Here is a 113669-nt window from a genome sequence, read left to right as displayed (position 1 = left end):
AAGGACCCATGTCTTTGCCGACGACAGAACGTTTTTCTTCGGTATAACGGCTGGTGGTTTTGCCGTAGCCCATCGCCAAATCCTGTAACTGGCATTCGCCGCCTTGGTCGCAGGTCGGGCAATCAAGCGGATGGTTGATGAGCAGGAACTCCATCACGCCTTCTTGCGCCTCTCGGGCTTTTGCCGAATGCGTACGCACGATCATGCCGTCTGTAACCGGCGTGGCACAGGCGGGCAGAGGTTTGGGGGCTTTTTCCACGTCCACCAAACACATACGGCAGTTGGCAGCGATGGAAAGTTTTTTGTGGTAACAGAAATGCGGGATATAAGTACCGAGCTTGTGCGCGGCTTCAATCACCGTCGCGCCCTGCTCCACAGATACCTGTTTGCCGTCGATTTCGATTTGTAACATGGTTCGTTCCTAGTTACGGGTATTTAATAAATAATTCTTTTAGAGGCCGTCTGAAAACTTAGCACCACTTATTCGGTTTCATCGGTCCGCCGTGTTCGATGTAATGCACAAACTCATCACGGAAATGCTTGGTAAAGCTGCGGACGGGGAAGACGGCGGCATCGGCGAGGGCGCAGATGGTACGACCTGCCATTTGGTTGCCGACAGAATCCAACAAATCCAAGTCTTCCATGCGGCCTTTGCCTTCTACGATGCGGTGGACGATGCGATAGAGCCAGCCTGTACCTTCTCGGCAAGGCGTACATTGACCGCAAGACTCGTCATAGTAGAAGTAGCTCAGGCGCTCGAGGGCTTTGACCATGCACACGTCTTCGTCCATCACGATAATCGCGCCGGAACCCAGCATCGAGCCTGCTTTGGAAATCGAGTCATAGTCCATATTGGTCTGCATCATGATGTCGGCAGGCAAAACCGGCGCGGACGAACCGCCGGGAATAACGGCTTTGAGTTTTTTGCCGCCACGCATACCGCCCGCCATTTTCAGGACTTCGGCAAACGGCGTACCCAATGGCACTTCATAGTTGCCCGGACGCTCGACGTGGCCGGAAATGCAGAACAATTTGGTACCGCCTGCATTCGGAATACCTTTGTCGGCAAACGCCTGTCCGCCGTCACGGATAATGAATGGGACAGAGGAGAACGTTTCGGTATTGTTGATGGTGGTCGGTTTGCCGTACAGGCCGAACGAGGCGGGGAATGGCGGTTTAAAGCGCGGCTGGCCCTTTTTGCCTTCCAGAGATTCGAGCAATGCGGTTTCTTCACCGCAAATATATGCGCCGTAGCCGTGATGGGCGAAGAGTTTAAATTCAAAATCCGAACCCAAAATATTTTTACCCAAAAAGCCTGCGGCGCGCGCTTGGTCGAGTGCGGCTTCAAAACGTTGGTAGCCTTCGAAAATTTCGCCGTGGATGTAGTTGTAGCCCGCTTTTGCGCCCATCGCGTAACCGGCAATAATCATGCCTTCAATCAGGGCATGGGGATTGAACATGATGATGTCGCGGTCTTTAAATGTACCCGGCTCACCTTCGTCGGTGTTGCAGACGACGTATTTTTCGCCCGGGAAGGAACGGGGCATAAAGCTCCATTTCAAACCGGTCGGGAAGCCCGCACCGCCACGACCGCGCAAGCCGGAGGCTTTGACCTCGTCAATCACATCGCTTTGCGAGATGTTTTCGGACAGGATTTTACGCAGGGCGGTATAACCGCCACGTTTGACGTATTCGTCCAATGTCCAGCAATCGGGATTGGCGGTATCCACTTGGTCAAAAATCACGCCTGATTGGTAAATAGCCATTTTTGGTGTGCCTGTTCGTTTTCGTATCGGTTGCAGCCGTTGTTTTCAGACGGCCTTTTATTTCAGTTCGGCAAGTTTCTTGTCAATCGCTTCTTCGGTCATAAAGCTGCACATGCTGTGGTTGTTGACCAGCATGACCGGTGCGTCGCCACATGCGCCCATGCATTCACCTTCGACAAGGGTAAATTTGCCGTCGGGCGTGGTTTCGCCGTAGCCGATACCGAGTTTTTTCTTCAGGTATTCGCCGGTATCCATACCGCCGCGCAGGGCGCAAGGAAGGTTGGTGCAGACGGTCAGTTTGTATTTGCCGACAGGCTCAAGGTCGTACATATTGTAGAAAGTAGCGACTTCGTAGGCTTGCGCAGGCGAGATGCCGATATAGTCTGCGACAAAAGCGATGGTCTCGGGAGCGAGCCAGCCTTTTTCGGTCTGGGCAATACGCAATGCGCCCATAATGGCGGAACGGCGTTGGTCGGCAGGATATTTTGCCAACTCAATATCAATTTGTTTTAAGGATTCTGCGGATAACATTATCGGTCAACCTCCCCGAATACGATGTCCTGCGTACCAATGATGGCAACGACGTCGGCCAGCATGTGGCCTTTTGCCATTTCGTCCATGCCTTGCAGGTGGGCGAAGCCGGGTGCGCGGATTTTCAGGCGGTAGGGTTTGTTTGCGCCGTCTGAAATGATGTAAACGCCGAACTCGCCTTTCGGATGTTCGACAGCGGTGTAGGTCTCGCCCTCGGGAACATGCATACCCTCGGTGAAGAGTTTGAAATGGTGAATCAGGTCTTCCATACCTGTTTTCATTTCGGTACGTTTGGGCGGAGCGAATTTGTGGTTTGTGGTAATGACCGGACCCGGATTGACACGCAACCACTCGGAGCATTGTTTGATGATGCGCACGGATTGGCGCATTTCTTCCATACGGCAGAGGTAACGGTCATAGCAGTCGCCGTTGACGCCGACAGGGATGTCGAAATCCATTTTGTCGTACACTTCGTACGGCTGTTTCTTACGCACATCCCATTCCACGCCCGAACCGCGCAACATGACACCGGTAAAGCCTTTTTGCATGGCGCGCTCAGGAGTGACAACGCCGATGCCGACGGTACGCTGTTTCCAAATACGGTTGTCGGTCAGAAGGGTTTCGAGTGTATCGATGTTTTTCGGGAAACGTTCGCAGAAGGCGTCGATGAAGTCGAGCATTGTGCCTTCGCGGGATTCGTTGAGCTGCTTCAATACTTTGGCATTGCGGAATTTGCTGCTCTCGTATTTGGGCATGAAGTCGGGCAGGTCGCGGTAAACGCCGCCGGGACGGAAGTAGGCGGCATGCATACGCGCGCCGGACACGGCTTCGTACAAGTCCATCAGCTCTTCACGGTCGCGGAAGGCGTAAAGGATGGCGGTCATCGCGCCGATGTCGAAAGCGTGCGAACCGATGCCCATCAAGTGATTGAGGATGCGCGTTACTTCGGCGAACATCACGCGGATGTATTGGGCGCGGATAGGCACGTCGATACCGGCAAGTTTTTCTACTGCCAAACAATACGCCTGCTCGTTGACCATCATGGAAACGTAGTCCAAGCGGTCCATATAGGGCAGGGCTTGCAGATAGGTTTTGGTTTCAGCCAGTTTTTCAGTACCACGGTGCAGGAGGCCGATATGCGGGTCGGCACGGACGATTTGTTCGCCGTCCAACTCCAAAATCATACGCAATACGCCGTGCGCCGCAGGGTGTTGCGGGCCGAAGTTGATGGTGTAGTTTCTTAATTTATTGGCCACCGTAGTTCTCCTCACGGACGATACGCGGCGTGATCTCGCGCGGCTCAATGGTAACGGGTTGGTAAATCACGCGTTTTTGCTCTTCGTCGTAACGCATTTCGACATAGCCGGAAATCGGGAAGTCTTTGCGGAACGGATGTCCGACAAAGCCGTAATCGGTCAGGATGCGGCGCAGGTCGGGATGGTTGTTGAACATGATGCCGTACATATCGAAGGCTTCGCGTTCGTACCAATCCGCGCTGTTGTAAATATCGACTACGGATTCGACTACGGGGAAGTCGTCGTCTGAAACCCAGACGCGTACGCGGATGCGTTGATTGTTTTTAATGGAAAGCAGCTGGCTGACGACGGCAAAGCGTTTGCCCTGCCATACTTCGTTTTTGTAAGTGCTGTAATCGACGCCGCACAAGTCAACCAGAAGCTCGAAATGCAAATCTTCATGGTCGCGCAATGCGGTCATGACTGAAATATAGTGTTCGGGCAGACACTCGACGGTAATCTCACCCAAAGCGGAAATGACTTTGCTTGCCTGCTCACCGAGCACGCCGACGACGGTCTCGTATAAGTTTTGAATGCTTGCCATATCGTCCTCTCCTTACTCGTCACGCGCGATGGTGGAAGTGCGCTTGATTTTTTGCTGGAGCTGAATCAGGCCGTAAATCAGGGCTTCCGCAGTCGGCGGACAACCCGGCACATAAACGTCTACCGGCACGACGCGGTCGGCACCGCGCACGACGGAATAAGAATAGTGGTAATAGCCGCCGCCGTTGGCACACGAGCCCATAGACAATACCCAGCGCGGCTCGGCAAGCTGGTCGTACACGCGGCGCAGTGCGGGCGCCATTTTGTTGGTGAGCGTACCCGCCACAATCATCAGGTCGGCCTGACGGGGGGACGGACGGAAAATGATACCGAAACGGTCAAGGTCATAACGCGCCATACCCGCGTGCATCATTTCCACGGCGCAACAGGCCAAACCGAAAGTAACCGGCCACAGCGAACCGGTACGCATATAGTTCAGCACCGTATCCGCGCTGGTGGTGATGAAACCTTTTTTCAAAACGCCTTCTATTCCCATTCCAGCGCACCTTTTTTCCATTCGTAAACAAAGCCTACCGTCAAAACGACGATAAACACCAGCATAGACCAGAAGCCGTATGTACCCAATTCTTTAAATACCACTGCCCACGGCAGCATAAACGCGACCTCCAAATCGAAAAGGATAAAGAGGATGGCGACGAGGTAATAACGTACGTCGAATTTCATCCTTGCGTTTTCAAAGGCTTCGAAACCGCATTCGTAAGGCGCATCTTTCTCGGCGTAGTGGTGTTTCGGACCCAAAATCGTGCCGAGCAGGATAAACAGCACACCGGCCGCAAGGCCGACGAGGATGAATACGAGGACGGGAAAATAACTGGCCAACATGGTCGTACCTAACTGGTTGACAGACAAATCTTAAAAATAGATTACCATTTTATCGAATTTCAAAAGCCATTTAAAGGTAAATATCAGCAAATCAGCAAAAAAATCTCAATAAATTCAATAAAGTTATGAGAACAATTCTTATTTGTATTTAATATTTCTAAATTTTAATTTCGGTTTAATCATGTATCATTTCATTCGGATTCTCCGCCTATCCGATTTATGCCCCGAATTCGGCCCTTTTCCGATTTCCAATCAAACATGAGGCCGTCTGAAATAGATTATTTTCAGACGGCCTGTATACATCACATCCATTTAAATGGAAAAATCAATCGACACCTTTGAGCATGCGGTTCAATACCGGGGCGAGTACCAACAGGATACCGCAGGTTACCGCGCCGATGGTGGCCAGCATCCAGTAGAAATCCAATGGCGACTGAGCATTGTAGTAGTCTTTAAACAACACTCCGCCCAAGGTAAAGCCGATGGACAATGCCAAGAAATTCAAAGCAACCATTTGTGTTTTAAACATGCTCGGTGCAATTTTGGTGGAGAACGACAGCGAAATCGGCGACAGCATCAGCTCGCCTATCGTAATCGCCAGCAATACCAGCATAAACACGATAATCGGCATCGGGGTTCCGGATGAAATATACGGAATAAAACTCAAATAAGAGACGCCGGTTACCAACATGGCCAGTGCAAACTTCAACGGCGTTTTAGGTTGGCGTTTGCCCATTTTCGTCCACACCGCCGCCATCACGCCGGAAAAGAGGACCACCCACATGGCCTGTATCGAATCTTTCCATGAAACAGGCACAGTAAAGCCGAAGAAAGTACGGTCCACTGTTTCGTCAAAATAGACCGTCGCAACGGTATACACCTGAAACCAAACCGCCCAGAACATACAAATGGTCAAAAACAGCGGAATATAGGCCAAAATATAGCGTTTATTGGCCGCGTCAACGTGGCTGCTGCCCAACAGGCGCGCGAAATAAGCGACGACGGTAACGATAACCACGCCCAAGAGCCAGCGGGAGAAGTTTTCAAGGGTGAGCGCGCCGGAAGCAATCACGCTGCCCAACACCAAAACCAGCAACACGCCGACAGCCATGGCGGTCTGCACCTTTTCAGGGCGCAACGGATTGGGAACCGGCGTATGCGGCAGGTTTTTACGGCCGCGCGAATACCACAGCAGGCCGAATGCCATGCCGACGGCCGCCGCGCCGAAACCGTAATGGAAACCCATCCTGTCTTGCAAAATACCGGTCAACAACGGGCCTAAGAAGCCGCCGATATTGATAGAAATATAGAAAATAGAGAAACCGGCATCGCGCAATTCGCGCAGGTCTTCCCGTTCATACAAAGAACCGACCATCGAACCGGCAGACGATTTCACGCCGCCGCTACCCAGCGCGATAAACACCAAGCCCAGCAGCAATCCCATCAAACCCGGTACGATCGCCAATAAAATATGGCCGGTCATCACGACGATGCCGGCGATAAACAGGGTACGCTCCGCACCCCAAATGCGGTCGGCCAACCACGCACCGAGAATGGTGGACAGGTAAACGCTGCCGCCGTACGCGCCGACAATGCCACCGGCCAAGGCTTTATCCATACCCAAACCGCCTTGACTCGCGGTGTAATACAGATAAATCAGCAGGATGCCCTGCATACCGTAGAAGGAAAAACGCTCCCACAGCTCAATATGGAATAGGGTGGATAATTGCAAAGGATGGCCGAAGAAAGTTTTCTCGGCAGAAGACAGCTTTTGACCGGACATTTAATAAGTTCTCCTAATTATATTGGACAGGATCAGGCTTCAGACGGCCTATTGCACCTACCAATCATTTTTATAGAAACTATATATTACCGCCAATCTTTGCATTTGCAAAACATGTTTTAATATTTGCAAAATATTGTTTCTTTCAAACTGAAAAATGCCGTCTGAAATCTTTCAGACGGCATTTTATGTTTTACGGTTTATACGCCTTGTTTCAGGCTGGCTTCGATGAAGCCGTCCAAGTCGCCGTCCAAAACGGCTTTGGTGTTGCCGACTTCGTAGCCTGTGCGCAAGTCTTTAATGCGTGAGGAGTCCAAGACGTACGAACGGATTTGGCTGCCCCAACCCACATCGGATTTGCCGTCTTCCAATGCCTGTTTCTCTTCGTTGCGTTTGCGCATTTCCAATTCGTACAGTTTGGATTTCAACATTTCCATCGCGGCGGCTTTGTTGGCGTGTTGCGAGCGGTCGTTTTGACATTGCACCACAATTCCGGTCGGCTCGTGGGTAATACGCACGGCGGAGTCGGTTTTGTTGATGTGCTGACCGCCGGCACCGGATGCGCGGTAAGTGTCGATACGCAAATCGGCCGGGTTGATTTCGATTTCGATGGAATCGTCGATTTCAGGGTACACGAACACGGATGAAAAAGACGTGTGGCGTTTGTTGTTGGAGTCAAACGGCGAGTAGCGCACCAAGCGGTGAACGCCGGTTTAGGTGCGCAGCAGGCCGTAGGCGTACTCGCCTTCCACGCGGATGGTGGCGCGGTTGATGCCCGCGATTTCGCCGTCGTCTTCTTCAAGGATTTCGATTTTGAAGCCTTTGCGCTCGGCGTAGCGGCTGTACATGCGGAACAGCATGCCCGCCCAGTCTTCGGCTTCGGTACCGCCCGCGCCTGCGGTAATGTCGATAAAGCAGTTGTTCGGGTCGGCAGGCTGGTTGAACATTCGTTTGAATTCGAGGTCGGCCATTTGTTTTTCCAAACCGGCCACATCTTCCTGCACGGCGGCGAAACCTTCTTCGTCGTTTTCTTCAACGGCCATTTCGATCAGCATGCGGTTGTCTTCGATGCCTGAGGCGATGTTGTCGAGGGTTACCACGATGCCTTCAAGGATTTTGCGCTCTTTGCCGATTTCTTGGGCGCGTTTAGGGTCGTTCCAGAGTTCCGGATCTTCGGAAAGGCCGATGACTTCTTCCAATCGGTCTTTTTTACCTTGATAGTCCATATAGACGCGGATGTCTTCGCTGCGCTTCTCCAGGTCGTTTAGGGTGTTGTTAAGCTGGTTGATTAATTCGGCTTCCATGATTCTTGTGTTCTTTCAAAATTTTAGGGGCGTATTGTAAGGGATTTGCCTGTTTTTTTCCATGACCGGGCCGTCTGAAAATGTGCGGTTTCAGTTTTCAGACGGCCTCGGTTTTGAATTTTTCCAACCAAAGCTGCCAGTCATTGTCTATCGGCGCTTGCACGGTCATCCGGCTGCTGTCTTCTATGCTTTGAAAACTGAGGCTTCGCGCGTGCAACATCAGGCGTTGCGTGCCGATATGTTCGGCAACGGCATGGTTTTGGCGCAAATCGCCGTAGTTGGTGTCGCCGACGATGGGGTGGAAAATGTGTTTCATATGGCGGCGGAGTTGGTGTTTGCGGCCGGTGTGCGGCGTAAGTTCGGCCCACGAATAACGCGAGGTCGGATAACGCAGCGCGGATTGGAACGGCAACTCGGTTTGCGCCAGACAACGGTAGGCGGTTTGTGCTTCCTGCAAAGTGGCTTCGGTCTGCGCTTCGGCGATTTTGTCGGGCATATATTTAAGGGCGTAATCAATCAGGCCGTCTGAAGGCAGATGGCCGCGAACAATCGCCCAATAAATTTTTTCGATGGTTTTGTTTTCAAACTGCTGCGTCAATAATCGTGCGGCTTCCGTATCAAGGGCAAACAGCAAGACGCCGGAAGTCGGGCGGTCGAGGCGGTGGACGGGATAGACGTGCTGCCCGATTTGGTCGCGCAGGGTTTGCACGGCAAAACGGGTTTCATGTTTGTCTAACCAGCTTCGGTGCACCAGCATTCCGGCAGGTTTGTTGACGGCGATGGTGCGGCTGTCGCGGTGGATAATATCGAGCATGGCGGAGCAGTCGGAATAAAAGCAGATATTGTAACGGGCTTTTGAAAATGTGGCAGGCACACTTGCCGCCGAAACCCGACTTTCAGACGGCCCGCCTCTTTCAGGTTACAATACGGCACACAAAACACGAAGGAAAAGCCGTGAGCCTGCTCAAAAAACTGCCCAAACCCATGCTGCCCGACGAAACCCGCCGCGATATTCAGGCGCGCGAGTCGTATCATGTATTGAAGATTATTTCCGAATTTGTCGAAGCCGGCGAAGAATTGCGCGCCATTCAGCCCGCCGTCAGCATTTACGGCAGCGCGCGCACGCCCGAAAACCATCCCGACTACGCGTTCACATTGCGCTTGGCGCGCAAACTGTCGGATGCCGGATTTTCCGTGATTTCCGGCGGCGGGCCGGGCATTATGGAAGCGGCCAACAAAGGCGCGTTTGCAGGCACAAGTCCGGCAGTGGGGCTGAATATCGTGTTGCCGCACGAGCAAAAAGCCAATCCGTATCAAGATTTGTCGATTAAATTCCAACACTTCTTCCCGCGCAAAGTCATGTTCGTCAAACACGCCGTGGCATATGTCGTCATGCCCGGCGGTTTCGGCACGTTGGACGAATTGTTTGAAAGCCTGACCTTGGTGCAAACCGGCAAAACGCCCGACCGCCCGATTATCTTAGTGGGCAAAGCATTTTGGGCGGGACTGTTGGACTGGATACGCGAGCAGTTGCTGGGCAGAAACCTGATTTTGGAAGAGGACTTGAACCTGATCCGCGTCATCGACGACGAAGACGAAATCATCGAAGAAATCTTCGCCCATTACGAAAACCGCTTGGAAGATTTGTCCGAACACCAAAATGCTTGGTCGCTGGGGCTGTAAAACTAAGGTTTCAACTGAAAAAGCAGTTATCCCGCCTGCCCTTTGCTTCATGAATAAAGGCCGTCTGAAAATGTTTTCAGACGGCCTGTTATCTTCTTTCAAAGCGTTTAATTGTTTTCCCACTCGACATGCTCACTCAAGAAACCGCCGCTTTGGTGCGCCCAAAGTTTGGCGTACAGGCCTTGTTTCTCGAGGAGCTCGGCATGGCTGCCTTCTTCGATGATGCGGCCTTTGTCCAAGACGATGAGGCGGTCCATCGCGGCGATGGTGGAGAGGCGGTGGGCGATGGCAATCACAGTTTTGCCTTCCATCATTTTGTCGAGGCTTTCTTGGATGGCGGCTTCGACTTCGGAGTCGAGCGCGCTGGTGGCTTCGTCAAGCAACAGAATCGGCGCATCTTTGAGCATAACGCGGGCGATGGCGATGCGTTGGCGCTGGCCGCCGGAAAGTTTCACGCCGCGTTCGCCGACGTGTGCGTCATAACCGCGCCGGCCTTTGGCATCGGAAAGGTTAGGGATGAAGTCGGCAGCTTCGGCGCGTTCGGCGGCGGAAATCATTTCGGCGTCTGTGGCATCGGGGCGGCCGTAGATAATGTTGTCGCGCACGGAGCGGTGCAGTAGCGAGGTATCTTGCGTTACCAGACCGATTTGGGCGCGCAGACTTTCTTGGGTCACGCTGTCCACGTTTTGGCCGTCGATCGAAATCGTGCCGCTTTGCGGTTCGTAAAAGCGCAGGAGTAGGTTGACGATGGTGGATTTGCCTGCGCCGCTGCGGCCGATCAAGCCGACTTTTTCGCCGGGTTTGATGTTCAGATTAAAGCCGTTGAGGAGCGGTTTGCCTGCTTCGTAGGAGAAATCGACGTGTTCAAACTTGATTTCGCCTCGGGTAACTTTCAGCGGCAGGGCTTGCGGCTTATCGAGGATGGTGTGGGGTTTGGACAGGGTGGCCATGCCGTCGTTGACGGTACCGATGTTTTCAAACAATCGGGCGGATTCCCACATGATGTATTGCGACAAACCGTTCACACGCAATGCCATGGCCGTGGCGGTGGCTACCGCGCCCACGCCGACTTGACCGTGATACCAAAGCCAAATGCCCAAAGCGGTTGTGCCGACGGTCAGCGAGCTGTTGACGATAAAGCTGCAGGTATGCAGCAGCGTTGCCAAACGCATTTGGGCATGGACGGTTACCATAAACTCTTCCATCGACTGCTTGGCATAAGCAGCCTCGCGTGCGCCGTGGGAGAAGAGTTTGACGGTGGCGATATTGGAATATGCATCGGTAATGCGGCCGGTCATCAGTGAGCGCGCATCAGCCTGACGCGCAGCGGTTCTGCCGAGTTTGGGAATCAGGAAACGCATAATCATGGCAAATCCAATCATCCAGCAGATAAACGGCACGATAAGCCAGGCATCGAATGAGGACAGAATCACGCCGGAAGTGATGAAGTACACCAACACATACACAACCATATCGGCAACGGTCATCACAACATCGCGCAACGCCAGCGCGGTTTGCATGACTTTGGCGGACACGCGGCCGGCAAACTCGTCCTGATAAAAGCCCAGGCTTTGTCCCAGCATCAGGCGGTGGAAATTCCAGCGCAGGCGCATGGGGAACACGCCTTGCAGGGTTTGCAGGCGTACATTGGAAGCGAAAAAGGTCCAAACGGCAAAAAATGCCACCATGGCCATCATGCCGATTAATGCATGGCCTTTTTCAACAAAAAGCGTTTGCGGCGTATAAGTGCCGAGCCAGTCGACCACCTTGCCCATAAACTGGAACATCAAGGCTTCCATGATGCCGACGCCGACCGTAAACACGGCCAACACGGCAATCCATTTGCGCACGCCTTCAATATTGCTCCAAATAAACCGCCACAACCCTTTTTCAGGCGTTTTCGGAGCGGCTTCAGGATAAGGATCGATGCGGGACTCGAACCATGAGAATATTTTTTTAATCATTGTTTTTGCAAATTTGATAAGACGGCCAGGCCGTCTGAAAAGGATAACTCAAATACATTCAAGACTGTATTTTACGGGAAAAATCCGACTGATGACAGCGGATACCGTCAGTCCGACCAAAACAATCTATCGGCTTGACCATCTAAAAATCCCTTTTATTTGCATAAAACAAAGGCCGTCTGAAACTTTTCAGACGGCCTTTGCCGGGTTGAGCTTAAACCTAAAAATTACTCTTTACGTTGGCGGCCCAAATCGGCAGCGGCAGTAAACAAAACGTCGGTGGAAGAGTTCAACGCAGTTTCTGCAGAGTCTTGAATCACGCCGATGATGAAGCCGACGGCAACCACCTGCATGGCCACATCGTTGTCGATACCGAACAGGCTGCACGCCAACGGAATCAGCAGCAACGAGCCGCCGGCCACACCGGATGCACCACACGCACTGACGGTAGCCACCAGGCTCAACAGCAGGGCAGTGGCGAAGTCAACCGTAATGCCTTGCGTGTGCGCCGCAGCCATCGCCAAAACGGTAATGGTGATTGCCGCACCGGCCATATTGATGGTTGCACCCAATGGAATGGAGATAGAGTAAGTGTCTTCGTGCAGGCCTAGTTTTTTCGCCAATGCCATGTTCACAGGGATATTGGCGGCGGAAGAACGGGTAAAGAAGGCATACACGCCGCTTTCGCGCAGGCAGGTAAACACCAGCGGGAAAGGATTGCTGCGGATTTGCGTCCACACAATAATCGGATTGACCACCAACGCAATAAACAGCATACAGCCGAGCAATACGGCCAACAGCTTCATATAACCGGCAAGCGCTTCAAAACCGGTTTCCGCAATGGTAGAGGACACCAAGCCGAAAATACCCAGCGGCGCAAAACGGATAATCCATTTCACAACGGTCGAAACGGTATCGGCCAAATCGGCCGCTACTTGGCGGGTCGTATCCGAACCGTGATGGCGCAAAGCCGCACCCAATATCAGGGCCCAAGCCAAAATGCCGATATAGTTGGCATTGGCCAGCGCATTAATCGGGTTGGCCACCAAATTCATCAGCAACGTTTTCAACACTTCGATAATGCCGGAAGGCGGTGCAACGGATACATCGCCGGCCGCACGCAGAATCAGCGTGGTCGGGAATGCCAGGCTGGCGACAACCGCCACCACAGCCGCTGCAAACGTACCAAAAATATACAAAATCAAAATCGGTTTGATGTGGGCCTGATTGCCTTTTTGGTGTTGCGCGATGGCGGCAGTCACCAAAACAAATACCAAAATCGGCGCGATAGCCTTAAGCGCACCGACAAACAGGCTGCCCAGCAGTCCTGCGCTGATACCGACTTGCGGCGAAAATGCACCCACAAGAATACCTAAAACCAAGCCGATGGCGATTTGTACCACCAGGCTGACGCTATTAATCGCGTTCAAAAGCGGATTGCCACTTGCCATATCCGTTCCTTCAATTTAAAGATATGTTAAAAAAGTCTTACATTCTAAAATAAAAAATCATTTGTCGGCGAGGTTTTCATGCATACCTCACAAAAACGGCATTAAAGTTTAGCATTTATGACACAGTTAGCACTTTATGCCAAAAATACAGCAAAACCCACTCAAACCCTAATTTAAAGCATACCCATACCATTGCCTTATCCCTCTGTATCTTGATTTCAGACGGCCTGAAATCTGCGCCATAAGGCCGAATACAAAGGCAACTTCATCAGTCAAAATACAAAAACATAAGTATTACAATCGTATAGAAACAAACCAAAATCTTCCCTTAAGTCGCATTTGGCAACATTATCGCGCTAAATTTCCGTTTATAACCATAGCCTGAAAGCTTGCAGAAATAATGTTAAAATCCACAGACTGAAGAATTGCCGCTGTCGAACACACATCATGACCAAACTGACCTACCCTGTTTTATTCGCATCTTTGGCGCTCGCCTACGGACACGCGTTGGCAGTAGATACTTCCGTTCCCAAAGCGGAAGACTACGAGGCTGTTCCCGAATCCGAAATGCCCAAGCAGCCCAAAGACGACCAAACAGGCAAACTCAAGCCCAAATTCCCCGTCAAAATCGACACCCAAGACAGCGAAGTCAAAGAAATGCTTGAAGAATATCTGCCGCTGATTACCCAGCAGCAGGACGAAGAGCTGGACAAAGAGCAGGTCGGCTTCCTTGCCGAAGAGGCGCCCGACAACGTCAAAACCATGCTCCGGACCAAAGGCTACTTCAACAGCAACGTCAGTATTCAAGACCACGGCGAAAGCTACACCGTCAACGTTACCCCCGGCCCGCGCACCAAAATCGACAACGTCAGCGTGGCCATCCTCGGCGACGTATTGAATGACGAAAACCTGGCCGAGTACTACCAAAATGCGATGGAAAACTGGCAGCAGCCCATTGGCGAAAACTTCGACCAAGACGGCTGGAATGCGAGTAAAACCTCCGTCCTCAGCGCGGTAACGCGCAAAAAATACCCTTTGGCGAAACTCACCACCACCCAGGCCACCATCAATCCCAATACCCAAAAGGCCGACTTAAACGTCATCGTGGAAAGCAACCGCCCGATTTACTTTGGCGAGTTCCAAATCACCGGCACGCGCCGCTACCCTGAGAGCGTGGTTTCCGGCATGGCGCGCTTCCAACCCGGTTCGCCTTACGACTTAGACAAAATTCTCGACCTGCAACAGGCGCTCGAACAAAACGGCCACTACTCGGGCGCGTCCGTACAGGCCGACTTCGACCAACTGCAAGGCGACCGCGTTCCCGTCAAAATCAACGTGACCGAAGTCAAACGCCACAAACTGGAAACCGGTATCCGCTACGACTCCGAATACGGAATCGGCGGCCGCATCGCCTACGACTATTACAACCTCTTCAACAAAGGCTACATCGGCTCGGTCGTTTGGGACATGGACAAATACGAAACCACGCTGGCCGCCGGTATCAGCCAGCCGCGCAACAATCGCGGCAACTACTGGACAAGCAACATTTCCTACAACCGCTCGACCACGCAAAACCTTGAAAAACGCGCCCTGTCCAGCGGCATTTGGTATGTCCGCGACCGTAACAATATCGATGCCCGCTTCGGCCTCGAATTCATTACCGAAGACCGCAAAGTCCCCAACACCAGCTACGATTTGGGCCGAAGCCATGCCACCATGCTGACCGCCTCATGGAAACGGCAAAGCATCGAAACCGAGCTGCATCCTCAAAACGGCTACTACCTCGACGGCAAAATCGGCTCGACCTTGGGCAAATTCCTCTCCTCCACCCAAATGGCGCGTGCTACGGCACGGGCAGGCTATTTCTTCACGCCTGAAAACAAAAAAATCGGTACGTTCATCGTACGCGGACAGGCCGGCTACGTTTATGCCCGCGAAGGCGAAGAAGTGCCGTCCAGCCTGATGTTCCGCACCGGCGGCGCGACTTCCGTACGCGGTTACGAACTCGACAGCATCGGTTTGGCCGGCCCCAACGGCTCCGTCCTGCCGCAACGCGCCTTGGTGGTCGGCAGCCTCGAATATCAATTCCCGGTTACCAAAAGCTTCTCCGGCGCCATCTTCCATGATGTCGGCGATGCGGCAAGCAACTTCAAACACATGACCTTAAAACACGGTACCGGCTTGGGTGTGCGCTGGTTCAGCCCGGTTGCGCCGTTCTCCTTCGACATCGCCTACGGCCACCACGACAAAAAAATCCGCTGGCACATCAGCTTGGGCACAAGGTTTTAACAAACATACACCATCCATTCTTTCAGACGGCCTCAGCCATTCCAGGCCGTCTGAACAACAGACAAACAGAAAAATATCATGACCGATACTGCAAACACTTCCACGCCATCTGAACAACAGCCCGCCCCGCCAAAGCGCAAAAAACGCCTGTTGCGCGGCTTTGTTCTGTCCGCCTTGGGCGTATTGACCGTTTCCGCCGGCGCGATCGGCTGGCTGGTCGGTACGGAATCGGGTTTGCGTTTCGGTTTGTACAAAATCCCGTCATGGTTCGGCGTCAAAATCTCTTCGGACACACTGAAAGGCACGCTGATTGAAGGTTTTGAAGGCGACAAATGGTTGATTGAAACAGACGGTGCGGACATCAAAATCAGCAGCTTCCGTTTTGATTGGAAACCGTCCGAGCTGTTCCGTCCGTCTTTGCACATTACCGAAGTCGTAGCCGGCGACATCGCCATCGTGACCAAACGCACGCCGCCCAAAGAAGAAGAGCCGTCAAAAGGCCTGCCCGATAGCATAGACTTGCCCGTTACCGCCTATCTCGACCGTTTGGAAACCGGCAAAATCAGCGTGGGCAAGCGTTTTGACAAGCAGACCGTCTATCTCGACCATCTGCACGCGGCCTATCATTACGACAAAAAAGAACACCGCCTCCACATCAAAACTGCCGATACGCCATGGAGCAGCTCGACAGGCGCGGTGGTGCTCGGTTTGAATAAACCCTACGTCCTCAATACCGCTATTTACACCAAAGGCCAGCTTGAGGGCGAAACCATACACGGCACGGTGCGCCTGTGGGGCAGCCTGCAAGACGTGTACACCGACCTGCTGCTCGACGGCGACAACGTTCATTTGTCTGCCAAATCCACCATCCACCCATTCGCCGACAGCCTCAACGAAACCGTCGGCGAAATCCTGGTTAAAGGTTCCAACATCAATCCGCAGGCCTTCCTGCCCACCCTGCCCAAAGCACGTCTGAATTTCGACGCCACCACCATTCCGTCCTTTACAGACGGCGTTGCGCTGGAAGGCTCGATAGACTTGGAAAACGACCAAGCCGGTTTTGCCGATGAAAACCATATCCCCGTCAAACGCATCCTCGGCGAATTCATCGTCGACGACAAAGGCACGGTCAAAATCGAAGACATCGGCGTCGGCCTGCTCAAAGACGGCAGCATTGACGTATCCGGCTCTATCGACACCGCCCAAGACCAGCTCAAACTCGCACTGGGCATCAACAATACCGGCGCGGACGACTTTGTCCGTCAAAACATTGCAGGCCGTCTGAACGGCAGTATCGACGTCAAAGGCGAAACCTCCTCCCCCGTCGTCAACTGGAATCTCGACAGCGGATTTGCGCGCACAGACGGCATGCTGTTTTTCCAAACCGACAAACAGCTCGGCCAGCGCACGCTCAAGCTCGACAAAGTCCGCCTGGTTCCGCAAAACGGCGGCGAACTCAACGCCAAAGGCTCGCTCGAACTCTTCAAAGACCGCAAACTGCAACTGGACATCATCAGCAAAGCCTTCAATCCTGCGCGCATCGATCCGCAGCTTCCGCAAGGCAGCGTCAACGGCAACATCAACTTGACCGGCATACTGGCGCAAGAGAAATTCGCCGGCAAAATGCAGTTTGCACCGAGTACGCTCAACGGCGTTCCGCTCAGCGGCAAAGCCGACGTCGCCTATGAAAACAAACACCTCTCGCGCGCCCTGACCGACCTGACCCTCGGCAGCAACATCGTCAAAACCAACGGCAGCTTCGGCAAAAAAGGCGACCGCCTCAACCTCAACATTACCGCCCCCGATTTGTCGCGTTTCGGCTTCGGCTTGGGCGGCCTGCTCAACGCGCGCGGCTACATCTCCGGCAGCTTTTCAGACGGCCTCAAAACCCTTGAAGCCGATTTGAACGGCGAAGCGCGCAACTTCAAAGTCGCCGATGCCGTCAACATCCGCACCCTCGACTTCAAGCTCAAAGGTTCGCCCGACATCAACCGTCCGCTGAGTGCCGACATTAAAGGCGAACACATCGCCGTCTCCGGCGGCACGGCCATGATCGACAACGTCAACCTGCTCATCAGCGGCACAGGCTCGCACCACCACATCCGCGGCAACAGCAACATGGCGGTGGACAACAAACGCTACAAGCTCGACCTCGACGCCGCCGGCGGCCTCAACAAAGACCAAACCCAATGGAAAGGCACGGTTGACACGCTCGACATCAGCGGCGCGTTCAACCTCAAACTGCAAAACCGCCTCAACCTCGAAGCCGGCAGCGAACGCGTCTCCCTCAGCAGCGCACGCTGGGCGGCCATGGGCGGCAGCCTCAACCTGCAAAATTTCGTTTGGGACAAAAAAGCTGGCATTACCAGCAAAGGCAGCGCGCAAAATCTGCACATTACCGAGTTGCACAACTTCTACACCCCGCCCATCGAACACAACCTCGTCTTGGGCGGCGACTGGGATTTGGCGTATAGTCAAAACGCGCGCGGCTTCCTCAACATCAGCCGACAAAGCGGCGACATCATCCTGCCGGGCAAAGACCCGAAAAACAAACAGCCTTTGGGACTTTCCGCACTCGCCCTGCGCACCCGTTTCCAAAACGGCCGCATCGACAGCACGCTGGAAGGCAACACCCGCTTCGGCAAAGTTGACGGCACGCTCGGCATCGCCCAACAGTTCGGCAACAACATCAACAACGCCCCCGTCAGTGGCAAGGTCAATATCAACGTTCCCGATTTGGGCTCGCTCAAATCCTTTATGCCGGCGACAGCCCAAGGCATTGCAGGCCGTCTGAACGCGACCGCCACCATCGGCGGCCGACTCGGTTCGCCTACCGTCAACAGCAACCTCGACCTCCAAACCAATTACGGCCGAGCAGACGGCATTGTCAACATCGGTCAGGGTACCAGCTTCGATACCGCCCCTCTGAGCGGCAAGCTCAACCTGAATGTTGCCAACCTCGAAGTCTTCCGCAACTTCCTGCCCGTCGGCCAAACCCTCAAAGGCCGTCTGAACGCCGCCGTCAACTTGGCAGGCCGTCTGAACGATCCGCAACTGAGCGGCCAGATTAACGGCGACAACCTCTATTACCGCCATCAAACCCAAGGCCTGATTCTCGACAACGGCGTATTGCGTTCGCACCTGCAGGGTCAAAAATGGGTAATCGACAGCCTCAAATTCCACCGTGGCGGCACGATTGAACTCAAAGGCGCGGTCAACCTTGCCAACGCCAACCCCGATGTCGACGTGGACATCGTCTTCGACAAATACCGCACCCTCTCGCGTCCAAACCGCCAACTGCAGCTCTCCGGCGCGGCCAAAGTCCTCTACAATCCGGAAAAAGGCGTATCGCTCAACGGCACGCTCAACACCGACTACGGCAGGTTTGGTTCGCAAAAATCCTCCATGCCGACCCTCGATGACGACGTGGTTGTACTGGGCGAAACCAAAAAAGAAGCAACGGCCACCACGCCGATTAATCTGAACCTTGTCTTGAACATCAACGACAATGTCCGCTTTGTCGGCTACGGCGCAGACGTTACCATCGGCGGCAAACTAACCATCACGTCCCGCCCGGGCGAAGCCGTCCAAGGCGTCGGCACCGTGCGCGTTGTTAAAGGCCGCTACAAAGCCTACGGCCAAGACCTCGACATCACCAAAGGCGCGGTTTCCTTCGTCGGCCCGCTGACCGATCCGAACCTCAACATCCGTGCCGAACGCCGCCTCTCCCCGGTCGGCGCAGGTGTCGAAGTTCTCGGCAGCCTCACCAATCCGCGCGTAACCCTGGTTGCCAAAGAAGCCATGAGCGAAAAAGACAAACTCTCCTGGCTCATCCTCAACCGTGCCAGCAGCGGCAGCGACGGCGACAACGCCACGCTCTCCGCCGCCGCCAGCGCGTTGCTTGCCGGCCAAGTCAACGACCGCATCGGCCTTGTCGATGATTTGGGCTTTACCAGCAAACGCAGCCGCAACGCCCAAACCGGCGAGCTCAACCCTGCCGAACAAGTCCTGACCGTCGGCAAACAGCTCACCAACAACCTCTACGTAGGTTACGAATATGGCATCTCCAGCGCCGAACAATCCGTCAAACTCGTGTACCAACTGACCCGCGCCATCCAAGCCATTGCCCGCATCGGCACACGCTCATCCGGCGGCGAATTGAAATACACCATCCGCTTTGACAACTGGTTCGGCAAAGACGAACCCGAGCCGGAAGAACAACACTAAAAGCCGTGAAAAAGGCCGTCTGAAATTCATCTTTCAGACGGCCTTTATCTTGTTCTACCGTATTAGAATCTTTCTCCCATGCCTCAAATAGACAAAGGCCAACGGCGCGAATTTGAAAATAAAGGCAACTAAAAAAGTGGGCATCCCGCCACGGTTTATTCAAGGTTAGCGATAAATCAAGCGGACACAAAAAGGCCGTCTGAAACTGACAGGGTTAGGTTTCAGACGGCCTTTTTTTGAATCATCGAAACATCTTGTGCATGGCGTTGCTGATTAATTCGAGCTGTTTCTTATATTCGCGGCAACGGGGGCAGAGCGACAGGTGCACAGCAAGGGCAATGCGGTTAAAAAGACTGAGACGTACTTGGTCTTGCTGTTTGGAAATCAGATCGGTTATTTTGCGGCATTTTTTCATGGCATTTTCCTGTCAGGCATGGGAGAACCATTTGATTTGCAGACACTGGCGCAAGGTTTCACGAGCGCGGTGCATGATGGTGTGGTAGTTGGCATGGCTGATGCCGCATTGCTCGCGGATTTCATCACTTGAAAAGCCGAGAATCTCTTTCATGGTAAACACGCGGGCGGTATTTTCCGGCAGATGGTAGAGGCAGGTCTGCAAAACTTGATAGAACTCTTTATTGTTCAAACTGGCTTCGGGCGAGTCCCAACCCTGAGGCTGTCCTTCATCCGTCCAATGCCCGTCAGCGGCAAAATGTCCTTCAAAAGCTTCATCCAAGGCTTCCTCGTCGCGCGTGACGAAAACTTGGCGTTGCCGCCCGATTTGGCGCAGGCAGTCGGTAATTTTGTTTTTTAAGATTGCAAACAACCAGCTACTCACTTGTGCATCTCCTTTGAAACCTTCGGCCGCGCGGTAGGCGGAAAGCATGGTTTCCTGTACGAGGTCTTCCGCCAAATCGGGGCGGTCGGGCAGCTGGATATGGGCAAAGCGCAGCAGCAGTTTGCGGGATTCGGCAAGCTCGGCATCGGTCAGTTCGGGTAGGGCCATAATGTATCAGTATGAAATGAATGATCAATATGCTTCTGATTTTACGCTGATACGGCAAGAGCATGCGATTGAATCTATAAACGATTTCAGTAGTATTTTTGTTTCGGCGAAACCGACTGCACCCGTTTCAGACGGCCTTGATTTATGCCGCAACCAAAATGCCCTGTTCCAGCCAGCCAGCCCATTTTTGCCTTAATGCGTCCTGCCAGCCGCTTTCAGACGACATGAACTCTGCCAGCATGGTTTGCAGGCCGTTTAGGGAAGTGGGCGTCTCTGCCAGCGTTTCCAGCAATAAGGCGTCGAAATCGTTAAGGGTTTGGTACATCACGTCGTCTTCGTTGTCTCGCCACACCAAAACGGCAGTTTCCGCCTCCTGCAATTCGTCGGTCACGTCATACTGATAACGGCGCACAAAGGCGGCGGGAGAAAGGGTGTAAGCCAAATCGTCTGAATCGGCATAGGTTGTTCGGCTGTCGGTCTGAGCGGTTTCGGCGAGCAGCTGGGTGTGTTCAAAGTCCATCAGTGCCAAGAGGTCGTCTGAAAGCGGCAGGCTTTGGCAGTATTGGAGAAACTCGCCGGGGATTTCTTGAAAATAGGGCGTTTGGGCGCGCGCGTCGCGGACGAAACCTTCTTTCAGACGGCCCCATTCTTCGCTATCAAAGTATTGCAGCGTTTCGGTATAGCAGCGGTCGATAAAGCTGTGAATATTGTTGCGTATCAGGCGGATATAGACGTTCAACCGCTCTTGCGGCAGTCCGTCGGCGGCTTTGCCTTCGCGTATGGCTTGGGCAAAGCGGTGTTGGTATTGGGCGGAGGTTTCAGGCTGCACGGCGGTATTCCTTTCCGGCACGCGTTTGATAGTCGGCGATTTTGGCGACTTCGGCTTCGAGTTCGGCAAAAGGCGGAAAATTGAAATCGCGTTCCAACAGGGTAGGCGGAATCGTCGGCAGCTTGGCATAGGCCAGTTCGAGCAAATCCCAAACGGTCGGCAATACCGCCGCGCCGTGGGTATCAATCAACAATTCCGGCGTTTCCACGTCATGTCCGGCAATATGGATATAGCACACGCGCCCTGCATCCACATTTTCTAAAAAGGCTTCGGGCGACAACAGGCCGTGGTTGACAGCGTTGACGTAAATATTGTTCACATCGAGATGAATGCCACAGTCGGCCTCGCGTGCAACGGCGTTAAGGAACTCAACCTCGTTCATCTCGGCAAGTGGAGAATGCAGGTAGTAGGACGTGTTTTCTACAGCAATACGACAGCCCAACCGGTCTTGCACTTCGCGGATACGGCGCGCGGTATGTTGCACCATTTCTTCAGTGAAAGGCAGCGGTAACAAATCGTAGAGATGACCGCCGTCGTGGCAATAGCTCAAATGGTCGGAGAAAAACGTACAGTCATAACGGCGCATCATTTCTTTGATTCCGTCTATCAAATCGGTATCCAGCGGGGCTTGTCCGCCCAGCGACATGGATAATCCGTGTAATGCCAGCGGCAGCCGTTCCGCCACGCGGTCAAACTGTTTGCGCGCCCTGCCGCCCATTTTCAGCCAGTTTTCGGGGGCGGCTTCGATAAAGCGTATCGGGCTGTCGTCTGAAAGCGAGAGGAAGTCTTCCGCCAAGTCGCGGCGGTAGCCCAAGCCTGCATGTTGAATCATGGTGATGTCCTGTTATGGTGCCGTATGAACGACAAAGTCGCATTTTCGTTCATAAAATGCGACTTTGTTAAAGGTATGTTGCAGGATTATTTAGAACCGCATTTACCTTCGCCGCATTTGCCTTCTACTACTTTGGCAGCTTTGGCTTTAGATGCTTTGCCTTTTTTGGCGTGTGCTTTTTTCATGGCTGCGCCGCAAGAACCTTCACCAGCTTTGGCAGCCGCGCCGCAAGTACCTTCGGCAGCTTTAACAGTTTTCTCAACAGCCACGTCGCTGGCGGCTTTATCAGCGGCAACAACACCGGCAGCCAAAGACAGGGACAGTGCACCGGCCAAAGCAGCAGCTACATTTTTTTTCATTTCAACTTCCTTTTTAAAATATGGGTTTAAATAAATCAAGGGATAATATCGGGCATTTAAAGTCGGCCCGCGACCATTAATCCTTAAAGATAATCCTTAAAGAAAATGCTTGATGCGGCAACAGCGTTTCTTCAGCAGTGCATCCAAAGACAGACGGCCAGCGCCCTGTAACAGGACAGGAAATAAAACCACCAAATAAATCAGTGCCATTTTATAACCGTTGTCGCACACATTGTAACCCAAGCCGGCATGTACCGCAGACCATGCGACAGCCGTCACAACCATCAATCCCAACGCAGACAGCCGTGTTGCCAAGCCGATGATGAGCAGCGCAGGCAAAACCAGTTCCGCCCACATGGCCAAATTCCAGTTAACCGTATCCGACAACAAATTGAACGGAAAGGGAAATTGACTGTTTATTTCTGCAAACCAGTTTTCCCCGTTCCATTTTTCCAAGCCGGACTCAAGAAATTCATACGCGGCAAAAAGCCTGAGTGCCAACAAACCGAAAGCGGCCTGCCAAGAGGGGTTGGATGAGGTGTTCATTTATTTTCCTAATCGATGTGTGTCGAATGGGATGGGACGAAAAATCCATCGGCACCATCCCATTTTTCATGCCTGTTTAGACGCGGCAGCTTTAAAAAACTGACAAAATAAATGAAGATATTTTCTTATTCATTGTTTTATAAAGATTAAAAATTCAAAAAGGCCGTCTGAAACGCCATGCTTGATTGGGTTTCAGACGGCCTTTGATGATAATCGCAATCCATTAATCCGCTTGTTTGCACAATTCGACAATTTCCGCGCCGTATTTGTCGGTTTTTTCCTCATTCATGCCGTGGATTTCCGCCAACTCCGCCAAATCTTGCGGCCGTCGGGCGGCAATGGCGCGCAGGGTGACTTTGCTGCATATCTGATAGGCTTCGAGGCCTTCATGGCGGGCAGTATCGATGTTCCACTTAAGCAGACGGCGCATCAAGCGGCGTTTGCGTTTGTCCTCTTCGCTCAGGCCGTCTGAAAACGGGCGGCAGATGCTTAAAATGCCCTCGCCGTATTGTTCGATGCGTTTTTCGCCAAGTTTATACACGCCCAAAAGGTCGATGGGTTCGGCAGGCGTATTGGTCAGCAAGTCGTCCATGCTTTCGTTGGAGAATACCGTTCCCAGCGTGACTTGATCGGCACTTGCCTGCTGCTCGCGCCACGTTTCCAAAGCCTGTTTTAAGGCCTGTTCGCGCTCTCCCAAACTGTGGATAACCTGTGTACTGTCTGTGGAAACCGTACCGGCTTCGGCCGTTTCGCAAACGTCGAGTATCTCCAAACCGAATTTATTGATTTTCGCCTCGCCCAAGCCGTAGATTTGATGCAAATCTTCCAAACTTCGGGGCATTTTTTCGACAATATCGCGCAGGGTTTTGTCGCCGCAAACCACATAGGCCGGCACTTCCTCGGCCCGGGCGCGTTGTTGCCGCCACTGGCGCAATGCCTGCCACAAACGCTCTTCGCGCTCGGTACGCAACCAATCGTCTTTCGGCTTTTGGGTGGCCGTTTTTTCGCGGCGCAGGGGGCGCAGCATGACTTCGGTTTCGCCCTTGAGGACTTTTTTTGCCGCTTCGGTCAGCTGCAGGGCTTGATGCTGCTCGACGTTAACAGTGAGATAGCCCAAGCTGATACACTGGCGGATGACGCTGCGCCATTCCTTGTCGGTCTGTTCGCTGCCGATTCCGAATGTGGATAACTTGTTATGGCCGTTGCGCTGTATCCAATCGTCGCTTTTGCCACGCAAAAGGTTGGTGATGTAACCGGCGGCAAAACGTTGTCCGGCGCGGTACACACAGCTGAGTAATTTTTGCACCAACACCGTGCCGTCAAACCGCACGGGCGGATGCAGGCAGTTGTCGCAATGGCCGCAGGGTTCGGATTCTTCGCCGAAATGTTTGAGCAGCAACACGCGGCGGCAGGCGGCGGTTTCGCAGACGGAAAGCATGGCATCAAGTTTTTGCATTTCGATTTGCTTTTGCACTTCGTCGCTGTTGCCTTCGGCAATCCGTTCGCGCAGCAACACCCAATCGTTCAAGCCGTAACACAGCCAGCTCACGGCAGGCAGCCCGTCCCGGCCGGCGCGCCCCGATTCCTGATAGAAATGTTCGACACTTTGGGGCATGTCGAGATGGGCGACAAAGCGCACGTCGGGTTTGTCTATGCCCATGCCGAACGCCACGGTCGCCACCACAATAATATTGTCTTCATGCGTAAAGCGGCGTTGGTTTTCCTCGCGCACGTCCATGCTCAAACCGGCATGATACGGAATCGCCTCCAAGCCGTTTTCACACAAAAACTGCGCCACATCCTCGACTTTTTTGCGGCTTAAGCAATACACAATGCCGCTTTGCCCATGCATCTGCTTGCGGATGAAATCCAGCAATTGTTTTTTGCCATTATTTTTTTCGATAACCTGATAATAAATATTCGGGCGGTCAAAGCTGGAAATAAATTCGGGCGCATTGTCCAAGTGCAGATAATGCTTGATGTCGGCGCGCGTGGCCGCATCGGCGGTAGCGGTCAGGGCGATGCGCGGGACGTTCGGATAGCGTTCGGCAAGCATGCCGAGCTGTTGATATTCGGGACGGAAATCGTGTCCCCATTGGCTGACGCAATGCGCCTCATCAATGGCAAACAGGCTGACGGTTTGTTGGTCGAGAAAACGCAAAAAGCGGTCGGTAACCAAGCGTTCCGGCGCAACATAAAGCAGTTTCAGACGGCCTTGGGCAAGCTTGTCAGCAATCTCGCGCGCCTCATCTGCCGATGTGCTGCTGTTGACTGCCGCCGCTTCAATCCCGGCCACATGCAGGCTGGCCACTTGGTCGTTCATCAGCGCAATCAGCGGCGATACGACAACCGCCACGCCTTCGCGCATCAGCGCCGGAATCTGGTAACACAAAGACTTGCCCCCGCCCGTCGGCATCAGCACCATCAAACTCTCGCCGCCGGCCAAAGCATTGACGATAGCCTCCTGCTTGCCACGAAATTCGGGATAACCGAATACTTCGTGCAAAATCTGTTTGGCGGTCGGCTGAGGCATAATGGTTCCGTAGAATAGGGGAAAGCGTTATTTTAACGGTTTTGCACCCGCGTATGTGCGGAACATTTTGCCGCCGTTTTTTCAGACGGCCTGAAATTCAACTCTATTAAGCTTATTTAATTTTAAATAAAGATTTGTTTTATTTTAAACGAAATACATGAAGGCCATCTGAATCCTACTCTTCGGATTTCAGACGGCCTTTCAAAAATAAAATCTTTAGGCTTTTTTGACGAACTCAGATTTCAAGTTCATCGCGCTGCCATCGATTTTGCAACCGATATTGTGGTCGCCCTCTTGTAAGCGGATGCCTTTGACTTTGGTTCCTTGCTTGATGACCATAGAACTGCCTTTGACTTTCAAATCTTTAATCAAGACAACCGTATCGCCATCTTGCAATACTGCGCCGTTAGCATCTTTGACTTCCAATACATCATCGCTTGCAGCCGCAGCATCGGCCTCGTTCCACTCATGGGCGCACTCAGGGCAAACGTATTGGGTGCCGTCTTCGTAAGTGTATTCGGAGTGGCATTTCGGGCAGGGAGGTAGGGACATGAGGTTTCCTTATAAATATGATAAAAGAAGCGTAAAACGCAAATAATACAATGTCTAAATTATTGATTCGCCTTGCTGCCGCCTACACCGTAAACGGCATTCCACGCCGCGTCCAACATCTGGCCGGCTTGTTGCAGCTTGGCATTTTGCTGGTCTTTCTGAGCCAAAGCCGTCTGAATTTCGCCTTTCAAACGGTCAATATCGAATTGCGCAGCCTGCAAACGGCGCTGCGCGCTTTCCAAATCGCTTTGCAGGGAAATGATTTTGCTGTCATTGCTGTTTTGCTCATGCAAAGCGGCACGGTAAACCGATTGGACAGACAGCAAACGGTCTTCCGCCTCACCGGCATACGCCGCGGCGGCAGATAACATCATCAGGGCAAGTAAGGTTTTTTTCATGAGTTTTCCTTTAAAGTTGTTTGATTTGTAAAGTAAAGCGCAGAGCCGATTTTTCAGCTGCCAGGTTTACATAATAGGCTTATTGGTCTTTGTTCTTAATGGCTTATTTTATCCAATCCGGACATTCAGGCTGCTGATAAAAGTTAATCCAATCATCTGTTTCGACAGGCAGGCATTATTTTCTCATATTCTCCGCCTTATTCCATTATTTTCTGGTTTTATTAGAAAAGGCCGTCTGAAAACTTCAGCATCCCCAGTTTTCAGACGGCTTTTTTGAATTTCAACCAATTACTTTGCCTCCCCTCAAAAAACTTTCCTGTATTTTTTAAATTACAGTCATATTTAGATATGTAAATATGATTTATTTATTGTAAAATTTACCCTTTAGTCATGCCGGAGCATATGGTGTTGCGGCTGTCTGCATCTTTTTTAATTCTTCTTTCATGAGAACCCTATGATGAAAAGCAACCGTCTCGCCTACGCCGTTTTGGCTGCCCTCTTATCTATCCAAACCTTACCCGCGTCTGCTGCCAAAGCTGACACTGCTTCTGCCGTTGAGGCATCTGAGCAAGAAGCGCAACAAGCTCCGGATTCTGCCACAAACTATGTTGACGACCAGATCGTCCAAGGCCCGGCAACCGTTGATTTGGGCAATCAGGCCAAACTGAAACTGCCTGCAAAAATGGTCTTTGTGAAAAAAAATCGCGCCAACGCCATGATGAGGGAAGCAGGCAACGCCACAGATCCCAACCGCTACGGCCTGATTCTCCCCGAGTCGGAAAACGAGGACGGTGATACTAATTGGATGGTAGACCTGACCTTTACCGATTCCGGCTACATCAAAGACGATGATGCCAAAGAATGGGATGTTGAGGCCATGCTCGAGCAGCTGAAAGAAGGTACCGAGGAACAAAATAAAGAACGTGCCTCCCGCAACCTGCCGGAATTGGAAACACGCGGCTGGGTGGAAAAACCGCAATATGATGCAAAGACCCATCGTCTGATTTGGTCGATTGACGTTCTGAATAAAAACGAACCCGATCCCAATCCTGCCATCAACTACAATACTTTCCAGCTGGGACGCGAAGGCTATATTGAATTGACTATGATCACCGATTTGAAAAGCATAGATCAATACAAACCTATTGTGCAAGAATTGTTGGGCAATATCGAATTCAATGAAGGCAAGCGTTACAGCGATTTCAATGCCGCAACCGACAAAGTGGCCGAATACGGACTGGCTGCTTTGGTTGGCGGTATCGCTGCAAAAAAACTGGGATTATTGGCCTTGGCCGGCGCATTACTGGCTAAATTCGGCAAACTGATTATTTTCGGTGCTGTTGCAGCAGGCGCATTGTTTAAGAGCCTATGGCGCAAAAAAGATAAAAACAAACCGAATGAAGAAGAATAAATAAATCCTGTTCAAACCAAAAAAGGCCGTCTGAAAAACTTTCAGACGGCCTTTTATCATTCATGCCTTACGAACGGATCCGTTTCAACACTTCTTCTTTGCCGATTAAAGCCAATACGGCATCGACGCTTGGGGTTTTCGCTGTGCCGCAGACGGCGAGGCGCAGGGGCATGCCGAGTTTGCCCATTTTGATGCCTTCTTCGTCGCAGAAGGGTTTGAACAGGTCGTGGATGGCTTCGGCGTTCCAGTCTTCCAGCCCTTCGAGGCGTTCGGCGAAGCGCAGCATACGGGCGGCGGCCTCGTCGTCCCAGTGTTTCTGCACATCCGCTTCGGCAGGCGTTTGTTTGACGTAGAAGTAGAGGCACTCGTCGGCAAGCGTGTTCAGGTCTTGGGCGCGGTCTTTGACCAATGCCAACACGTCCTCCAAAGCGGGCTTGCTGGTTTCGTGGATATCGCGCAGGGCGAGGCGCGGTTTCACCATTCCAGCGAGTTTGTCGTTAGGCGTGATTTTGATGTGTTCGCCGTTGATCCAGTAGAGTTTTTTCAAGTCCATACGGCTTGGAGACGGGGAAACGTCTTTCAAATCAAACCATTCGATGAATTGTTCCATCGTGAAGAATTCGTCGTCGCCATGCGCCCAGCCCAAGCGCGCCAAATAGTTGAGCATGGCTTCGGGCAGGATGCCCATCGCGCCGAAATCGGTGATGGCGACGGTATCGCCGCTGCGTTTGGAGATTTTTTTGCCTTGTTCGTTGAGAATCATGGGCAGGTGGCCGTATTCGGGCAGGTTCGCGCCGATGGCTTTTAAAATGTTGATTTGTTTCGGGGTGTTGTTCACATGGTCGTCGCCGCGGATAACGTGGGTAACGCCCATGTCGTAGTCGTCCACCACGACGCAGAAGTTGTAGGTCGGCGTACCGTCGGCGCGGGCGATAATCAGGTCGTCGAGTGCTTCGTTGGGAATGGAGATTTCGCCTTTGACCAAGTCCGTCCATTTGGTCACGCCGTCCAAAGGCGTTTTGAAGCGGACGACGGGTTGCACGTCGGCAGGGATTTCGGGCAGGGTTTTGCCTGCTTCGGGGCGCCAGCGGCGGTCATAAGTCGCCGTGCCTTCTTTTTCGGCTTTCTCGCGCATGGCTTCCAGCTCTTCTTTGCTGCAATAGCAGTAGTAGGCATGGCCTTTTTCTAAAAGTTCGGCGATGACTTCTTTGTAGCGGTCGAAACGGCGGGTTTGGTAAACGACGTTGTCGGCGTTGTCGTAGTCCAGGCCGACCCATTTCATGCCGTCGAGGATGATGTTGACGGATTCGGCAGTAGAGCGCGCCAAGTCGGTGTCTTCGATACGCAATAGGAACTCGCCTTTATGATGGCGGGCAAACGCCCATGAGAACAGGGCAGTGCGTACGCCGCCGATGTGCAGGTAGCCGGTTGGGCTGGGGGCGAAACGGGTTTTGACGGTCATGATGGCTCCAAAATCTTTTAAAACAGTTATTTTACTTTTTCGGCAAGGTTTAAACAATGTAAGGCCGTCTGAAAATAATGTCGGCGCAGAAGGACCGTCTGGGAACTTTTCTCCCGAAAAAAAGACAAATGATAATTATTTCTTTGAAAGTATCCGCTCATGAACAAACGCGCTTTATTTACCGCCCTTGCCCTCCTGCCCCTTTTTGCCCAAGCCGAAATCAAAACTATCAAAGACGTATTAGGACGCGAAGTCAAAGTCGATGTCCCTGTCAAACGCGCGGTTTTGGCGTTTTACTATCCCGACTATATCGCGGTAACGGGCGCGGACAAATTTAAAAACGTCATCGGCATTTCGCGTGAGTTTTGGGAGAAATTCAATCCCGGCAGCTGGGCAATGTTCAAACAGAAGCTGCCTACGCTGCAAAACATTGCGGACATCGGCAACATCAACACCGGCACGTTTTCACTGGAGAAAACGCTCGCGCTCAAGCCGGACGTATTGATTCTGGCCGACTGGCAATATAAGGCCATCGCCACCCACCTGCCGCGCATTAAAGCGGCAGGCATACCCGTCGTCGTGGTCGATTTCAACGCCGAAACCGTCGCGCGGCACACGCGCAGTGCGGAAATTTTCGGCGAACTCAACGGTACGCAGGCGCGCGCCCAAAAAATTGCCGCCGAATACGCCCGAGGCATTGCCGACATCCAAAAACGCGTCGCGCGTGCCAAGCAGTCCAAACCGAAAATCTATATCGAGTTCGGCGACAAAGGCCCGTCCGAATACAGCTACACCTTCGGCAAAGATATGTGGGGCGCGATTGCCGACACAGCAGGCGGCAACAATATCGCCGCGCCTTACGTTAAAAACTGGGGACCGATAAACCCTGAAAAATTCCTGACGGCCAAACCCGACGTCATCGTCATTTCGGGGACGGAAAACGGCCATAAAGACAAGCCTGGCATTATGGCGATGGGCATAGGCATCAGCCAGGCCGATGCGCAACGCCGCCTGGCCGGATTTGTCAACCGCAAAGGCTGGGCAGACATTCCTGCCGTCAAAAACAAACGCGTTTACGGCATCTACCACACCGCCTCCCGCTCGCTCACCGATTTGGCCAGCGCGCAATTTATCGCCAAAACCCTGTATCCGCAACAGTTTGCCGACATAGACCCAAACAAGACCTATCTGGACTTCTACCGCAAATACCTGCCCGTCGTGCCAGACGGTACGTTTTACATCCGATTGAAATAGCGGCTGCAAAAATCATAGGTTCAGGCCGTCTGAAGATTCAGACGGCCTGAACATGTTATGCCGATAAAGATTTAATGAGTATAATTACTGTTCTTTCAACAAAATTACTGGGTACGTATGAACGGATAAAACCAAATCGACCGGCCTCAGGCTCCGGTCGTCAGCATCAGCGAATGGTTGGTTGGTAACCAGCTTGATTTTGATGATTCCGATGGTCAATCTAGTTATGATTTTTGTATGGGCATTCAGCTCAAACACCAATCCGAATAAAGCCAATTATTTCAAGGCTGCCTTGATTCTGTTTGCCATCGTAATGGCAATTTATCTGGTGCTGGCCGTAGTCATTTTTGGCAGTATAGCTGCAAATCAATATCAATAAGTAAGAATACATTTAGGCCGTCTGAAACTTAAAAGGCTTCAGACGGCCTTTTACATGGATTACCGAAAGCTCAACCACCTATCCAATTCCAAACGGTATCGCTCCATTTGCCGATACGGTAGAGAAACAAAGAATAGCTCTCCTGCATTAGGAACTTGGCTTTCTTGCTGCGCTCGTCAAAGCGCGTGGTCGGAGTGGCGGAGAACTGCGCGTCCGACAAGCCCAAATCGGCGGCCATTTCTTCGGCGCGCGCCAAATGATATGGGTCGCTGACAACGATAATGCTGCCGACTCCGTTGGCATGCATGATGGGGACGATATTACGCAGGTTTTCGTAAGTGTTGCGCGACGTGTTTTCAAACAGGATATTGTGCGCCGGTATGCCCTGCTTGAGCGCGTATCGGCGCCCCACTTCGGCTTCGGTCATAAATCCTTTTTTGGGCGTACCGCCGGTGAAAATGATTTTGCCGACCCGATGGCTTTGGTAGAGCGTGATGGCGTGGTTGATACGCTCACGGAATACCGGCGACGGGCGTTTGTCCCACGCCGCCGCTCCCAACACCACCGCCGCATCGGCATGAGCGTCCTTCGGCAAGGTTTGCAAACCTGTCCGGTAAATCTGCCATGTGCCGCTCAAAAAAATACCGCACACCAGCAAAACGCTCAAAGCAAGGCCGCGAAACAGGTAATATCGCAGGCCAGTGCGGCTTTTAAGCAGAGAAATCATCTTCAGACGGCCTTATCCAACCCCGTCAGCCGAGTAGGGCGGCTATGTTTTCCAACGGACGGCCGATGGCTGCGCGCGTAGGCGTTACCAAAACGGGACGCTCGAGCAGGGCGGGGTGTTCGGCGATTGCCTGAAGCAGGGCGGCATTGTCCAAATCGGGATTGTCCAAACCCAATTCTTTGTACAAGTCATCTTTCGTGCGCATCATGCCGCGCACCGATTCGATGCCAAGTTTGGCAAACATATCCTGCAAAGTCGCCAAATCAGGCGCAGTATCCAGATATTTGACCACGTCGGCAGCAACGCCTTTTTCTTCGAGCAAAGCCAGCGCGGCACGCGATTTGCTGCAACGCGGGTTGTGATAAAGTGTGAATTCAGACGGCATGAAAGTCTCCGTATTATTGCAAAATCATTCAATGATGGCAGTTATTATCGTCTGCAACTGATTTTTACTCAAACTTTTTACTTGATATCTTGATACGAATCGGTAGGCATACCCACCAAACCGTTTTACAATAAACACAATTTCGATTGGCAACCTCAAGGATACAACCATGAAAGCCTTAACCGCCCTTCTCTTGTCCGCTGCCGTTTTTACCGCTGCGCCGGCCTTTGCCGCCGACGAAACAGCAGGTTGGCAGGACAACAAACCGCAAAGCCTGGAGTCGCTCAAAGCCCCCGTGCGCGTGGTTAACCTTTGGGCAACCTGGTGCGGCCCCTGCCGTAAAGAAATGCCCGCCATGTCCGCATGGTACAAAGCGCAGAAAAAAGGCAGCGTCGATATGGTCGGCATCGCGCTGGATACAACCGACAACATCGGCAAGTTCCTGAAACAAACGCCGGTCAGCTATCCGATTTGGCGTTACACCGGTGCCAACAGCCGCAACTTCATGAAAGCCCACGGCAACAACGTCGGCGTATTGCCCTTCACAGTTGTCGAAGCGCCGAAATGCGGCTACAAACAAACCATCACCGGCGAAGTCAACGAAAAAAGCCTGACCGCCGCCGTAAATTTGGCCAAAACCAAATGTAAATAAAACAGCGGATAGGGTGCTTAACCTTCGCTGCTGATACCGAGGCCGTCTGAAACCCAACCGTTCAGACGGCCTTTATTTCTACCTAGCCAAAGCTCGTTGCAAACTCTGCGTCCAAGCAGTTCTAAATGCGGCATCTTTCGCAAAAAGTTTGTATAGCTCTAGTTCATCCCGATGTCGTTCGCTCATTACATCGCGCAAAATGGCTTGGAAAGCTAATTCACGAGTATGAATATCCGGGTTATTTTGATATTTCTGCTCAAAGTCTTTATGGCTACGAATGCGCTCAGTAATATTGATAAATTTTACCCGTTGTTCATCCGGTGTTGCGCTCCAATCTTGAAACCATCTTTCATTAAACACACGAATAATTTCATCAATCGGATCTTTTTCTTTATCTTCACCATGCGTGCCGCGTGGATTTGGATTTTGTGGGTCAAGCTCTGTTTCTTCATCATCTAATTTAATGCTGTAATTCAGTTTGGTGCGCGCCAAGCCGTAAGAGCTTAAATCCACAGCATCTAAAATTTCATCAAATTCATCCATCGGATCTTGTACTTTTAATTTGGGCACTAAGAATTTGAGGAACCAATAGAGCTTTTCCCAAGCGATATTTTCAAAATTAATGATAGAGGCCATTTGCCCGTAAATTTTTAAAAACTGTTTTGCCTTGATTTTAAAATCGACTTTTTGGGTTGGCTCAAGCGCCAACTCATGATCGAAACGTTGAACCGCCACATCAATGATACTGCTTAATTGTTGTGCGTCTTTATTGGCAAAATAGCCTTCAGTAAAATCATTGACCTCCGCTTGTTCATACACGCCGGTTTCATCCAACTGATCTTTCAAATCATGCAAGACATTAACATCGGTTGCTTGAGACAACGACGTAGAAGTATAAAACGGCTCAAATGCTTGCTGAATATCTTCAACGCTGTTAAAAAAGTCCAATACAAACAAATCTTCCGTGCGTTTACCCAACTTATTCGCACTACGATTTAAGCGAGATAAAGCTTGCACACAAAGTACGCCGGAGAGTTTCTTATCCACATACATCGCACACAATTTCGGCTGGTCAAAACCGGTCAGATATTTATTAGCCACCACCAACAAACGATACTCATCTTGATCGAAATACTCTTTGGTTTCACTTTCCGCAAACCCATTCATTTCCGCTTCAGTGTATTCAACGCCATCAACCACTTTACTGCCCGAAAACGCAATCACAATTTTAAATGGATCACCTCGCTCAGCCAGCAATCGGTTTAACGCCTGAAAATAGCGGATGGCGGTTTCAATATTTTGCGTTACCACCATTCCCTTGGCTTTGCCTTTGAGTTTTTTACGGTTAAAGATTTGCTGGATAAAATGATCCAGCATCACCTCCGCTTTAGTATCAATCGTTTGTTGAGAGCGCTCTACATAAGCTTTCAGACGGCTTTGTGCCTTTTTACTGTCAAACTCCGGGTTATCTTCAATCGATTTAGTGATCTCATAAAAACTTTTATAAGTGGTGTAATTCGCGATCACATCCAAAATAAAGCCTTCTTCAATCGCCTGTTTCATGGAATAAAGGTGGAACGGCTTAAATTTACCATCCGCCTGTTTCTCGCCGAATTTTTCCAAAGTGCTGTTTTTCGGTGTGGCGGTGAAAGCAAAATACGACGCATTGCCGCGCATTTTGCGGGATTGCATGGCTTGTAAAATCAAATCTTGCACATCTTCGGCATCAAGGTCTTCCGTTTTGCCGATGGCTCGGTTCATATTGTCGTGTGCCGAACCGGATTGTGAGCTGTGCGCCTCATCAATAATCACCGCAAATTGTTTGTCTCCCAAATCAGCAATGCCATCCACAATAAACGGGAATTTCTGAATCGTGGTAATAATGATTTTTTTGCCCTGCTCAAGCGATTGGCGCAATTCTGCCGAACTCAACGCCGGCGCAACAATGTTTTTCACTTCTGAAAAATCTTTGATATTGTCGCGCAGCTGCTTATCCAGCAAACGACGGTCGGTTACGACAATCACCGAATCAAAAATCGGGCGGTCTGCCTCTCTACCGTTTGCCGCCTTTTCATTGCGCGGATAAGCCTCAATCAACTGATACGCCAACCAAGTAATGGAATTAGATTTGCCCGAGCCGGCAGAGTGTTGAATCAAATAGCGTTTGCCCACGCCTTGTTCACTGACATCAGCAATCAAACGGCGTACCACCTCTAATTGATGATAGCGGGGGAAAAAGAGCGAGCGTTTCTCCAGCGGATCTTTGGTTGAACCATCTAAACGCATAAAATGCTGAATAATGTTGGCAAGACTGGCTTTGCTGAACACCTCTTGCCACAAATACGCCGTGCGGTGTCCGTTTGGATTCGGCGGATTGCCCTTACCGCAGTTGTTGCCCAAATTAAACGGCAAGAAAAACGTCGCAGGCCCCGCCAATTTGGTGGTCATATAAGCTTCTTCCGTATCTAAGGCAAAATGCGCCAAACAACGCCCGAAATGAAACAGCGTTTGGCTTAAATCACGGTTGCGGTATTGTTTTTGGGCATCAATGGCCGTCTGACCCGTCCAATGGTTTTTCAGCTCAAGGGTAATAATCGGCAAGCCATTGACAAACAGCACCATATCCACCGTTTCATTGCTTGAGGCAGAATAAGGCACTTGGCGCATACAGCTAAACAGATTCTGTTCAAAACGCTGCTTGACCTTTTCGCCGCTGCTGGCAAGCGGAACGGGGTAGAGCAAATCAAAATGTGCGCTATCAATATCCAAGCCTTTTTTCAGCAGGTGCAACACGCCGTTTTTCTTTATTTGGCGGTCTAATCGCTCCAAAATTTTACGTTGACAGTCGTTTGGATTGAGCTGTTGAAAACGATCTAATTCTGCCTCTTGGCTGGTTTGCAGGAATTGCCAAAACAGACGCGTGTCAATGGCAAACTTCGCATCAAAATCCTGTGAAAATGCCAACTCAAAACCATGATGGCGTGGCAGGTATTCCGCCTTCGGCTCGCCCAGCTTATTTCCCATGTTTTCACGCCAAGTGCCGGTTAAGGCTTTTTCGATGGCAATTTCTAAATCTTTTTCCTTAGTTCCTGAAACCATTTTTCACCCTTTTGTGAATGTTTTAAAATTTATTCATTACGCCCAAGTTGTCGCGCCAATATTCAAAATCCATCGGATTTTTTGACCGCACTTTTCACACCCTATACCCGCACCTTGCCGGTTACCACATCGTTAATCAATACGCTTTTATACTCTTTCAGTTTTTCAATATGGGCTGTTTTTAATGCGATTGCTTGATCAATTTTGGCTGTTTGTGTATCTAGATAGATAGTTATTGTTTGTTGTTCTGAAAGAGGTGGAAAACATACATATAGATCAATGAGGGTTCCGAGATAAACACCTCCTTGGATTGATAATTTTGTGTTTGTTTTTAATTGTTCTTGATAACAATTAGATTCAATAAAATATCTGTAAAATCCAGGAAAAGCTTTTTTGTTTAAACGCAGAAATGCAACACTTCTTTGAAATGCTATTGGTTCATCAAACGGATAAATACAACAACGTCCAATCGAACCTACACAAGTAACCAATAAATCATTTTTTCTTGGAAATCCATTTGATGTAATTAGCTTAAAATCATATTCAGAAATTAAACTCTCATTATCAGTAATTTGAATTCCATTATTGAATATGTTTTTAGCACTTAAAAGAGGATAACCTTGTTCTGTTCTAGAATGTGTTCCATGGGTTCCATCTTTTACTTTTTCAACCACTCTCTTAAACCGAAAACTTTCCCAATGCTCCGGCACTTGCCCTATCCACTCCACACCGGAATCTTTTAACGGCACATCAGGGTTTAAGCCTTGGGTTACGGCATTTTGAATCAGAATCTGCTTGTGCTCTTTCAACAGGGCAATCTGCTTTTCCGCCAAATCCACCGCCTGATCGATTTTAGCGGTTTTGTCGTCTAGAAATTGTGAGATTTTTTGTTGTTCGGAGAGAGGTGGAATAAAAGTATTAAAACTAAAAAATGTTTCCTTTGAAATTGTATTTCTTAATCCTTTATAAAGTGGTTTAAGTCTTTTATTACTATCTAAATTTAAGTAAAAATAATAGATAAATTTTTTATCTACATTATTAGTCTCAAAAATGGTATATGCGCCAGTAATCATTCCATGATAAGAAGATAAACCTACGGTTCTAGGCGTTTCCTCTACATCAAAAAGACAAAATATAAAATCGCCTTCTTTAACTTCTTGATAAGTATCAAACTCAGCAGGGAATTTTCCTTCTGGATTTTCCATATCTCGTTTGATAACCCCCTTCAAACTTAATGACAGCAAATCATATTCATTTGATCTTTTTCCGACTACATTTTTTCTTAATTTAAAAATATATTTGTTAGGAATTAAATTCCAATGGCTCGGCACTTCCCCCAGCCATTCCACGCCCGAATCTTTGTAACTCTCGTATCGTCTCATTTGCAAAAAATCCTTAAAATCTGACCGCTTGAATATACCCAATGCAGCTTATATGCCCAAAATTTCACTAATCAAGCCGTCAGCCTGTTTTTCTAACGCTAAAATATCTTGGGCAACTTCTGCAAGGCTGCGTAATGGTTTATGGCGGTAGAAGTATTTATTGAAGCTGATTTCATAGCCGATTTTCACGCTTTCCATATTCAGCCATGCTTCGCTGATGTGCGGCTGCACTTCGGCTTTAAAATAATCGTGAATATTTTGTTTGAGCGGTATGGACTCGCTGTCGCGCAAGTCGCTGCTTGTTTCGTATTGGAGATATTCGCCTGCTTTGCCGGTGGCGTAATAGCCAAAGTCTGCCAGCTCGTCGGCTTGGCATTGGTAGCGTTGGCAAAGGGCATCTAATTCGTTTGGTTTGAGCTTGAGTGTTTTGGCAATTACTTTGGCGGCATTTTCGTTGTACCAGCTTACGGCATTGAAAATGGCTTTTTTCTCTGTGGCAGACAGGGCGATTTTTTCGGCTTTCAGACGGCCTTCCACGGCTTGTTTAAATTGGTTGAAATCGTCAAATTGGGTTGAGCCGAAATGTTCGAGTAAGGTTGAGGCCGTCTGAAAAAGTGCGGCGGCTTTTTCCCACGTTTTGACATCCAACAGCTTGGCTTTGTTTTTGTTGTTTAAGGCAATGCCTTGCGCCTCACACCAAGCGCTGATTTCTGGCTCGGTTTTGGCTAAAAATTCGGCGTTGTAAACCTGTTCGCCATGTTGCTGATAAAGATATTGCATGGGCTCAAACAGGGCTTTGTCAAAACGTAAAGACGCAATATTTTCTACGGTAAATTGTGCAGAACGACGGTCTGGGCGTTCGATGGTGACTTTGTAATAGCCGAAATCTTGATTGTCAAAAATCTGCGAAGCTAAGCCGACCGCTTCATTTTGGCTGTCGGTTTCGCGTGCTTTAGCGCTGAAATCAAGATAGTTTTGAGTAATCTCCGCAATATGCTCCGGCGCGAATTCGCAGTTTTTGTCGCCGAGGTTTTTACGCAACTTACGGAATAAGAGGCCGGCATCAATCAGCTGTACTTTGCCTTTGCGCGCTTCGGGTTTGTTGTTGGACAGCAACCAAATATAGGTGGTAATACCTGTGTTGTAGAACAGGTTGTTAGGCAGCTGTACGATGGCCTCCAGCAAATCATTTTCAATGATATGGCGACGGATATTGCTCTCCCCCGAACCTGCATCGCCGGTAAAGAGGCTTGAGCCGTTATGTACGGAGGCTACTCGGCTGCCGATTTTGTTGTCATTCGGCGATTTCATTTTGCTGACCATTTCCATGAGAAATAGCAGCTGTCCATCGCTGGAGCGTGGCGTGGCATCGAGGGTTTCTTCATTGCCCCAGTAATCAGGCAAGCTGACTTTAAAGCGGCTGTCGATAACATCGTTGCCGTCTTTAATATAAGCTTGGTCGCTGCTCCAGCTTTTGCCGTATGGTGGATTGGAAAGCATGAAGTCAAAGTAATTGCCTTGGAAGCTGTCGGTAGCAAGGGTGGAGCCGACCTTGATGTTTTCAGGGTTGTCGCCTTTAATCATCATGTCGGATTTGCAGATGGCGTAAGTTTCGTCGTTGATTTCTTTACCGAATAGGAAAATTGAACGCTCGCCTTGCGATTCTGGCAGCGGATATTTTTGTTCAATAAAATTTTGTGATTCGGTCAGCATACCGCCGCTGCCGCAAGCAGGGTCGTAAATCGTAATAATCGCCGGGATTTGGTTTTTGAGCGGATCAAAGACCAAATGCGTCATCAGCTCAATTACTTCGCGTGGCGTAAAGTGTTCGCCGGCTTCTTCATTGTTTTCTTCGTTAAATTTACGGATCAGTTCTTCAAATACATATCCCATGCCCAGATTGGTTAGGGCTGGCAATTTGTTGCCATCCGGGTCTTGTTGCTCTTTAGGGGTAAGATTGATGTAAGGGGAGACAAATTTTTCCAACACACTCAGCAAAACATTTTTATGGGACATGTGGCGGATTTGTTCACGCAGCTTGAAGCAGTTGATAATTTCCTGCACGTTGGCACTAAAACCATCAAGATATTCTTCAAAATTGGCCAGCATATACTGCGGCGTATTGCTGGCGGTTTGATAGAGGGATTTCAAGGTCCATTTTGAGGTGTTATAAAAAACATGGCCGGTAATTTTTTTAAGGGGAAGGTCATCCAATTCGGTGAATGCCAATTCTTCTTTTTGAAAGCGAACTTCTTCCAATACCGCTTCTTTGCTTGGCTCAAGCAAGGTATCCAAACGGCGAAGTACAAACATCGGCAAGATCACATCACGATATTTACCGCGCACATAGACATCGCGCAAACAATCGTCTGCAATGCTCCAGATAAAAGAAACCAGCTTGTTATGAACTGAATGATCCATATTTATTCCCACTTAATATTACGAAATTATTCTGGGTATTGTTGCCTATTTTGAATAAGGATTCAATTAGAAACATTGCTTATCTTTGTTTGTATTCCTACTTTTGGGGGAATACGCCGATAAACTCAAAAGGCCGTCTGAAACCCAATCGTTCAGACGGCCTTTTTTCAAACCATATTGCTTTGTGTTGCAAACCGGCAGTGTCTCCGCCGGCAGAACCGGAGTTTCACTATCAAAAAGCAGCCGAAATATTTATAATCTGTGAATATCCCCATTTTTTCAGACGGCATGTTGCCCTATCGATGTCGCCGGCCGTCTGAATCCCTATTTTCAGGAAAACCCATGATCCGTTTCGAACAAGTTTCCAAAACCTATCCCGGCGGTTTCGAAGCCCTGAAAAATGTCAGTTTTCAGATTAACAAAGGTGAGATGATTTTTATCGCCGGCCATTCGGGTTCGGGTAAATCCACCATTTTGAAGCTGATTTCAGGCATTACCAAGCCTACCAAAGGCAAGGTTTGGTTCAACAATCAAGACCTCGGCACCTTGAGCGACAATCAGATCGGCTTTATGCGCCAACATATCGGCATTGTCTTCCAAGACCACAAAATCCTCTACGACCGCAATGTCTTGCAAAACGTTATCCTGCCTTTGCGGATTGGCGGCTACCAGCCGCGCAAAGCGGAAGAGCGTGCGCGTATTGCGATTGAAAAAGTCGGCTTGAAAGGCCGCGAAAACGATATGCCCATCACTTTGTCCGGCGGCGAACAACAGCGCTTGTGCATCGCGCGCGCAGTGGTTCACCAACCCAGCCTGCTGATTGCCGATGAGCCGTCCGCCAGCCTTGACCGCGCCTACGCGTTGGATATTATGGAATTGTTTAAAACCTTCCATGAAGCAGGCACGACCGTGATCGTTGCGGCGCACGATGAAACGCTGATGGCGGATTACGGCCACCGCGTCTTGCGCCTGCAGAAAGGACGCCTCGCATGAGCATGATTCACTACATCTCGTTACACGTCGAATCGGCACGCGCCGCGCTCAAAGAGCTTCTGCGTCAACCCATCGGCACGCTACTGACCCTGCTCATGCTTGCCGTTGCCATGACCTTGCCGCTGTTCATGTATTTGGGCATCCAAAGCGGACAAAGTGTGTTGGGCAAACTTAACGAGTCGCCGCAAATTACGGTTTATATGGACACCGATGCGGCAAGTTCTGATGCCGATACGGTGAAAAACCTGCTCCAACGCGACAGCCGTATCGATAAAGTCCGCTTTATCAGCAAGCAGGAAGGTTTGGAAGAATTGCAGACCAATCTCGACCAAAACCTCGTTTCCATGCTCGATGGCAACCCGTTGCCCGATGTCTTTATCGTTACGCCCGACCCTGCCACTTCTCCGGATCAGATGCAGGCTATCTATAAAGATATTACCAAACTGCCGCGCGTCGAATCGGCAACCATGGATACCGAGTGGGTACAAACCCTTTATCGTATTAACGAATTTATCCGCAAGATTTTGTGGTTCCTCTCGCTGACATTGGGCATGGCCTTTGTCTTGGTGGCACACAACACCATCCGCCTGCAAATCCTCAGCCGCAAGGAAGAGCTGGAAATCACCAAGCTTTTGGGCGCACCCGCTTCCTTCATCCGCCGTCCTTTCCTTTATCAGGCAATGTGGCAGAGTATTTTCTCCGCCGCCGTCAGCTTGGGTTTGTCAGCTTGGCTGCTGGCCGAAGTACGGCCGCTGGTGGACGCGATTTTCAAACCCTACGGCCTGAACATCGGCTGGCGTTTCTTCACATTTAGCGAAGTGTCGCTGGTATTCGGCTTCGTCATCGCGCTGGGCGTATTCGGCGCATGGCTGGCCACCACGCAACACCTCTTAGGCTTCAAAGCCAAAAAATAAGCCTTGGCAAACAGGCCGTCTGAACCATTCAGACGGCCTGAAATCTTATCCTTTCGCAACTTAAACAAACCTTGTGAAAATTTAATACTGCCAAATCTAACAGCAAGGGCATAATCCCTTATAATTGATGGTTTGTGATCCATCTCATTTCATTTGTGCGGCATAAGCCGTACAGACAAATAACGAAAGACATCCTGTGGACAAACTCAAAATCTCTGCCAACGGCCCCCTCAACGGCGAAATCACCGTATCCGGCGCGAAAAACGCCGCCCTGCCGCTGATGTGTGCCGGTCTGCTGACTTCCGGCACTTTACGCCTGAAAAACGTACCCATGCTCGCCGACGTCAAAACCACCCAAAAACTGCTGCAAGGCATGGGCGCACGCGTTTTGACCGACAACATTTCCGAATTTGAAATCAACGGCGGCACCGTCAACAACACCTGCGCACCTTACGAGCTGGTGAAAACCATGCGCGCATCCATCTTGGTTTTAGGCCCGACCCTCGCCCGCTTCGGTGAAGCCCAAGTCAGCCTGCCCGGCGGCTGCGCCATCGGTTCGCGCCCGGTTGACCAACACCTCAAAGGCCTAGAAACCATGGGTGCGGAAATCACCATCGAACACGGTTACGTCAAAGCCAAAGGCCGTCTGAAAGGCACGCGCGTTACCATGGACGTCGTGACCGTAGGCGGTACTGAAAACCTGCTGATGGCGGCCACGCTTGCCGAAGGCACCACCATCCTCGAAAACTGCGCCATCGAGCCCGAAGTCGTCGATTTGGCCGAATGCCTCGTTAAAATGGGCGCGAAAATCAGCGGCATCGGCACAGCAACCATGACCATCGAAGGCGTAAAAGAGCTGCACGGCTGCGAACACAGCGTCGTTCCCGACCGCATTGAAGCCGGTACCTTCCTCTGCGCCGTCGCCATGACCGGCGGCAAAGTCGTCCTGCGCAATGCCTCCCCCAAAACCATGGAAGTCGTGCTAAACAAACTGACCGAAGCCGGCGCCATCATCGAAGCAGGCGACAACTGGATCTCCATCGACATGCAACAACGTCCGAAAGCCGTGGACATCCGCACCGTCGTCCACCCAGGCTTCCCAACCGACATGCAGGCGCAGTTTATGGCCATGAATGCCATTGCCGAAGGCAGCAGCCGCGTGGTGGAAACCATTTTTGAAAACCGCTTCATGCATGTTCCCGAACTCAACCGCATGGGCGCAGACATCACCACCGAAGGCAACACCGCCTACATCAAAGGCGTGGAAAAACTCTCCGGCGCCGTCGTAATGGCAACCGACCTGCGCGCCTCCGCCAGCCTCGTCATGGCCGGCTTGGTCGCAGAAGGCGAAACCATCGTCGAACGCATCTACCACCTCGACCGCGGCTATGAATACATCGAGAAAAAACTCGGCGGCGTAGGCGCAAAAATCGAACGCATACGCGGTTAATCCCATACGCAGCCGATAAATAAAAGGCCGTCTGAAACACCGGCAATCGGGTTTCAGACGGCCTTTGCGTATTGTTTTGCGGTATAATTCCCGACATCTTTATTCATTGTTTTTAAAAGCACAAACCATGACACGCAAAATCCTTGTCACTTCCGCGCTGCCCTATGCCAACGGCAGCATCCACCTCGGCCACATGGTCGAACACATCCAAACCGACGTTTGGGTACGCTTCCAAAAACTGCGCGGCCACGAATGCTACTACTGCTGCGCCGACGACACCCACGGCACGCCCGTGATGCTTGCCGCGCAAAAACAAGGCATCGCGCCTGAAGACATGATTGCCAAAGTACGCGAAGAGCACCTCGCCGACTTTACCGGTTTTTTCATCGGCTATGACAATTATTACAGCACCCATTCCCCTGAAAACAAACAGTTTTCCCAAGACATTTACCGCGCTCTGAAAGCCAACGGCAAGATTGAGAGCCGCGTCATCGAGCAGCTTTTCGACCCTGAAAAACAAATGTTCCTGCCCGACCGCTTCGTCAAAGGCGAATGCCCGAAATGCCACGCCCAAGACCAATACGGCGACAACTGCGAAGTCTGCGGCACGACCTATTCCCCGACCGAACTGATCAACCCGTATTCCGCCGTTTCCGGTGCCAAACCCGAATTGCGCGAATCCGAACACTTCTTCTTCAAACTCGGCGAATGCGCCGACTTCCTCAAAGCATGGACTTCCGGCAACAACCCGCACGACGGCAAGCCCCATCTGCAACCCGAAGCCCTCAACAAAATGAAAGAATGGCTGGGCGAAGGCGAAGAAACCACCCTGTCCGACTGGGACATTTCCCGCGACGCGCCGTATTTCGGTTTCGAAATCCCCGACGCGCCGGGCAAATACTTCTACGTCTGGCTGGACGCACCCGTCGGCTACATGGCGTCATTTAAAAACCTGTGCGACCGCATCGGCGTCGATTTTGACGAATACTTCAAAGCCGACAGCCAAACCGAGATGTACCACTTCATCGGCAAAGACATCCTCTATTTCCACGCCTTGTTCTGGCCCGCCATGCTGCATTTCTCCGGTCACCGCGCCCCAACCGGCGTGTACGCACACGGCTTTTTGACCGTGGACGGACAAAAAATGTCCAAATCGCGCGGCACCTTCATCACCGCCAAATCCTATCTGGAACAAGGCCTGAACCCCGAGTGGATGCGCTACTACATCGCCGCCAAACTCAACAGCAAAATCGAAGACATCGATTTGAACCTGCAAGACTTTATCAGCCGCGTCAACAGCGACCTCGTCGGCAAATACGTCAACATCGCCGCCCGCGCATCAGGTTTCATCACCAAACGCTTTGAAGGCCGTCTGAAAGACGTTGCCGACAGCGAATTGCTGGCAAAACTGACTGCGCAAAGCAAAGCCATTGCCGAATGCTACGAAAGCCGCGAATACGCCAAAGCCCTGCGCGACATTATGGCCTTGGCAGACATTGTCAACGAATACGTTGATGCCAACAAACCTTGGGAACTGGCGAAACAAGAAGGCCAAGAGGAACGCCTGCACGAAGTATGCAGCGAGCTCATCAACGCCTTTACCATGTTGACCGCCTACCTCGCCCCCGTATTGCCGAAAGTGGCCGAAAATGCCGCCAAATTCCTGAATTTGGGAGCCATCACTTGGGCAAATACACGCGAAACCTTGGGCGAACACGCCATCAACAAGTACGAACATTTAATGCAACGAGTGGAGCAAAAACAAGTGGACGATTTAATCGAAGCCAACAAACAAAGCATCGCCGCCGCAGCCGCGCCTGCTGCCGAAGAAAGTAAATACGAAAAAGTCGCCGAACAAGCGAGCTTTGACGACTTTATGAAAATCGACATGCGCGTCGCCAAAGTATTGAACTGCGAAGCCGTCGAAGGCAGCACCAAACTCTTAAAATTCGACCTCGACTTCGGTTTTGAAAAACGCATCATCTTCTCTGGCATCGCCGCGTCTTATCCCAACCCCGCCGAATTGAACGGCCGCATGGTCATCGCCGTCGCCAACTTCGCCCCGCGCAAAATGGCAAAATTCGGCGTATCCGAAGGCATGATCCTCTCCGCCGCCACGGCAGAGGGCAAACTGAAGCTCCTCGACGTTGACGCAGGCGCGCAACCCGGGGATAAAGTGGGCTAAGCCTTAGCCAAACCATAAGGAGAAACCATGTTAAACCTTTCCGCTCCGGTACTTAAAGAAATAGAGTTGCTTCATGCCGCAGGCTTATCGGTTGGCGCTATTGTGACAGTATTGCGTCTGAAGTTTCCGGTAGAACTCCATGATCGGGAGGACAAACAAATTGAAGAAGCCGTGCTTCTCATGATCAATCCGCCACGAAAAGCACCGTCTCTTTCCCGCTAAGGTACCGATACCGGTTGAAAGGTAAATTTGGTTATACTTCAACAAAAGGCCGTCTGAAACTTTCAGACGGCCTTTTTATTTATCCAAACGCTTATTTCCACTCAAACTTTATCTCAACAATTCATCGGTAACGCGTTGCAGAAACTCAATGCGCTCGGGTTTGGCTTCGCCTGATTCAGCAGCGGCTTTGACGGCGCAGCCGGGTTCGGCGCGGTGGGTGCAGTTGTGGAAACGGCACTGGCCGATGAGATGGCGCAGGTCGGGGAAGTATTGTAATAAATCGGCAGCTTGGAGATGGTGCAGGCCGAATTCTTGCAGGCCGGGGGAATCGATGAGTCGGGTTTCTGCGTTTAAATCGTACAGTTGGGCGTGGGTGGTGGTGTGTTTGCCGGAGTCGAGCGCGGTGGAAATGTCGCCGGTTCGGGCGGCTTGGTTGCCGAGTAGGGCGTTGGTCAGGGTGGATTTGCCCATGCCGCTTTGTCCGAGCAGGATGTTGGTTTGCCCTTCTAAAATGGGACGCAGGATGTCGGCGTTTTCCAATGCGTTGGTTTCGACCACGGAATAGCCGAGGGTTTCGTAGAATTTGAGTTTCTCGCGCCATTGGGCGGTTTCAGGTAGGTCGGCTTTGTTGAGGACGATGACGGCGTTAATGCCGGCCGCTTCGGCTGCGAGGAGGGCGCGTTGCAACAGGGCTTCGCTGGGTGAGGGGCTGGCTGCGGTTACGATAAGCAGTTGGGTAACGTTGGCGGCAATCAGTTTGGTTTTCCACGCGTCTTGGCGGTAGAGCAGGCTTTCGCGCGGGAGGTAGTCTTCAATCACGACTTGTTCGCCGTTGATGGGGCTGATTCGGACTTGGTCGCCGCAGGCGAAATCGACGCGTTTTTTGCGGGTGGTGGCGTCATATGTTTGGCCGTCAGGGGTGCGGACAATATAGCGGCGGCCATAGCTGGTAATGATTTGGGCGGTATCGGTCATGATGGGGCTTATTGTTTGGAATGGTGTGATTGTACCGAAAGTCGGCTATGGCCGTCTGAAAACTTGTTTGCACCTTTTAACTTTCTTTGGCTTGGTTTTTGGGTGTTTCTACTCTATATTTGCAATGTATTGGTTTTCAGGAGATTTTTTATGGATTTCAGTCAGTTGCTCAATCAGGTTTTGGGTGCGGCCCAAAAAGGCGGCAAAGCGGTGGCGGAAAGCCCGCTCAATTCTTTCGGCGGCGGCGCGCTGACGGGTGCTTTGGCATCGATGCTGTTGAAAAAGAAAAACGCAAAGAAGCTGGTCAAGGCCGGCTCGGTCGCCGCTTTGGGTTTTCTGGCTTATAAAGGCTATCAAAACTGGAAACAAAACCAGCAGCAGGACGAATTGCCGCAAAGTGCGTTCCAACCTGCCGGCCTGATTGGTGAAAACCACAGCCGTGTGATTTTGCAAACGATGATTGCGGCGGCGGCTTCAGACGGCCTGATTGACGATGCGGAACGCGCGGCCATTGAGCGTGAAAGCGGCAGCGATGCGGAAACGGCGGCATGGCTGCAGGCGGAATATGCGCAACCGGCCTCCATCGAGCAAATTGCCGCTTCGGTCGGCAATGACGAGGCTTTGGCAGCCGAAACTTATCTGGCGGCCCGATTGGTCTGCGCGGACTTGTCGCGCAAGGAAATCGTGTTCCTGAGCCGTTTGTCCCAAGCTTTGAATTTGGACGACCAACTGGTCGAAAGCTTGGAAAAACAGCTCGAATTGGCTTAAGCCGGATTTAAAAGGCCGTCTGAATCCTAATTTCAGACGGCCTTTCGACTTAATTTCAGAGTAAAATAACCCTTTCGACATATTAAAGGCTGTCTGAACATGAATAAACTTTTTTCCACATTCAAAACGTTTTTAGCCGCTTCGTCCGTCTTGGTATTGGCTGCCTGTCCGAGCGGCAACACGCCGCAATCCAAACCTTCTACGCAGGGTCAAAATACGGTTTCGCATACTGCACCCAAACCGAAAGCCACGGTTGCGCTGGCTTTGGGCGGCGGCGCATCAAAAGGCTTTGCCCATATCGGGATTATTAAGGTTTTGAAAGAAAACAATATTCCGATCAAAATCGTTACCGGCACATCCGCAGGCTCGATTGTCGGCAGTATGTACGCTTCGGGAATGTCGCCCGACCGCCTCGAATTGGAAGCGGAAATTTTGGGTAAAACCGATTTGGTGGATTTGACTTTGTCCACCAGCGGCTTCATCAAAGGCGAAAAACTGCAAAACTACATCAACCGCAAAGTCGGCAACCGCCCGATGCAGCAGTTCCCCATCAAATTTGCCGCGGTTGCGACCGATTTTGAAAGCGGCAAACCGGTGGTGTTCAACGTAGGCAATGCCGGACAGGCCGTCCGCGCTTCTGCTTCGATTCCGAACGTGTTCCAACCTGTCGTTATCTGCAGCCGCAAATATGTGGACGGCGGCCTGTCGCAACCCGTACCGGTGAGCGCGGCGAAAAAACTGGGCGCAAACTTCATCATTGCCGTCGATATTTCCGCCCGTCCGGCCAAAAATGTCAGCCAAGGCATGTTCTCCTATCTTGACCAAACCTTCAACGTAATGAGCCAAACCGCCTTGCGCCAAGAATTGGGCCAAGCCAATGTGGTCATCAAACCGCAGGTTTTGGAGCTGGGTTCGGTTGGCGGTTTCGACCAAAAACAACGCGCCATCCAATTGGGTGAGCAGGCCGCACGCGCCGCCCTGCCTGAAATCAAACGCAAACTGGCGGCATATCAGTATTAATCATCTGCCGTTTGAACAGGCCGTCTGAAAGTATGTTTTTCAGACGGCCTTTCTTGTGCAAATCTGCTAAAATCACGCGTTCCCTACAAATCATAAAATCCTAAAAAAATGAATATCTTTTACGAAGAGTCCGGCCAATTCAAAGTCGCCGCCATCGTCCAAAAAAACGACGCCACCTACCAAGTCGATACCCAACACGGCAAGCGCACCAAAGTGAAGGCGAACAACGTCTTTGCCGAGTTCGACGGCGACATGGCGGCGTTTTTGGAGAACGCGCAGGCGCAGGCGGCGGACATCGATACCGATTTATTGTGGGAAGTGTGCGGCGAAGCAGAATTTTCCGCCGAAGCCATCGCCGAAGAATATTACGGTCATGCGCCGACCAAAACCGAGCTGGCGGCGACCTTGATTGCGCTGTACGCCGCGCCGATGTATTTCTACAAAAAAGCCAAAGGCGTGTTCAAAGCCGCGCCTGAAGAAACTTTGAAACAAGCGCTTGCCGCCATCGAACGCAAAAAACAGCAAGACGCGCAAATCGACGCTTGGGCGGAAGCCTTGAAACGCGGCGAGATGCCGTCTGAAATCGCGGCGGATTTGAAAACCATCCTGCACTCGCCCGACAAGCAGTCGCTGACCTACAAAGCCTTTACCAAAGCCGCCGATGCGCTGAAAACCTCCGCCTACGAATTGGCGAAAAAAACGGGCGGTATTACGTCCATTCCCCAATACCTGCAAGACGGATTTGAAATCAAATACTTCCCCAAAGGAACAGGCTTCCCCGACCTTCCGCTTCCTGAAATGCCCGACTTGCCCAAGTCCGACGTTACCGCCTTTTCCATCGACGACGAATCAACCACCGAAGTGGACGATGCCTTGAGCCTGACCGACTTGGGCAATGGCATGAAGCGCATCGGCATCCACATCGCCGCGCCGTCGCTTGCCGTTAAACCGGGCGACAAAATGGAAAAAAACATCATGGAACGCTTGAGCACGGTTTATTTCCCCGGCGGCAAAATCACCATGCTGCCCGAAAACTGGATTGCCGCGTTCAGCCTTGATGCGGGCGCGTACCGCCCTGCCGTCAGCATTTATTTCGATGTGGACAGCGAGTTCAACGTCGGCGCGCCAACCTGCAAAATCGAAGCGGTCAACATCGCCGAAAACCTGCGCATTCAAGCCATCGAACCACATTTCAACGCCGAAACCGGCTTGGACGAAGCAGGCGAAATGATGTTCGCCCACCATCAAGACCTGATTTGGTTCTATCAATTCGCCATCGCCCTGCAAAAAGCGCGCGGCAAATACGAGCCCGACCGCGCGCCGCAATACGATTACAGCATCGAATTGGGTGAGGAAGGCAACGTATCCGTCGTCCGCCGCGAACGCGGTTCGCCCATCGATACGCTGGTCAGCGAGATGATGATTCTTGCCAACAGCACTTGGGCGCAAATGCTGGACGAAAACGAGCTGCCCGGCCTTTTCCGCGTCCAACCGGCAGGCAAAGTGCGCATGAGCACCAAATCCGAGCCGCACATCGGCATGGGTGTGCAGCATTATGGCTGGTTTACCTCGCCGCTGCGCCGCGCCGCCGACTACATTAACCAAAAGCAGCTGATCAGCCTGATCGACGACACTGCCGAACCGCTGTATCAAAACAGCGATGCCGAGCTTTTCGCCGCGCTGCGCGACTTCGATGCCGCCTATACAGCCTACGCCGACTTCCAACGCCAAATGGAAGCCTACTGGAGCCTCGTGTACCTGCAACAGCAAGGCACGAGCGAGCTGACGGCTACCATCCTCAAAGAAGACCTCGTCCGCATTGAAGGCCTGCCGCTGGTAACGCGCGCGACCGGTATTCCGTTTGACGCGCTGCCCAAATCGCAGGCATTGTTCAAAATCACCGAATTGGATGCCGAGAAGCAGTTTATCGCGCTCAACTATCAAAAAGCCGTTTTACCGGGCTGATAACATTATTCCGTTTGAAAAAAGGCCGTCTGAACGCAAAAACAGAAATCTTTGATTTCGTTTTCATCCCCGTTCAGACGGCCTTCATCATCTAAAAATGCTACAATTCCCCTTTTCTGCCCATCATTTCAAACCATGAAAAAAAACGCCCCCCAATCCTTTGAAGAAGCCTTATCCCGCCTCGAAACCCTGACCCAGGCCATGCAAAGCAGCGAAATGCCGCTGGAAGACGCTTTGGCCGCCTATCAGGAAGGCAACGAATTGGTCAGATACTGCCAAACCAAATTGGCGGAAGTCGAGCAGAAACTGCAAGTCTTGGATGCCGGCGAACTGAAGGAGTTGAACCTTGAACCCGGCGAATGAACTCAAAACATGGCAGCAAAAAGCCCAAGCGCAGACCGAATTGCTGCTGGCGCATTTCTTGCCGTCTGAAAGCCAAGTGCCGCACACGCTGCACGAAGCCATGCGTTACGTTACCCTCGGCGGCGGCAAACGGCTGCGCCCGCTCTTGGTGCTTGCCGCGTCCGAATTGGGCGAAGCAAACCAAAATGCCGTCGAGCAGGCAATGGCGGCCATTGAAATGGTGCACGTCTATTCGCTGGTTCACGACGATATGCCGGCGATGGACAACGACAGCCTGCGCCGCGGCAAACCGACCTGCCATGTGCAATACGATGAAGCCACCGCCCTTTTGGTCGGCGATGCGCTGCAAACCCAAGCCTTTGATGTATTGAGCCGTCCGACAGGCCTGCCTGCCGAACGTCAGCTTGCCATGTTGTCCACGCTGGCCCAGGCATCCGGCAGCCTCGGTATGGCGGGCGGACAAGCCATCGACCTTGCCAATGTCGGCAAAGCCATGAATCAGGCCGAATTGGAACAGATGCACAGCCTCAAAACCGGCGCGCTCATCCGCGCGGCCGTGGCCTTAGGCGCACTTTCCTGCCCGGACTTAACACCGGCGCAAATCCAAACCTTAGACCGCTACGCCGCCAAATTGGGCCTGGCTTTCCAAGTGATCGACGATGTATTGGACTGCGAAGCCGATACCGCCACCTTGGGCAAAACCGCCGGCAAAGACTCAGACAACGACAAACCGACCTACGTCAAACTAATGGGCCTGCAGACCGCGCGTACTTACGCAGAAACGCTGATTGCAGAAGCTGTTGCCCTAATCGAGCCATTCGGCAGCAAAGCCCTGCGCCTGCGCCAACTGGCCGAGTTTGTTACTGCGCGGAAAAACTAAACCTGAAAATAAAATAAAGGCCGTCTGAAACCTGATTTTAGGTTTCAGACGGCCTTTTTAACAACCTGTTTGGCTTGTGTATCAACCGAATGCAGAGTCATTCAAAATACGGTTCAGAAATCCCCCGCAAACTGCGTTGACAAGCCTCAGCCTGTCTGTTTAATCCAATAGGGCATCTACAAACGCTTTGGCATTAAACGGACGCAAATCGTCGATGCCTTCGCCTACGCCGATGTAGCGAACAGGAACTGGGCGGTCAGAGGCAAGGGCGGCAAGGATACCGCCTTTGGCCGTACCGTCGAGCTTGGTGACGATCAGACCGGTCAAACCCAATGCTTCGTCAAAGGCTTTCACTTGGTTGACGGCGTTTTGGCCGATGTTGGCATCAAGCACAACGATGATTTCATGTGGCGCATCAGGCATGGCTTTTTGCAACACGCGCTTCACTTTTTTGATTTCTTCCATCAAATGAAGCTGCGTCGGCAGACGGCCGGCAGTATCGGCCAGCACGATATCGATGCCGCGCGCTTTGGCGGCTTGGACAGCATCGAAGCAAACGGCTGCGGAATCGCCTGTGGTTTGCGAGATGACGGTCACATTGTTGCGTTCGCCCCAAGCTTGAAGCTGCTCACGCGCGGCGGCACGGAAAGTATCGCCTGCCGCCAACAGCACAGATTTGCCCTGCGCTTGGAAGTATTTGGCGAGTTTGCCGATAGATGTGGTTTTGCCTGCGCCGTTGATACCGGCAAGCATAATCACGAAAGGCTCCTTGGTTTCCGGCAAGACCAAAGGTTTTTCCAGAGGCTTAATCAAGTCGTACAGCGCATCTTTCAGCGCGCCGCGCAATTCGTTGCCGTCTTTGAGGCCTTTGAGGCTGACACGGTCGCGCACGTCTTTCATCAAGTATTCGGTGGCTTCCATGCCCATATCGCTGGTAATCAGCACGGTTTCCAGCTCTTCATACAAATCCTCGTCGATTTGTCCGCCGCCGAACACGCCGGCCAGCGATTTCGCCATTTTGTCACGCGATTTGGTCAAGCCTTGTTTCAAACGCGCAGCCCAACTGAGCTTGGGTTCTTCCACCGGAGCAGGGGCTTCAACCGGTGTTTCCGCAACGGTTTCTTGAACTTGCTCGACAGCTTCGCTAACTGCTTCAACAGCTTCTTCTTTTACTGCTTCGGCCTGTCCTGCTGCTTCTTCAGCAGCCTCAGCTACTTCAGACGGCATCTCGGCAACGGTTTCTTGAACCTGTTCAACAGTCTCGCTGACGGTTTCAACGGCCGCCTCTTTTGCCGCCTCAGCCTGTTCTGCTGCTTCCTCAACAGCCTCAGCCGCTTCAGACGGCATCTCGGCAACGGCTTCTTGAACCTGTTCAACAGCCTCGCTGACGGTTTCAACGGCCGTTTCTTTTGCCGCTTCAACGTGTTCTTCCACTTTTTCAACTGTTTCAGACGGCGTTTCGGTCAAAGCTTCCCGAACCTGCTCGACGGTTTCACTGACAGTTTCAACAGCCGATTCGACAACTGATTCAATATGCCCTTTGACGCTTTCTGCTAAAGATTCGGCATCTTCTTTAATATTTTCAACTACTTGAGCAACTTCAGACTCTACTTTTGCTGCGGTTTCCTGAACTTGAGCCTCCTCAGGAGCCGGAGTTTCCTGTTTTTTCTTGCGACGGAAGAAGCTGAACATTAAATTTTCCTTTTAATTTTAGAAACTTGAAATAGGGAGTATTGTAGCGTATTTTACGTGGCAAGGTCGTCTGAAAATCAAGGTTGTCAGGTTTTGGCATTTCCAACGTCTAATGAGACAAACCATCCATACAGGAAACATAGAGATGAAACCCCGTACCTTCTTTTCCCTTTGCGCCAAGTTCGGCTGCCTGCTTGCGCTGGGCGCCTGCTCATCCAAAATGATGGATACCGAAGCCGCAACTGTACCGCAGGCATTGTCCTCGTTGAAAACTCCTGACAACCGCCCTGCCAGTGTCTTCCTGAAAAAAGACAAACCGACTCTGATTAAATTTTGGGCAAGTTGGTGTCCTTTGTGTTTGTCCGAACTGGGGCAAACCGAAAAATGGGCGCAAGATGCAAAATTCAGTTCTGCCAATCTGATTACCGTTGCCTCGCCCGGTTTTCTACACGAGAAAAAAGACGGCGACTTCCAAAAATGGTATGCCGGTTTGAACTATCCCAAGCTGCCCGTCGTGACCGACAACGGCGGCACCATCGCCCAAAGCCTGAATATCGGCGTTTACCCTTCTTGGGCATTAATCGGTAAAGACGGCGACGTGCAGCGCATCGTCAAAGGCAGCATCAACGAAGCGCAGGCATTGGCGTTAATCCGCGACCCGAATGCCGATTTAGGCCGTCTGAAAAATTCGTTCTACAAACCCGACACACAGAAAAAGGATTCAAAAATCATGAATACGCGCACCATCTACCTCGCCGGCGGCTGCTTCTGGGGCTTGGAAGCCTATTTCCAACGCATAGACGGCGTGGTGGACGCCGTATCCGGCTACGCCAACGGCAAAACAAAAAATCCGAGCTACGAAGATGTGTCCTACCGCGACACGGGCCATGCCGAGACCGTCAAAGTCACCTACGATGCCGACAAACTCAGCCTCGACGACATCCTGCAATACTATTTCCGCGTCGTTGACCCGACCAGCCTCAACAAACAAGGCAACGACACCGGCACGCAATACCGCAGCGGCGTGTACTACACCGACCCCGCCGAAAAAGCCGTCATCGCCGCCGCCCTCAAGCGCGAGCAGCAAAAATACCAACAGCCCCTCGTCGTCGAAAACGAGCCGCTGCAAAACTTCTACGACGCCGAGGAATACCATCAGGACTACCTGATTAAAAACCCCAACGGCTACTGCCACATCGACATCCACAAAGCCGACGAACCGCTGCCGGGCAAAACCAAAGCCGCCCCGCAAGGCAAAGGCTTCGACGCGGCAACGTATAAAAAACCCAGCGCTGCCGAACTCAAACGCCTCCTGACCGAAGAGCAATACCAAGTTACCCAAAACAGCGCGACCGAATACGCCTTCAGTCATGAATACGACCACTTGTTCAAACCCGGCATTTATGTGGACATCGTCAGCGGCGAGCCCCTGTTCAGTTCCGCCGACAAATTCGATTCCGGCTGCGGCTGGCCAAGCTTCACCCGCCCGATTAACGCCGCCGCCGTTACCGAACACGACGATTTAAGCTACAACATGCGCCGCACCGAAGTGCGCAGCCACGCTGCCGATTCGCACTTGGGACACGTCTTTCCCGATGGCCCGAAAGACAAAGGCGGCCTGCGCTACTGCATCAACGGCGCGAGCCTGAAATTCATCCCGTTGGAACAAATGGACGCTGCTGGCTACGGCGCATTGAAAGACAAAGTGAAATAACGGATTGAATCGAAAAAGGCCGTCTGAAAAAGATTTCAGACGGCCTTTTTGATTTGTCGGATGTAGAGGGTTGGTTTCTTATCTATCAAAAAATCTCAATAACTAAGAAAGTGCACCCTACAAAAGCCTTTTAAATTCGTTTTGCCAACTCTTCGGCTTTGCCCACATACAACGCAGGGGTCAGCTCAAGCAATTTGGCTTTGGCTTCTGCCGGAATTTCCAACGACTCGATAAAGAGTTTCAACACTTCAGGCGTAATGCCGTCTTTACCGCGTGTCAGGTCTTTCAGCTTCTCGTAAGGATTGGCTACGCCGTAACGACGCATTACTGTTTGAATCGGCTCGGCCAACAGCTCCCAAGTAGCGTCCAAATCAGCAGCAAGGGCGGCAGGATTCGGTTCAAGCTTGTTCAGACCGCGCAGATGGGCGGCAAAACCCAATACGGTATAGCCCACGCCTACGCCCATATTACGCAATACGGTGCTGTCGGTCAGGTCGCGCTGCCAACGGGAAATCGGCAGTTTTTCGGACAAAAAGCCCAATACGGCATTGGCCATACCGAGGTTGCCTTCGGAATTTTCAAAGTCGATTGGGTTGACTTTGTGCGGCATGGTAGAAGAACCGACTTCGCCTGCTTTGACTTTTTGTTTGAAGTAACCCAATGAAATATAGCCCCAAACATCACGATTGAAGTCGATCAGAATCGTATTGACACGGCTGATGGCTTGGAAGAATTCCGCCATATAGTCGTGCGGCTCGATTTGAATGGTGTAGGGGTTGAAGGTCAGGCCGAGGCTGATTTCGACAAAGTTGCGGCAATGGGTTTCCCAATCCACATCGGGATAAGCGACCATATGGGCATTGTAGTTGCCGACTGCACCATTGATTTTGCCGAGGAACTCTTGCGCTTGCAGGTTTTTGAACTGGCGTTGCAGGCGGTACACGACATTGGCGATTTCTTTACCCAATGTGCTTGGTGTAGCAGGCTGGCCATGCGTGCGGCTCATCATCGGGACGGCAGCCAACTCATGCGCCATGCCGGTCAGTTTTTCGATGATTTCGGCCAGTTTCGGCAGCAAAACAGTCTCACGCGCTTCTTGCAGCATTAAAGCGTGGGACAGGTTGTTGATGTCTTCACTGGTGCAGGCAAAGTGGATGAACTCGCTGGCAGCAGCCACTTCAGGCACGCCGGAGAAGCGTTCTTTAAGCCAATACTCGATGGCTTTGACGTCATGATTGGTGGTCGCCTCAATGGCTTTGACGGCGGCGGCATCTTCAAGCGAGAAGTTTTCGATCACTTTGTCGATTTCGGCAAGCGTAAAATCGCTGAAAGCAGGAACTTCTGCAATCTTAGGCTCGGCGGCAAGGGCTTTGAGCCAGTTTAATTCAACTTTGACACGCGCACGCATCAGGCCGTATTCGGAGAAAATCGGACGCAATGCTTCAACGGATTTGGCATAACGGCCATCTAATGGGGAAAGTGCAGCGATAGGGTTAATCATGTCGGATCTTCCTATGGGATGAAAACCAAATTGTTTGCAATTATACATGATTTTACACTTCAAGGCCGTCTGAAAAGCAGGTTTCAGACGGCCTTTTCAGCGTATTTTTCATAAAATTCTTTTCAGAGGTTCAACTTTGCAAAATCGATTTACGATATATGCCATCTTCACGGATAATATCGGCTGACTTTCTGTAAATAATGAGGTTTTATGAATATCAAACGTTTTTCCTTAGCTGCAACCGTATTTGCGGCTTTAATGTTGAGTGCCTGTGAAACAACCACCACTTCAAGCGGCGGCGGCAGCTGGAACAACATCGGCACCATCTCTGAAGGCAATATCAAAGTAGCCATTGATAAAAGCAGCATTAAAAGAAATGGCGCACTAGTTACTTTCCGCGATAAAAAAACCGTTTCCAAACTGAAAGAGGAACGTTTCGTCAACACGCCTGCCTATAAAACGGCCATCGGCAGCTGGGAAATTCATTGCTCAAACAAAACCTATCGCCTGGCAGCGTTGCAACTGATGGACGAACACGGCCGGGTGATTTCCAACCAAAGCTATACGCCGACCAGCATCCGCCCAATGAGCGTCATGAGCGGCACGATTACTGAAAAACAATACGAAACGGTGTGCGGACATAAGCTTTAATCCACACTTATTCACAAAGTTATCCACAGTTTAAATATTTAAAAGGCCGTCTGAATGCTTTGAATATCAAGTTTCAGACGGCCTTTTTATGTTTTGATGGAAATTTATCTTCAAATTTATCCACAAAATTTGTTTATTCAAAAATAATTTAATACAGCGATTCATTCACGCTCAAAATTTGCTTCATTCTTTGCCAGAGTATTTCACAAAATACTGCTTTCTGCTCTATTTACTGACTTACTATCTGCTTAATCGATCTGTATTTACAGACTTCTATACATCAAACTGGCTCTGCACTCAATACTTTTCAAAAAGGTATTCCAATCTTTTAGAAAAAATTTGCTTCTCCAAATAAATACCTTTCCTTTGAAAATACAGTTCTTCTTTAACGCAGCCTTGCCCCTGTTTCTCCGTCAATAATCTGGCTAGGAGTTTTCTGCTTACCTATCAATCCGCCTACAACCCAGACTTTCCTGCCAAACTGTCTTCTGACTTCCCTTTCCGTTTTGCACGCCCGTTTGCCTGCACGATTGCATGAAGTAGAGACTAAAGGCATTTCTAAAACCTGACACAAACGTCTTGCACCTGCGTGCGCAGGAACCCTGACAGCCAATTTACTGCGTCTTTTTCCCCGTAACGAAGGCAATACTTTTTTTCCAACCGGCAATAAAAAAGTTTTCGGAGCCGGCCATGCTTCATTCAGCATAGTTTGGATATTTTCAGACGGCCTTTGCAGCAAAGGTTGCAACTGTTCCAAGCTATGGCCAATGACAATCATGCCTTTGTGTTGCGGTCGTTTTTTCAGATGAATCAGTTGATTGAGTGCTTTGGGCAAAGTAGGGATACAGCCCAAGCCATAGCAAGACTCGGTAGGATAGGCGACCAAACCGCCTTTTTTAAGATGCGCCTGCAGCCTGCGTTGGGCTGCAGCCGATAAAATTCTGGGGAACATCATCATATACCAAGGCCGTCTGAAACTGCGATTGTCGGACAATCTGTGTTCAGACGGCCTGTTTCTATTCATTATTAACGGTTGATGGCTTTATCGGCAATGTCTTTACGGTATTGCATACCGTCAAAACGGATGGTTTCCAATGCCTCATAAGCCTTACTCTTAGCTTGTGCAACATCATCGCCCAAACCGACGACACACAACACACGGCCGCCGTTGGTTACCACTTCACCTTTTTCATTCGTTGCAGTACCGGCATGGAAAACTTTACCGATTTGATTGGCCTTATCCAAGCCGAAGATCACATCGCCTTTTTTTGGAGAATCAGGATAGTTTTGTGCGGCCAACACCACGCCTACGGCAGTCTGCGGATTCCATTCGGCAGCAACACTATCCAGTTTGCCGTCGATTGCTGCTTCAACCAAATCCACCAAATCACTATTCAAACGGCTCATAATCGGCTGGGTTTCAGGGTCACCAAAACGGCAGTTGAATTCGATGGTATAAGGCGCACCGCTTTTATCAATCATCAAGCCCGCGTATAAAAAGCCGGTAAACTCATGACCTTCTGCTTTCATACCGGCCACAGTCGGCAAAATAATTTCATTCATCGCACGCTCGTATACATCAGGCGTTACCACCGGAGCAGGGCTGTATGCGCCCATACCGCCGGTATTAGGGCCTTTGTCGTCATCCAACAGGCGTTTATGGTCTTGACTGGTTGCCATCGGCAAAACATGATTGCCGTCCACCATAACGATAAAGCTTGCTTCCTCGCCTTGCAGGAAATCTTCAATCACGACGCGCGCGCCTGCATTGCCCATTTTGTTGCCCAACAACATATCGTCGATAGCGGCATGGGCTTCATCCAAAGTCATGGCGACAATCACGCCCTTACCGGCAGCCAAACCATCCGCTTTAATAACAATCGGCGCACCTTTTTGGTTGACGTAATCATGTGCCGCATCGGCATTTTTAAAGGTTTGGTATTGCGCGGTTGGAATCTTATATTTTGCCATAAACGCTTTAGCAAAATCCTTTGAGCTCTCCAACTGGGCCGCGTATTGAGTCGGGCCAAAAATCTTCAATCCGGCAGCACGGAAGTCATTGACCACACCTGCAGCCAAAGGCGCTTCAGGGCCGACTACGGTAAAAGCAATATTTTCATTACGGCAAAAATCAATCAAATCTTGATGTGCTGTCAATGCAATATTCTGAAGTTTAGGTTCAATTGCCGTTCCGGCATTACCAGGTGCAACAAAGACAGTTTCTACTTTAGACGACTGCGCCAATTTCCAAGCCAGTGTGTGTTCACGTCCACCATTACCAATAACGAGCAATTTCATACCATCTCCTTGAAGAATAGATGTTGTCAATTAAATTCAATCGATGGAATTATTGTTCCATCTTGTATAGCTGTTTCAAATTAAGAATAATATTGCACCAAGACAACCATACTCTAATTTCAAACAACGAAAGGAAAATCATGCAAAAACGTATTGACGAAATTCAAAGCAAATACCGCGAATGGTGCGAATTACTGCCGCAACTAGAGGCAGATATCGCCCGCTGGAAACATGCTGCAAGCCTCATGCAGGACATGGATGAATTCTATACCAACGAATACCAAGCGTGTCATCAAGCCATTGAAGAAGGTGCAGATGTTGATTTGCGTACACAGGGCGAATACAGCATTATGAGCGAAGATGCCCTATGGAACGCACTGGGAGAATTTCATCAACTGGCTTGGGAACACTTGCGCTCAAGCGTAAATGCTTTAGACAGATACCAAGGCTAAAACATCAAAGGCCGTCTGAAACTTTTGATTGATCAAATATGTTCAGACGACCTTTTATTCAAACGGCTTCTCAGTATTTACTTCAATTTGGCGCGTATTTTTCCAGGCGGCAATACAGGCTTCATAATCGGCCAACGCTATTTTTACTGTCAACTTACAATCCAGCTGCAAATCCTGTTCCACAATATCGGCCTGATATTGTTTGGCAATCCGTATCGCCTCATTCAAAACTGGATATTCACACTTCAACCAAACCGTTTTTTCAACATTCTTTTCAACAACTTCAGCTATCGCCAGCGCCTGAGCCGTTGATTCCTTATAGGCATGAATCAAACCGGGAACACCCAATAGCGTACCGCCAAAATAACGCACAACCACAACCAATACATCCGTTACGCCGACAGAATCAATCTGCCCTAAAATAGGGCGGCCAGCGCTCCCGGACGGTTCTCCATCATCATTTGCGCGAAACTGCATTCCATCCACACCCAATCGGTAGGCGTAGCACCAATGTCGTGCTTTGTGATGCTCTTCCTTTAATGGGTCGAGATATTTCTTCACATCAGCCAACGTGCGGATCGGATAGGCATATGCGATGAAGCGGCTGCCTTTATCTTTAAATTCAGCCTGTGTCGGTGTTGTAATGGTTTTATAGGTCGTAATCATGCCAAAATATGTTCAGACGGCCTTTGTTATAAAAGGCCGTCTGAACGTTTCACGTGAAACATTAGTTTTTCAGTGCTTCTGTCAGTTGAGGCACAACTTCAAACAAATCACCAACCAAGCCGTAGTCTGCCACATTGAAAATAGGCGCATCAGCATCTTTGTTGATGGCAACAATTACTTTACTGTCTTGCATACCGGCAACATGTTGGATAGCACCGGAAATACCGATAGCGAAGTACAGTTGCGGCGCAACCACTTTACCGGTTTGACCCACTTGGGCATCGTTTGGCGCATACTCGGCATCCACTGCCGCACGGGACGCACCAATCGCCGCACCCAAAACATCCGCCAAAGGAGTCAATACTTCATTGAATTTTTCAGCACTACCCAACGCACGGCCACCGGAAACAATCACTTTTGCCTGAGTTAATTCAGGACGGTCAGATTGAGAAAGTTGACGGTTTACGAAACGGCTCAGGTTTTGAGCAGGTGTTGCCTCAACATTAACCACTTCTGCATTACCGCCTTGTCCGGCAGCATCAAATGCTGTCGCACGGAAAGTCAGCACCAGTTTTTCAGAATTGGATTGAACAGTTTCAAACGCATTACCGGCATAAATCGGACGGACAAATGTCGACTTATCCACAACTTCGGTTAAATCCGAAACTTGTGGTACATCCAACAAGGCTGCTACTCGAGGCAGAAGATTTTTGCCAAACGCAGTTGCAGTCGCAGCCACATAGCGGTAATCCACAGCCAGTTTAACAACCAAAGGCGCCAATTCTTCTGCCAAACCTTCAGCATAATAGGGCGCATCGGCTACTAAAACTTTCGCTACGCCTGCAACCTGTTTTGCCTCTTCAACCACCGCAGCAGCATTACTGCCGGCGACCAATAAATCTACATTACCTAATTTGGCGGCAGCCGTTACCGCATGCAAAGTGGCAGGATTCAAATGTTGGTTATTATGTTCCGCAATAATCAATACGCTCATTTCATACTCCTTAGATCACTTTGGCTTCGTTTTTCAGCTTTTCAACCAACTCGGCAACATCAGCTACTTTCACACCGGCTTGACGTGCTTTAGGTTCGGCAAATTTCACGGTATTCAAACGCGGAGAAATATCCACAGCCAAATCGGCAGGACTTAATTTTTCCAAAGGCTTTTTCTTTGCCGCCATGATATTAGGAAGTTTGACAAAGCGTGGTTCGTTCAAACGCAAATCCGCACTGATCACCGCAGGCAACTTCAACGCAACAGTTTCTTCGCCGCCGTCAATTTCACGGGTTACCAATGCTTCTTCGCCTTCAATTTGCACTTTTGATGCAAAAGTACCTTGAGCCGCATTCAACAACGCAGCCAGCATTTGGGCAACTTGGTTGGCATCATCGTCAATTGCCTGTTTACCCAGCAGCAAAATTTGCGGATTTTCTTTATCCGCAACAGCTTTCAGCAATTTTGCAACGGCCAAAGGCTCCAATTTCGCATCAGTTTCAACATGAACCGCACGGTCGGCACCCATCGCCAAAGCAGTACGCAACGTCTCTTCGCATTTTTTCTCGCCAAGAGAAACAGCAACAATCTCGCTTACTTTTCCAGCTTCTTTCAAACGGACAGCTTCTTCTACCGCGATTTCATCAAACGGGTTCATCGACATTTTGACATTACCAATATCCACATCGGAACCATCGGCTTTCACACGAACTTTGACGTTGTAGTCCACTACGCGCTTTACTGCGACCAGTGCTTTCATTCAATTCTCCTAAAAAGAATGTCCATCAAATCAAGCATACTGCTTTTGATACATTCTTTATATAAAATCCAATTCGGTTTTCACCAACATGACAAAACCAAATTTGTATAAATCTTGGCAAATAGAGCGGAATTATATCATTTCTAAAGCATTTACTCAGAAAATAAATCCAACTCCCCAGCAATTATTTACCGTATGCTGCAACACAATCCATCAAGGTTTGATAAACCTCGTCAACATTGGGAATTTGAGCAATACCGCCTAAATTCTTTGCATAAGCCGAAACTTGAACGCCGGTCTTGACCGGATCTGTATCTGTATAAATTCCTACGACAGGCTTTTCCAACGCATTAGCAAGATGCAGTAGTCCGGTATCTACGCCAATAATACCTTCTGCGTTTTTCAATAAAAATGCGGCCTGTAATAAATTCATTTTGTCGCAGACGAAAGCAAACGGTAAATCGCTTGCAATCTGTTCGGCTCGTATTTTTTCGGTTTCATTTCCCCACGGCAGATATACAGTGCATTGTTGTTCTTCATTCAACTTCTTCAATAATGCACGCCAGTGTTCTACAGGCCATAATTTACTGTCGCGACTGGTTGCATGCAAAGCAACATAATAAGGGGATTGCACATTTTTCAGACGGCCTGATTCAGGAACCGACAAACCAAACACCTGCGTTTCAGGCATTGTATAACCAAAAACTTGGGCGAATAACTCACGGTTTCGCCAAACCGCATTTTTACCTTTCGGCACGGCAAACGTTTTACTGTACGCAAGGGCCGCCAAACTTTCACGCGCGCTGTGTTTATCCAAACCGTAAATAGGGGATTTCGCCATTTTGGCAAAGCATGCGCTTTTAATCAGTCCTTGGCTATCTAAAACAAAATCAAAAGATTCAACCTGTAAATCCGTTTTCAGACGGCCTATTTCACGCCACGTTTCAGCCTGAAAAAGGTGCTTGCGCCATTGCCGCCATTTCATTACATGAACTTTTTTAACAAAAGGATGCAAGCGCGCAATATCTGCAAATCCGGCCTCACACAACCAATGCAGTTCTACCTCAGGACATTGTCGCGCCAAATCTTCAACTGCAGGCAACGTATGAATTAAATCGCCCATACTGGACAAGCGGACAAGTAAAATCTTCATATTTTGAAAGATGTTTCACGTGAAACAATAGGATTTAAAATATATTTTATTGATTATTAATGTATTTTTTTATTTCTTCGGCGTTTTCTAAAACAACTGCTCCGGCGGAACGCATTTCCTGCCATGCGGATTCAACCGTTTCCGGAGCAATGCCGCGACAAGCCGCCTGATTGACGATGACTTTCCAAGCCCCACCTTTAAGCAACTGTAAAACTGTTGTCTTCACACAATAATCCGTTGCTAAGCCGCCGACAATAACTGTATCTGCATTTTGACAGCGCAACCATTCGATCAAACCTGTACTGAGCTTTTCTTCAATATCGTGAAAACATGCGCCGTAAGGATGCAATTCAGGATCAACGCCTTTCCAAACGCAATAATCGTATTCCTTGGCTGAAGGCAGGCCATCCAACAATTCATAGCCATATGTTCCAACCATCGCATGCGCCACCCAAGTCAAATCCGCATCCGGCAAACCCGTCGGTTTCAACATATCAACAGGATTATCCACAAGCCATTTTGCCGCGGCATGATGCGCATCTTTCGTCATTACGCGCAAATCCGCCAATGCAGCTTGGGCATTGAGTTCATCCGCAATCAGATGACCTTCGGCAACGGGCAATTCTTTCGGGCACAAAGGCGTAAATGTTTTTTGTGCATCTACATCGATAGAAACAATCATGGATTAATATAACCTATTGATTTTATTTTATATTATTCAAATTGAGCATTTATTGCCAATGTACGGACATTTGGAATAAATGCTTTTTATTATAACAAATTACGACTACAAAATGTAGGAAAACATCTGTGATATGATGACAGTTTGCACAGAATATTTATCCACAAATTATGTCCTATTCGATTACGCCTATTGCAACCGTTCATTCCCCCTACAAGCAAAAATTCGGCATTGCCCGCCAACCCGGTTTGGTTCCTGCAGCAGAAATTTGCATTGAACTCACCCCTGAATTTACCGCAGACAGCGTTCGGGGATTGGAAGATTTCGACTATGTGTGGATAAGTTTTATTTTCCACGGTGTATTGGATGAAGGTTGGGCACAAATGGTGCGTCCGCCACGGCTAGGAGGCAAACAAAAAATGGGCGTATTTGCCACGCGCAGCCCACACCGCCCCAATCATCTCGGTTTATCCCTGCTGAAACTCGAACGCATCGAAACAGGCAAACTTGTCCGCATTTATTGCAGCGGCGCAGACCTGTTGGACGGTACTCCGGTAGTGGATATCAAACCCTACATCCCGTTTGTCGAATCCAAACCTGACGCATCATCAGGCTTTGTCAGCGGCAAACCTGAAGAATTGAGCGTAGTCTGGGCAGAAAATACCATTGCGGAACATTTATCTACAGAAGAAAAACACCTTATTGAGCAAAGCATTGCCCAAGATCCTCGTCCTGCCTATCAAGATATTCCCGAACGAGTTTATGTGATGAATATTGCGGATTATGAAGTACAGTTTAAGATAGAAAACAAATGTGCCACAGTGATTAAACTATCCACAATCTGATTACAAATTGAATCTTTCTACAAACAAAAGGCCGTCTGAAATGTTCAGACGGCCTTTGAGTTATCCACAGACTGATTGATTCAGCCTGTTATCCTTTAGATTTTGCTGGCAAAGAATTCCAAAGTACGAACCAATTGGCAAGTGTAAGACATTTCATTGTCGTACCAAGCAACGGTTTTCACCAATTGCTTGTCGCCTACGGTCATCACGCGGGTTTGAGTAGCATCGAAGAGTGAGCCGTATTCAATACCGATGACGTCGGAAGATACGATTTGATCTTCAGTGTAGCCGTAAGACTCGCTGGCGGCAGCTTTCATCGCAGCATTGATTTCTTCTTTGGTCACAGGACGCTCCAGAACAGAAACCAGTTCGGTCAAAGAGCCGGTAGCAACGGGAACGCGTTGGGCAGAACCATCAAGTTTGCCATTCAATTCAGGGATAACCAAGCCGATGGCTTTAGCGGCACCAGTACTGTTCGGTACGATATTCAAGGCAGCGGCACGGGCGCGGCGGAAGTCGCCTTTACGGTGTGGCGCATCAAGGGTGTTTTGGTCGCCGGTATAGGCGTGGATGGTGGTCATCAAGCCTTCGACAATACCGAATTCTTTTTGCAATACCGCAGCCATAGGAGCCAGGCAGTTAGTCGTACAAGAAGCGGCAGAGATGACGGTTTCGCTGCCGTCCAAAATATCTTGGTTTACGCCGTATACAACGGTTTTCACATCATTGCCGCCGGGAGCCGAAATCACAACTTTGCGCGCACCGGCACGGATATGGGCTTCCGCTTTGGTTTTATTGGTAAAGAAACCGGTACATTCAAGGACGACGTCCACACCCAGCTCACCCCAAGGCAATTCTTCAGGATTAGGATTGGCAAATACTTTGATTTCTTTGCCGTTAACAACAATAGCGTCGTCTTTCAATTCGGCAGAGCCTTCAAAGCGGCCTTGAGTACTGTCGTATTTGAAGAGATGCAACAGCATGTCGGCAGGAGTCAAGTCGTTAACAGCAACGACTTCGATACCTTGGGCTTTTTCAATTTGACGCAATGCCAGACGACCGATACGGCCAAAACCATTAATCGCTACTTTAATACTCATTTTGCTACTCCTTTAGATGGAATGGGAAAAATTTCTCAGTGAGGCCATTGTATCCTGAAATAAAATTACTTTCTAGAATTACATGGAATTACTTTTAAAATGTTTGATTTAAATAAACAAAACGTGAAATTCTTGCTTGTAGGAAAATATCGGATTTGTCTAAATAGTCCTGTTTTTTGGTATTTTATTTCATAAATTTCATTTTTTCATCTTAGTTTTTTTATAAGTTTATGATTTTCATAAATTTAGTTCTATTTTTCTGTATTTGCCGTTTTTGTGCTGATAACTCAGTTTTTTCTTCAAATCATAGTATTTAAATTTTTAAAATGATGATTTTGATGATGGTCCCGATCCTTTGTGGATAACAGAATATTTTTCTTTAAAACCAATCCAATAATCACTTTTTATCTTTGAGGCAAACCCCAACTGAATGTCGGAATAAAAAGGGATAGAATCTTAGTTTCCCTATTTGCCTGTGGGTAAAAACCAAATTACCCACTTCAATTTCACACACCTTTGTAGATAATTCAAACCTTGAAGTTCATCCCTGTAAAACGCCCATATTGGCAAATACTATTAAAAATGATGGCTTGTTTTTTCCTTTTTAACGTATCATTTGCCCATTAGACTTTTTAAAAGGAAGCAATTATGCTGCAACGGACTTTAGCCAAATCAGTAAGCGTTACCGGCGTTGGCCTGCATTCGGGCGAAAGGGTCGCTCTGACTTTGCATCCTGCCGAAGAAAACAGCGGTATTTCGTTCCGCCGTACTGATTTGAGCGGGGAAATGGGCGAAGTCATCCAATTGAATCCTTATTTAATCAACGATACCCGCCTCTCTTCAACCATCGTTACCGATAAAGGCGTGCGCATCGGTACGATTGAACACATTATGTCGGCTCTGTCTGCCTACGGCATCGACAATGCCTTGATTGAATTGAACGCACCCGAAATTCCGATTATGGACGGCTCGAGCCTGCCGTTTATTTATCTTTTGCAAGATGCGGGCGTTGTCGATCAAAAAGCCCAAAAACGTTTTTTAAAAATCCTCAAACCCATTGAAATCAAAGAAACCGGAAAATGGGTGCGCTTTACGCCTTACGACGGCTTTAAAGTTACTTTAACTATCGAATTCGACCATCCTGTATTCAATCGCAGCGCACCTACTTTCGAGATTGATTTTGCAGGAAAATCCTATATCGATGAAATTGCCCGCGCCCGTACCTTCGGCTTTATGCACGAAGTGGAAATGATGCGCGCCCACAATCTCGGACTGGGCGGCAATTTGAACAACGCCATCGTAATTGACGACATGGACGTTTTGAATCCGGAAGGTTTGCGCTATCCCGATGAATTTGTCCGCCACAAAATCCTGGATGCGATTGGCGATTTGTACATTGTCGGCCATCCGATTATCGGCGCATTTGAAGGTTACAAATCAGGTCATGCCATCAATAATGCGCTGTTGCGTGCCGTTTTGGCAGATGAAACGGCTTACGAATGGGTTGAGTTTGCCGATGACGAAGAATTGCCCACCGCTTTTCACGAGCTGCCGGCAGCCTGATAGAAAGTAGATAAAGCAATCCAATGAGAAGGCCGTCTGAAAGGTTCAGACGGCCTAAATCAATTAATTATCCACATACTCATTCTTTTTATCTTATTGAAAAATAAAATATTAAAATTTAACGTTATTCTTATACACATCTTATCCATATATTTTCCCAAACTAAAAAGGCCGTCTGAAACCAAGTTCAGACGGCCTTTTTCATGTCAAACCGACAATATCAATCGCCCATAACCTTGCCTTCGCGACGCGGGTCAGCGCCACCAAGCAAACCGTCTTTGCCGATTACAATGCCTTGTACGCCGGAATTCAAATCGCGGATTTGGACTTTATAGCCCAGTTTTTCCAATGCTGGCGCTTTGTCCGCCGCTGCGGTTTTTTCCTCGATTTCATATTGGCTGCCGCGGTTGAGCATATTCGGCAGGGAGATTGCCGCCTGAATATCCATGCCCCAGTCGATATGCGCCACCAGCGTTTTGGCAACGAAGCCGATGATGCGGCTGCCACCGGGCGAACCGACTGCCAAATAAGGTTTGCCGTCTTTCATTACAATGGTTGGCGCCATTGAAGAACGCGGCCGTTTGCCGCCCGCCACGCTGTTTGCCACCGTTTTACCGTCCGCACCGACAGGGTTGAAAGCAAAATCGGTCAATTCATTGTTAAGCAGATAGCCGTTTGCCATCAGTCCCGAGCCGAACGCGTTTTCAATCGAAGTCGTCATCGACACGACGTTGCCGTCTTTATCCACAACCACCAAATGGCTGGTGGACGGCAGCTCGACCGCCATGCCCTGCGCGTATGCCTTACCGAATTGACCCGCCTGAATGTTTTCCAACGCCTTGTCGGATTGGCGGATTTCTTCGGCGCGCGGTTTCAGGTAAGCCTGAGAAATCAGGGCGCGGGTCGGAACGTTGACAAACGCGGGATCGCCGACATAATAATCGCGGTCGGCAAAAGCAATCCGCGACGCATCGCCTATCCAGCGCCAACTGTGGATATTTTCCGCGCCCAACGCCTTCATATCCTGATTCTGCAATACGCCCAAAATCTCGCCCAAAGCAATCGCACCCGAACTTGGCGCGCCCATGCCGCAGACTTCGTATTCACGATACGGCGCACAAACCGGTTCGCGCTCGATAACGCGGTAGTTTTTCAAATCCGCCATGCTGATTTTGCCGGGATTATCCACAGCACCGGTAACGGCACGGACAATATTCTGCGCCTGCGCCCCCTGATAAAACGGCGCGCTGCCTTTTTCCGCCAACAGGCGCACGGAGCGGGAAAATTCAGGGTTTTTCAACACTGTTCCCGCTGCCAAAGGCTTGCCGTCGGGCAGGAAATATGCGGCGGTTTGCGGATAGCGTTTCAACGGCTCCAAATTCTGCTCGATGGATTTCGCCATACGCGGTGAAACGGTAAAGCCTTGTTCCGCCAAAGCAATCGGTTTGTCAAACAGGCTTGCCCACGGCAATTTGCCGTAACGCTTGTGGACATCTTCCAGCAGCTTCGGAATCCCCGGCACACCGACCGAACGGCCGCCGACCACTGCGTTCATAAAGCCCATCGGCTTGCCGTTTTCATCCAAGAAAAGCGCCGGCGTTGCCGCTTTCGGCGCCGTTTCGCGGGCATCAAACGTCGTCAGTTTTTTCGCCTTATTGTCCCAATACACCAAAAACGCGCCGCCGCCCAAACCGGAAGACTGCGGTTCGGTCAGACCTAAGGTCGTCTGCATGGCGATCATCGCATCTATCGCGCTGCCGCCGCGTTTCAAAACCTCGTATCCCGCCTCGGTTGCCAACGGATTAGCAGACGCCGCCATATAATGCTTGGCACGGATCAATTTCTGTTCGGTCAGCCCCGTCCCTTGTTCCGGCGCATGGTTATCCACAGATACAGAAGGCAGGGCAACTTGAGGCTTTTGAACCGGCTGTTGCGCACAAGCGGCCAAGACCAAAACAGGTAATAATTTAATACCAAAGGAAAATTTCATATTCACTCCATAAATTTAAATATTTTCAGACGACCTTTTCCCAACTTGAACAAGAGGAAATATGAAAATATTCAAAAATAAAAAACCATTTGACTATTTCCCTACTCAATCAGTTCCGATTGGAAAAGTATAAAACAAGCTAAGATTGTGCACAGGCAAAAAATTATTCACAGAACAAAGCGGCAGAAAATTTTTATCCACATATGCAAACAAGGCCGACCATACTTTATCCTCATCAAAAAATATCAGCTAAGTATTTGAAAAATTGTTTTAATCAAAGTTATCAACAAGCTGTGGCAGCACTCAATATCATCTTCTGTTTATTATTTAAAATCTAATTTATAGTTTGTTTTCCCAAAGGGAAAGGCCGTCTGAAACGTAAAGGCATCTTTTCAAAAAATTAAAAAGTTAAGGATTGTTAAAAACGTGTAAATCAGCTAGAGTTACGCTTGATAAAATTAATCAATAACGGAGTTTCACGAAATGAAAGGCGACATTGGCGTAATCGGCCTTGCCGTAATGGGGCAAAACCTGATTCTCAACATGAACGACAACGGCTTTAAAGTTGTCGCATACAACCGTACTACCAGCAAAGTAGATGATTTTTTAAACGGCGCAGCCAAAAATACCAATATTATCGGCGCATATTCACTGCAAGATCTGGTTGATAAATTAGAAAAACCGCGCAAAATCATGATGATGGTACGTGCCGGTTCTGTCGTGGACGATTTTATCGAACAACTTGTTCCGTTTTTGGACGAAGGCGACATTATTATTGACGGCGGCAATGCCAATTATCCCGATTCCACCCGCCGCACACACGAGCTGGCGGCAAAAGGCATCCGCTTTATCGGCGCGGGCGTTTCCGGTGGCGAAGAAGGCGCGCGTCACGGCCCGTCTATCATGCCTGGCGGCGACGAAGCCGCATGGCCTGCCGTCAAACCCATCTTCCAAGCCATTGCCGCCAAAACCCCGCAAGGCGAACCCTGCTGCGACTGGGTTGGCCGCGACGGCGCGGGCCATTTCGTCAAAATGGTGCACAACGGCATCGAATACGGCGATATGCAGTTGATTTGCGAAGCCTACCAATTCATGAAAGACGGCTTGGGCCTGTCTTATGACGAAATGCACCAAATCTTCAACGAGTGGAATAAAACTGAGCTGGATTCCTACCTGATTGAAATCACAGCCGCGATTTTGGGCTACAAAGATGAAAACGGCGAACCTTTGGTCGAAAAAATCCTTGATACCGCCGGTCAAAAAGGCACAGGCAAATGGACCGGCATCAATGCCCTCGATTTGGGCATCCCGCTGACGCTGATTTCCGAAGCCGTGTTTGCACGTTGCGTATCCGCGTTTAAAGACCAACGCGTCCAAGCAAACAGCCTGTTTGGCAAAACCATTACCCCGATTGAAGGCGACAAAGCCGCATGGGTGGATGCGTTGCGCCAAGCCCTGTTGGCATCCAAAATTATTTCCTATGCACAAGGCTTCATGCTCATCCGCGAAGCCAGCGAAAACAACGATTGGGCATTGAATTACGGCAACACCGCCCTTCTGTGGCGCGAAGGCTGCATTATCCGCAGCGTGTTCTTGGGCAACATCCGCGACGCATACGAAGCCAATCCTGATTTGGTCTTCTTGGGTTCCGATCCTTATTTCAAAGGCGTATTGGAAACCTGTCTGCCTGCATGGCGCAAAGTCGTTGCCAAAGCCATCGAATGTGGCATTCCGATGCCTTGCATGGCTTCCGCCATTACCTTCCTTGACGGTTACACTTCCGCGCGCCTGCCGGCCAACCTGCTGCAAGCGCAACGCGACTACTTCGGCGCGCACACTTACGAGCGTACCGACAAACCGCGCGGCGAGTTCTTCCATACCAACTGGACAGGCAAGGGTGGCGATACCGCTTCAACCACATACGATATTTAATTTGCCCAGGCAAACAAAAGGCCGTCTGAGTATTTCAGACGGCCTTTTTATAGGGTTATCCACAATGAAGAATGAAACAATTTATAGTATTTTATAGATAACTTTATGAAATAAATAAAGATTAATAAAGACCGTCTGAATATCTCAGACGGCCTTTAAAATTGTTCACAACCTTATCAACAGGTTTTCCATAGATTAAACCAGATTTTGCGGATTGCCGGCCACGAAGCGGTTGATGTTGTCCAAAAGGATGTCAAACAGACGGTTGGCGGCCTCTTGGCTTGCCCATGCGATGTGTGGCGTGACGATGAGGTTGGGCAGTCGGGTTTTCAGCAGAGGGTTGCCGTCGCGCGGCGGCTCTTGTGTCAACACGTCAAAACCTGCCCCGCCGATTTGGCCGTATTTCAACGCCGCAACCAAAGCGGCTTCATCGACCAAGCCGCCGCGCCCGCAGTTGATGAGGATGGCGCCGGGTTTCATTTGTTGCAATTCGGCTTCGCCTATCATGTTTGCCGTTTGCGGCGTAAGCGGACAATTAAGCGACACGACATCGGCGGAGCGGATGGCTTCGTCAAAGGAAACATAGCCGTCGCGGACGCTTTGGGCATTTTTATGTTCGGCGAACACGACATTCATTTTGAAAGCCTGTGCATAAGTTGCCAGCGTTTTACCGATATTGCCGCGACCGAAAATCGCCAGCGTTTTACCGTTTAGATCGCGCATCGGTGCGCCGAGGTGGCAGAAAAACGGCGAGTTTTCCCACAAGCCTGCCGCAACGTCGCGCTGATAGGCAGGCAGGTTGCGCATCAGGGTAATCATCATCATAAACGCGTGTTCCGCCACGGATTCATTGCCGTAAGCGCGGATATTGCACACTGCCGTGCCGTTTTGTTTGGCGGCCTCAACGTCCACATTGTTGACGCCGGTCGCGGTAACGGCAACCAGCTTGAGTTGTGGATTTTCGGCAAAGGCTTGGGCGGAAATCACGACTTTATTGGTAATCACAATGTCCGCGCCGTGGATACGCGCCAGCGTTTCGTGCGCTTCGGTTGTGCCGTAGCTGCTTAATGTATGTGGGAAATCAAATTCAAACGGGCGGTTGACGAGGGTATCGCGGTCGAGGACGACAATTTGGAGCGGATTCATAAAATTCCTATCAAAAATAAAATATCGATTTATAAAATCTAAATAAAGATAAAGGATTTAAAATATACGATTCAGTTGATAATAATTATTATGTAGCTATTAAAACATCAATGTATCAGGAAAATAAAATGATTAAAACCATTACATTTGCTATTTTGCATTTCAGCGTCGCATTTAGTGTCGCCTATATTCTGACCGGCAGTATCGGTGTTTCCAGTGCGGTGGCTTTGGTCGAACCCATCGTCAATACCGTCGTCTTTTATTTTCATGAAAAAGCGTGGAACCGCTACGAGAAAAACAAATCCGAGAAGCAAAAATTGTGGGTGCCTCTGCATCAGTGCGGCTAAAGTTTCAGACGGCCTTTTGCTTGGTTAAAACCGGTTATGGTTTTTCGGTTCGTCCATCGCCATCAAAATGCCAAACCCTAAAATAGAGTAAGACTTTACGAAGGCTTCATGAAGGTAAAAATGCTAAAATACGCTATTCTTGCAAACCCATTCAGACGGCCTCAATGCTCACCGATTTAGAAAAAAACGCCATCCGCGACCATTACCAAAACATCGGCAAAAACCTGCCCGGTTTCCGTCCGCGCGCTTCGCAACGGGAAATGATTGCGGCGATTGCCAACGCTTTTTCGCGGACGTTGACGCGTGAAGAAGGCGAAGAAGCGCCCAAACGCGAGGGTGAGAGCATTGCTGTGATCGAAGGGCCGACCGGCGTGGGTAAATCGTTGGCCTACCTTTTGGCCGGCGGCATCATGGCGCAAACACGCGGCAAACGGTTGATTGTCAGCAGCGCGACGGTGGCCTTGCAGGAGCAGTTGGTTGACCGAGATTTGCCGTTTCTGGTAGAAAAAAGCGGTTTGGAGCTGACCTTTGCGCTTGCCAAAGGGCGCGGCCGTTATCTTTGCCCCTACAAACTCTATCAACTGACGCAAAACAATGCCCAGCAAAACCTGCTTGGTTTTGAAGCGCCGGAAGTGTTGTGGGACAGCAAACCCAAGCCGGAAGAATTGAACTTGTTGCGCGACATTGCCGATGAATTTTCCGCCCGCCGCTTTAATGGCGACCGCGACACTTGGCCGGAAAAAATCGATGACGCGATTTGGCTCAAAGTGACCAACGACCGCCACGGCTGCCTGAAATCCGCCTGTCCCAACCGTCCGGAATGCCCGTTTTACCTGGCGCGCGATGTCTTGGATACCGTCGATGTCGTCGTTGCCAACCACGATCTTTTGCTTGCCGACATCAGCATGGGCGGCGGCGTGATTCTGCCTGCGCCCGAAAACAGTTTCTATTGCATAGACGAAGCGCACCACCTGCCCAAAAAAGCCCTCAGCCGCTTTGCCGCCGAACATTCATGGAATATTGCCGTTTGGACGCTGGAAAAACTGCCGCAGCTGACCGGTAAAATTGCCGCGCTGACCGATAAAGCCGAACTTGCCAACCTTGCCGACGAAGCTGCCACATCCTTGCTCGACAGCCTGCACGAATGGCAGTTCCATTTGGCGGAAGAGCCGTCTTTAAGTCTGGGGTCGTCTGAAAACGACAGACGGAAACACAACGAACCGACTTGGCTGTGGGAAGACGGCAAAATCCCCGAAGGCCTGGAAACCACAGTTTCCAATACGGCCATTGCTGCGCGTAGCTTGCTCAAACACGTTGTCGGCCTGAACGATGCGCTTTCCGCCGCACGCCGCGAAAAAGAACAGGACGGCGCGCTCATCGACCGCCTGACCAGCGAGTTTGGCCTTTTTATCGCCCGTATCGAACAAATCAGCGCGGTTTGGGATTTACTCTCCACCGTTCCTATCGAGGGCGAAGAGCCGTTGGCAAAATGGATAACCCGCCGTACCGACGACAAAAACGACTATATTTTCAACGCCAGCCCCATCAGCAGCGCATCCCACCTTGCCAACAATCTGTGGCGGCGCGTGGCAGGTGCGGTGCTGACTTCGGCCACCCTGCAATCGCTCGGCAGCTTCAACCTGATTTTGCGCCAAACCGGCCTATTATGGCTGCCCGAAACCACCACGCTCGCTTTGGAAAGCCCGTTTAATTTCGATGCGCAAGGCGAGCTGTATATTCCGCCGGTTCATGCCAGCCCGAAAGACCCTGATGCGCACACGGCCGCCATTGTCGAATGGTTGCCGAAGCTGGTTTCGCCGGTTGAAGCCATCGGCACGCTGGTGTTGTTTTCCTCGCGCAAACAAATGCAGGACGTCGCCTTGCGCCTGCCTGACGAATATTTGCCGCTTCTGCTTGTGCAGGGCGAGTTGCCCAAGGCTGTTCTTTTACAAAGGCACCATCAAGCCATTGCCGAAGGCAAAGCCAGCATTATTTTCGGCCTCGACAGTTTTGCCGAAGGGCTCGATCTACCCGGCACGGCCTGCGTGCAAGTCATTATTGCCAAGCTGCCGTTTGCGATGCCGGACAATCCCATCGAGAAAACCCAAAACCGTTGGATTGAACAACGCGGCGGCAATCCCTTTATCGAAATTACGGTGCCTGAAGCCAGCATCAAACTGATCCAAGCCGTCGGCCGCCTTATCCGTACCGAACAGGATTACGGCCGCGTGACCATCCTCGACAACCGCGTCAAAACGCAACGCTACGGCCAGCAATTATTGGCCTGTTTGCCACCGTTTAAGCGGATAGGGTAGTTTTGTATCATTCAAAAAACAAAGGCCGTCTGAAACCAAATGTTCAGACGACCTTTTATTCTTTTCAAGCTATAAATCCAATTTCATGACGGATACGGCTTCCCCGTTGTGCCAAGTCTGTGTGATTTCTTTCCAGCCAAACTTTTCATACACGGCCTGCACATCCGGCGTATAGAGAAACAGATGCGGCAAACCCAGTTCGCGTGCTTTATCCAGACAAAACGAAACCAGCTGCCTGCCTACGCCCAAACCGCGAAATTGCGGTAAAACGAACACATCGCCCAGCCAATATTCGTATTCGGGAAAACACGCCATATCAAACCGCTTCAATGCCGCCGAACCCATCAGCTGCCCTTCCTTATCCACAGCCGCAAACGCCAGCGGCAAGTTATCCCCATTAAGGCACTGCGCGTAATATGCACGGATTTTGTCCAGAGACGACCACGGCGCAAAATCGTGCCATTCCTCAAACAGCGCGAGGGATAAAGGCTCGACAAATTCAGGCGTCAGACGGCATATGTTCATATTGGGTCCTCTTGTTGTACCGAATAGGGATAGTTTTTACAGTATAGGCCGTCTGAAAGGTTAACACATCTTAAAAAATCAGCGTAAAACACGATAAACCCGCCGCCAGTCCCATTCAAATCACTTATAATTCTGCCCATACCGCACACAAACAAAAGAAGAACATCATGGCCAAGAAATTTCCCATTTTCCCGAAAAATCCCGAGCGTATCTGCTGGGGTTGCGACAAATACTGCAAAGAAGACGATTTACAATGCGGCAACGGTTGCGAACGCATCCAACACCCCATCGAATTGGACGGCCGCGACTGGTATAAAAAAGGCGACTGGAGCAATTTGTTGAGCGAAGAGCAGCAAATCGAACTTGGACTGAAAGAAGCGCCCAAGCCGGCCAAACCGCATATCAAACTGCCTTTGAAAAACAAAACGGCTTAAACAGCATGCCGTAAACAAACGAAATAAAAAGGCCGTCTGAAACCTGAAAAACAGGGTTTCAGACGGCCTTTGCGTTGTCGGATTATGCCTTCACATAATGCACAAACGCGTATTCGATGCCTTTGGCGGAAACATGATTTTCCCGAGAGGCTTCTTGCCATGTTTCTGTGGAAAACTCAGGAAAAAACGCATCGCCGTCCACATCCAAACCGACTTCGGTCAAGCGCAAATCTGTGGCAATCGGCAGGGCTTGTGCATAAATTTGCGCGCCGCCCATGATGATGACTTCTTCAACCCCCTGACACAAAGCCAGCGCATCTTCCAAAGAAGCCGCCGTTTGCGCGCCTTCGGCCTGATAATCTTGGCGGGTGATGACGATATTTTGACGGCCGGGCAGCGGCTTGCGCGGCAGCGATTCCCATGTTTTGCGGCCCATAATGACGGGTTTGCCGGTGGTGTAGGATTTGAAAAAGGCAAAATCTTCGGGCAAATGCCAAGGCATGGTGTTGTTGATGCCGATACAGCGGCGGGCGGCGTAAGCGGCGATAAGGGTGATTTTCGGCATGATGAAATCCGTTTGTAAAATAAAATGATTATAGCGGAAGGGATTTTGAATAGACTGAATACCCGATATTCTAAAAATGTTTCAATATTTATAAAATTAATATTCAAAATGCTTGATTTTGACAAAAATCATTTATTGTTCATTTTTTTAGGGATATGATAAATATCATACCAAATAAAAAGGAAAGGAAAAAATGATGAGAACCCTCCGCATTTCTGCTTTGACGGCTTCCCTGTCTTTGATGTTGGCTGCCTGCGGCGGCGCAACAAGCGGCTTGTCGAATGCCGTTACCGAGCCGCTCAATCCGCATCCGAAAGGCGTGTTGTCCGTTGAATTGAACGAATCCGTCCCTGAAAACGGTACGTTGGAGCTGACGGCCAACGGTAAACCGCAAACCCTGCAAAAAGGCGACAAACTCGATACCGGCTTTTTGAAAACCGATAAAGTATCCTCTTACGACTACGCCCAAAAAATCAAGGTAAACGGCCAAGTTATCACTTTGGAAACCGGCGACTTCCAAGTGTATAAACAAAATTATTCCACTGTTGCCGCGCGTTACGCCAAACAAAAAGCCGATGACGCAGGCAAGCTGCAAAACCTCGATACATACACATTCACCGTCGGCGAAGTCCAAGGCGATGAAACTGCATATCGCAATTTGCCCAAACAAGGCAGCTATCAGTATTCGGGTATCGCATTTAACGGCGACGACCGCAGCGGCCGTCTGAAATACACCGTCGATTTCGATAAAAAACAAGGTTACGGCAACATCAGCAGCATGGCTTCCCACAATAATGTCGACCTGCTTGCCGCAGGCATTGCCAATAACAACGGCAAAGCCGCCATCAGCGGTAAAACCAGTTTGAACGGTATCGAAAACGGTCGTTACGATTTGAAACTCTTCGGCCCGCAGGCTGAAGAAATTGCCGGTAAGGCGCAAATCAAAGTTGGCGATTCCACCAAAGAAATCGGTTTGGCCGGTAAGAAAGAATAGGAAAAAGGCCGTCTGAAAGGTTCAGACGGCCTTGTTATTATCCAAAAAAGCAACGGCCTAAACCGTTGCTTTTTTCATGCCAACCTCAATTACAGGCTGCCCAAGATAATGCGCAATACACGGCGTAAAGGTTCGGCAGCGCCCCACAAGAGTTGGTCGCCGACAGTGAACGCGCTGATGTATTCGCCGCCCATTTCCAGTTTGCGGATACGGCCGACGGGAACAGACAGCGTGCCGGTTACTTTGGCAGGCGTCAGCTCGTGGATGCTGGCTTCTTTTTCGTTGGGGATGACTTTCACCCAATCGTTTGCGCCTGCCAAAATCGCTTCGATTTCGGAAACGGGCAGGTCTTTTTTCAGCTTCAGGGTAATGGCTTGGCTGTGGCAGCGCATAGAACCGATGCGCACGCACAAGCCGTCGATTACGGTCGGATTGTCGCTGCGGCCGAGGATTTTGTTGGTTTCCACGCCGCCCTTCCATTCTTCTTTGGACTGGCCGTTGCCCAAATCCACATCAATCCAAGGAATCAGGCTGCCGGCGAGCGGTACGCCGAAGTTGGCTTTCGGATAGTCTTCGCTGCGCAGGAAATCGGACACTTTGCGGTCGATGTCGAGAATCGCGCTGGAAGGGTCGGCAAGCTCGTCCGCTACTTGGGCGTGAATCGCGCCCATGCCGCTGATGAGTTCACGCATATTTTTCGCACCCGCGCCGGAAGCGGCTTGGTAGGTCATGCTGGTTGCCCATTCGACCAAATCGTTTTGGAACAGGCCGCCCAAAGCCATCAGCATCAGGGAAACGGTGCAGTTGCCGCCGATGTAGTTTTTCACGCCGTTTTTGAGGCCGTTGTCGATGACGTTGCGGTTGACAGGGTCGAGGACGATAATCGCATCGTCTTTCATGCGCAGGGAAGAAGCCGCGTCAACCCAGTAGCCGTTCCAGCCGCTGTCGCGCAGGGGTTGGAACACGGATTTGGTGTAATCGCCGCCTTGGCAGGTTACGATGATGTCCATTTTTGCCAATTCGGCAACATCGTTGGCATCCAACAATGTTTTGGCCGCCTGACCGAAATCAGGTGCGGCACCGCCGACATTGGAAGTGGTAAAGAAAAACGCTTCGGGAATATGGGCGAAGTCGTTTTCTTCTTTCATACGCTGCATCAAAACAGAGCCGACCATACCGCGCCAGCCGACAAAACCTACTTTCATGTGTTACTCCTTACAAAGAAAATCCGGATAAGTTTATAGTGCATTAACAAAAATCGGAACGGCATCGCCTGCCGCTTTGTTCAGATTTTTGTTAACCCACTATAAAAAAGGGGAAAACAAACGTTTTAACGCCGTCTGCGGAAAATGTAAAGGTTTTTATCGAAAATTTTTAGAATGATGGGAAAATAGGTTAAGATGGCAATGAAATTGCATTTCATTAATGGTACAGAGGAAGATTAAATGAGCAAAATCAATTTGTCGGATTTGCCTCAAACAGAAATAGTAGATGTCCATATTGCTTCGCCGGGGGCGAGGGTTGCGGCATATTTATTGAATAATCTGTTTACTTTTTTGATATGGTTGCCATTCATTGTGATGGTAGTTTTCACTTTAGATGAAAGCAAAGAATTAGTTTCGGAATCTTCTCTTTTTAATACCCCTGAATATTTTGCCATAACATTTTTTATTTCTTTGGCTGTTTATTTGGTTTTCGGTATCTTCCAACTGTATTACATGAGCCGGGACGGTCAGTCTTTAGGTAAAAAAATTATGGGCATACGCGTGTTAAAAAGTGACGGGAATAATCCAGGTTTTGAAGGAACGGTTTTAATCCGCGAAGTTGTTTGGGCGCTTGCCGTTGGTGTTGTGGTAACTATTGTATCGTTGGCAATAAGTGACACGGGTGGAAACCTGATTTCTCTGCTTATAGCCTTCATCAACTTCATCATGCTCTTTTCCGTCAAACGCGACCGCCGCACGCTCTACGATATGCTGGCCGATACGGTTGTCGTCAAATTGCCGCCGCGCCGATAAAACGCTTTTTTGTGTTAAAATCAGCACTTTCCAACATAGGCCGTCTGAAAAATCGCTTTCAGACGGCCTTTCGACACGCTATTGATTCCATGAAAAAACATTTGTACCGCATTACGCTCGTCAGCATTGCCGCGGCCATTCTTGCCGCCTGTCCGAGCAAAAGCATTAAAAACCTCCCCGAAACCGACACCAGCGTTATCAAAGGCCCCGACCGCCCCACCGGTACGCCCGATCCCGTCGGTACGACAGTGAGTGGGGGAGGAGCAAACTACACCGTAGTTTCCTACAACGAATTGCCGCACTGGGACCTCCAACACTTTACCAAAAGCCTGCAGTCTTTCCGTTTAGGCTGTGAAAAACTTAAAAACCGCCAAGGCTGGCAGGACGTTTGTATCCAAGCCATGCAAACGCCGGTGCACCATTTCCAAGCCAAGCACTTTTTCGAGCGCTATTTCACCGCATGGCGCGTCGATAACGGCGGCAATCCTGCCGGCACCATTACCGGCTATTACGAACCGGTTCTGCACGGCGACGACAAATCCACAAGCCAATCCCGTTTCCCTATTTACGGCATTCCGAACGATTTTGTTTCCGTTCCGCTGGCTGCAAACTTGAGGGGCAGCAAAGCCACCGTCCGCATCCGCCAAACCGGCCAAAACAGCGGTGTCATCGACAACAGCGGCGCATACACGGCCGACTTGTCCAGATTCCCGATTACAGCACGCAGCACCGCGCTGAAAGGCCGTTTTGAAGGCAGCCGTTTTGTTCCTTACTACACCCGCAGCCAAATCAACGGTGGCGCGCTTAACGGCAAAGCCCCGATTTTGGGTTACGCAGATGATCCGGTCGAACTTTTCTTTATGCACATTCAAGGTTCAGGCCGTCTGAAAACGCCGTCCGGCAAATACATCCGCGTCGGATTTGCCGATAAAAACGAACATCCGTATGTTTCCATCGGCCGCTATATGGCGGACAAAGGCTATCTGCCGCTGGGTCAGACCAGCATGCAGGGCATCAAGGCCTATATGAAGCAAAACCCCGGCCGCCTTGCCGAAGTTTTGGGGCAAAACCCAAGCTACGTCTTCTTCCGCGAGCTGACCGGCAGCGGCGATTCCGGCCCGGTGGGCGCATTGGGTACGCCGTTGATGGGCGAATACGCCGGTGCCATCGACCGTCACTACATCACGCTTGGCGCACCGCTGTTTGTCGCCACTGCCCATCCGATCACCAAAAAAGCCCTCAACCGCCTGATTATGGCGCAAGACACCGGCAGCGCGATCAAAGGCGCGGTCCGTGTGGATTATTTCTGGGGCTATGGCGACGAGGCAGGCGAAGTGGCCGGCAAAATGAAAACCACCGGCTATGTATGGCAGCTTTTGCCCAACGGCATGAAACCGGAATACCGTCCATAAACAGCGGTTTAAAAAAAAGGCCGTCTGAAACCAAGATTCAGGTTTCAGACGGCCTTTTTATTTCGATAAAAATGCGGCAGGTTTTTAAAACCTGCCGCGGTATGGGGACATACAGCTCGGACGGTAAGCCGGGTTCTGTCGCGGACAGTCATTCCTCTAGGCACATCATTGCTGGTGTGCTCAAGCAACCTACCCGAACGCTCGGCGAGCAGCGTCATCGCGTTCTGTTTGGTCTTGCTCCGAATGGGGTTTAGCCTGCTGCGCTTTGTTACCAAATGCACGGTGCGCTCTTACCGCACCTTTTCACCCTTACCTGTTTTGCCCGAAGGCAATCATCGGCGGTATTGCTTTCTGTTCCACTTTCCGTCGCGTTGCCGCGCCCGGCCGTTAGCCGGCATTCTGCTCTGTGGAGCCCGGACTTTCCTCCCCGTATGCCTTACGCGATACGCGGCGACTGTCTGTCCGACCTGTATGAGGTGCGGATTATAACACAGCCGCCATAGGGTTCAGACGGCCTAAATATTTATTTTTTCTTTTTAAATGCTATTTCGGTCAAACCCAATTCCTGTGCTTTTTTGCGGACTGCGGATTCGGGCATTTCGCGTGCCAGGCGGCTGGTGCAGTATTCGGTCATGGTGGTGGCGCAGGCTTTGAAGTTGCCGGTAAAGTCGCTGGCGGCACTCAAAAACGGGATGAGGCGGCCGGCCATGATTTCTTCGGCCGGTGCGTCTGTTTGGGCGGATACGCGTCCGGACTCGACAGCCGAGAAGATTTGTTCGGTAAAGCGTCGGGCGAAGTTTTCTTCTGTTTGGCAGTCTTGGAAGGCGGTGTTTTCATGTTGGCAGACGAGGGTAACTTCGCCTTCTGCTTCTTGCAGCGGTTCGGCCAAATCGAGTTTGAGGGTTTGCTTGTCGGTTTGCAGCCAGGCGGTGCGGCCTTGGGTTTTGATGATTTTGCCGTAAACGCCGATGGCATCGTTTTGGGGGATGTTTTTCTGTTCGGCAAGTTGCTGGGCCGAGAATAAGGGGGCTTGTTCGGCAAATGCGCCGCCGGTTTCGTGTTTGAAGTAGGCGGCGAGGTCTTGTTTGATGAGGGCTTGGGTCAACAGTTTTTCGCCTTCGGTCAGGCGGTGTGCGAAGCCGTGTGTTTTGGGGACGGATGCGGCATCCGTGGTCTTGGTGTCCGGTGTGCAGGCGCTCAGGAGTAAAAGCAGGGGAAGGATGTATTTCATGGTTGGTCTTTCAACAGGCCGTCTGAACCTATGGTTTCAAACGGTCAGCGTTGTTTATCGATAACGATAAACCCGGCGGGGATAAACGGGATAGGCCGGGTAATTGCGGACGGGTTCGCTGTCTTGATAGATGACGGTCGTCCCGGGCGGGGCGTTGATGGTCACGGTTTTGTTGACAGTGGTTTGCGCGTGGACGGGCAGGTCTAAGACGGCGGTGCGCCCGTACGGAGTCTCGGTATAGACGCACGCGCTTAGAAGCAAGGCGGCACTCAGTACGGCGGTTTTCATGTTTCAGACGGCCTTATTTGAGCAGGTTTTTCAAGGCCAGGCGTACGCCTTCGCCGACTTCCGTGCCTTTGGGAATGCCTTTGGTGGCGGCTTTGGCTTCGCGCTCGTTGTAGCCGAGGGCAAGCAGGGTGTTGATGATGTCTTGGCTTTCGTCGGCAACGGCATCAGGGGCAAACAGGCCGTCTGAAACGGTATGGGACACGAGTTTGCCGCGCAGTTCCAACACCATGCGTTCGGCAGTTTTCTTGCCGATGCCGGGGGCGGAGGAGAGGCGTTTGACGTCTTCTTCGGCGACGGCTTGCGCCAGCTCGTCGGCATTCATGGCCGACAAAATGCCCAATGCGGTTTTGGCACCGATGCCGCTGACTTTGACCAGTTGGCGGAAGGTGGCGCGTTCCTCGGCCGAGGCGAATCCAAACAGCAAATGCGCGTCTTCGCGGACGACAAGCTGGGTGTAGAGATGGACGGTTTCGCCAACGGGGGGCAGGTTGTAGAAAGTCTGCATGGAAACGTCGGCTTCATAGCCGACGCCGTTGACGTCGATAACGACCTGCGGCGGATTTTTCTCAATCAATTTGCCTGTGAGCCTGCTGATCATGGTGTTCCCCTGTGATTAAAAAAGGCCGTCTGAAACCTTGCAATCGGGTTTCAGACGGCCTTGTATTGTATCAAACTTCAACGGTAACGCGGACGAAATCAGATGGCGGACACCAGATTCAGATGACGGGCGCGTTCGCCTGCTTCGGCGGCACGTTCTTGGCTATTGAACGGACCCATTTTGACAACGTATTCGTAGTTGCGTTTTTCCAGCATGATTTTGCTGTCCGACGGCAGGCTTTGTGCGGCTTGGTTCAGATAAGCCTGCGCTTCGCGTTGGGTACCGAAGGATTTCAAATCAACAAAAAATTCTTTGTTGTTTGGGGAAACAATGGTTTGAGCGGCGGTTTGGCCGGGGATGATTTGTTCAACTTTAACGTTGGCTGTGCCTTGGTTGATGAAACCCAATTGTTGGGCGGCGGCGCGGGAAACATCGATGACGCGGTTGCCGTGGAAAGGGCCGCGGTCGTTGACACGGACGATGACGCTTTTGCCGTTTTGCATATTGGTCACGCGTGCGTAGCTGGGAATAGGGAGGGTTTTGTGGGCGGCGGAGAGGGCGTTCATATTGTAACGCTCGCCGCTGGAAGTTTTACGGCCGTGGAATTGGTTGCCGTACCATGAGGCTTTGCCGGTTTGGCTGAAAGAGGAAACTTGGGTCAGCGGCGTGTAGCGTTTGCCGGCAACTTTGTAACTGCGGTTGGCAGAAGGATGCAGTTTTTCGACTCGGACCACGCTGTCGGCAACAGCGGCATTGATGGAAAGGACGCCGATGGTGGCGGCGGCTAAGGAAAGGAGGGTTTTTTTGGTAAAAGTCAAAACGGGTTCCGTTCTTGAGTTGATAACGCAGCGGTTTCAGACGGCCTGTTATACGCCGCCGGCAAAACCGTTTTGTCGCCATGCTTCAAATAAAATCACGGCGACGGTATTGGAAAGATTCATGCTCCTGCTGCCGGGCATCATCGGCAGGCGGATTTTTTGTCCGGCAGGCAGGCTGTCGAGAACTTCGGCAGGCAGGCCGCGTGTTTCGGGACCAAACAGCAACACGTCGCCTTCGCGGAAGGAAACTTCGTCTGGGCGGGTAGAGCCTTTGGTGGTCAGCGCGAAAATGCGGCGGCCTTCGAGTGCCTTGAGGCAGTCTTCGAAATTCTCATGTACCGTCAGTTTGGCAAACTCGTGATAATCCAAACCCGCGCGTTTCATTTTGGACGAATCCAGCGGAAACCCAAGCGGCTTGACCAAGTGCAAATCAGCACCGGTATTGGCGCACAGGCGGATGATATTGCCCGTATTGGGCGGGATTTCGGGTTGGTACAAAACTATGGTAAACATATAAATCAATCACTTATAGAGTGGCATAATGCCGAAATGTTCCATGGGTGTCAAAAACTTTAAGCTATTTTTTCATTGGCGGCCGTGCCAAAGACCAACAACAAATCCGGCCTGCGCCTGATTTTTTCAGCGTTTTCGCCAATTCGTCCAAAGTCGAGCCGGTGGTGAAGACATCGTCAATTAACAGAATATTACACGCCTTCGGCAATTCGGCTTTGATTTTAAATGCATTCTTGATATTTCGCCGACGTTCGTCGCTTTTCAGCGTACTTTGCGGCTCGCCATGCCGTCTGAAAACCGCGTGTCGCGGCAGCAGCGTCCAGCCGTAGCGTTTTGCCAAAATATCCGTCAACGCCTCGCTTTGGTTGAATCCGCGCTTGAGCCGCCGCTCTTTGCTCAAAGGCATGGGCAGGACGAAATCGAAGTGTTCCTTCGCCAGCCAGTCCGGTGCGTTTTGGCACATCAAATCCGCCAACGGACGGCTCATGCCCAAATCGGCCAAGTGTTTCAGCTCGCGTATCATGCTGCTGACGGGCGGTTCGTAATACAGCGAGGCCCACATTCTATCAAATGCGGGCGGCTTTTTCTGGCAACTGCCGCACACCGCCCCGCCCGCGACAGGGCGGAAACACAAAGGGCAGCTTTGTGCCGCGTCGATAAAATATTCCGTCAAATCGTTTGCGCAGCCTCGGCAAAGGCCGTCTGAAACGGAATCGTGGCATAATACGCAACGTCGCGCATTGAGCCGTTTCAAATTGCGCCACCAAGAAAGAACATTCATGCCACACTCCGCCAAAAAAGTTTATCTGATACACGGTTGGGCGGCGAACCGCCATGTATTCGACGATTTGATACCGCGCCTGCCTACCGATTGGGACGTCCGCGCGCTTGATTTGCCCGGACACGGCGATGCGCCTTTTGCCGAACCGTTTGATATTGCCGCCGTTGCCGAAGCCTTCGCCGGACAAATCGACACGCCGGCACACATTCTCGGCTGGTCGCTGGGCGGATTGGTTGCCCTGTATCTGACCGCGCTTTATCCCGACAAAATCCGATCGCTCTGCCTGACGGCAAGTTTTGCCCGATTGACTGCCGACACGGATTATCCCGAAGGCTTGGCACAACCTGCCTTGGGCAAGATGGTCGGCGCATTTCAGCAGGATTATGCCAAACATATTAAACAGTTTCTACAACTGCAACTGTTGCACACGCCGCATTCGGGCGAAATCTTAAACCGGGTGCTGCCCGATTTGGCGCGCTGCGGCACGCCTTCCGCCTTACAGGCCGCACTTGAAGCGGTCAACCATGCCGACGCGCGTCCGCTGTTGCCGCTTATTCAAACGCCGTCACTGCTGGTGTTTGGACAGAAAGACGCCATCACGCCGCCGCGCATGGGCGAATATTTACACCGCCATTTGAGCAACAGCGAGCTGGTCCTTATCGACAAAGCCGCACACGCGCCCTTTTTAAGCCATGCCGACGAGTTTGCCGAAATTTACCGCAATTTTGTCGAAAAGGCCGTCTGAAACAGCCTTTAACCATAAAAACAGAATATTGTCGGGCAAAGCCCGCTGACACGACCCACCATGACCGAACAAGACAAACGCTGGCAGATTCACCGCCATCTCGCCCAAGACACCGACGAGCGCCTGCAGCTGGTCCGCAATGCACCCAAACGCATCATGCTGATTGGTGCCGATGCCGACATCAGCCGCAGCCTGCTGGCCGCGCGTTATCCCGACGCTGTGTTTGAAGAATACGATCCGAATGCCGATTTTTTGAAAACCGCCGCCGCCGCGCGCAAAGGCGGTTTCTGGCAGAAGCTGACCGGCAAAACCATCCCGCAGCATTGCCAAGCCCTGACCGCGCCGCTGCCCGAAGCATCCGTCGATATGTTGTGGGCCAATCTCAGCCTTAGCCGCGCCGACGATATTTTGCCGGTTTTGAAAAACTGGGCCGCAGCCTTGAAAACCGACGGATTATTGTTTTTCACGCACTTTGGCCGCGACAGCCTGAGCGAGCTGACAGGCCGTCTGAACCATGAAGGCATCGAATGCGAAGCGCCTACGCTGATTGATATGCACGACTTGGGCGATATGCTCGCCGACAACGGCTTTTATGATCCGGTGACAGATACGGCGAAGCTCGAGTTGAGCTATAAAAAAGCCGGGACGTTTTGGCAGGACATGGAAACCTTGGGATTGTGGAATGCGTTGAAGTTCAGCAATCCGCAAGCGGCAAAGGAATGTGTGGATAAGATTTTTGCCAACGAAGGCCGTCTGAACATCACGCTTGAAACCGTGTACGGCCATGCCGTTAAGAAATTGGTGTTGCCGCAAGGGGAGAATGTGGTGCAGTTTTTCCCGAAACGGCAGGGCTAGTTTGGCGGTTGTGCCGGTAGGGTTTACACAGCGATTGCATGTTGTCGAATGCGGTTTGGCGTTTGTATCGATTGCCTGCGCTGTTTAAGGGGATAGATTTTCAGACCCTAATAAATTGACTTTAATTGCAGAGAATGTGGCAAATAAAAAACCTCAAAAGAACGGTTCACCTTATCCAAATGCTAATATGCGAGATGCACATGCTGAAATAGGTGCAATTCAACAAGCTTATGAAAAAGGTGTGGCTAAAGGAAAAAATATGGTGATCCATGTCCAAGGGCGTGATGTATGTACGCATTGTCGTCAAGACATTGCATCAGCAGCAGAAAAAGCAGGATTAAAATCGGTCACTGTTCATGCTGTTGATGATAAGAACAAACTGAAAACTTATACTTGGATTCAAGGGCAAACATCAATAAAGGAAAATAAGAATGGAAAATAGCTTATTATTTTTTTCATGTGCATATAAATCAGAAGAGGGTGAATGGATAACTTTGGCAGATAGGGATATGGCATCTAAGATTGGTAAAGATAAAATATTATCTATGCTTAACAGCACAAAGAATCATAGATCTGACGTTAGATTAGAAGTTATACCTGAACCAGAAGTAGGCTTATCTGAATTAAGGATGGAATCAGATGGTGAGAGATATTTATTTACTCTACTTGAATACGGGGATAACGGGGAGTTTTTGATTAGGTCTAAGTCCGATTTTACTGGAGTTCCAAGATTGGTTGATTTTATGGGAGAACCTTTTCCAGCAAGTGAAGTTATAACAGATTTTGATTTTATTAAAAGAGTATTTGTTGAGTTGCTAGAAACAGGAAATGTTTCTTATGAGTTAATGGATATATAATTTAAAACATCTATATAAAGTGCGGTCAATTTTTAAAGCGTTTTAAAAGCTCTCAAAAACTGACCGCACTTTGATCTGCCCCCAAAAGTTGGACAGGTTAGTTAACTTAAATATTGAGCTCGGTATTGCACTGGGCTCAATCCTTTTAAACCAAGTTTAATTCGTTTTTGGTTGTAATACACTAAATATTCTTCAATTTCAGTATGTATGAAAAAGGCCGTCTGAAAAGTTTTCAGACGGCTTTTTGTTTGATTCCAAATTAAGCCTGTTTGGCCGCCCATTCGGCCGGAGTGGCGGCAACGGAAATAGACAGCGCGTGCAATTCGTTGCTTTCGAGTTGCGGCTTGAGGCCGTCTTTAATCAGGCGGTGGCGGGCGAGGCGGGCTTTGCCTTCAAATGAGGAGGAAACGATTACGGCGAAGAAGTGATGGCCGTCGCCTTCGACTTCGACGTGTTCGCAAGGGGTAACACCTTCAATCAGGGTTTTGACTTGTTCGGGTAAAAGCATGAGGGTTCCTTGGGAAATGGTTTGTTTGTAAAACAGGCATTATACCGAATCTTGATAAAAACAGGCCGTCTGAAACCTGAAAAACAGGGTTTCAGACGGCCTCGGCCTTTTGAAGCGTCAAATGCTTATTCGTACACTTTCAGCAGCTCGACTTCAAAAATCAAAGTCGCGTGCGGAGGAATCACGCCGCCGGCACCGTGTGCGCCGTAGCCCATTTCGGAAGGAATGGTCAGCTTGCGTTTGCCGCCTTCTTTCATGCCGCCGAAGCCTTCGTCCCAACCTTTAATTACTTGGCCGACGCCTAGAGTGATGGTCAGCGGTTGACGGCGGTCGAGGCTGGAGTCGAATTTGGTACCGTCTTCCAACCAGCCGGTGTAATGTACGGTGATTTCTTTGCCTTTGACGGCTTCTTTGCCGTGGCCTTCTTGCAAGTCTTCAATAATCAGGCTCATGATGTTCCTTTCGGATGTATGGTGAAAATCGGTTCAAGATTACCATATTGTGTGGAATCGTGAAACAAATGCGCCCATATGGCCGGCAACAAAAAGGCCGTCTGAAACGGATTTTCAGACGGCCTTGTTTTATGCTAAACCTTATTTGTTGTCAGGTTGGGATTTGACATCGTGGGAGACGGGCAGCTCAGGCATGGTTCGGGCAGACTCTGGAACATTGCCGGAGAGGGCTTTCAAGAAGGCAACGATGTTTTCAGTGTCTTCCGGAGCCAAGGTTTTACCCAATTGCGCTTTCGCCATGATGTTGACGGCTTTATCCAGTTCCCAAACGCTGCCGTTGTGGAAGTATGGGTAGGTGCGTTCGACGTTTCTCAAGCCGGGAACACGGAAGAAGAATTCGTCTTCGGCTTTTTTGGTTACGTCCGCACGGCCTTTGTCGTGTTTAGGATCGTCGATGTGTTTCCAGTAAGGGCCATCCACCAAACCGAATTTTTGGAACATAGTACCGCCCAAGTTGACGCCGTTGTGACAAGCGATACAGCCGTTGTCCATAAATGCGCGTACGCCTTTGCGTTCTTGTTCGCTCAGGGCGGATACGTTGCCTTTCAGGTAGTCGTCCCAACGGGTCGGGGTCAGCAGGGTACGTTCAAACGCGCCCAATGCGGTGGTGATGTTTTTGAAGGAAACCGCGCCGTCTTCAGGGAATGCGGCTTTGAATTTTTCTTGGTATTCAGGGATACCGGCGATTTTGGCGGCGGCATCGGCTTCGGTAGCGTTGGCCATTTCAACTGGGTTGAGCAATGGGCCGCCGGCTTGTTCTTCCACATCGGCTGCACGGCCGTCCCAGAATTGGCTGCCCAACAAGGCGGCATTCAGAGCAGTTGGGGAGTTACGGCCACCGAATTGGCTTTTGTGGCCCGCGCTGGTTGGCATGTTGTCTACGCCGGCAGTTGCCAAGTTGTGGCAAGAGTTACAGCTGACGGTGTTGCCTTTGGACAGGCGGTTTTCGTACCAAAGTTGTTGGCCGAGTTTGACCTGTTCTTCGGTAAACGGACGGACTTTTTGCATTTCGGCTAAGTCAGGCAAAGGTTTGAACGTAGCTTGCGCGCGTTCCAACAGGGCTTTGTCTTCGGCAGAAATATCGGCGGAATTTTGAGGGGCCGAAACGGCGGCAGTGCTTGCGGCAGTATCGGCAGTGCTCGCGGCAGAAGCCGCTTGAGGGGTTTCGGTTGTTTAAGCCGTTTTCTCGCCGCAGGCGGTCAGCGCGGCAGAAACGGCCAAAGCCAAAGCGATTTGGTGGAGTTTTAAACGTGGCATAGGAGGGTTCCTTTGTTATGCGTTTGTTATGTCATGGATTGCTGATTGCACCAGCAATATGCCAACTATAAAAGATAAGGCGGTTTTAATTTTTGTTGTAAATCAACCTTTTAAATTTGATAAATTCTGAAAATATCACTGATAGGGAAATTTATACTATGGAACTTTTTTATTATTTATTTACAATTGCTTAGATAAATTAAGGCCGTCTGAAAAAATAAAATTCAGACGGCCTTATTCAGACGGCCTTTTAGTTTTTATTGATTACGTCCGTTATTTTATTTTAAAAAATCTTAATAAATATGGGGTTATTAAAAAATAAAAATAATTTGCGTTATTAAGCATAAAGCGTTATAAATGCGTTAACAAATGAACATTTCACTTTAGAGTTTTTTATGCTGATTGCTTTATTGATTATGCTGCGCGAGGGCATCGAAGCCGCCCTGATCGTCGGCATTGTTGCCAGTTTTTTGAAACAGTCGGGACACAGCGAGCTGATGCCGAAGGTTTGGCTGGGCGTGTTTTTGGCTTCGGTCATGTGTTTGGGTATTGGTTACGGCATTCATTCCGCTACCGGCGAGATTCCGCAAAAAGAACAGGAATTGGTGGTCGGCGCCATCGGCCTGGTGGCTGTGGCGATGCTGACGTACATGATTTTGTGGATGAAGAAGGCCGCGCGTTCGATGAAACAGCATCTTCAGGATTCTGTTCAGTCGGCCTTAAACCGCGGCAGCGGCCAGGGTTGGGCCTTGGTCGGCATGGCGTTTTTGGCTGTGGCGCGCGAAGGTTTGGAGAGTGTGTTTTTCCTGCTGGCCGTGTTCCAGCAAAGCCCGACGTGGTCTATGCCGATAGGCGCGGTGTTGGGTCTGTTGGTGGCGGTTGTCATCGGTACGCTGATTTATCAGGGCGGTATGCGCCTGAACTTGGCGAAGTTTTTCCGTTGGACGGGCGCGTTTTTGATTGTGGTAGCGGCCGGTCTGTTGGCCGGTTCATTTCGCGCGCTGCATGAGGCCGGCGTATGGAATGTGATGCAGGATATTGCTTTCGACACATCGAAATATTTGCATGAAGACAGCCCTTTAGGCGTGCTGCTCGGCGGTTTCTTCGGCTATACCGACCACCCGACCGAAGGCGAAGTCCTGATTTGGCTGCTGTATCTGGTTCCCGTCATGATTTGGTTTTTGCGCGGCAGTGCGCCAGCAAAAACGTTAACTAAATAAGAAGGAAGTAAAATGAAAAAATTCAATCTGACTGCTTTGTCTGTAATGCTGGCTCTGGGTTTGACCGCGTGTCAGCCGCCTGAAGCCGAAAAAGCCGCGCCTGCCGCTTCAGGCGCATCCGCTGCCGCTAATGCCGACGGTTCGGTCAATATCGGCGTGAACGATACTGCTTGCGAACCGATGGAATTGACCGTCCCCAGTGGCCAAGTCGTGTTCAACATCAAAAACGACAGCGGCCGCAAGCTGGAATGGGAAATCCTGAAAGGCGTGATGGTGGTGGACGAGCGTGAAAACATCGCCCCGGGTTTATCCGACAAAATGACCGTTACCCTGCTGCCGGGCGAATATGAAATGACTTGCGGCCTGTTGACTAATCCGCGCGGTAAGCTGATTGTTACCGACAGCGGCTTCAAAGACACTGCCAACGAAGCCGATTTGGAAAAACTGGCGCAACCTTTGGCCGACTATAAAGCTTATGTTCAGGCGGAAGCCAAAGAGTTGGTCGCTAAAACCAAAGCCTTTACCGAAGCCGTCAAAGCCGGCGACATTGAAAAGGCCAAATCCCTGTTTGCCGCCACCCGCGTCCATTACGAACGTATCGAACCGATTGCCGAGCTTTTCAGCGAACTCGACCCCGTCATCGATGCGCGTGAAGACGACTTCAAAGACGGTGCGAAAGATGCCGGATTTACCGGCTTCCACCGTATCGAACACGCCCTTTGGGTAGAAAAAGACGTATCCGGCGTGAAGGAAATTGCAGCCAAACTGATGACCGATGTCGAAGCACTGCAAAAAGAAATCGACGCATTGGCGTTTCCTCCGGGTAAGGTGGTCGGCGGCGCGTCCGAACTGATTGAAGAAGTGGCCGGCAGCAAAATCAGCGGCGAAGAAGACCGTTACAGCCATACCGACTTGAGCGACTTCCAAGCCAATGTGGAAGGCTCCAAAAAAATCGTTGATTTGTTCCGTCCGCTGATCGAAGCCAAAGACAAAGCGCTGTTGGAAAAAACTGATGCCAACTTCAAACAGGTTGAAGACATTTTGGCGAAATACAAAAAACAAGACGGCTTCGAGCTATACGACAAACTGAGCGAAGAAGACCGCAAAGCCCTGCAGGCGCCGATTAATGCCTTGGCAGAAGACTTGGCCAAACTGCGCGGCATTTTGGGTTTGAAATAAGATAACGCGTTTTCAGACGGCCTTTGGATATTGAAAGGCCGTCTGAATCTTATTGCCGCCCACACAAATATGTCTGAAAACCGACCTTACTTCACACGATTGCAATCTTTCCGTTCCCTGCCAAGGAGCAGACCATGAGCCAAAACAAACAACCGGCACAACCCGAAAAACGAACCCTTTTCAAAACTGCCCTTGCCGCCGGCGCCATCGGCGTTGCCGGTTATTTTGCCGGTAAAAAACAAGGCGAATCCGCCGCCGAGACCCAAAACAACCAACATTCCGAGCTGGCCTATCCGTGTTATGGCGAGCATCAAGCAGGCATTGTCACGCCACACCAGCTCTTCGGCATCATGTGTGCCTTTGACGTTACCGCCAAAGACGCCAAACAACTTGAAAACCTGTTCCGCGCCCTGACCGCCCGCATCGAATTCCTCACCCAAGGCGGCGAATACCAAGACGGCGACGACAAGCTCCCGCCTGCGGGCAGCGGCATCCTCGGCAAACAATTCCGCCCCGACGGACTGACGGTTACCGTCGGCGTCGGCAGCAGCCTATTTGACGACCGCTTCGGCCTCAAAGACAAAAAGCCGAAACACCTGCAGGAAATGCGCGACTTTCCTAACGACAAACTCCAAAAATCTTGGTGCGACGGCGACCTCAGCCTGCAAATTTGCGCATTCTCCCCCGAAACCTGCCAAGCAGCCCTGCGCGACATCATCAAAAACACCGCCCAGTTTGCCGTGATCCGTTGGAGCATAGACGGTTGGCTCCCTAAAGCCGAACCCGGCGCCATTGCCGCGCGCAATCTTTTAGGTTTCCGCGACGGCTCAGGCAATCCCAAAGTCGAAGATCCCAAAGTTGCCGATCAAGTCCTGTGGACAGGCGTTGCCGCCAACAGCTTGGACGAACCGGCATGGGCGAAAAACGGCAGCTATCAGGCCGTCCGCCTTATCCGTCACTTTGTCGAGTTTTGGGACCGCACCCCGATGCAGGAACAAACCGATATTTTCGGCCGGCGCAAATACAGCGGCGCACCCATGGACGGTAAAAAAGAGGGCGACACTGCCGATTTTGCCAAAGACCCCGACGGCAAAATCACGCCCAAAGACAGCCATATGCGCCTTGCCAACCCGCGCGATCCGGAGTTCATGAAAAAACATCTGCTCTACCGCCGCGCCTTCAACTACTCGCGCGGCCTTGCCGCCAACGGCCAGCTCGATGTCGGCTTGGTGTTCATCTGCTATCAGGCCAACCTTGCCGACGGTTTCATCTTCGTGCAAAACCTGCTCAACGGCGAGCCGCTGGAGGAATACATCAGCCCGTTTGGCGGCGGCTATTTCTTCGTCCTGCCGGGTGTCGAAAAAGGCAGCTTCCTCGGCAAAGAGCTTTTGGGCGTATAGATCCGCTGATGGTTTGAATAGATAAAAAGGCCGTCTGAAACCTGATTTCCAGATTTCAGACGGCCTGAGTTTTTTCTATCAAACCAAATGTTCCGCCAAGAAAGCCAATGCGTATTCGACGGCTTGCGCCCTTACTGCTTCACGGTCACCTGTGAATAGCGCGGTTTGCTCAAACGAACCTTCGGGCGTGGCCAGGCCGAACCAGACTGTGCCGACCGGTTTGGCCGCGCTGCCGCCGCTAGGGCCGGCGATGCCGGAAATACTCAAGGCGTAATCTGCCTGCGCCACGGCCTTTGCGCCGCGTGCCATTTCATAGACGGTCTCGCGGCTGACCGCGCCGTGTTTCAGCAAGGTGTCGGGCATGACGCCGAGGCGGTCTTGTTTGGCTTGGTTGCTGTATGTGACGAAGCTTTGGTGAAACCACTGCGAGCTGCCGGGAATGGAAGTCAGCGCACCTGCAAGCAGGCCGCCGGTGCAGGACTCGGCGCAGGTAACGGTTTGGCGGCGGCTGGTCAGGTGTTCGGCGATGGTTTGCAGGTGGGACATGGCGGCTCCTTATGGAAAAGGGTAAAACCGGGCAGGCGCTTGGCCCGCCGGATTTCAGACGGCCTGAAAGCTGAAATCAGGCTTTCGGCTGGATGAGGTGGACATCACATTGTGGGAACGGGATGTTGATGTTGGCGGCACGCAGGTTTTCAACCACTTGCTCGTTCAGGGCGAATCGGAATGGGCCGAGATTTTCTTCTTGCGTCCACGCCCAAAGGGTGATCTCGATGGCGCTGTCGCCAAGGTTGGTAATGTATACGACGGCAGGTCGTTCTTCGGTTTGAACACATAATGGATGCTCGGTTGCCGCTCTCAATACGGCGGCTTTGGCGGCTTTTAAGTCGCAGGCGTAGTCGACGCCGACAACGACTTGGGCGCGGCACAGGGGCAGGGAGGAGCGGTTGGTGATGCTGTTGGTCATGACCACGCTGTTGGGCAGGACGACCTCTTCGTTGTCAGGTGTGCTCAAAGAGGTCTGCACCATTTTGATTTCGCGGACGATGCCTTCAAAACCGTTGACGCGGATAAAGTCGCCGACTTTAAACGGGCGGAACAGGATAATCAGCGCGCCGGCAGCGAAGTTGGACAGTTGGTCTTTCAAAGATAAAGCCACGGCCAAGCCTGCGCCACCGATCAAGGCGGTCACGGAAGTGGTCGGGATGCCGAGTTTGCCCAGTGCGGCGATGATGACGAGGATCAGCAGGCCGATGTTGGCAACGTTGCCGAGGAAGCTGACCAGCGTTTTATCGACTTTGGCGCGAGTCAGCGCGGCTTTCATCAGTGTCACCACGCGCGTGGCGACCCAGCGGCCGATAAAGAAGATGGCTAAGGCGGCCAGCAGGTTTGTGCCGAAAGACATGCCGGTTTGGGCGAGTTGTTCCCAGCCGGAGAACGAAGAGAGGACTTGAAGATCGAAATTCATAATTGTGTGTGCGTGTGAAGTTGTTTAAAAGGTTATTGTAAAACAAGGCCGTCTGAAAACCTAATGATTTGGTTTTTCAGACGGCCTTGATGTGTTTTTAAGTTTTTCGGTTTAACGTAAAACAGTTTTGCTCCAACGGCTCACCCATTGTTTTTGTTTGGTGTTGATGTCGGCGCGGTTGGGGGAATCGCTGTGTTTCGGGGTTTGGGCAAACTCGAATACTTTGGGCAGCGGCGTGTTTTTGGCAGCCGGATAGACCCACATTTCGGCAGGCAGGGCTTTTTGCACTTCGCCGCTTTGCAGCCAGCTCACCAGTTTGGCCGCCAGCTCGGGTTGTTTTGCGCCTTTTAAAACGGCCGCGCCTTCAACTTGGCGGAATGTGCCGCCTTTGAGGAAGAGGTTGCCGGTGGGCGGGGTGCTGTATTTGCCTTTGGAGTAGTGGACTTCGGCCGCCGGGCTGGTGGCATAGCTGACCACGAGGGGATAGGCACCGCCGTTTTGGGTGAAGTCGGTGTAGTAGGCTTCGCTCCAGCCTTTGGCGACTTTCACGCCGTTTTGGCGCATTTGCGCCCACCATTTGAACGCGCCTTCTTCACCCATGCCGCCGATGTTGGCCAAGAGGAAGGAGAAGCCGGGTGAGGATGTGGCGGGAGACGGAGTCACCAGAAGGTTTTTATATTCCGGTTTGGTCAGGTCTTGCAGGGTTTGCGGCAGGGGCAGTTTTTTCTGTTCAAACCATTTTTTGTCGTAGTTGATGGCGACATAGGCGTAATCGACAGCCAGCGCATCGGGCAGGGAAGCGGTTACGGGTGCGGATTTGGGTTGGCTGGCAGCGAGGATGCCGGCGGCTTTGGCTTTGCCGATGTTGGCGTTGTCCAAACCGTAAACTGCATCGGCAATCGGGTTGGCTTTGCTCAAAATCAGTTTGTTGAGCATTTCGTTGCCGCTGCCTGCCTTGATGACGGACACTTTGGCATCGTTGGCTTTTTCAAATTGTGCGATGACGGATGGGGGCAGGCTGAAGGATTTGTGCACGGCCAAACGCACTTCGGTTTGGGCGTACAGGTTTGCCGAAGCCAGCAACAGGGCGAGGGCGGACAATTTCAGTTTCATTCTCTTTCCTTTGTACGAGTAAAATACGAAATATCATAACAAAATCTGCATATCAAGGCACGATATGAATCATTCCTCCGTTTGGCTGTTTGACCTCGACAATACTTTGCACAATGCTGAAGCCGGCATTTTCTACATCATCAACCGCGCCATGACCGAATACATGGCAGGCCGTCTGAAGCTTTCCGAAGAGGCCGCCTCCCAATTGCGCCAAGATTATTGGCACCGATACGGCGCGACGCTTGCCGGTTTGCAAATCCACCATCCCGAAGTCGATATCGATGAATTTTTGCGTGAAAGTCACCCGCTTAAGCAAATTTTGGCAAAGGTGGAGGGTATGGATGGAACTGATGACGTTTTAGGCCGTCTGAAAGGGCGAAAAGCCGTATTTTCCAACGGGCCTTCGTTTTATGTCCGCGCATTGGTTGAAACGTTGGGCTTGGAAGCGCATTTTGACTGCTTGTTCGGCACGGACGACTTCGGCCTGCTCTACAAACCCAATCCGCAAGCCTATCTCAACGTCTGCCGTCTGTTGGGCGTCAAACCCGAACAGTGCATCATGGTGGACGACAGCGCCGACAATCTGCACCAAGCCAAAGCCTTGGGCATGAAGACCGTTTGGTACGGCGAAAAAGCCCATCCGTTGCCATTTGCCGACGGCATAGCGAAAGATATGCAGGGCTTGCTTGAATTTTGCACAAAACTGCCATGAAATTTTTAAAAATCAAGTACAATACACGGTATTGCCGACATTTAAAAACAAGGACAACATCATGCGTAAACTCGCTTTAATCCTGACTGCCGCCGCCGTTTTGGCCGGTTGCTCTTGGGAAACCTACACCACCGAATCCGGCCGTACCGCCGTACGCCAAAAATATGCTACCGGCACACCCATCGTTTATCAGGACGGTACTTATTCTAAAAACATGAATTACAACCAGTTCCGCCCAGAGCGCCGTGCCGTCCAATCCAATCAAGCGGAACACGCTGAACGCGGCCAAAACTGGCAAAAACCGCAATTTGCCAACCAACAGCCAGCAACCGAATAACAATATCCCCAAGGCCGTCTGAACTTTTCAGACGGCCTCAAACAACGACAACGGAAACCGTATCATGGCTCAGACAGCTTTAAATATCGTCATCCTCGCCGCCGGCAAAGGCACGCGCATGTACTCCAAAATGCCCAAAGTGCTGCACCGCATCGGCGGCCTTCCCATGGTTGAGCGCGTTATCGACACCGCTGCCTCCCTGAATCCCCAAAACATCTGCGTCGTCATCGGCCACGGCAAAGAGCAAGTCTTGGACACCGTCAAACGCGATGTCGTTTGGGTTGAACAAACCGAACAGCTCGGTACCGGCCACGCCGTCAAAACCGCCCTGCCGCACCTGTCTGCCGAAGGCCGCACGCTGGTGTTGTACGGCGACGTTCCCCTGATTGACGCAGCCACCCTCGAAACCCTGCTCGAAGCCGCAGGCAGCGAAGTCGGCCTGTTGACCGACGTGCCTAACGATCCGACAGGTTTGGGCCGTATCATCCGCGACAGCAACGGCAGCGTAACCGCCATTGTCGAAGAAAAAGATGCTGATGCCGCCCAAAAAGCCGTAAAAGAAATCAATACCGGCATTTTGGTTTTGCCCAACGCCAAACTCGAAACTTGGTTGAACAGCCTTTCCAGCAACAATGCCCAAGGCGAATACTACCTGACCGACCTCATCGCCAAAGCCGTTGCCGACGGTATTAAAGTTCATCCCGTCCAAGTCCGCGCCTCCCATCTGGCCGCCGGCGTGAACAACAAACTCCAACTGGCCGAACTCGAGCGTATTTTCCAAACCGAACAGGCGCAAGAATTGCTCAAAGCAGGCGTCACCCTGCGCGATCCAGCACGTTTTGATTTACGGGGCCGTCTGAAACACGGACAAGATGTCGTGATTGACGTCAACGTCGTCATCGAAGGCGAAGTCGAACTCGGCGACAACGTCGAAATCGGTGCCAACTGCGTGATCAAAAACGCCAAAATCGGTGCCAACACCAAAATCGCGCCATTCTCCCATTTTGAAGGTTGCGAAGTGGGCGAAAACAACCAAATCGGCCCATACGCCCGTTTGCGTCCGCAAGCCAAACTGGCCGACGACGTACACATCGGCAACTTCGTCGAAGTCAAAAATGCCTCCATCGGCAATGGTACCAAAGCCAACCACCTCACCTACATCGGTGATGCCGAGATCGGCAGCAAAACCAACTTCGGCGCCGGCACGATTATTGCTAACTACGACGGCGTGAACAAACACAAAACCGTCATTGGCGACGAAGTGCGCATCGGTTCAAACTGCGTACTGGTTGCCCCCGTTACCCTCGGCAACAAAGTGACGACAGGCGCGGGCAGCGCGATTACCCGCAACTGCGAAGACGGCAAACTCGTTCTCGCCCGTTCGCGCCAAACCGTCATCGAAGGCTGGGTGCGTCCGGAAAAAGGCGATAAGAAGTAAGGCCGGTCTTTTATTTGTTTTCAGACGGCCTTGAGAAACATAAAAGGCCGTCTGAAACCTAGATTTGCCATTTCAATGAATATAAAACGGCGTTTTCCGACTGCCGCTTTCGGGAGCCGGAGCAGCAGTCATTTTCTCAAACTTTTGATACTAAGGAACTTATATGTGCGGTATCGTAGGTGCTATTCGCGCCAATCACAATGTAGTCGATTTTCTGACCGACGGTCTCAAACGCCTTGAATACCGAGGCTACGATTCGTCGGGTATTGCCGTAAACATGGACGGCAAAATCAAACGCGTCCGCCGTGTCGGCCGCGTACAGCTGATGGAAGACGCGGCACGCGAAAAAGGCGTGTTCGGCCATATCGGCATCGGCCATACCCGTTGGGCAACCCACGGCGGTGTAACTGAGCCTAACGCCCACCCCCACATTTCCGGTGGCATGATTGCGGTTGTCCACAACGGCATCATCGAAAACTTCGAAGCCGAACGCGAACGTCTGCAAGCTTTGGGTTATACCTTCGAATCGCAAACCGACACCGAAGTCATCGCCCACAGCGTCAACCACGAATACACGCAAAACGGCGGCAAACTGTTTGAAGCCGTCCAAGCTGCGACTGCCCGTTTCCACGGTGCATACGCCATTGCCGTTATCGCACAAGACAACCCTGAACAAATGGTTGTTGCGCGCATGGGCTGCCCACTGTTGGTAGCCTTGGGCGACCAAGAAACCTTTATCGCTTCCGACGTATCCGCCGTGATTGCCTTTACACGCCGCATCGCCTACTTGGAAGACGGCGACATCGCCCTGCTGAACGCAAACGGTATCGAAAAACTGCTCGACAAAACCGGTGCGCAAACCGAACGTGCGGTTAAAGTATCCGAATTGTCTCTGGCTTCTTTGGAGTTGGGCCCATACAGCCACTTCATGCAAAAAGAAATCCACGAGCAACCCCGCGCCATCGCCGATACCGCCGAAGTCTTCTTGGACGGTGGTTTTGAACCTGAAAACTTCGGCGCGAATGCCCGCGAAGTGTTCGACGATATCCACAGCATCAAAATCCTTGCCTGCGGTACGTCCTACTATGCCGCGCTGACCGCCAAATACTGGCTCGAATCCATCGCCAAAGTGCCGACCGACGTGGAAATAGCCAGCGAATACCGCTACCGCGACGTGATTGCCGATCCGAAACAATTGGTCATCACCATTTCCCAATCCGGCGAAACCCTGGACACCATGGAAGCCCTGAAATACGCGCAATCCTTGGGACACAAACACAGCCTGTCTATCTGCAACGTCATGGAATCCGCCCTGCCGCGCGAAAGCGAATTGGTGCTGTACACCCGCGCCGGTGCAGAAATCGGCGTCGCTTCCACCAAAGCGTTCACCACGCAACTGGTTGTATTGTTCGGCTTGGCGGTAACGCTGGGCAAACAGCGCGGTTTGGTTTCCGACGAACAAGCGCGTGAATACGTTGAGGAACTGCGCCAACTGCCGGGCAGTATTCAGCACGTTCTCAACCTTGAGCCGCAAATCGCCGCTTGGGCGCAAAAATTTGCCAAGAAAACCAGCGCACTCTTCCTGGGCCGCGGCATCCACTTCCCAATTGCCCTCGAAGGCGCGTTGAAGCTGAAAGAGATTACCTATATCCACGCCGAAGCTTACCCTGCAGGTGAGCTGAAACACGGCCCGTTGGCCTTGGTGGACGAAAATATGCCCGTTGTCGTGATTGCCCCGAACGACAGCTTGTTGGACAAAGTGAAAGCCAACATGCAGGAAGTCGGCGCACGCGGCGGCGAACTCTTCGTCTTCGCCGACCTCGACAGCAACTTCAATGCCACCGAAGGCGTGCACGTCATCCGCGCCCCACGCCATGTCGGCGTACTCTCGCCGATCGTGCACACCATCCCCGTGCAACTCCTGTCTTACCACGCCGCCCTCGCACGCGGTACAGACGTGGACAAACCGCGCAACTTGGCTAAATCGGTAACGGTTGAATAAGTAATAAACCGGTAAAAAAGGCCGTCTGAAACTTGTTTCAAGGTTTCAGACGGCCTTTATGTTTTAAGAATCCGATTTATTTTTCGTATTCGGAAATGTATTGTGCGACAGCAGCTTCCGGATTATTGGCCTGAATGATTTTAGGTGCTTCTTGATAGCCGCGTTTTTTCAGATTTCCTTCACGCAATTTGTTGCCTTGTAAGCCAAGTACAATGCCTACACCGAAGCCAAGTGCGCTGACAAGGCTTCCCATGGCCGGATTGTCACCGGCGATTAAATTCAAAATTATAAATACAACAAAGATTCCGATACCCAAACCCCATATTTTTTTCACGCATGCCCAGATGCCGCCAAAGAAAAATGCAGGCCAAGACCAACCTTGTTTGACAGCTTCATATTGACCTGTCGGATTTTTGAATATTTTGTAAGTTTTCATAAAATATATTCCTTTTACGATCAAAAATTGAAAAAACAAGTGATTGTATCACGATAACATAAATAATTTGAATAATTAGGAAAACAGGCCGTCTGAAAAATCTTTCAGACGGCCTGTTGTTTTAAAGCGTTTTATTCTGCGCCGACAACGACGGTGTTGAGGTCTTTGAATTTGACGCGGCGTTGCCATGCGTCGCGGACTTGTTCGACGGTCAGGCTGTTGATGGCTTTGGGGTAGGCTTCCAAGTAGTCGTTGGGCAGATCGTAGAGGCCGATCAGGCTCAGGTAGTTAAGCAGTTTGTCGTTGGAGTCGTAGCGCAGGGGGAAGCTGCCGACGATGTTGGCTTTGGCCTGTTTCAGTTCGGCTTCGGTCGGGCCTTCGGCGATAAACTGCTCGATGACGGCTTGGGTGTCGGCCAGTGAGGCTTTGGTGTTTTTCTTTTGGGTGGAGTAGGAAACGGCAAACGTGCCTTCTTCTGTCGCCGGGGCGAGGCTGCTGTATACGCCGTAGGTGTAGCCGTGTTGGTCGCGCAAAACTTTCATGAGGCGGCTGTCGAAACCGCCGCCGCCGAGGATGTAGTTGCCGGCAACGAGGGCGTAGTAGTCGGGGTCGTGGCGTTTGATGAGGGAGGTGCCGAGCAGGACTTGTGCCTGTGTGCCGGCAAAGGGGATATCGCGGCGTTGGGCGGTTTGTTTGGGAACGGGCGGGATGGCGTGGGTTGCGGTGGCTTTGGCCGGCAGGTCTTTGAGGACGCGATCGACCAGTTGCTCTGCCTGTTTGCGGTTGAGGTCGCCGACGATGGCGACGATGGCGTTGTCTTTGCCGTAGTGGGTGCGGTGGAAGGCGCGGATGTCGTCGAGGTTGACGCGTTTGAGGCTGTCAACGGTTATGTTTGCGCCGCTGCCGTAGGGGTGGTTCGGGTAGATGAGTTTGGTCAGTTCGCGCGTGGCGGTATAGTCGGGGGTGGTTTCTTGTTGTTGCAAGCCGGTAATGGATTGGGTTTGACGGCGGCGGAAAACGGCTTCGTCAAAGCGTGGATGGGTTAGCGAGTGGTTGAGCAAGTTGGCGGCTTTGTCGCGGATGTCGGCTTTGCTGAGGCTGCGGAAGCCTGCGGACGCGCTTTCGGCATTGCTGTCGCTGCTGATTTGTGCGCCGATGTTGTCGGCTTCGGCATTGAAGGCTTCTTCGTCCAGCTCTTGGGTGCCGTCGGTCAGAAGGGCGGCGGTAAATTCGGCAACTTGGCTTTTGCCGTCCGGATTGGCGACGCTGCCTGCGCCCTTGAAGCTGACTTCAAGGTCGATGATGGGGTTTTCGTGGCGTTCGACAAGGAGGATTTGGGTGCCGTCGCGGTTGCGCCAGCGTTGGATGTCGGTGGCGGCTTGGACGCTTAAGGGCAGGAGTAGGGCAAGGGCGAGCAGGGTGGGTTTCATGTTGTGGCTTTCTGTTAGGGCCGTCTGAAAGGGGGTGGGCTTTCAGACGGCCTGATGTTTATCGGCGTTTGGCAGCTTTTTTGCTTAGCGCGGCGGCAGGTTTTTGCGGTTCGATGATGACGGTACTCATGCGCTCGTCGGTCAACATCCGGGCGGCGGCCTGTACTTCTTGCGCACTGACGGCCTGCAGGCGGCGGTGGATTTCTTGTTCGTCGGTATATTGGAAACCGCGCGCTTCGAGGCGGCCCATCATGGAGGCTTGGGAAGACATGGAGTCTTTGGCGTAGATTTCGTTGACCGCTGCTTGGGTTTTGACGCGCTGCAATTCTTCTTCTGAAACGCCGTGGTCGGCAATGTCTTTGATTTCTTGGCGCAGCTGGGCAATCAGAGTATCGGTTTTCACGCCTTCGGCAGGCATGGCTATGACGCTGAACAGCGGCATTTCGCGGCTGATGATGTCGTAATGCGTTCCTGAGCTCAATGCGGTTTGCTTGCCGCGCACGAGGTTTTTGTCAAAACGGCTGGACGCGTTGCCTGCCAAAATATCGGAGAGGATGTCGAGGGCGAAAGGCATCGTGTCATCGAGTTTTTGGAGTTTCGGCACACGGAAGTTGATGGCAATCAGCGGCTGGTGTGTGACCGGAGAAGTGGCTTTGACTGTAACAGGCTTGCGCAAATAGGGTTCGGTATGGAGTTTGTTGCGCGGCGGCTGGGCTTTGGCGGGAATATCGCCGAAGAGTTTGGCGGCCGTCTGAAGCGTTTGTTTGGCATCGACATCGCCGACAATGACCAATACGGCATTGTTGGGCGCGTAATATTGTTTGTACCACGCGCGCAAGTCGTCGGCTTTGAGGGCGTGCAAATCTTTCATGTAGCCGATGACGGAGGCGCGCATGGACGGTTGGGTAAAGGCGGCAAGATAGGCTTGCTCCCACATTTTGCCGTCGGCCGTGTCTTCCGTGCGCTGGCGGCGTTCTTCGCGGATGACGTTCATCTCGTTGAGGAATTCTTTGTCGCTGAAGTTGAGGTTGTGCATGCGGTCGGCTTCGAGCTTCAGAATCTCGGGCAGGTTGGCGGCGGCGACGTTTTCGTAATACACCGTTTCATTGCGGTTGGTGTAGGCGTTGTTTTGCCCGCCCAGCTCGGACACGCGGCGGTTGAACTCGCCGGAGGGAACATCTTTCGTGCCTTTAAACATCATGTGTTCCAAAGCATGGCTCAGGCCGCTTTTGCCCGGTTTTTCATCCACGCTGCCGATTTTGTACCAAATCTGCGAAACGGCCACTGGCGCGCGGTGGTCTTCTTTGACGATGATTTTCAGACCGTTGGGCAGGGTTTCAGAAAGCGTCTGCGCCCATGAAGCGGTAGGCAGCGCGAAGGCAAGCATTAAAGCAATTCGGCGTAACATGGTTCAATCCGTAAAATGAAAATCAATCGCCAAAGTATAGCGGAAAATCTGCAAAGATTGGCCGAATGTTTCAGACGGCCCGGGCCTTATCTGCTGATTCACATCAAGCGCGGCCGTTGCCAATCTTTACCGTCGCGCCTCATTCGCGGATAATCCCAAACATTCCCGTTTCCAACCATCACAAAGGAATCATCATGGCATTTTTGAAACTGACCGAACAAAATGTTCAAGGCAAAACCGTTCTGATCCGCGCCGATATGAACGTACCGTTCAAAGACGGCAACATCAGCGACGACACCCGTATCCGCGCTTCGCTCGCATCTATCAAATACTGCTTGGACAACGGCGCGTCTGTGATCGTGATGACCCACCTCGGCCGTCCGACCGAAGGCGAATTCCATCCTGAAGACGATGTAGCGCCTGTTGCCGCGCATTTGGGCAAACTGTTGGGCAAAGACGTGAAAGTATTGAACGACTGGCGTGAAAACAAACCGACTTTGAACGCCGGTGATGTCGTGATGTTGCAAAACGTGCGCATCAACAAAGGCGAGAAGAAAAACGACTTGGAGCTGGGCAAAGCCTACGCTTCTTTGTGCGACGTGTTCGTTAACGACGCATTCGGTACCGCCCACCGCGCCCAAGCTTCGACTGAAGCCGTTGCCCAAGCCGCACCGGTTGCCTGCGCCGGTGTGTTGATGGCGGGTGAACTCGACGCTTTGGGCAAAGCCCTGAAACAACCGGCTCATCCGATGGTCGCCATCGTTGCCGGCAGCAAAGTGTCCACCAAACTGACCATCCTCGAATCTTTGGCCGACAAAGTCGACCAACTCATCGTCGGCGGCGGCATTGCCAATACATTCTTGCTGGCAGAAGGCAAAGCCATCGGCAAATCTTTGGCCGAACACGATTTGGTGGAAGAATCCAAAAAAATCATGGCGAAAATGGCGGCCAAAGGCGGCTCTGTTCCGCTGCCGACCGATGTGGTTGTCGCTAAAGCCTTTGCCGCCGATGCGGAAGCGGTGGTGAAAGACATTGCCGACGTTGCCGAAGACGACATGATTTTGGACATCGGCCCGAAATCCGCCGCTGCTTTGGCCGAGCTGCTCAAAGCCGCAGGCACCATCGTTTGGAACGGCCCGGTCGGCGTGTTCGAGTTTGACCAATTTGCCGGCGGTACCAAAGTATTGGCCGAAGCGATTGCCCAAAGCGATGCGTTCTCGATTGCCGGCGGCGGCGACACTTTGGCGGCGATTGCCAAATTCGGCGTAACCGACCAAATCAGCTACATCTCCACCGGCGGCGGCGCGTTCCTCGAATTCTTGGAAGGCAAAGAGTTGCCTGCCGTTGCTGCTTTGGAGAAACGCGGCGCATAATCGGTTTTAATCTCGATGGCTGAATAAAGGCCGTCTGAAATCTGGAAATCAGGTTTCAGACGGCCTTATTTATTTTGTTGAAATGTGTTATCGGTTTAGGCGGTTTGCGTATCCGACTGTCTGTGCAATGCCTGATAACACGGCGCAAGTTGGCGGATGATGAGGTCGAGCTGGTGTTTGAGGATTTGGTTTTGTTGGGACTGCTCTTTGTCGGTCTGTTCCAAATCGGCAAACTCCTGTCGGATGGCTTCGATGCTTGCATCGAAGGTGGCCGGGTCGGTTTGCGGCATTTGTTTGAGGAGTTCGGCGATGTGGTGGGTCAGGCGGGCATATGGGGCGAAGGTATCGCTGCCGTCGTGATGAACCTGGTCGCGGTATGCGCCGAGCGCGGAAATGTGGCCGGTCAGTGCATAGCTGGTTTTGAGCAGGGTAAAACCGTCTTGCAGGCGGTCTTGGTATTTTTTCGGGTTGCTGCTCATGTCGGATAAGGTGCTGCTGAGGGCGGCAGTGCTTTCGTGGGCTTGGCGGCGGGTAAGGCGGTAGTCGACATCGTCTCGGCTGCCGTTTTGCAGCTGGTCGAGGATGGCGTCGAGATAGCGGCCGTTGGCAGTGATGGTCTGGGCGGCGGTGTGGCTGAGGGTGAGGTAACGCCAATCGGGCCAGAGGTAGGTGGCGGCAGCCCATGCGATAACTGAACCGACGATGGTGTCGATGATGCGGATGGGCATGGCGTGGTACACGTCCAAACCGGCAAGCGAGAGGCTGGTCAGGGCTTGGATGGTGATGAAGAAGGTGGAGAAGCTGTATTTGTAGCTTCGGGTCATGAAGAACAGGGTGGTGCTGGCGATAACAATCCAGAGCTTGGTTTCAACGGATGGGGTGAAGTAAGGGACGAGCGAACCGACAATCACGCCGAGAATCGTGCCAGCAATGCGTTGGTATACGCGGCTTTTGGTGGCGGTGTAGTTGGGCTGGCAGACGAAAAGGGCGGTCAGCAGAATCCAGTAGCCGAGGTTGAGATGGAGGATTTCGACAATGATGCAGGCCGCGGCCACGACGATGGAGAGACGGGTGGCATGGCGGAAGACGCTGGAGTCGAAATTGAGCTGGCTGAGGACGGTTTCGCCGATATTGCGGAACTTGGTGTTTTCAAGGGCGGCGATGCGGGTGTCGGCATTGTCGTTTTCGGCAAGGGACGCATCGTTTTGCAATTGCCGCAGTTGGTAATCGACGCTGCTGAGGTTGTCGAGCAGGCGGCGGATATTGTGGAGGTTGGCATTATCGGCATGGGTCTCGGCAAAATGGCTGAGGGATTGGCGGCAGCCTTCCATGGCGCGGCCGAGGCGTTTGCTGTATGCGTAGGGTTTGTTGTTGCGCAGGGTGGCGGCAATGTTGCGGCACGCCTGACCCTGCATTTCGAGCAGGCGGCGGATGCGAAAGATGAGGTCGGTGTTTTTGAGCTGCTCGGCCATTTCGCTGTAATCGACGTGAGCGGAGCTGATGCGTTCGTGCATGTCTTGCGCGCTGAGGTAGTAGCGCAGCATTTTGGCGGTGCGCGGATGGCGGTGTTGGCCGCGTAATCGGTAGAAAAGTGCGGCACGGCATTGGTTGAAGGCGGTAATCACGCCGGTGTTGCTCATGGCCAAGTCGATTTGGCGGTTGCCCAACCATGCGGCTTCGTCGGGGTCGAAAAAGTCGGCTTTGGCATCGAAGTAGTTGCTGAGTGCGTCATAGGCGTTGGCGACGGTTTCTTGGACGGGGCGGTGGGGCAGGATGATTTGGAAGATCAGGGTGTTGACGCTGTATAGGACTGTGCCCAGCAGAATCATGACGGGATTGGTCAGCCAGTAGCTTTCGGGGGTGTAGGTCAGCGTGGTGTAGGTGGCGACGGCGAGCGCACCGAAAGCGATGGTGCGGTATTTGAGGCCGACGGTGCCGAGGATGGTGAAGCCGAAAGTCATCAGGGTCATGGCCAAGATGAAGGGAACGCCTGTGCCGATGGTGCTTTGGGCAAGCAGTGAGGAGAGGGTAAACAGGGCGACGGTGATGACGATGTTTATCAGACGGCCTGTGAGGCGGTTGTCCAAATCGACCAAACCGCCGGCAATAATGCCGAGTACGAAGGGCATCACCAGTTTGGGCGTGTCGAAGTGCCAAACGAGGGTGGCGGCGATGAATACGCTGGCGAAGACGGGTAGGGAGGCAATGATCAGAGGTTTGAGCGGTGGGGTGTTCATGGTTGGGTTGTTTTATTTGTTATGAGATGAATGATTGGATTTTAACAGGATTTTCAGTCGGTTTCAGAATGCTTGAAATAGGATAAGGCCGTCTGAACGGATACGGCGAAATGCTTGATTTCGTTTCCACATCTGTTCAGACGGCCTTGTTTGGCCTGCGTCATCAGGTCATCAGGTTGAGGTCGCTGATGCGGTCGTAGAGACGCTCGGTATTGTTGCCCTCGTCGTGCATTTGAATGCGCAGGCGCAAATCGTTGGCGGAAAACGCTTGGCGCAGGGCTTCGCTGAGTTCGATTTGGCCTTGTGCGTAGAGGTTGAAGAGGTTTTGGTCGAACGTCTGCATGCCGTTGCTGCCGGAGCGTGCCATCAGGTCGCGGATTTCCAGCAATTCGCCTTTGAAAATCAGGTCCTGCATGGCTGGAGTGTTGAGCAGGAGGTCGGTAACGGCCGTGCGTTGGCGGTTTTTCTTGACGACGAGGCGTTGGCCGATGATGCCGACGAGGTTTAACGCCAAATCCATCAAAACCTGTTGGCGGCGGTCTTCCGGATAGAAGTTGATGATGCGCTCGATGGTTTGGGAGGCTGTGCTGGCGTGGATGGTGAAAACGCACAGATGGCCGGTTTGAGCCAGTTGGAGGGCGTATTCCATGCTTTCTTCGCTGCGGACTTCGCCGATGCAGACGACGTCGGGTGCTTGACGCATGGCACTTTGAACGGCGGTTTTCCAGTTGTCGGTATCGATGCCGATTTCGCGTTGGGTGAAGATGCTGCGGCAAGGTTTGTAGATAAATTCGATGGGGTCTTCGATGGTAACGATATGGCTGGGCAGCTTTTGGTTGCGGTAGTTGAGCATGGAGGCCATGGTGGTGGATTTACCCGAACCGGTCGGGCCGGCGAGGATCAGCAGGCCGCGCGGCGCGAGTGCAAGCTCTTGGAGCTTTTCGGGCAAACCGAGGGTCTTCATTTCGGGAATGTCTTGGCTGACGCGGCGCAATACCATGCCGACGCGGCCTTGCTCGTGGTAGGCGTTGACGCGGTAGCGCGTGTTGCTGCGCGATTGGACGGAATAGTTGATTTCCCAGTCTCGGTTGAAGGCTTCGAGCTGGTCGGGGTTCATGGTGGATTCGGCGATAGCGGCGGTGTCCGCGCCGGTCAGCGCTTTGTGGGGCATGGGCGTGAGGGTGCCGCCGACTTTGATGGCAGGGGGAAAGCCTGCGCTGATGAAGATGTCGGAGGCGTTGCGTTTTTCAGCCTCTTCACACATGCGGTCGAGCAGGGGGTGAAGATGCGTGCCGATTTCGGCCGGGGTGGGGATGTGCGGTGCTTGGTTTTTTTGTGAGTAGGCTTGCACCATTTCGCTTAACAGGTCGTGCAGAGGGGCGAGGTCGCTCATGATGATTCTCTTTAAAACGGGTATTCGGTCAGGCTCAAAGGCCGTCTGAAAACGGGATGATGGGGTTCAGACGGCCTGAGTATGGTTTAGAAAATAGAGAGGTTTTCGATGTTTTGCGCCTTGCTGCGTGCCATCTCGGGGCTGATGGTGCCTTGGCGGACAAGGGTTTGCAGGGCTTGATCGAGGGTTTGCATACCGTGGGCCTGACCGGTTTGAAGGGCGGCGTTGATTTGGGCGATTTTGTTTTCGCGGATGAGGTTGCGCACGGCCGGTGTGGAAATCAGGATTTCGTGCGCGGCGACGCGGCCGTTGCCGTCGCGGGTTTTCAGCAGGGTTTGGGAAATGATGGCGCGCAAGGACTCGGACAACATGGAGCGCACGATTTCTTTTTCGCCGGCTGGGAATACGTCGACAATACGGTCGATGGTTTTGGCGGCGCCGGTCGTGTGCAGCGTGCCGAAAACCAAGTGGCCGGTTTCGGCGGCGGTCAGGGCGAGGGAGATGGTTTCAGGGTCGCGCATCTCGCCGATCAAAATCACGTCGGGGTCTTCGCGCAGGGCGGAACGCAGGGCGTTGGTGAAGCTGTGGGTATGCTGATGCAGCTCGCGTTGGTTGATGAGCGCTTTTTTGCTTTGATGGACGAACTCAATCGGGTCTTCGATGGTCAGAATGTGGGCCGGTTGGGTTTCGTTGATGTAGTTGACCATCGCCGCCAGCGTGGTGGATTTACCCGAACCGGTCGGGCCGGTTACCAAGACCAAACCGCGCGGATTTTCGGCAATTTTTTGGAAAATGCGCGGCGCACGCAATTCTTCCAGCGTCAGGACGGTGCTCGGAATGGTACGGAATACGGCGGCCGGGCCGCGTTCGGTCATAAAGGCGTTGACACGGAAACGGGCAACATTAGGCAGCTCAAATGAGAAATCGACTTCAAAATCTTGTTGATAGAGCTTGCGCTGGTGGTCGTTCATGACCGAGGTAATCATGGTACCGACTTCTTCCGAGCTCATCTCGGGCAGGTTGATGCGGCGGATGTCGCCGTGTACGCGTATCATAGGGGAAATGCCCGAACTCAAATGGAGGTCGGAGGCTTTGTTTTTCACGCCGAACGCGAGTAAGTCGGTAATCTGCATAATGTGGCCTTGTTTTGGTTTAGAATAATAAAATCGCTTTATTTTAAATAGATAAATCCGTTCGACCAAGTAAAATTTTCAAAATGCCGAGTGATGAACGGGTTAAAGGAGAAAACCATGTCGGTATTGCAACAAAACTATCAGGACGTATGCCGGTCGGTTGAACAGGCGGCTGAGGCTGCAGGGCGGACTGCGGATGCGGTAAAGCTGGTGGCGGTCAGCAAGACGTTTCCGGCAGACGATATCCGCGAAGTGTATGCGGCCGGTCAGCGCGATTTTGGCGAGAACTATATTCAGGAATGGTTTGAAAAAACGGAAACGCTGGCTGATTTGCCGGATATTGTTTGGCACGTTATCGGCGATGTGCAGTCCAATAAAACCAAATTTGTGGCCGAACGCGCACATTGGGTGCATACGATAGGCCGTCTGAAAACGGCGCGGCGCTTGAGCGAACAAAGGCTGTCTGAAATGCCGCCGTTGCAGGTGTGCATTGAAGTGAACATTGCCGCGGAAGAGGCGAAACACGGCGTGGTACCCGATGAAGCGGTCGGGCTGGCCCTTGAAGTGGCCAAGTTGCCGAATATTAAAGTGCGCGGATTGATGTGTGTGGCCAAGGCCGACAGCAGCGACGATGAGTTGCGCAGCCAGTTTCATACCATGCAGCGGCTATTGGCTGAGTTGAACGCGGCAGGTGTCGAAGCAGATGTTTTGTCTATGGGGATGTCCGGAGATATGCCAATCGCGGTAGAATGCGGCGCAACCCATGTCCGCATCGGCAGCGCGATTTTCGGCAAGCGGCATTATCCTCAAGCGTAAAATTAATGGCCGTCTGAATAGGGCAGACAGTAGTTTCAGACGGCCTGATCGATATCACAAAGGAGTGACATATATTATGAATATCTATTTTCTCGGCGGCGGCAATATGGCGACTGCCATTGCAGGCGGTTTGGTCAAACAAGACGGCTATCGTGTCCACATTGTCGAACGCGGCACCGAAAGACGGGAGCAACTGGTGCAAGAATTGGGCGTAGCCACTTCTGAAAACCTGCCCGAATTGAGTGCGGACGATGTCCTCATTCTCGCCGTCAAACCGCAAGACATGCAGGCAGCCTGTCAAAACATCCGTTTAAATGGCGCGCTGGTGTTGTCCGTAGCGGCTGGTTTGTCCATCGATACCCTCAGCCAGTATTTGGGCGGCACACGCCGTATCGTGCGCATCATGCCCAATACGCCGGCCAAAATCGGCTTGGGCGTATCCGGTATGTTTGCCGATGCAGGCGTTTCAGAAGCAGACCGTACAGCTGCAGACGGCATCATGCGCTCTGTCGGCACAACCGTTTGGCTGAACGAGGAAGAGCAACTCCACAATATTACCGGCATCAGCGGCAGCGGCCCCGCCTATGTTTTCTATTTGTTGGGCGCGCTCCAAAATGCGGCTTTGGCACAAGGTTTTAATGAACAAGACGCACGCGAACTGAGCCTCGCTACATTTAAAGGCGCAGTGGCTTTGGCCGAACAAACCGGCGAAGCATTCGCACAATTACAGCAAAACGTAACTTCCAAAGGTGGCACGACACACGAAGCCATCGAAACCTTCAAAGCCCGTCACGTTGCCGAAGCCATCGAACAGGGCGTAGAAGCCTGCGTCAAACGTTCGCAAGAAATGGCGCAACAATATAAGGCCGTCTGAACATGCGCGGCGACTTGCTCTTATTATTGGCAGACGCTGTTGCCATCCTGTGTATCACGCGCTTTTTGCTCCGATACGCAGGATTGGCAGCAGAACACCCCCTGCTCAAATTCAGCATACAGGCAACAGGCTGGCTGACCAAACCTTGGCAAAAAGCATTTCCATCCGGTAAGAAAACCGATTGGTACTGTTTGCCTTCAGGTTTTCTGGTGTACTACCTTGCCTGTACCGCCATTATTTTCATCTCGCCGGCGCTGTCCATCAGCAATAAGCTGATTTTGGCAAACTTTTGGTTTGCCGTACTCCATATGCTGAAAGCCGCGGCCTATACATTATTTATCGGTCTGATTATTAGAATGGTGTCCAGCATACAGGGCCGCTATTCGCCGTTGACTTATGCCATCGAACGAATTCTACAACCATTGCTCAAACCGTTTTCCTTCTTGCGCGTAGGGCGATACGATTTTTCAGGCAGTTTGTTGGCACTCTTATTATGGTTGTGGCTGGCCCGATGGTTTCCCCAACTTATCCAGCAAACCAACCTATGGTTGCTTCAATAGGCCGTCTGAAAGCGCAGCAGGTATTAACGACCAAAAATACAACGTCCTAAAAAGCGCTTTAATACATTTAGGTGTAAGGTAGTGCAAAAAAGTGCAAATCGAAATATAAAGAACAAATGAATAGGTAAAACATGATATGATTCGCCCAATTTCCAAAACGGAAATTCAAGAAAACCCAATAAAAGCAAACCCGTAGCATCCAAATCATTAACAACAAACCGAAAGCAGACACCATGGCAAAGCTGACAGAACAAGATATTTTAAACTGGGATGGTCCTGAAGAGGACTACATGAACAGCGACCAATTGGCCTTCTTCCGCGAACTACTGGTTAAAATGCAAGAAGAGCTGATTGAAAATGCAAACACCACTACCGGCCATCTTCAAGAGCACGAATCCGCTCCCGATCCTGCTGATCGAGCTACTCAAGAAGAAGAATACGCTTTAGAACTGCGCACCCGCGATCGTGAGCGTAAACTTCTCAATAAAGTGCAAGCGACTATCCGCAGCATTGACGAAGGTGATTACGGTTTCTGTGCCGATACCGGCGAACCCATCGGCCTCAAACGCCTGCTGGCACGTCCGACCGCGACATTGTCCGTAGAAGCGCAAGAGCGACGCGAACGAATGAAAAAACAGTTCGCCGACTAAGAATATAGATATAGAAACCTCAAAAGGCCGTCTGAAAGAGCATTTCAGACGGCCTTTGTTTTGTATTTTTTGTATGTATGGATAGTGTAGAAAGGTTGTTGGAGTTTTTTTATAAAATAAAAACCCTGTTAAAACAG

Annotated in this window: 105 protein-coding genes, 1 other RNA gene and 2 pseudogenes (1 of these 108 running past the window's edge); 45 read left to right on the top strand and 63 right to left on the bottom strand. The window is 51.1% G+C overall.

The genetic code is table 11. The features are described 5' to 3' along the window. From nuoG to truC, 10 genes and pseudogenes are all read right to left on the bottom strand, one after another. Nucleotides 1-412, bottom strand: partial view of an NADH-quinone oxidoreductase subunit NuoG gene (nuoG, locus tag HMPREF2596_RS00860; RefSeq protein WP_070848950.1) — the 5' portion only. 1850 nt of this gene lie to the left of the window's left edge; 412 of the gene's 2262 nt are visible here — the first part of the coding sequence; its start codon is at nt 410-412; its stop codon lies beyond the left edge, outside the window. A 58-nt stretch (nt 413-470) separates the two neighbouring features. Then, complete coding sequence (gene nuoF / locus HMPREF2596_RS00855; RefSeq protein WP_070848948.1) at nt 471-1766, bottom strand: NADH-quinone oxidoreductase subunit NuoF; 1296 nt, start codon at nt 1764-1766, stop codon at nt 471-473. A 57-nt stretch (nt 1767-1823) separates the two neighbouring features. Beyond that, nucleotides 1824-2297: an NADH-quinone oxidoreductase subunit NuoE gene (gene nuoE / locus HMPREF2596_RS00850; protein ID WP_049349260.1), complete on the bottom strand. Its 474-nt coding sequence runs from the start codon at nt 2295-2297 to the stop codon at nt 1824-1826. Next, nucleotides 2297-3553: an NADH dehydrogenase (quinone) subunit D gene (gene nuoD / locus HMPREF2596_RS00845; protein ID WP_003747872.1), complete on the bottom strand. Its 1257-nt coding sequence runs from the start codon at nt 3551-3553 to the stop codon at nt 2297-2299. Before nuoD ends, nuoE begins: the two co-directional genes overlap by 1 nt. Next, a complete protein-coding gene (locus tag HMPREF2596_RS00840) occupies nt 3543-4136 on the bottom strand; it encodes an NADH-quinone oxidoreductase subunit C (protein WP_070848946.1) in 594 nt (197 codons plus the stop codon). The genes nuoD and HMPREF2596_RS00840 overlap by 11 nt, the downstream gene beginning before the upstream one ends. A 12-nt stretch (nt 4137-4148) precedes the next feature. Further along, nucleotides 4149-4631: a NuoB/complex I 20 kDa subunit family protein gene (locus tag HMPREF2596_RS00835; RefSeq protein WP_002215610.1), complete on the bottom strand. Its 483-nt coding sequence runs from the start codon at nt 4629-4631 to the stop codon at nt 4149-4151. After that, nucleotides 4622-4978: an NADH-quinone oxidoreductase subunit A gene (locus HMPREF2596_RS00830; RefSeq protein ID WP_003747867.1), complete on the bottom strand. Its 357-nt coding sequence runs from the start codon at nt 4976-4978 to the stop codon at nt 4622-4624. Before HMPREF2596_RS00830 ends, HMPREF2596_RS00835 begins: the two co-directional genes overlap by 10 nt. Nucleotides 4979-5303: 325 nt before the next feature. Beyond that, nucleotides 5304-6761 (bottom strand): oligopeptide:H+ symporter, encoded by a 1458-nt coding sequence (locus HMPREF2596_RS00825; protein ID WP_070848944.1) that lies wholly within the window; start codon nt 6759-6761, stop codon nt 5304-5306. Nucleotides 6762-6961: 200 nt separating this feature from the next. Further along, a pseudogene (prfB, locus tag HMPREF2596_RS00820) lies at nt 6962-8065 on the bottom strand (peptide chain release factor 2). Nucleotides 8066-8162: 97 nt separating this feature from the next. Continuing rightward, nucleotides 8163-8879, bottom strand: a complete 717-nt coding sequence (gene truC, locus HMPREF2596_RS00815) for a tRNA pseudouridine(65) synthase TruC (protein WP_070849121.1) — start codon at nt 8877-8879, stop codon at nt 8163-8165. Nucleotides 8880-9019: 140 nt separating this feature from the next. On the opposite strand from truC, the gene HMPREF2596_RS00810 reads away from it, so the two are divergent. Next, nucleotides 9020-9748: an LOG family protein gene (locus HMPREF2596_RS00810; protein WP_070848942.1), complete on the top strand. Its 729-nt coding sequence runs from the start codon at nt 9020-9022 to the stop codon at nt 9746-9748. A gap of 107 nt (nt 9749-9855) precedes the next feature. On the opposite strand, the gene HMPREF2596_RS00805 is transcribed toward HMPREF2596_RS00810, so the two are convergent. Together HMPREF2596_RS00805 and sstT are read right to left on the bottom strand one after the other, a co-directional pair. Continuing rightward, nucleotides 9856-11712, bottom strand: a complete 1857-nt coding sequence (locus HMPREF2596_RS00805) for an ABC transporter ATP-binding protein (protein ID WP_070848940.1) — start codon at nt 11710-11712, stop codon at nt 9856-9858. 227 nt (nt 11713-11939) lie between these two features. Then, complete coding sequence (gene sstT, locus HMPREF2596_RS00800; protein WP_070848938.1) at nt 11940-13163, bottom strand: serine/threonine transporter SstT; 1224 nt, start codon at nt 13161-13163, stop codon at nt 11940-11942. A gap of 447 nt (nt 13164-13610) precedes the next feature. Here sstT and HMPREF2596_RS00795 point away from each other — a divergent pair, with 447 nt between their 5' ends. Continuing rightward, nucleotides 13611-15452: an autotransporter assembly complex protein TamA gene (locus HMPREF2596_RS00795; RefSeq protein WP_070848936.1), complete on the top strand. Its 1842-nt coding sequence runs from the start codon at nt 13611-13613 to the stop codon at nt 15450-15452. Between the two features lie 78 nt (nt 15453-15530). Continuing rightward, entirely contained in the window at nt 15531-19679 is a 4149-nt protein-coding gene (locus HMPREF2596_RS00790) for a translocation/assembly module TamB domain-containing protein (protein WP_070848934.1), read from the top strand. 241 nt (nt 19680-19920) lie between these two features. On the opposite strand, the gene HMPREF2596_RS11165 is transcribed toward HMPREF2596_RS00790, so the two are convergent. From HMPREF2596_RS11165 to HMPREF2596_RS00750, 9 genes are all read right to left on the bottom strand, one after another. After that, nucleotides 19921-20094, bottom strand: coding sequence for an anti-sigma factor family protein (locus HMPREF2596_RS11165; protein WP_049323681.1), 174 nt, complete (start codon nt 20092-20094; stop codon nt 19921-19923). A gap of 12 nt (nt 20095-20106) precedes the next feature. Next, entirely contained in the window at nt 20107-20685 is a 579-nt protein-coding gene (locus HMPREF2596_RS00785; RefSeq protein WP_063068580.1) for a sigma-70 family RNA polymerase sigma factor, read from the bottom strand. A 142-nt stretch (nt 20686-20827) separates the two neighbouring features. Further along, complete coding sequence (locus HMPREF2596_RS00780; RefSeq protein ID WP_049323684.1) at nt 20828-21514, bottom strand: HvfC family RiPP maturation protein; 687 nt, start codon at nt 21512-21514, stop codon at nt 20828-20830. Continuing rightward, nucleotides 21504-22346 carry an HvfB family MNIO-type RiPP peptide maturase gene (locus HMPREF2596_RS00775; RefSeq protein WP_070848932.1) on the bottom strand — a complete coding sequence of 281 codons (843 nt, stop codon included), beginning with the start codon at nt 22344-22346 and terminating at the stop codon, nt 21504-21506. The genes HMPREF2596_RS00780 and HMPREF2596_RS00775 overlap by 11 nt, the downstream gene beginning before the upstream one ends. An 86-nt stretch (nt 22347-22432) precedes the next feature. Further along, complete coding sequence (locus HMPREF2596_RS00770) at nt 22433-22705, bottom strand: hypothetical protein (protein WP_049333024.1); 273 nt, start codon at nt 22703-22705, stop codon at nt 22433-22435. Between the two features lie 96 nt (nt 22706-22801). Further along, nucleotides 22802-23251 (bottom strand): HvfX family Cu-binding RiPP maturation protein, encoded by a 450-nt coding sequence (locus tag HMPREF2596_RS00765; protein WP_036492355.1) that lies wholly within the window; start codon nt 23249-23251, stop codon nt 22802-22804. Nucleotides 23252-23474: 223 nt separating this feature from the next. Further along, nucleotides 23475-25784 carry a DNA helicase RecQ gene (gene recQ, locus HMPREF2596_RS00760; protein ID WP_070848929.1) on the bottom strand — a complete coding sequence of 770 codons (2310 nt, stop codon included), beginning with the start codon at nt 25782-25784 and terminating at the stop codon, nt 23475-23477. Nucleotides 25785-26000: 216 nt separating this feature from the next. Then, nucleotides 26001-26336: a zinc ribbon domain-containing protein YjdM gene (locus HMPREF2596_RS00755; protein WP_036492361.1), complete on the bottom strand. Its 336-nt coding sequence runs from the start codon at nt 26334-26336 to the stop codon at nt 26001-26003. A gap of 59 nt (nt 26337-26395) precedes the next feature. Next, complete coding sequence (locus tag HMPREF2596_RS00750; RefSeq protein ID WP_070848927.1) at nt 26396-26734, bottom strand: hypothetical protein; 339 nt, start codon at nt 26732-26734, stop codon at nt 26396-26398. Nucleotides 26735-27188: 454 nt separating this feature from the next. On the opposite strand from HMPREF2596_RS00750, the gene HMPREF2596_RS00745 reads away from it, so the two are divergent. Further along, the gene (locus HMPREF2596_RS00745; protein ID WP_070848925.1) at nt 27189-28145 is read left to right on the top strand and encodes a DUF2167 domain-containing protein; all 957 of its coding nucleotides are present in this window, start codon (nt 27189-27191) and stop codon (nt 28143-28145) included. Nucleotides 28146-28212: 67 nt separating this feature from the next. Here the strand turns inward: HMPREF2596_RS00745 and gltX are convergent, their stop codons facing one another. Continuing rightward, a complete protein-coding gene (gene gltX, locus HMPREF2596_RS00740; protein WP_070848923.1) occupies nt 28213-29607 on the bottom strand; it encodes a glutamate--tRNA ligase in 1395 nt (464 codons plus the stop codon). Nucleotides 29608-29766: 159 nt separating this feature from the next. On the opposite strand from gltX, the gene HMPREF2596_RS00735 reads away from it, so the two are divergent. Further along, nucleotides 29767-30861: an ABC transporter substrate-binding protein gene (locus tag HMPREF2596_RS00735; RefSeq protein ID WP_070848921.1), complete on the top strand. Its 1095-nt coding sequence runs from the start codon at nt 29767-29769 to the stop codon at nt 30859-30861. 202 nt (nt 30862-31063) lie between these two features. Beyond that, nucleotides 31064-31240: a hypothetical protein gene (locus tag HMPREF2596_RS00730; protein ID WP_283140390.1), complete on the top strand. Its 177-nt coding sequence runs from the start codon at nt 31064-31066 to the stop codon at nt 31238-31240. A 70-nt stretch (nt 31241-31310) separates the two neighbouring features. On the opposite strand, the gene HMPREF2596_RS00725 is transcribed toward HMPREF2596_RS00730, so the two are convergent. Both HMPREF2596_RS00725 and arsC read right to left on the bottom strand, forming a co-directional pair. After that, complete coding sequence (locus HMPREF2596_RS00725; RefSeq protein WP_070848917.1) at nt 31311-31967, bottom strand: YdcF family protein; 657 nt, start codon at nt 31965-31967, stop codon at nt 31311-31313. 25 nt (nt 31968-31992) lie between these two features. Continuing rightward, nucleotides 31993-32352 (bottom strand): arsenate reductase (glutaredoxin), encoded by a 360-nt coding sequence (gene arsC / locus HMPREF2596_RS00720; protein WP_004519164.1) that lies wholly within the window; start codon nt 32350-32352, stop codon nt 31993-31995. 169 nt (nt 32353-32521) lie between these two features. Between arsC and HMPREF2596_RS00715 the strand changes: the two genes are divergently transcribed. Continuing rightward, the gene (locus HMPREF2596_RS00715) at nt 32522-33004 is read left to right on the top strand and encodes a TlpA disulfide reductase family protein (protein ID WP_003747814.1); all 483 of its coding nucleotides are present in this window, start codon (nt 32522-32524) and stop codon (nt 33002-33004) included. A gap of 78 nt (nt 33005-33082) precedes the next feature. Here HMPREF2596_RS00715 and HMPREF2596_RS00710 read toward each other — a convergent pair whose 3' ends face one another. The 3 genes from HMPREF2596_RS00710 to HMPREF2596_RS00700 all read right to left on the bottom strand — a co-directional run bounded on the left by HMPREF2596_RS00710 (nt 33083) and on the right by HMPREF2596_RS00700 (nt 39906). Next, nucleotides 33083-36103, bottom strand: coding sequence for a type I restriction endonuclease subunit R (locus HMPREF2596_RS00710; protein ID WP_070848915.1), 3021 nt, complete (start codon nt 36101-36103; stop codon nt 33083-33085). A gap of 101 nt (nt 36104-36204) precedes the next feature. Continuing rightward, nucleotides 36205-37485, bottom strand: a complete 1281-nt coding sequence (locus HMPREF2596_RS00705) for a restriction endonuclease subunit S (protein WP_070848913.1) — start codon at nt 37483-37485, stop codon at nt 36205-36207. 48 nt (nt 37486-37533) lie between these two features. Beyond that, nucleotides 37534-39906, bottom strand: coding sequence for a type I restriction-modification system subunit M (locus HMPREF2596_RS00700; RefSeq protein WP_070848911.1), 2373 nt, complete (start codon nt 39904-39906; stop codon nt 37534-37536). Between the two features lie 342 nt (nt 39907-40248). Between HMPREF2596_RS00700 and ftsE the strand changes: the two genes are divergently transcribed. The 5 genes from ftsE to HMPREF2596_RS00675 all read left to right on the top strand — a co-directional run bounded on the left by ftsE (nt 40249) and on the right by HMPREF2596_RS00675 (nt 45670). Beyond that, the gene (gene ftsE, locus HMPREF2596_RS00695; RefSeq protein WP_004519169.1) at nt 40249-40899 is read left to right on the top strand and encodes a cell division ATP-binding protein FtsE; all 651 of its coding nucleotides are present in this window, start codon (nt 40249-40251) and stop codon (nt 40897-40899) included. Continuing rightward, a complete protein-coding gene (gene ftsX, locus HMPREF2596_RS00690; protein ID WP_003747810.1) occupies nt 40896-41813 on the top strand; it encodes a permease-like cell division protein FtsX in 918 nt (305 codons plus the stop codon). The genes ftsE and ftsX overlap by 4 nt, the downstream gene beginning before the upstream one ends. Before the next feature lie 196 nt (nt 41814-42009). Beyond that, on the top strand, nt 42010-43263 hold the full coding sequence (murA, locus tag HMPREF2596_RS00685; protein ID WP_070848909.1) for a UDP-N-acetylglucosamine 1-carboxyvinyltransferase: 1254 nt from the start codon (nt 42010-42012) through the stop codon (nt 43261-43263). Between the two features lie 127 nt (nt 43264-43390). Then, nucleotides 43391-45448: a methionine--tRNA ligase gene (gene metG, locus HMPREF2596_RS00680; RefSeq protein ID WP_070848907.1), complete on the top strand. Its 2058-nt coding sequence runs from the start codon at nt 43391-43393 to the stop codon at nt 45446-45448. Nucleotides 45449-45475: 27 nt separating this feature from the next. Next, nucleotides 45476-45670: a virulence regulator gene (locus HMPREF2596_RS00675; protein ID WP_070606506.1), complete on the top strand. Its 195-nt coding sequence runs from the start codon at nt 45476-45478 to the stop codon at nt 45668-45670. A 108-nt stretch (nt 45671-45778) separates the two neighbouring features. On the opposite strand, the gene rsgA is transcribed toward HMPREF2596_RS00675, so the two are convergent. Next, complete coding sequence (gene rsgA / locus HMPREF2596_RS00670) at nt 45779-46645, bottom strand: ribosome small subunit-dependent GTPase A (RefSeq protein WP_070848905.1); 867 nt, start codon at nt 46643-46645, stop codon at nt 45779-45781. Nucleotides 46646-46795: 150 nt separating this feature from the next. Here rsgA and HMPREF2596_RS00665 point away from each other — a divergent pair, with 150 nt between their 5' ends. From HMPREF2596_RS00665 to HMPREF2596_RS00645, 5 genes are all read left to right on the top strand, one after another. Beyond that, nucleotides 46796-47413, top strand: coding sequence for a tellurite resistance TerB family protein (locus HMPREF2596_RS00665; protein WP_070848903.1), 618 nt, complete (start codon nt 46796-46798; stop codon nt 47411-47413). 99 nt (nt 47414-47512) lie between these two features. Beyond that, complete coding sequence (locus HMPREF2596_RS00660) at nt 47513-48433, top strand: patatin-like phospholipase family protein (RefSeq protein WP_070848901.1); 921 nt, start codon at nt 47513-47515, stop codon at nt 48431-48433. A 108-nt stretch (nt 48434-48541) separates the two neighbouring features. Beyond that, on the top strand, nt 48542-50398 hold the full coding sequence (locus HMPREF2596_RS00655; RefSeq protein WP_070848899.1) for a ribonuclease catalytic domain-containing protein: 1857 nt from the start codon (nt 48542-48544) through the stop codon (nt 50396-50398). 135 nt (nt 50399-50533) lie between these two features. Then, nucleotides 50534-50761 carry an exodeoxyribonuclease VII small subunit gene (locus HMPREF2596_RS00650; protein WP_003681131.1) on the top strand — a complete coding sequence of 76 codons (228 nt, stop codon included), beginning with the start codon at nt 50534-50536 and terminating at the stop codon, nt 50759-50761. Further along, nucleotides 50745-51641, top strand: a complete 897-nt coding sequence (locus HMPREF2596_RS00645) for a polyprenyl synthetase family protein (RefSeq protein ID WP_070848897.1) — start codon at nt 50745-50747, stop codon at nt 51639-51641. The genes HMPREF2596_RS00650 and HMPREF2596_RS00645 overlap by 17 nt, the downstream gene beginning before the upstream one ends. 159 nt (nt 51642-51800) lie before the next feature. On the opposite strand, the gene ftsY is transcribed toward HMPREF2596_RS00645, so the two are convergent. Continuing rightward, the gene (gene ftsY / locus HMPREF2596_RS00640) at nt 51801-53333 is read right to left on the bottom strand and encodes a signal recognition particle-docking protein FtsY (protein ID WP_070848895.1); all 1533 of its coding nucleotides are present in this window, start codon (nt 53331-53333) and stop codon (nt 51801-51803) included. Between the two features lie 145 nt (nt 53334-53478). Between ftsY and msrAB the strand changes: the two genes are divergently transcribed. Beyond that, entirely contained in the window at nt 53479-55047 is a 1569-nt protein-coding gene (gene msrAB / locus HMPREF2596_RS00635) for a bifunctional peptide-methionine (S)-S-oxide reductase MsrA/peptide-methionine (R)-S-oxide reductase MsrB (RefSeq protein WP_070848893.1), read from the top strand. Between the two features lie 130 nt (nt 55048-55177). Here msrAB and purB read toward each other — a convergent pair whose 3' ends face one another. Further along, a complete protein-coding gene (gene purB / locus HMPREF2596_RS00630) occupies nt 55178-56548 on the bottom strand; it encodes an adenylosuccinate lyase (RefSeq protein WP_036492421.1) in 1371 nt (456 codons plus the stop codon). Nucleotides 56549-56758: 210 nt separating this feature from the next. Between purB and HMPREF2596_RS00625 the strand changes: the two genes are divergently transcribed. Then, nucleotides 56759-57199 (top strand): surface-adhesin E family protein, encoded by a 441-nt coding sequence (locus HMPREF2596_RS00625; protein ID WP_070848891.1) that lies wholly within the window; start codon nt 56759-56761, stop codon nt 57197-57199. 385 nt (nt 57200-57584) lie between these two features. Here the strand turns inward: HMPREF2596_RS00625 and HMPREF2596_RS00620 are convergent, their stop codons facing one another. Continuing rightward, nucleotides 57585-58154 carry an L-threonylcarbamoyladenylate synthase gene (locus HMPREF2596_RS00620; RefSeq protein ID WP_070849118.1) on the bottom strand — a complete coding sequence of 190 codons (570 nt, stop codon included), beginning with the start codon at nt 58152-58154 and terminating at the stop codon, nt 57585-57587. Nucleotides 58155-58225: 71 nt separating this feature from the next. Next, complete coding sequence (gene purD / locus HMPREF2596_RS00615; RefSeq protein WP_070848889.1) at nt 58226-59497, bottom strand: phosphoribosylamine--glycine ligase; 1272 nt, start codon at nt 59495-59497, stop codon at nt 58226-58228. Nucleotides 59498-59637: 140 nt separating this feature from the next. Here purD and HMPREF2596_RS00610 point away from each other — a divergent pair, with 140 nt between their 5' ends. Then, on the top strand, nt 59638-59949 hold the full coding sequence (locus HMPREF2596_RS00610; RefSeq protein WP_049349195.1) for a DUF4298 domain-containing protein: 312 nt from the start codon (nt 59638-59640) through the stop codon (nt 59947-59949). A 54-nt stretch (nt 59950-60003) separates the two neighbouring features. Here the strand turns inward: HMPREF2596_RS00610 and HMPREF2596_RS00605 are convergent, their stop codons facing one another. From HMPREF2596_RS00605 to HMPREF2596_RS00585, 5 genes are all read right to left on the bottom strand, one after another. Continuing rightward, the gene (locus tag HMPREF2596_RS00605) at nt 60004-60615 is read right to left on the bottom strand and encodes an IMPACT family protein (RefSeq protein WP_049323008.1); all 612 of its coding nucleotides are present in this window, start codon (nt 60613-60615) and stop codon (nt 60004-60006) included. A gap of 61 nt (nt 60616-60676) precedes the next feature. Next, nucleotides 60677-61609 carry an electron transfer flavoprotein subunit alpha/FixB family protein gene (locus HMPREF2596_RS00600; RefSeq protein ID WP_070848886.1) on the bottom strand — a complete coding sequence of 311 codons (933 nt, stop codon included), beginning with the start codon at nt 61607-61609 and terminating at the stop codon, nt 60677-60679. A 10-nt stretch (nt 61610-61619) separates the two neighbouring features. Next, the gene (locus HMPREF2596_RS00595) at nt 61620-62369 is read right to left on the bottom strand and encodes an electron transfer flavoprotein subunit beta/FixA family protein (protein ID WP_003686610.1); all 750 of its coding nucleotides are present in this window, start codon (nt 62367-62369) and stop codon (nt 61620-61622) included. A 184-nt stretch (nt 62370-62553) separates the two neighbouring features. After that, nucleotides 62554-63522, bottom strand: a complete 969-nt coding sequence (waaC, locus tag HMPREF2596_RS00590) for a lipopolysaccharide heptosyltransferase I (RefSeq protein ID WP_070848884.1) — start codon at nt 63520-63522, stop codon at nt 62554-62556. Nucleotides 63523-63568: 46 nt separating this feature from the next. After that, entirely contained in the window at nt 63569-64204 is a 636-nt protein-coding gene (locus HMPREF2596_RS00585; protein WP_070624873.1) for a nicotinamidase, read from the bottom strand. Between the two features lie 170 nt (nt 64205-64374). Here HMPREF2596_RS00585 and tsaA point away from each other — a divergent pair, with 170 nt between their 5' ends. Further along, nucleotides 64375-65049, top strand: coding sequence for a tRNA (N6-threonylcarbamoyladenosine(37)-N6)-methyltransferase TrmO (tsaA, locus tag HMPREF2596_RS00580; protein ID WP_070848882.1), 675 nt, complete (start codon nt 64375-64377; stop codon nt 65047-65049). A gap of 95 nt (nt 65050-65144) precedes the next feature. Here tsaA and gap read toward each other — a convergent pair whose 3' ends face one another. Next, a complete protein-coding gene (gene gap, locus HMPREF2596_RS00575; RefSeq protein ID WP_003747744.1) occupies nt 65145-66149 on the bottom strand; it encodes a type I glyceraldehyde-3-phosphate dehydrogenase in 1005 nt (334 codons plus the stop codon). Between the two features lie 648 nt (nt 66150-66797). On the opposite strand from gap, the gene lpxC reads away from it, so the two are divergent. Beyond that, the gene (lpxC, locus tag HMPREF2596_RS00570; RefSeq protein WP_036492441.1) at nt 66798-67712 is read left to right on the top strand and encodes a UDP-3-O-acyl-N-acetylglucosamine deacetylase; all 915 of its coding nucleotides are present in this window, start codon (nt 66798-66800) and stop codon (nt 67710-67712) included. A 220-nt stretch (nt 67713-67932) separates the two neighbouring features. Here lpxC and ggt read toward each other — a convergent pair whose 3' ends face one another. Next, entirely contained in the window at nt 67933-69702 is a 1770-nt protein-coding gene (ggt, locus tag HMPREF2596_RS00565; protein WP_070848880.1) for a gamma-glutamyltransferase, read from the bottom strand. Nucleotides 69703-70185: 483 nt separating this feature from the next. Here ggt and gnd point away from each other — a divergent pair, with 483 nt between their 5' ends. Beyond that, nucleotides 70186-71634 carry a decarboxylating NADP(+)-dependent phosphogluconate dehydrogenase gene (gene gnd, locus HMPREF2596_RS00560; protein ID WP_070848877.1) on the top strand — a complete coding sequence of 483 codons (1449 nt, stop codon included), beginning with the start codon at nt 70186-70188 and terminating at the stop codon, nt 71632-71634. Nucleotides 71635-71829: 195 nt separating this feature from the next. On the opposite strand, the gene HMPREF2596_RS00555 is transcribed toward gnd, so the two are convergent. Further along, on the bottom strand, nt 71830-72780 hold the full coding sequence (locus HMPREF2596_RS00555; protein ID WP_070848875.1) for a D-2-hydroxyacid dehydrogenase: 951 nt from the start codon (nt 72778-72780) through the stop codon (nt 71830-71832). 128 nt (nt 72781-72908) lie between these two features. Here HMPREF2596_RS00555 and HMPREF2596_RS00550 point away from each other — a divergent pair, with 128 nt between their 5' ends. Continuing rightward, the gene (locus HMPREF2596_RS00550; RefSeq protein ID WP_070826381.1) at nt 72909-73127 is read left to right on the top strand and encodes a DUF2061 domain-containing protein; all 219 of its coding nucleotides are present in this window, start codon (nt 72909-72911) and stop codon (nt 73125-73127) included. A gap of 164 nt (nt 73128-73291) precedes the next feature. Further along, nucleotides 73292-75442 carry an ATP-dependent DNA helicase DinG gene (gene dinG, locus HMPREF2596_RS00545; protein WP_070848873.1) on the top strand — a complete coding sequence of 717 codons (2151 nt, stop codon included), beginning with the start codon at nt 73292-73294 and terminating at the stop codon, nt 75440-75442. Between the two features lie 69 nt (nt 75443-75511). Here dinG and HMPREF2596_RS00540 read toward each other — a convergent pair whose 3' ends face one another. Next, the gene (locus HMPREF2596_RS00540) at nt 75512-75967 is read right to left on the bottom strand and encodes a GNAT family N-acetyltransferase (RefSeq protein ID WP_070848871.1); all 456 of its coding nucleotides are present in this window, start codon (nt 75965-75967) and stop codon (nt 75512-75514) included. Between the two features lie 167 nt (nt 75968-76134). Between HMPREF2596_RS00540 and HMPREF2596_RS00535 the strand changes: the two genes are divergently transcribed. After that, the gene (locus tag HMPREF2596_RS00535; protein WP_003686685.1) at nt 76135-76401 is read left to right on the top strand and encodes a DUF3079 domain-containing protein; all 267 of its coding nucleotides are present in this window, start codon (nt 76135-76137) and stop codon (nt 76399-76401) included. An 82-nt stretch (nt 76402-76483) separates the two neighbouring features. On the opposite strand, the gene HMPREF2596_RS00530 is transcribed toward HMPREF2596_RS00535, so the two are convergent. Beyond that, nucleotides 76484-76966 carry a dihydrofolate reductase gene (locus tag HMPREF2596_RS00530; protein ID WP_049349171.1) on the bottom strand — a complete coding sequence of 161 codons (483 nt, stop codon included), beginning with the start codon at nt 76964-76966 and terminating at the stop codon, nt 76484-76486. Between the two features lie 196 nt (nt 76967-77162). Between HMPREF2596_RS00530 and HMPREF2596_RS00525 the strand changes: the two genes are divergently transcribed. Continuing rightward, nucleotides 77163-77960: a factor H-binding protein gene (locus HMPREF2596_RS00525; protein ID WP_070848869.1), complete on the top strand. Its 798-nt coding sequence runs from the start codon at nt 77163-77165 to the stop codon at nt 77958-77960. An 89-nt stretch (nt 77961-78049) separates the two neighbouring features. Here the strand turns inward: HMPREF2596_RS00525 and asd are convergent, their stop codons facing one another. Then, the gene (gene asd, locus HMPREF2596_RS00520) at nt 78050-79165 is read right to left on the bottom strand and encodes an aspartate-semialdehyde dehydrogenase (protein WP_049333106.1); all 1116 of its coding nucleotides are present in this window, start codon (nt 79163-79165) and stop codon (nt 78050-78052) included. Between the two features lie 240 nt (nt 79166-79405). Between asd and HMPREF2596_RS00515 the strand changes: the two genes are divergently transcribed. Both HMPREF2596_RS00515 and HMPREF2596_RS00510 read left to right on the top strand, forming a co-directional pair. Continuing rightward, nucleotides 79406-79978 (top strand): RDD family protein, encoded by a 573-nt coding sequence (locus HMPREF2596_RS00515; RefSeq protein ID WP_036492463.1) that lies wholly within the window; start codon nt 79406-79408, stop codon nt 79976-79978. An 89-nt stretch (nt 79979-80067) separates the two neighbouring features. Beyond that, nucleotides 80068-81390, top strand: a complete 1323-nt coding sequence (locus tag HMPREF2596_RS00510; protein WP_070848867.1) for a murein transglycosylase A — start codon at nt 80068-80070, stop codon at nt 81388-81390. Between the two features lie 108 nt (nt 81391-81498). Here the strand turns inward: HMPREF2596_RS00510 and rnpB are convergent. The 7 genes from rnpB to HMPREF2596_RS00475 all read right to left on the bottom strand — a co-directional run bounded on the left by rnpB (nt 81499) and on the right by HMPREF2596_RS00475 (nt 85619). After that, an RNA gene (gene rnpB, locus HMPREF2596_RS00505) (RNase P RNA component class A) lies at nt 81499-81860 on the bottom strand. A 53-nt stretch (nt 81861-81913) separates the two neighbouring features. Then, nucleotides 81914-82621 (bottom strand): hypothetical protein, encoded by a 708-nt coding sequence (locus HMPREF2596_RS00500; RefSeq protein WP_070848865.1) that lies wholly within the window; start codon nt 82619-82621, stop codon nt 81914-81916. Nucleotides 82622-82675: 54 nt separating this feature from the next. Further along, entirely contained in the window at nt 82676-82909 is a 234-nt protein-coding gene (locus tag HMPREF2596_RS00495; RefSeq protein WP_049322987.1) for a hypothetical protein, read from the bottom strand. A gap of 13 nt (nt 82910-82922) precedes the next feature. Next, the gene (gene ruvA, locus HMPREF2596_RS00490; RefSeq protein WP_049322986.1) at nt 82923-83507 is read right to left on the bottom strand and encodes a Holliday junction branch migration protein RuvA; all 585 of its coding nucleotides are present in this window, start codon (nt 83505-83507) and stop codon (nt 82923-82925) included. Nucleotides 83508-83605: 98 nt separating this feature from the next. After that, nucleotides 83606-84325 (bottom strand): septal ring lytic transglycosylase RlpA family protein, encoded by a 720-nt coding sequence (locus HMPREF2596_RS00485; RefSeq protein WP_070848863.1) that lies wholly within the window; start codon nt 84323-84325, stop codon nt 83606-83608. Nucleotides 84326-84373: 48 nt separating this feature from the next. Beyond that, complete coding sequence (trmL, locus tag HMPREF2596_RS00480; protein ID WP_049335654.1) at nt 84374-84838, bottom strand: tRNA (uridine(34)/cytosine(34)/5-carboxymethylaminomethyluridine(34)-2'-O)-methyltransferase TrmL; 465 nt, start codon at nt 84836-84838, stop codon at nt 84374-84376. Between the two features lie 64 nt (nt 84839-84902). After that, nucleotides 84903-85619: a ComF family protein gene (locus HMPREF2596_RS00475; protein WP_070848861.1), complete on the bottom strand. Its 717-nt coding sequence runs from the start codon at nt 85617-85619 to the stop codon at nt 84903-84905. Here HMPREF2596_RS00475 and bioH point away from each other — a divergent pair. The 4 genes from bioH to HMPREF2596_RS00455 all read left to right on the top strand — a co-directional run bounded on the left by bioH (nt 85618) and on the right by HMPREF2596_RS00455 (nt 88076). Then, on the top strand, nt 85618-86364 hold the full coding sequence (gene bioH, locus HMPREF2596_RS00470) for a pimeloyl-ACP methyl ester esterase BioH (protein ID WP_070848859.1): 747 nt from the start codon (nt 85618-85620) through the stop codon (nt 86362-86364). The two genes, HMPREF2596_RS00475 and bioH, sit on opposite strands and share 2 nt — an antisense overlap. 60 nt (nt 86365-86424) lie before the next feature. Further along, nucleotides 86425-87219 carry a class I SAM-dependent methyltransferase gene (locus tag HMPREF2596_RS00465; RefSeq protein ID WP_070848857.1) on the top strand — a complete coding sequence of 265 codons (795 nt, stop codon included), beginning with the start codon at nt 86425-86427 and terminating at the stop codon, nt 87217-87219. A gap of 115 nt (nt 87220-87334) precedes the next feature. Then, on the top strand, nt 87335-87661 hold the full coding sequence (locus tag HMPREF2596_RS00460; protein ID WP_141762661.1) for a cytidine deaminase-like fold-containing protein: 327 nt from the start codon (nt 87335-87337) through the stop codon (nt 87659-87661). Continuing rightward, nucleotides 87651-88076, top strand: a complete 426-nt coding sequence (locus tag HMPREF2596_RS00455) for a DUF6911 family protein (protein ID WP_197049997.1) — start codon at nt 87651-87653, stop codon at nt 88074-88076. Before HMPREF2596_RS00460 ends, HMPREF2596_RS00455 begins: the two co-directional genes overlap by 11 nt. Before the next feature lie 101 nt (nt 88077-88177). On the opposite strand, the gene HMPREF2596_RS10785 is transcribed toward HMPREF2596_RS00455, so the two are convergent. The 4 genes and pseudogenes from HMPREF2596_RS10785 to HMPREF2596_RS00440 all read right to left on the bottom strand — a co-directional run bounded on the left by HMPREF2596_RS10785 (nt 88178) and on the right by HMPREF2596_RS00440 (nt 90353). After that, nucleotides 88178-88357 carry an IS3 family transposase gene (locus HMPREF2596_RS10785; RefSeq protein ID WP_083324959.1) on the bottom strand — a complete coding sequence of 60 codons (180 nt, stop codon included), beginning with the start codon at nt 88355-88357 and terminating at the stop codon, nt 88178-88180. Continuing rightward, on the bottom strand, nt 88336-88584 hold the full coding sequence (locus tag HMPREF2596_RS00450) for a BolA family protein (protein ID WP_003686612.1): 249 nt from the start codon (nt 88582-88584) through the stop codon (nt 88336-88338). The genes HMPREF2596_RS10785 and HMPREF2596_RS00450 overlap by 22 nt, the downstream gene beginning before the upstream one ends. Before the next feature lie 125 nt (nt 88585-88709). After that, a complete protein-coding gene (locus HMPREF2596_RS00445; RefSeq protein WP_094192864.1) occupies nt 88710-89039 on the bottom strand; it encodes an FKBP-type peptidyl-prolyl cis-trans isomerase in 330 nt (109 codons plus the stop codon). A 138-nt stretch (nt 89040-89177) separates the two neighbouring features. Next, nucleotides 89178-90353: pseudogene (locus HMPREF2596_RS00440) on the bottom strand (cytochrome-c peroxidase). A gap of 395 nt (nt 90354-90748) precedes the next feature. On the opposite strand from HMPREF2596_RS00440, the gene efeU reads away from it, so the two are divergent. The 3 genes from efeU to efeB all read left to right on the top strand — a co-directional run bounded on the left by efeU (nt 90749) and on the right by efeB (nt 94152). After that, the gene (gene efeU / locus HMPREF2596_RS00435) at nt 90749-91573 is read left to right on the top strand and encodes an iron uptake transporter permease EfeU (RefSeq protein ID WP_036492490.1); all 825 of its coding nucleotides are present in this window, start codon (nt 90749-90751) and stop codon (nt 91571-91573) included. A gap of 12 nt (nt 91574-91585) precedes the next feature. Next, complete coding sequence (gene efeO, locus HMPREF2596_RS00430) at nt 91586-92752, top strand: iron uptake system protein EfeO (protein WP_063068632.1); 1167 nt, start codon at nt 91586-91588, stop codon at nt 92750-92752. Between the two features lie 134 nt (nt 92753-92886). Then, on the top strand, nt 92887-94152 hold the full coding sequence (gene efeB, locus HMPREF2596_RS00425; protein ID WP_070848853.1) for an iron uptake transporter deferrochelatase/peroxidase subunit: 1266 nt from the start codon (nt 92887-92889) through the stop codon (nt 94150-94152). 78 nt (nt 94153-94230) lie between these two features. Here efeB and HMPREF2596_RS00420 read toward each other — a convergent pair whose 3' ends face one another. The 3 genes from HMPREF2596_RS00420 to HMPREF2596_RS00410 all read right to left on the bottom strand — a co-directional run bounded on the left by HMPREF2596_RS00420 (nt 94231) and on the right by HMPREF2596_RS00410 (nt 96733). Then, nucleotides 94231-94698 carry a CinA family protein gene (locus HMPREF2596_RS00420; RefSeq protein ID WP_049350747.1) on the bottom strand — a complete coding sequence of 156 codons (468 nt, stop codon included), beginning with the start codon at nt 94696-94698 and terminating at the stop codon, nt 94231-94233. 76 nt (nt 94699-94774) lie between these two features. Next, on the bottom strand, nt 94775-95620 hold the full coding sequence (locus HMPREF2596_RS00415; RefSeq protein WP_049322976.1) for a mechanosensitive ion channel family protein: 846 nt from the start codon (nt 95618-95620) through the stop codon (nt 94775-94777). Between the two features lie 111 nt (nt 95621-95731). Then, the gene (locus HMPREF2596_RS00410) at nt 95732-96733 is read right to left on the bottom strand and encodes a thiamine ABC transporter substrate-binding protein (protein WP_070848852.1); all 1002 of its coding nucleotides are present in this window, start codon (nt 96731-96733) and stop codon (nt 95732-95734) included. Between the two features lie 64 nt (nt 96734-96797). Here HMPREF2596_RS00410 and HMPREF2596_RS00405 point away from each other — a divergent pair, with 64 nt between their 5' ends. The 4 genes from HMPREF2596_RS00405 (at nt 96798) to glmS (ending at nt 101222) form a co-directional block, all read left to right on the top strand. After that, a complete protein-coding gene (locus HMPREF2596_RS00405; RefSeq protein WP_070848850.1) occupies nt 96798-97445 on the top strand; it encodes a pyrimidine 5'-nucleotidase in 648 nt (215 codons plus the stop codon). A 61-nt stretch (nt 97446-97506) separates the two neighbouring features. Next, complete coding sequence (locus HMPREF2596_RS00400; RefSeq protein ID WP_049323028.1) at nt 97507-97782, top strand: membrane lipoprotein lipid attachment site-containing protein; 276 nt, start codon at nt 97507-97509, stop codon at nt 97780-97782. 64 nt (nt 97783-97846) lie between these two features. Further along, the gene (glmU, locus tag HMPREF2596_RS00395; RefSeq protein ID WP_070624841.1) at nt 97847-99220 is read left to right on the top strand and encodes a bifunctional UDP-N-acetylglucosamine diphosphorylase/glucosamine-1-phosphate N-acetyltransferase GlmU; all 1374 of its coding nucleotides are present in this window, start codon (nt 97847-97849) and stop codon (nt 99218-99220) included. A 163-nt stretch (nt 99221-99383) separates the two neighbouring features. Beyond that, complete coding sequence (gene glmS, locus HMPREF2596_RS00390; protein ID WP_036492507.1) at nt 99384-101222, top strand: glutamine--fructose-6-phosphate transaminase (isomerizing); 1839 nt, start codon at nt 99384-99386, stop codon at nt 101220-101222. A gap of 76 nt (nt 101223-101298) precedes the next feature. On the opposite strand, the gene HMPREF2596_RS00385 is transcribed toward glmS, so the two are convergent. The 3 genes from HMPREF2596_RS00385 to HMPREF2596_RS00375 form a co-directional block, all read right to left on the bottom strand. Continuing rightward, nucleotides 101299-101658 (bottom strand): DUF2628 domain-containing protein, encoded by a 360-nt coding sequence (locus HMPREF2596_RS00385; protein ID WP_036492509.1) that lies wholly within the window; start codon nt 101656-101658, stop codon nt 101299-101301. Nucleotides 101659-101789: 131 nt separating this feature from the next. Then, nucleotides 101790-103088 (bottom strand): M16 family metallopeptidase, encoded by a 1299-nt coding sequence (locus HMPREF2596_RS00380; RefSeq protein ID WP_070848848.1) that lies wholly within the window; start codon nt 103086-103088, stop codon nt 101790-101792. Nucleotides 103089-103146: 58 nt separating this feature from the next. Continuing rightward, nucleotides 103147-104496: a M16 family metallopeptidase gene (locus HMPREF2596_RS00375; RefSeq protein ID WP_070848846.1), complete on the bottom strand. Its 1350-nt coding sequence runs from the start codon at nt 104494-104496 to the stop codon at nt 103147-103149. Between the two features lie 194 nt (nt 104497-104690). On the opposite strand from HMPREF2596_RS00375, the gene HMPREF2596_RS00370 reads away from it, so the two are divergent. Then, the gene (locus HMPREF2596_RS00370) at nt 104691-105869 is read left to right on the top strand and encodes a phosphoglycerate kinase (RefSeq protein WP_070848844.1); all 1179 of its coding nucleotides are present in this window, start codon (nt 104691-104693) and stop codon (nt 105867-105869) included. A 95-nt stretch (nt 105870-105964) separates the two neighbouring features. On the opposite strand, the gene yccS is transcribed toward HMPREF2596_RS00370, so the two are convergent. The 3 genes from yccS to HMPREF2596_RS00355 all read right to left on the bottom strand — a co-directional run bounded on the left by yccS (nt 105965) and on the right by HMPREF2596_RS00355 (nt 110632). Further along, a complete protein-coding gene (yccS, locus tag HMPREF2596_RS00365) occupies nt 105965-108106 on the bottom strand; it encodes a YccS family putative transporter (RefSeq protein ID WP_070848842.1) in 2142 nt (713 codons plus the stop codon). A gap of 163 nt (nt 108107-108269) precedes the next feature. Beyond that, complete coding sequence (locus tag HMPREF2596_RS00360; RefSeq protein ID WP_070848840.1) at nt 108270-109499, bottom strand: PilT/PilU family type 4a pilus ATPase; 1230 nt, start codon at nt 109497-109499, stop codon at nt 108270-108272. A gap of 86 nt (nt 109500-109585) precedes the next feature. Beyond that, nucleotides 109586-110632 (bottom strand): type IV pilus twitching motility protein PilT, encoded by a 1047-nt coding sequence (locus tag HMPREF2596_RS00355; protein WP_070822537.1) that lies wholly within the window; start codon nt 110630-110632, stop codon nt 109586-109588. 117 nt (nt 110633-110749) lie between these two features. On the opposite strand from HMPREF2596_RS00355, the gene HMPREF2596_RS00350 reads away from it, so the two are divergent. The 4 genes from HMPREF2596_RS00350 to dksA all read left to right on the top strand — a co-directional run bounded on the left by HMPREF2596_RS00350 (nt 110750) and on the right by dksA (nt 113532). Continuing rightward, on the top strand, nt 110750-111448 hold the full coding sequence (locus HMPREF2596_RS00350) for a YggS family pyridoxal phosphate-dependent enzyme (RefSeq protein ID WP_070848838.1): 699 nt from the start codon (nt 110750-110752) through the stop codon (nt 111446-111448). Nucleotides 111449-111524: 76 nt separating this feature from the next. Then, the gene (proC, locus tag HMPREF2596_RS00345; RefSeq protein ID WP_070848835.1) at nt 111525-112322 is read left to right on the top strand and encodes a pyrroline-5-carboxylate reductase; all 798 of its coding nucleotides are present in this window, start codon (nt 111525-111527) and stop codon (nt 112320-112322) included. Between the two features lie 2 nt (nt 112323-112324). Then, the gene (locus HMPREF2596_RS00340) at nt 112325-112882 is read left to right on the top strand and encodes a YggT family protein (protein ID WP_070584544.1); all 558 of its coding nucleotides are present in this window, start codon (nt 112325-112327) and stop codon (nt 112880-112882) included. A 233-nt stretch (nt 112883-113115) separates the two neighbouring features. Next, nucleotides 113116-113532, top strand: a complete 417-nt coding sequence (gene dksA, locus HMPREF2596_RS00335) for an RNA polymerase-binding protein DksA (protein WP_049344904.1) — start codon at nt 113116-113118, stop codon at nt 113530-113532. Nucleotides 113533-113669 lie beyond the last annotated feature (137 nt).

Origin of the sequence: Neisseria sp. HMSC078C12 (genome assembly GCF_001838065.1) — a bacterium.
Taxonomy (GTDB): Bacteria; Pseudomonadota; Gammaproteobacteria; order Burkholderiales; family Neisseriaceae; genus Neisseria.
The sequence above is the reverse complement of the archived record's forward strand: the minus strand, read 5'-3'. Positions and strand labels throughout refer to the sequence as shown.

What these genes read in the sequence shown, in the direction of transcription:
- HMPREF2596_RS00475 (WP_070848861.1), bottom strand. Translation starts at nt 85,619, where the DNA reads ATGAATGTTCTTTCTTGGTGGCGCAATTTGAAACGGCTCAATGCGCGA.
- arsC (WP_004519164.1), bottom strand. Translation starts at nt 32,352, where the DNA reads ATGCCGTCTGAATTCACACTTTATCACAACCCGCGTTGCAGCAAATCG.
- HMPREF2596_RS00605 (WP_049323008.1), bottom strand. Translation starts at nt 60,615, where the DNA reads ATGATTACGACCTATAAAACCATTACAACACCGACACAGGCTGAATTT.
- glmS (WP_036492507.1), top strand. Translation starts at nt 99,384, where the DNA reads ATGTGCGGTATCGTAGGTGCTATTCGCGCCAATCACAATGTAGTCGAT.
- ftsE (WP_004519169.1), top strand. Translation starts at nt 40,249, where the DNA reads ATGATCCGTTTCGAACAAGTTTCCAAAACCTATCCCGGCGGTTTCGAA.
- proC (WP_070848835.1), top strand. Translation starts at nt 111,525, where the DNA reads ATGAATATCTATTTTCTCGGCGGCGGCAATATGGCGACTGCCATTGCA.
- HMPREF2596_RS00380 (WP_070848848.1), bottom strand. Translation starts at nt 103,088, where the DNA reads ATGAAACCCACCCTGCTCGCCCTTGCCCTACTCCTGCCCTTAAGCGTC.
- HMPREF2596_RS11165 (WP_049323681.1), bottom strand. Translation starts at nt 20,094, where the DNA reads ATGAAAAAATGCCGCAAAATAACCGATCTGATTTCCAAACAGCAAGAC.
- bioH (WP_070848859.1), top strand. Translation starts at nt 85,618, where the DNA reads ATGCCACACTCCGCCAAAAAAGTTTATCTGATACACGGTTGGGCGGCG.
- HMPREF2596_RS00535 (WP_003686685.1), top strand. Translation starts at nt 76,135, where the DNA reads ATGGCCAAGAAATTTCCCATTTTCCCGAAAAATCCCGAGCGTATCTGC.
- HMPREF2596_RS00455 (WP_197049997.1), top strand. Translation starts at nt 87,651, where the DNA reads ATGGAAAATAGCTTATTATTTTTTTCATGTGCATATAAATCAGAAGAG.
- efeU (WP_036492490.1), top strand. Translation starts at nt 90,749, where the DNA reads ATGCTGATTGCTTTATTGATTATGCTGCGCGAGGGCATCGAAGCCGCC.
- purD (WP_070848889.1), bottom strand. Translation starts at nt 59,497, where the DNA reads ATGAAATTGCTCGTTATTGGTAATGGTGGACGTGAACACACACTGGCT.
- HMPREF2596_RS00745 (WP_070848925.1), top strand. Translation starts at nt 27,189, where the DNA reads ATGATGAAAAGCAACCGTCTCGCCTACGCCGTTTTGGCTGCCCTCTTA.
- HMPREF2596_RS00340 (WP_070584544.1), top strand. Translation starts at nt 112,325, where the DNA reads ATGCGCGGCGACTTGCTCTTATTATTGGCAGACGCTGTTGCCATCCTG.
- HMPREF2596_RS00660 (WP_070848901.1), top strand. Translation starts at nt 47,513, where the DNA reads ATGAATAAACTTTTTTCCACATTCAAAACGTTTTTAGCCGCTTCGTCC.
- HMPREF2596_RS00650 (WP_003681131.1), top strand. Translation starts at nt 50,534, where the DNA reads ATGAAAAAAAACGCCCCCCAATCCTTTGAAGAAGCCTTATCCCGCCTC.
- lpxC (WP_036492441.1), top strand. Translation starts at nt 66,798, where the DNA reads ATGCTGCAACGGACTTTAGCCAAATCAGTAAGCGTTACCGGCGTTGGC.
- HMPREF2596_RS00700 (WP_070848911.1), bottom strand. Translation starts at nt 39,906, where the DNA reads ATGGATCATTCAGTTCATAACAAGCTGGTTTCTTTTATCTGGAGCATT.
- asd (WP_049333106.1), bottom strand. Translation starts at nt 79,165, where the DNA reads ATGAAAGTAGGTTTTGTCGGCTGGCGCGGTATGGTCGGCTCTGTTTTG.
- rsgA (WP_070848905.1), bottom strand. Translation starts at nt 46,645, where the DNA reads ATGACCGATACCGCCCAAATCATTACCAGCTATGGCCGCCGCTATATT.
- tsaA (WP_070848882.1), top strand. Translation starts at nt 64,375, where the DNA reads ATGTCCTATTCGATTACGCCTATTGCAACCGTTCATTCCCCCTACAAG.
- HMPREF2596_RS00790 (WP_070848934.1), top strand. Translation starts at nt 15,531, where the DNA reads ATGACCGATACTGCAAACACTTCCACGCCATCTGAACAACAGCCCGCC.
- truC (WP_070849121.1), bottom strand. Translation starts at nt 8,879, where the DNA reads ATGCTCGATATTATCCACCGCGACAGCCGCACCATCGCCGTCAACAAA.
- HMPREF2596_RS00360 (WP_070848840.1), bottom strand. Translation starts at nt 109,499, where the DNA reads ATGAGCGACCTCGCCCCTCTGCACGACCTGTTAAGCGAAATGGTGCAA.
- HMPREF2596_RS00525 (WP_070848869.1), top strand. Translation starts at nt 77,163, where the DNA reads ATGAGAACCCTCCGCATTTCTGCTTTGACGGCTTCCCTGTCTTTGATG.
- HMPREF2596_RS00450 (WP_003686612.1), bottom strand. Translation starts at nt 88,584, where the DNA reads ATGCTTTTACCCGAACAAGTCAAAACCCTGATTGAAGGTGTTACCCCT.
- yccS (WP_070848842.1), bottom strand. Translation starts at nt 108,106, where the DNA reads ATGAACACCCCACCGCTCAAACCTCTGATCATTGCCTCCCTACCCGTC.
- recQ (WP_070848929.1), bottom strand. Translation starts at nt 25,784, where the DNA reads ATGCCTCAGCCGACCGCCAAACAGATTTTGCACGAAGTATTCGGTTAT.
- HMPREF2596_RS00825 (WP_070848944.1), bottom strand. Translation starts at nt 6,761, where the DNA reads ATGTCCGGTCAAAAGCTGTCTTCTGCCGAGAAAACTTTCTTCGGCCAT.
- HMPREF2596_RS00715 (WP_003747814.1), top strand. Translation starts at nt 32,522, where the DNA reads ATGAAAGCCTTAACCGCCCTTCTCTTGTCCGCTGCCGTTTTTACCGCT.
- efeO (WP_063068632.1), top strand. Translation starts at nt 91,586, where the DNA reads ATGAAAAAATTCAATCTGACTGCTTTGTCTGTAATGCTGGCTCTGGGT.
- HMPREF2596_RS00805 (WP_070848940.1), bottom strand. Translation starts at nt 11,712, where the DNA reads ATGATTAAAAAAATATTCTCATGGTTCGAGTCCCGCATCGATCCTTAT.
- HMPREF2596_RS00675 (WP_070606506.1), top strand. Translation starts at nt 45,476, where the DNA reads ATGTTAAACCTTTCCGCTCCGGTACTTAAAGAAATAGAGTTGCTTCAT.
- HMPREF2596_RS00515 (WP_036492463.1), top strand. Translation starts at nt 79,406, where the DNA reads ATGAGCAAAATCAATTTGTCGGATTTGCCTCAAACAGAAATAGTAGAT.
- HMPREF2596_RS00840 (WP_070848946.1), bottom strand. Translation starts at nt 4,136, where the DNA reads ATGGCAAGCATTCAAAACTTATACGAGACCGTCGTCGGCGTGCTCGGT.
- HMPREF2596_RS00555 (WP_070848875.1), bottom strand. Translation starts at nt 72,780, where the DNA reads ATGAATCCGCTCCAAATTGTCGTCCTCGACCGCGATACCCTCGTCAAC.
- HMPREF2596_RS00530 (WP_049349171.1), bottom strand. Translation starts at nt 76,966, where the DNA reads ATGCCGAAAATCACCCTTATCGCCGCTTACGCCGCCCGCCGCTGTATC.
- HMPREF2596_RS00500 (WP_070848865.1), bottom strand. Translation starts at nt 82,621, where the DNA reads ATGAAATACATCCTTCCCCTGCTTTTACTCCTGAGCGCCTGCACACCG.
- HMPREF2596_RS00705 (WP_070848913.1), bottom strand. Translation starts at nt 37,485, where the DNA reads ATGAGACGATACGAGAGTTACAAAGATTCGGGCGTGGAATGGCTGGGG.
- HMPREF2596_RS00610 (WP_049349195.1), top strand. Translation starts at nt 59,638, where the DNA reads ATGCAAAAACGTATTGACGAAATTCAAAGCAAATACCGCGAATGGTGC.
- gltX (WP_070848923.1), bottom strand. Translation starts at nt 29,607, where the DNA reads ATGACCGTCAAAACCCGTTTCGCCCCCAGCCCAACCGGCTACCTGCAC.
- HMPREF2596_RS00620 (WP_070849118.1), bottom strand. Translation starts at nt 58,154, where the DNA reads ATGATGTTCCCCAGAATTTTATCGGCTGCAGCCCAACGCAGGCTGCAG.
- gap (WP_003747744.1), bottom strand. Translation starts at nt 66,149, where the DNA reads ATGAGTATTAAAGTAGCGATTAATGGTTTTGGCCGTATCGGTCGTCTG.
- waaC (WP_070848884.1), bottom strand. Translation starts at nt 63,522, where the DNA reads ATGAAGATTTTACTTGTCCGCTTGTCCAGTATGGGCGATTTAATTCAT.
- ggt (WP_070848880.1), bottom strand. Translation starts at nt 69,702, where the DNA reads ATGAAATTTTCCTTTGGTATTAAATTATTACCTGTTTTGGTCTTGGCC.
- HMPREF2596_RS00585 (WP_070624873.1), bottom strand. Translation starts at nt 64,204, where the DNA reads ATGATTGTTTCTATCGATGTAGATGCACAAAAAACATTTACGCCTTTG.
- dinG (WP_070848873.1), top strand. Translation starts at nt 73,292, where the DNA reads ATGCTCACCGATTTAGAAAAAAACGCCATCCGCGACCATTACCAAAAC.
- HMPREF2596_RS00770 (WP_049333024.1), bottom strand. Translation starts at nt 22,705, where the DNA reads ATGAAAAAAAATGTAGCTGCTGCTTTGGCCGGTGCACTGTCCCTGTCT.
- msrAB (WP_070848893.1), top strand. Translation starts at nt 53,479, where the DNA reads ATGAAACCCCGTACCTTCTTTTCCCTTTGCGCCAAGTTCGGCTGCCTG.
- HMPREF2596_RS00405 (WP_070848850.1), top strand. Translation starts at nt 96,798, where the DNA reads ATGAATCATTCCTCCGTTTGGCTGTTTGACCTCGACAATACTTTGCAC.
- HMPREF2596_RS00355 (WP_070822537.1), bottom strand. Translation starts at nt 110,632, where the DNA reads ATGCAGATTACCGACTTACTCGCGTTCGGCGTGAAAAACAAAGCCTCC.
- HMPREF2596_RS00625 (WP_070848891.1), top strand. Translation starts at nt 56,759, where the DNA reads ATGAATATCAAACGTTTTTCCTTAGCTGCAACCGTATTTGCGGCTTTA.
- HMPREF2596_RS00730 (WP_283140390.1), top strand. Translation starts at nt 31,064, where the DNA reads ATGATTCCGATGGTCAATCTAGTTATGATTTTTGTATGGGCATTCAGC.
- sstT (WP_070848938.1), bottom strand. Translation starts at nt 13,163, where the DNA reads ATGGCAAGTGGCAATCCGCTTTTGAACGCGATTAATAGCGTCAGCCTG.
- HMPREF2596_RS00765 (WP_036492355.1), bottom strand. Translation starts at nt 23,251, where the DNA reads ATGAACACCTCATCCAACCCCTCTTGGCAGGCCGCTTTCGGTTTGTTG.
- HMPREF2596_RS00550 (WP_070826381.1), top strand. Translation starts at nt 72,909, where the DNA reads ATGATTAAAACCATTACATTTGCTATTTTGCATTTCAGCGTCGCATTT.
- HMPREF2596_RS00465 (WP_070848857.1), top strand. Translation starts at nt 86,425, where the DNA reads ATGACCGAACAAGACAAACGCTGGCAGATTCACCGCCATCTCGCCCAA.
- HMPREF2596_RS10785 (WP_083324959.1), bottom strand. Translation starts at nt 88,357, where the DNA reads ATGGGCGGCCAAACAGGCTTAATTTGGAATCAAACAAAAAGCCGTCTG.
- HMPREF2596_RS00710 (WP_070848915.1), bottom strand. Translation starts at nt 36,103, where the DNA reads ATGGTTTCAGGAACTAAGGAAAAAGATTTAGAAATTGCCATCGAAAAA.
- HMPREF2596_RS00370 (WP_070848844.1), top strand. Translation starts at nt 104,691, where the DNA reads ATGGCATTTTTGAAACTGACCGAACAAAATGTTCAAGGCAAAACCGTT.
- HMPREF2596_RS00755 (WP_036492361.1), bottom strand. Translation starts at nt 26,336, where the DNA reads ATGTCCCTACCTCCCTGCCCGAAATGCCACTCCGAATACACTTACGAA.
- HMPREF2596_RS00725 (WP_070848917.1), bottom strand. Translation starts at nt 31,967, where the DNA reads ATGATTTCTCTGCTTAAAAGCCGCACTGGCCTGCGATATTACCTGTTT.
- efeB (WP_070848853.1), top strand. Translation starts at nt 92,887, where the DNA reads ATGAGCCAAAACAAACAACCGGCACAACCCGAAAAACGAACCCTTTTC.
- gnd (WP_070848877.1), top strand. Translation starts at nt 70,186, where the DNA reads ATGAAAGGCGACATTGGCGTAATCGGCCTTGCCGTAATGGGGCAAAAC.
- HMPREF2596_RS00830 (WP_003747867.1), bottom strand. Translation starts at nt 4,978, where the DNA reads ATGTTGGCCAGTTATTTTCCCGTCCTCGTATTCATCCTCGTCGGCCTT.
- HMPREF2596_RS00595 (WP_003686610.1), bottom strand. Translation starts at nt 62,369, where the DNA reads ATGAAAGCACTGGTCGCAGTAAAGCGCGTAGTGGACTACAACGTCAAA.
- trmL (WP_049335654.1), bottom strand. Translation starts at nt 84,838, where the DNA reads ATGTTTACCATAGTTTTGTACCAACCCGAAATCCCGCCCAATACGGGC.
- ftsY (WP_070848895.1), bottom strand. Translation starts at nt 53,333, where the DNA reads ATGTTCAGCTTCTTCCGTCGCAAGAAAAAACAGGAAACTCCGGCTCCT.
- HMPREF2596_RS00375 (WP_070848846.1), bottom strand. Translation starts at nt 104,496, where the DNA reads ATGTTACGCCGAATTGCTTTAATGCTTGCCTTCGCGCTGCCTACCGCT.
- ftsX (WP_003747810.1), top strand. Translation starts at nt 40,896, where the DNA reads ATGAGCATGATTCACTACATCTCGTTACACGTCGAATCGGCACGCGCC.
- ruvA (WP_049322986.1), bottom strand. Translation starts at nt 83,507, where the DNA reads ATGATCAGCAGGCTCACAGGCAAATTGATTGAGAAAAATCCGCCGCAG.
- HMPREF2596_RS00655 (WP_070848899.1), top strand. Translation starts at nt 48,542, where the DNA reads ATGAATATCTTTTACGAAGAGTCCGGCCAATTCAAAGTCGCCGCCATC.
- HMPREF2596_RS00400 (WP_049323028.1), top strand. Translation starts at nt 97,507, where the DNA reads ATGCGTAAACTCGCTTTAATCCTGACTGCCGCCGCCGTTTTGGCCGGT.
- HMPREF2596_RS00775 (WP_070848932.1), bottom strand. Translation starts at nt 22,346, where the DNA reads ATGATTCAACATGCAGGCTTGGGCTACCGCCGCGACTTGGCGGAAGAC.
- HMPREF2596_RS00510 (WP_070848867.1), top strand. Translation starts at nt 80,068, where the DNA reads ATGAAAAAACATTTGTACCGCATTACGCTCGTCAGCATTGCCGCGGCC.
- metG (WP_070848907.1), top strand. Translation starts at nt 43,391, where the DNA reads ATGACACGCAAAATCCTTGTCACTTCCGCGCTGCCCTATGCCAACGGC.
- purB (WP_036492421.1), bottom strand. Translation starts at nt 56,548, where the DNA reads ATGATTAACCCTATCGCTGCACTTTCCCCATTAGATGGCCGTTATGCC.
- HMPREF2596_RS00600 (WP_070848886.1), bottom strand. Translation starts at nt 61,609, where the DNA reads ATGAGCGTATTGATTATTGCGGAACATAATAACCAACATTTGAATCCT.
- HMPREF2596_RS00540 (WP_070848871.1), bottom strand. Translation starts at nt 75,967, where the DNA reads ATGAACATATGCCGTCTGACGCCTGAATTTGTCGAGCCTTTATCCCTC.
- HMPREF2596_RS00795 (WP_070848936.1), top strand. Translation starts at nt 13,611, where the DNA reads ATGACCAAACTGACCTACCCTGTTTTATTCGCATCTTTGGCGCTCGCC.
- HMPREF2596_RS00785 (WP_063068580.1), bottom strand. Translation starts at nt 20,685, where the DNA reads ATGGCCCTACCCGAACTGACCGATGCCGAGCTTGCCGAATCCCGCAAA.
- HMPREF2596_RS00385 (WP_036492509.1), bottom strand. Translation starts at nt 101,658, where the DNA reads ATGAAAACTTACAAAATATTCAAAAATCCGACAGGTCAATATGAAGCT.
- nuoE (WP_049349260.1), bottom strand. Translation starts at nt 2,297, where the DNA reads ATGTTATCCGCAGAATCCTTAAAACAAATTGATATTGAGTTGGCAAAA.
- nuoF (WP_070848948.1), bottom strand. Translation starts at nt 1,766, where the DNA reads ATGGCTATTTACCAATCAGGCGTGATTTTTGACCAAGTGGATACCGCC.
- HMPREF2596_RS00420 (WP_049350747.1), bottom strand. Translation starts at nt 94,698, where the DNA reads ATGTCCCACCTGCAAACCATCGCCGAACACCTGACCAGCCGCCGCCAA.
- HMPREF2596_RS00495 (WP_049322987.1), bottom strand. Translation starts at nt 82,909, where the DNA reads ATGAAAACCGCCGTACTGAGTGCCGCCTTGCTTCTAAGCGCGTGCGTC.
- HMPREF2596_RS00415 (WP_049322976.1), bottom strand. Translation starts at nt 95,620, where the DNA reads ATGAATTTCGATCTTCAAGTCCTCTCTTCGTTCTCCGGCTGGGAACAA.
- HMPREF2596_RS00750 (WP_070848927.1), bottom strand. Translation starts at nt 26,734, where the DNA reads ATGAAAAAAACCTTACTTGCCCTGATGATGTTATCTGCCGCCGCGGCG.
- HMPREF2596_RS00835 (WP_002215610.1), bottom strand. Translation starts at nt 4,631, where the DNA reads ATGGGAATAGAAGGCGTTTTGAAAAAAGGTTTCATCACCACCAGCGCG.
- HMPREF2596_RS00410 (WP_070848852.1), bottom strand. Translation starts at nt 96,733, where the DNA reads ATGAAACTGAAATTGTCCGCCCTCGCCCTGTTGCTGGCTTCGGCAAAC.
- HMPREF2596_RS00735 (WP_070848921.1), top strand. Translation starts at nt 29,767, where the DNA reads ATGAACAAACGCGCTTTATTTACCGCCCTTGCCCTCCTGCCCCTTTTT.
- dksA (WP_049344904.1), top strand. Translation starts at nt 113,116, where the DNA reads ATGGCAAAGCTGACAGAACAAGATATTTTAAACTGGGATGGTCCTGAA.
- HMPREF2596_RS00350 (WP_070848838.1), top strand. Translation starts at nt 110,750, where the DNA reads ATGTCGGTATTGCAACAAAACTATCAGGACGTATGCCGGTCGGTTGAA.
- glmU (WP_070624841.1), top strand. Translation starts at nt 97,847, where the DNA reads ATGGCTCAGACAGCTTTAAATATCGTCATCCTCGCCGCCGGCAAAGGC.
- HMPREF2596_RS00665 (WP_070848903.1), top strand. Translation starts at nt 46,796, where the DNA reads ATGGATTTCAGTCAGTTGCTCAATCAGGTTTTGGGTGCGGCCCAAAAA.